The 114,067-nt window shown below is 70.2% G+C and carries 100 protein-coding genes, 3 rRNA genes and 2 pseudogenes (2 of these 105 only partly in view); 39 read left to right on the top strand and 66 right to left on the bottom strand.

What is annotated here, in order from left to right:
- The 4 genes in view from OIU81_RS20200 to OIU81_RS20185 are tightly spaced (at most 9 nt apart) and all read right to left on the bottom strand, a layout consistent with a single transcriptional unit that may run on beyond the window.
- Nucleotides 1-209, bottom strand: partial view of an NADH-quinone oxidoreductase subunit D gene (locus OIU81_RS20200; protein ID WP_329149858.1) — the 5' portion only. 1,168 nt of this gene lie to the left of the window's left edge; 209 of the gene's 1,377 nt are visible here — the first part of the coding sequence; its start codon is at nt 207-209; the stop codon falls past the left edge of the window.
- Nucleotides 209-1,012 carry an NADH-quinone oxidoreductase subunit C gene (locus OIU81_RS20195; protein ID WP_443074018.1) on the bottom strand — a complete coding sequence of 268 codons (804 nt, stop codon included), beginning with the start codon at nt 1,010-1,012 and terminating at the stop codon, nt 209-211. Before OIU81_RS20195 ends, OIU81_RS20200 begins: the two co-directional genes overlap by 1 nt.
- Nucleotides 1,009-1,563, bottom strand: a complete 555-nt coding sequence (locus OIU81_RS20190) for a NuoB/complex I 20 kDa subunit family protein (RefSeq protein ID WP_189102374.1) — start codon at nt 1,561-1,563, stop codon at nt 1,009-1,011. The genes OIU81_RS20195 and OIU81_RS20190 overlap by 4 nt, the downstream gene beginning before the upstream one ends.
- Nucleotides 1,564-1,572: 9 nt before the next feature.
- Nucleotides 1,573-1,932 carry an NADH-quinone oxidoreductase subunit A gene (locus OIU81_RS20185; protein WP_018538824.1) on the bottom strand — a complete coding sequence of 120 codons (360 nt, stop codon included), beginning with the start codon at nt 1,930-1,932 and terminating at the stop codon, nt 1,573-1,575.
- A 724-nt stretch (nt 1,933-2,656) separates the two neighbouring features.
- Between OIU81_RS20185 and OIU81_RS20180 the strand changes: the two genes are divergently transcribed.
- Entirely contained in the window at nt 2,657-3,451 is a 795-nt protein-coding gene (locus tag OIU81_RS20180) for a C40 family peptidase (protein WP_329149852.1), read from the top strand.
- Nucleotides 3,452-3,754: 303 nt separating this feature from the next.
- Entirely contained in the window at nt 3,755-4,612 is an 858-nt protein-coding gene (locus OIU81_RS20175; protein ID WP_329149850.1) for an ATP nucleotide 3'-pyrophosphokinase, read from the top strand.
- 110 nt (nt 4,613-4,722) lie between these two features.
- Here the strand turns inward: OIU81_RS20175 and OIU81_RS20170 are convergent, their stop codons facing one another.
- The 7 genes from OIU81_RS20170 to OIU81_RS20140 all read right to left on the bottom strand — a co-directional run bounded on the left by OIU81_RS20170 (nt 4,723) and on the right by OIU81_RS20140 (nt 12,503).
- Complete coding sequence (locus OIU81_RS20170; RefSeq protein ID WP_329149848.1) at nt 4,723-5,178, bottom strand: carboxymuconolactone decarboxylase family protein; 456 nt, start codon at nt 5,176-5,178, stop codon at nt 4,723-4,725.
- 162 nt (nt 5,179-5,340) lie between these two features.
- Nucleotides 5,341-6,705: a geranylgeranyl reductase family protein gene (locus tag OIU81_RS20165; protein ID WP_329149847.1), complete on the bottom strand. Its 1,365-nt coding sequence runs from the start codon at nt 6,703-6,705 to the stop codon at nt 5,341-5,343.
- Between the two features lie 161 nt (nt 6,706-6,866).
- Nucleotides 6,867-7,568: a demethylmenaquinone methyltransferase gene (locus OIU81_RS20160; RefSeq protein ID WP_329149845.1), complete on the bottom strand. Its 702-nt coding sequence runs from the start codon at nt 7,566-7,568 to the stop codon at nt 6,867-6,869.
- 112 nt (nt 7,569-7,680) lie between these two features.
- Nucleotides 7,681-8,232, bottom strand: coding sequence for an imidazolonepropionase-like domain-containing protein (locus OIU81_RS20155; RefSeq protein ID WP_329149844.1), 552 nt, complete (start codon nt 8,230-8,232; stop codon nt 7,681-7,683).
- Between the two features lie 7 nt (nt 8,233-8,239).
- Nucleotides 8,240-9,439 (bottom strand): cyclic dehypoxanthinyl futalosine synthase, encoded by a 1,200-nt coding sequence (gene mqnC / locus OIU81_RS20150; RefSeq protein WP_329149842.1) that lies wholly within the window; start codon nt 9,437-9,439, stop codon nt 8,240-8,242.
- A gap of 147 nt (nt 9,440-9,586) precedes the next feature.
- On the bottom strand, nt 9,587-11,419 hold the full coding sequence (locus OIU81_RS20145; RefSeq protein WP_329149840.1) for a serine/threonine-protein kinase: 1,833 nt from the start codon (nt 11,417-11,419) through the stop codon (nt 9,587-9,589).
- A 184-nt stretch (nt 11,420-11,603) separates the two neighbouring features.
- The gene (locus OIU81_RS20140; RefSeq protein ID WP_329149839.1) at nt 11,604-12,503 is read right to left on the bottom strand and encodes a menaquinone biosynthetic enzyme MqnA/MqnD family protein; all 900 of its coding nucleotides are present in this window, start codon (nt 12,501-12,503) and stop codon (nt 11,604-11,606) included.
- 249 nt (nt 12,504-12,752) lie between these two features.
- Here OIU81_RS20140 and OIU81_RS20135 point away from each other — a divergent pair, with 249 nt between their 5' ends.
- The 3 genes from OIU81_RS20135 to OIU81_RS20125 all read left to right on the top strand — a co-directional run bounded on the left by OIU81_RS20135 (nt 12,753) and on the right by OIU81_RS20125 (nt 14,645).
- On the top strand, nt 12,753-12,956 hold the full coding sequence (locus tag OIU81_RS20135; RefSeq protein WP_003984261.1) for a cold-shock protein: 204 nt from the start codon (nt 12,753-12,755) through the stop codon (nt 12,954-12,956).
- 1,223 nt (nt 12,957-14,179) lie between these two features.
- On the top strand, nt 14,180-14,317 hold the full coding sequence (locus OIU81_RS20130; protein WP_189102357.1) for a hypothetical protein: 138 nt from the start codon (nt 14,180-14,182) through the stop codon (nt 14,315-14,317).
- Nucleotides 14,318-14,333: 16 nt separating this feature from the next.
- Nucleotides 14,334-14,645 (top strand): hypothetical protein, encoded by a 312-nt coding sequence (locus tag OIU81_RS20125; protein WP_329149834.1) that lies wholly within the window; start codon nt 14,334-14,336, stop codon nt 14,643-14,645.
- Nucleotides 14,646-14,773: 128 nt separating this feature from the next.
- Here OIU81_RS20125 and OIU81_RS20120 read toward each other — a convergent pair whose 3' ends face one another.
- Both OIU81_RS20120 and OIU81_RS20115 read right to left on the bottom strand, forming a co-directional pair.
- Nucleotides 14,774-16,723 carry an AMP-dependent synthetase/ligase gene (locus OIU81_RS20120; RefSeq protein ID WP_443074017.1) on the bottom strand — a complete coding sequence of 650 codons (1,950 nt, stop codon included), beginning with the start codon at nt 16,721-16,723 and terminating at the stop codon, nt 14,774-14,776.
- A gap of 553 nt (nt 16,724-17,276) precedes the next feature.
- On the bottom strand, nt 17,277-17,981 hold the full coding sequence (locus tag OIU81_RS20115) for a TetR/AcrR family transcriptional regulator (RefSeq protein ID WP_329149832.1): 705 nt from the start codon (nt 17,979-17,981) through the stop codon (nt 17,277-17,279).
- Nucleotides 17,982-18,133: 152 nt separating this feature from the next.
- Here OIU81_RS20115 and OIU81_RS20110 point away from each other — a divergent pair.
- Nucleotides 18,134-19,012 (top strand): annotated as a pseudogene (locus OIU81_RS20110) (alpha/beta fold hydrolase).
- Between the two features lie 135 nt (nt 19,013-19,147).
- Here the strand turns inward: OIU81_RS20110 and OIU81_RS20105 are convergent.
- From OIU81_RS20105 to OIU81_RS20085, 5 genes are all read right to left on the bottom strand, one after another.
- Nucleotides 19,148-20,512 carry a dicarboxylate/amino acid:cation symporter gene (locus OIU81_RS20105; RefSeq protein ID WP_329149830.1) on the bottom strand — a complete coding sequence of 455 codons (1,365 nt, stop codon included), beginning with the start codon at nt 20,510-20,512 and terminating at the stop codon, nt 19,148-19,150.
- A 435-nt stretch (nt 20,513-20,947) separates the two neighbouring features.
- Nucleotides 20,948-21,238, bottom strand: coding sequence for a DUF4229 domain-containing protein (locus tag OIU81_RS20100; RefSeq protein ID WP_329149828.1), 291 nt, complete (start codon nt 21,236-21,238; stop codon nt 20,948-20,950).
- A 114-nt stretch (nt 21,239-21,352) separates the two neighbouring features.
- Nucleotides 21,353-21,877, bottom strand: coding sequence for a GNAT family N-acetyltransferase (locus OIU81_RS20095; protein ID WP_329149826.1), 525 nt, complete (start codon nt 21,875-21,877; stop codon nt 21,353-21,355).
- Nucleotides 21,878-21,921: 44 nt separating this feature from the next.
- Nucleotides 21,922-23,085, bottom strand: coding sequence for an aminofutalosine synthase MqnE (gene mqnE / locus OIU81_RS20090; protein WP_329155241.1), 1,164 nt, complete (start codon nt 23,083-23,085; stop codon nt 21,922-21,924).
- Between the two features lie 156 nt (nt 23,086-23,241).
- Nucleotides 23,242-23,700 (bottom strand): Lrp/AsnC family transcriptional regulator, encoded by a 459-nt coding sequence (locus OIU81_RS20085; protein WP_329149824.1) that lies wholly within the window; start codon nt 23,698-23,700, stop codon nt 23,242-23,244.
- 117 nt (nt 23,701-23,817) lie between these two features.
- Here OIU81_RS20085 and OIU81_RS20080 point away from each other — a divergent pair, with 117 nt between their 5' ends.
- Nucleotides 23,818-23,952, top strand: a complete 135-nt coding sequence (locus OIU81_RS20080; protein ID WP_329149822.1) for a hypothetical protein — start codon at nt 23,818-23,820, stop codon at nt 23,950-23,952.
- On the opposite strand, the gene OIU81_RS20075 is transcribed toward OIU81_RS20080, so the two are convergent.
- Complete coding sequence (locus tag OIU81_RS20075; protein WP_329149820.1) at nt 23,949-24,674, bottom strand: UbiX family flavin prenyltransferase; 726 nt, start codon at nt 24,672-24,674, stop codon at nt 23,949-23,951. The genes OIU81_RS20080 and OIU81_RS20075 overlap by 4 nt on opposite strands.
- A 117-nt stretch (nt 24,675-24,791) precedes the next feature.
- Here OIU81_RS20075 and OIU81_RS20070 point away from each other — a divergent pair, with 117 nt between their 5' ends.
- A complete protein-coding gene (locus tag OIU81_RS20070) occupies nt 24,792-25,385 on the top strand; it encodes a rhomboid family intramembrane serine protease (RefSeq protein ID WP_329149818.1) in 594 nt (197 codons plus the stop codon).
- Between the two features lie 91 nt (nt 25,386-25,476).
- Nucleotides 25,477-26,067 carry a DUF4870 domain-containing protein gene (locus OIU81_RS20065; RefSeq protein WP_329149816.1) on the top strand — a complete coding sequence of 197 codons (591 nt, stop codon included), beginning with the start codon at nt 25,477-25,479 and terminating at the stop codon, nt 26,065-26,067.
- A gap of 138 nt (nt 26,068-26,205) precedes the next feature.
- Here OIU81_RS20065 and mqnP read toward each other — a convergent pair whose 3' ends face one another.
- Together mqnP and OIU81_RS20055 are read right to left on the bottom strand one after the other, a co-directional pair.
- Nucleotides 26,206-27,108, bottom strand: a complete 903-nt coding sequence (mqnP, locus tag OIU81_RS20060) for a menaquinone biosynthesis prenyltransferase MqnP (RefSeq protein WP_329149814.1) — start codon at nt 27,106-27,108, stop codon at nt 26,206-26,208.
- Nucleotides 27,105-28,565, bottom strand: a complete 1,461-nt coding sequence (locus OIU81_RS20055) for a menaquinone biosynthesis decarboxylase (protein ID WP_329149812.1) — start codon at nt 28,563-28,565, stop codon at nt 27,105-27,107. Before OIU81_RS20055 ends, mqnP begins: the two co-directional genes overlap by 4 nt.
- Before the next feature lie 89 nt (nt 28,566-28,654).
- On the opposite strand from OIU81_RS20055, the gene OIU81_RS20050 reads away from it, so the two are divergent.
- Together OIU81_RS20050 and OIU81_RS20045 are read left to right on the top strand one after the other, a co-directional pair.
- On the top strand, nt 28,655-29,077 hold the full coding sequence (locus OIU81_RS20050) for a PLD nuclease N-terminal domain-containing protein (RefSeq protein WP_329149810.1): 423 nt from the start codon (nt 28,655-28,657) through the stop codon (nt 29,075-29,077).
- Between the two features lie 115 nt (nt 29,078-29,192).
- On the top strand, nt 29,193-29,621 hold the full coding sequence (locus tag OIU81_RS20045) for a nucleoside deaminase (protein WP_329155239.1): 429 nt from the start codon (nt 29,193-29,195) through the stop codon (nt 29,619-29,621).
- A gap of 409 nt (nt 29,622-30,030) precedes the next feature.
- Here OIU81_RS20045 and OIU81_RS20040 read toward each other — a convergent pair whose 3' ends face one another.
- On the bottom strand, nt 30,031-30,444 hold the full coding sequence (locus OIU81_RS20040) for a hypothetical protein (protein WP_329149808.1): 414 nt from the start codon (nt 30,442-30,444) through the stop codon (nt 30,031-30,033).
- Between the two features lie 541 nt (nt 30,445-30,985).
- On the opposite strand from OIU81_RS20040, the gene OIU81_RS20035 reads away from it, so the two are divergent.
- A complete protein-coding gene (locus OIU81_RS20035) occupies nt 30,986-32,413 on the top strand; it encodes an alkaline phosphatase family protein (protein WP_329149806.1) in 1,428 nt (475 codons plus the stop codon).
- Between the two features lie 122 nt (nt 32,414-32,535).
- Here the strand turns inward: OIU81_RS20035 and ccsB are convergent, their stop codons facing one another.
- The 7 genes from ccsB to hemL form a co-directional block, all read right to left on the bottom strand.
- Complete coding sequence (gene ccsB, locus OIU81_RS20030) at nt 32,536-33,624, bottom strand: c-type cytochrome biogenesis protein CcsB (protein WP_329149803.1); 1,089 nt, start codon at nt 33,622-33,624, stop codon at nt 32,536-32,538.
- Nucleotides 33,621-35,399: a cytochrome c biogenesis protein ResB gene (gene resB / locus OIU81_RS20025; RefSeq protein WP_329149801.1), complete on the bottom strand. Its 1,779-nt coding sequence runs from the start codon at nt 35,397-35,399 to the stop codon at nt 33,621-33,623. Before resB ends, ccsB begins: the two co-directional genes overlap by 4 nt.
- Nucleotides 35,400-35,402: 3 nt before the next feature.
- Nucleotides 35,403-36,164 carry a cytochrome c biogenesis CcdA family protein gene (locus OIU81_RS20020; RefSeq protein WP_329149799.1) on the bottom strand — a complete coding sequence of 254 codons (762 nt, stop codon included), beginning with the start codon at nt 36,162-36,164 and terminating at the stop codon, nt 35,403-35,405.
- A gap of 4 nt (nt 36,165-36,168) precedes the next feature.
- Nucleotides 36,169-36,783 carry a TlpA family protein disulfide reductase gene (locus tag OIU81_RS20015; protein ID WP_329149797.1) on the bottom strand — a complete coding sequence of 205 codons (615 nt, stop codon included), beginning with the start codon at nt 36,781-36,783 and terminating at the stop codon, nt 36,169-36,171.
- Nucleotides 36,784-36,860: 77 nt separating this feature from the next.
- On the bottom strand, nt 36,861-38,090 hold the full coding sequence (locus OIU81_RS20010; RefSeq protein ID WP_329149795.1) for a hypothetical protein: 1,230 nt from the start codon (nt 38,088-38,090) through the stop codon (nt 36,861-36,863).
- A gap of 144 nt (nt 38,091-38,234) precedes the next feature.
- Nucleotides 38,235-38,915 (bottom strand): histidine phosphatase family protein, encoded by a 681-nt coding sequence (locus OIU81_RS20005; RefSeq protein ID WP_329149793.1) that lies wholly within the window; start codon nt 38,913-38,915, stop codon nt 38,235-38,237.
- Between the two features lie 46 nt (nt 38,916-38,961).
- The gene (gene hemL, locus OIU81_RS20000; protein ID WP_329149791.1) at nt 38,962-40,269 is read right to left on the bottom strand and encodes a glutamate-1-semialdehyde 2,1-aminomutase; all 1,308 of its coding nucleotides are present in this window, start codon (nt 40,267-40,269) and stop codon (nt 38,962-38,964) included.
- Nucleotides 40,270-40,592: 323 nt separating this feature from the next.
- On the opposite strand from hemL, the gene OIU81_RS19995 reads away from it, so the two are divergent.
- Nucleotides 40,593-41,144 carry a hypothetical protein gene (locus OIU81_RS19995; RefSeq protein ID WP_129249696.1) on the top strand — a complete coding sequence of 184 codons (552 nt, stop codon included), beginning with the start codon at nt 40,593-40,595 and terminating at the stop codon, nt 41,142-41,144.
- 119 nt (nt 41,145-41,263) lie between these two features.
- Here OIU81_RS19995 and OIU81_RS19990 read toward each other — a convergent pair whose 3' ends face one another.
- Nucleotides 41,264-42,088 carry an SDR family NAD(P)-dependent oxidoreductase gene (locus tag OIU81_RS19990; RefSeq protein WP_329149790.1) on the bottom strand — a complete coding sequence of 275 codons (825 nt, stop codon included), beginning with the start codon at nt 42,086-42,088 and terminating at the stop codon, nt 41,264-41,266.
- Complete coding sequence (locus OIU81_RS19985; protein ID WP_329149788.1) at nt 42,085-42,597, bottom strand: cupin domain-containing protein; 513 nt, start codon at nt 42,595-42,597, stop codon at nt 42,085-42,087. Before OIU81_RS19985 ends, OIU81_RS19990 begins: the two co-directional genes overlap by 4 nt.
- 89 nt (nt 42,598-42,686) lie before the next feature.
- On the opposite strand from OIU81_RS19985, the gene OIU81_RS19980 reads away from it, so the two are divergent.
- Nucleotides 42,687-43,106, top strand: a complete 420-nt coding sequence (locus OIU81_RS19980) for a MazG-like family protein (protein WP_329149786.1) — start codon at nt 42,687-42,689, stop codon at nt 43,104-43,106.
- A gap of 5 nt (nt 43,107-43,111) precedes the next feature.
- On the opposite strand, the gene OIU81_RS19975 is transcribed toward OIU81_RS19980, so the two are convergent.
- Nucleotides 43,112-43,792, bottom strand: coding sequence for a TIGR03086 family metal-binding protein (locus tag OIU81_RS19975; protein ID WP_329149783.1), 681 nt, complete (start codon nt 43,790-43,792; stop codon nt 43,112-43,114).
- A 119-nt stretch (nt 43,793-43,911) separates the two neighbouring features.
- Here OIU81_RS19975 and OIU81_RS19970 point away from each other — a divergent pair, with 119 nt between their 5' ends.
- The gene (locus tag OIU81_RS19970) at nt 43,912-44,727 is read left to right on the top strand and encodes a helix-turn-helix domain-containing protein (protein ID WP_329149781.1); all 816 of its coding nucleotides are present in this window, start codon (nt 43,912-43,914) and stop codon (nt 44,725-44,727) included.
- A gap of 16 nt (nt 44,728-44,743) precedes the next feature.
- Here the strand turns inward: OIU81_RS19970 and OIU81_RS19965 are convergent, their stop codons facing one another.
- Complete coding sequence (locus OIU81_RS19965) at nt 44,744-45,481, bottom strand: TetR/AcrR family transcriptional regulator (protein WP_443074016.1); 738 nt, start codon at nt 45,479-45,481, stop codon at nt 44,744-44,746.
- 155 nt (nt 45,482-45,636) lie between these two features.
- Here OIU81_RS19965 and OIU81_RS19960 point away from each other — a divergent pair, with 155 nt between their 5' ends.
- On the top strand, nt 45,637-47,286 hold the full coding sequence (locus OIU81_RS19960) for an FAD-dependent monooxygenase (protein WP_329155234.1): 1,650 nt from the start codon (nt 45,637-45,639) through the stop codon (nt 47,284-47,286).
- Here OIU81_RS19960 and OIU81_RS19955 read toward each other — a convergent pair.
- Nucleotides 47,243-47,984: pseudogene (locus tag OIU81_RS19955) on the bottom strand (AAA family ATPase). The gene OIU81_RS19960 and the pseudogene OIU81_RS19955 sit on opposite strands and share 44 nt — an antisense overlap.
- 72 nt (nt 47,985-48,056) lie before the next feature.
- Here OIU81_RS19955 and OIU81_RS19950 point away from each other — a divergent pair.
- Both OIU81_RS19950 and OIU81_RS19945 read left to right on the top strand, forming a co-directional pair.
- Nucleotides 48,057-48,392, top strand: a complete 336-nt coding sequence (locus OIU81_RS19950) for a YnfA family protein (RefSeq protein WP_329149779.1) — start codon at nt 48,057-48,059, stop codon at nt 48,390-48,392.
- Between the two features lie 79 nt (nt 48,393-48,471).
- The gene (locus OIU81_RS19945; RefSeq protein WP_329149777.1) at nt 48,472-49,230 is read left to right on the top strand and encodes an SDR family oxidoreductase; all 759 of its coding nucleotides are present in this window, start codon (nt 48,472-48,474) and stop codon (nt 49,228-49,230) included.
- Nucleotides 49,231-49,406: 176 nt separating this feature from the next.
- Here OIU81_RS19945 and OIU81_RS19940 read toward each other — a convergent pair whose 3' ends face one another.
- Complete coding sequence (locus OIU81_RS19940) at nt 49,407-50,600, bottom strand: RtcB family protein (protein ID WP_329149775.1); 1,194 nt, start codon at nt 50,598-50,600, stop codon at nt 49,407-49,409.
- A 161-nt stretch (nt 50,601-50,761) separates the two neighbouring features.
- Between OIU81_RS19940 and OIU81_RS19935 the strand changes: the two genes are divergently transcribed.
- The 3 genes from OIU81_RS19935 to OIU81_RS19925 all read left to right on the top strand — a co-directional run bounded on the left by OIU81_RS19935 (nt 50,762) and on the right by OIU81_RS19925 (nt 53,991).
- Nucleotides 50,762-51,622 carry a hypothetical protein gene (locus OIU81_RS19935; RefSeq protein ID WP_329149773.1) on the top strand — a complete coding sequence of 287 codons (861 nt, stop codon included), beginning with the start codon at nt 50,762-50,764 and terminating at the stop codon, nt 51,620-51,622.
- Nucleotides 51,623-51,815: 193 nt separating this feature from the next.
- Nucleotides 51,816-52,526, top strand: a complete 711-nt coding sequence (locus OIU81_RS19930) for a DUF3558 family protein (RefSeq protein ID WP_329149771.1) — start codon at nt 51,816-51,818, stop codon at nt 52,524-52,526.
- Nucleotides 52,527-52,704: 178 nt separating this feature from the next.
- On the top strand, nt 52,705-53,991 hold the full coding sequence (locus OIU81_RS19925; protein WP_329149770.1) for a DUF2637 domain-containing protein: 1,287 nt from the start codon (nt 52,705-52,707) through the stop codon (nt 53,989-53,991).
- 149 nt (nt 53,992-54,140) lie between these two features.
- Here the strand turns inward: OIU81_RS19925 and lysS are convergent, their stop codons facing one another.
- Nucleotides 54,141-55,922, bottom strand: a complete 1,782-nt coding sequence (lysS, locus tag OIU81_RS19920) for a lysine--tRNA ligase (RefSeq protein ID WP_443074015.1) — start codon at nt 55,920-55,922, stop codon at nt 54,141-54,143.
- Between the two features lie 143 nt (nt 55,923-56,065).
- On the opposite strand from lysS, the gene argS reads away from it, so the two are divergent.
- Both argS and bla read left to right on the top strand, forming a co-directional pair.
- Nucleotides 56,066-57,829: an arginine--tRNA ligase gene (gene argS, locus OIU81_RS19915; protein WP_329149766.1), complete on the top strand. Its 1,764-nt coding sequence runs from the start codon at nt 56,066-56,068 to the stop codon at nt 57,827-57,829.
- Nucleotides 57,830-57,926: 97 nt separating this feature from the next.
- Nucleotides 57,927-58,877 (top strand): class A beta-lactamase, encoded by a 951-nt coding sequence (gene bla / locus OIU81_RS19910; RefSeq protein WP_329149763.1) that lies wholly within the window; start codon nt 57,927-57,929, stop codon nt 58,875-58,877.
- 43 nt (nt 58,878-58,920) lie between these two features.
- Here bla and OIU81_RS19905 read toward each other — a convergent pair whose 3' ends face one another.
- From OIU81_RS19905 to OIU81_RS19890, 4 genes are all read right to left on the bottom strand, one after another.
- Nucleotides 58,921-59,103 (bottom strand): CsbD family protein, encoded by a 183-nt coding sequence (locus OIU81_RS19905; RefSeq protein WP_329149761.1) that lies wholly within the window; start codon nt 59,101-59,103, stop codon nt 58,921-58,923.
- A gap of 143 nt (nt 59,104-59,246) precedes the next feature.
- Nucleotides 59,247-60,236, bottom strand: coding sequence for a porphobilinogen synthase (gene hemB, locus OIU81_RS19900; protein WP_329149759.1), 990 nt, complete (start codon nt 60,234-60,236; stop codon nt 59,247-59,249).
- Nucleotides 60,237-60,314: 78 nt separating this feature from the next.
- Nucleotides 60,315-61,157: a helix-turn-helix domain-containing protein gene (locus tag OIU81_RS19895; protein WP_329149757.1), complete on the bottom strand. Its 843-nt coding sequence runs from the start codon at nt 61,155-61,157 to the stop codon at nt 60,315-60,317.
- A gap of 336 nt (nt 61,158-61,493) precedes the next feature.
- A complete protein-coding gene (locus OIU81_RS19890) occupies nt 61,494-61,961 on the bottom strand; it encodes an ATP-binding protein (RefSeq protein ID WP_443074014.1) in 468 nt (155 codons plus the stop codon).
- 183 nt (nt 61,962-62,144) lie between these two features.
- On the opposite strand from OIU81_RS19890, the gene OIU81_RS19885 reads away from it, so the two are divergent.
- Both OIU81_RS19885 and OIU81_RS19880 read left to right on the top strand, forming a co-directional pair.
- On the top strand, nt 62,145-62,957 hold the full coding sequence (locus OIU81_RS19885) for a helix-turn-helix domain-containing protein (RefSeq protein WP_329149754.1): 813 nt from the start codon (nt 62,145-62,147) through the stop codon (nt 62,955-62,957).
- Entirely contained in the window at nt 62,954-63,160 is a 207-nt protein-coding gene (locus OIU81_RS19880) for a DUF397 domain-containing protein (RefSeq protein WP_329149752.1), read from the top strand. Before OIU81_RS19885 ends, OIU81_RS19880 begins: the two co-directional genes overlap by 4 nt.
- Before the next feature lie 70 nt (nt 63,161-63,230).
- Here the strand turns inward: OIU81_RS19880 and OIU81_RS19875 are convergent, their stop codons facing one another.
- The 4 genes from OIU81_RS19875 to OIU81_RS19860 are packed head-to-tail and all read right to left on the bottom strand — an operon-like array spanning nt 63,231 to nt 68,015.
- A complete protein-coding gene (locus tag OIU81_RS19875) occupies nt 63,231-64,880 on the bottom strand; it encodes a bifunctional uroporphyrinogen-III C-methyltransferase/uroporphyrinogen-III synthase (RefSeq protein ID WP_329149750.1) in 1,650 nt (549 codons plus the stop codon).
- Nucleotides 64,877-65,893: a hydroxymethylbilane synthase gene (hemC, locus tag OIU81_RS19870; RefSeq protein WP_329149748.1), complete on the bottom strand. Its 1,017-nt coding sequence runs from the start codon at nt 65,891-65,893 to the stop codon at nt 64,877-64,879. The genes OIU81_RS19875 and hemC overlap by 4 nt, the downstream gene beginning before the upstream one ends.
- The gene (locus OIU81_RS19865; protein WP_329149746.1) at nt 65,890-67,245 is read right to left on the bottom strand and encodes a glutamyl-tRNA reductase; all 1,356 of its coding nucleotides are present in this window, start codon (nt 67,243-67,245) and stop codon (nt 65,890-65,892) included. Before OIU81_RS19865 ends, hemC begins: the two co-directional genes overlap by 4 nt.
- On the bottom strand, nt 67,242-68,015 hold the full coding sequence (locus OIU81_RS19860) for a redox-sensing transcriptional repressor Rex (RefSeq protein ID WP_329149743.1): 774 nt from the start codon (nt 68,013-68,015) through the stop codon (nt 67,242-67,244). The genes OIU81_RS19865 and OIU81_RS19860 overlap by 4 nt, the downstream gene beginning before the upstream one ends.
- A gap of 363 nt (nt 68,016-68,378) precedes the next feature.
- On the opposite strand from OIU81_RS19860, the gene OIU81_RS19855 reads away from it, so the two are divergent.
- The 4 genes from OIU81_RS19855 (at nt 68,379) to OIU81_RS19840 (ending at nt 72,453) form a co-directional block, all read left to right on the top strand.
- The gene (locus tag OIU81_RS19855) at nt 68,379-68,666 is read left to right on the top strand and encodes a glutaredoxin family protein (protein WP_329149741.1); all 288 of its coding nucleotides are present in this window, start codon (nt 68,379-68,381) and stop codon (nt 68,664-68,666) included.
- A 262-nt stretch (nt 68,667-68,928) separates the two neighbouring features.
- Nucleotides 68,929-69,855: an HAD family hydrolase gene (locus OIU81_RS19850; protein WP_329155232.1), complete on the top strand. Its 927-nt coding sequence runs from the start codon at nt 68,929-68,931 to the stop codon at nt 69,853-69,855.
- Nucleotides 69,856-70,185: 330 nt separating this feature from the next.
- Nucleotides 70,186-70,971, top strand: coding sequence for an ECF subfamily RNA polymerase sigma factor, BldN family (locus OIU81_RS19845; RefSeq protein WP_189104316.1), 786 nt, complete (start codon nt 70,186-70,188; stop codon nt 70,969-70,971).
- Nucleotides 70,972-71,247: 276 nt separating this feature from the next.
- Nucleotides 71,248-72,453, top strand: coding sequence for a DUF5667 domain-containing protein (locus OIU81_RS19840; protein WP_329149738.1), 1,206 nt, complete (start codon nt 71,248-71,250; stop codon nt 72,451-72,453).
- Between the two features lie 43 nt (nt 72,454-72,496).
- Here OIU81_RS19840 and OIU81_RS19835 read toward each other — a convergent pair whose 3' ends face one another.
- The 12 genes from OIU81_RS19835 to OIU81_RS19780 all read right to left on the bottom strand — a co-directional run bounded on the left by OIU81_RS19835 (nt 72,497) and on the right by OIU81_RS19780 (nt 86,021).
- Nucleotides 72,497-73,489, bottom strand: coding sequence for a lysophospholipid acyltransferase family protein (locus OIU81_RS19835; protein WP_329149735.1), 993 nt, complete (start codon nt 73,487-73,489; stop codon nt 72,497-72,499).
- Between the two features lie 14 nt (nt 73,490-73,503).
- Entirely contained in the window at nt 73,504-74,553 is a 1,050-nt protein-coding gene (locus tag OIU81_RS19830; RefSeq protein ID WP_329149733.1) for an NAD-dependent epimerase/dehydratase family protein, read from the bottom strand.
- A gap of 200 nt (nt 74,554-74,753) precedes the next feature.
- The gene (locus tag OIU81_RS19825) at nt 74,754-74,852 is read right to left on the bottom strand and encodes a 30S ribosomal protein bS22 (protein ID WP_003948845.1); all 99 of its coding nucleotides are present in this window, start codon (nt 74,850-74,852) and stop codon (nt 74,754-74,756) included.
- Nucleotides 74,853-74,971: 119 nt separating this feature from the next.
- Complete coding sequence (locus tag OIU81_RS19820) at nt 74,972-75,181, bottom strand: helix-turn-helix domain-containing protein (protein ID WP_154073984.1); 210 nt, start codon at nt 75,179-75,181, stop codon at nt 74,972-74,974.
- 129 nt (nt 75,182-75,310) lie between these two features.
- Nucleotides 75,311-76,126: a phosphatase gene (locus OIU81_RS19815; protein ID WP_329149728.1), complete on the bottom strand. Its 816-nt coding sequence runs from the start codon at nt 76,124-76,126 to the stop codon at nt 75,311-75,313.
- 223 nt (nt 76,127-76,349) lie between these two features.
- Nucleotides 76,350-77,525 (bottom strand): acetoin utilization protein AcuC, encoded by a 1,176-nt coding sequence (locus OIU81_RS19810; protein ID WP_329149726.1) that lies wholly within the window; start codon nt 77,523-77,525, stop codon nt 76,350-76,352.
- Nucleotides 77,494-78,732, bottom strand: a complete 1,239-nt coding sequence (locus OIU81_RS19805) for an MFS transporter (protein ID WP_329149724.1) — start codon at nt 78,730-78,732, stop codon at nt 77,494-77,496. The genes OIU81_RS19810 and OIU81_RS19805 overlap by 32 nt, the downstream gene beginning before the upstream one ends.
- A gap of 94 nt (nt 78,733-78,826) precedes the next feature.
- Nucleotides 78,827-79,477 (bottom strand): HAD family hydrolase, encoded by a 651-nt coding sequence (locus OIU81_RS19800; protein WP_329149723.1) that lies wholly within the window; start codon nt 79,475-79,477, stop codon nt 78,827-78,829.
- A 111-nt stretch (nt 79,478-79,588) separates the two neighbouring features.
- Nucleotides 79,589-79,705, bottom strand: a 5S ribosomal RNA gene (gene rrf, locus OIU81_RS19795).
- A gap of 74 nt (nt 79,706-79,779) precedes the next feature.
- A 23S ribosomal RNA gene (locus tag OIU81_RS19790) occupies nt 79,780-82,898 on the bottom strand.
- A gap of 304 nt (nt 82,899-83,202) precedes the next feature.
- Nucleotides 83,203-84,731 (bottom strand): 16S ribosomal RNA (locus tag OIU81_RS19785).
- Together the 16S, 23S and 5S rRNA genes form the textbook arrangement of a ribosomal RNA operon.
- Nucleotides 84,732-85,460: 729 nt before the next feature.
- Nucleotides 85,461-86,021 (bottom strand): MarR family winged helix-turn-helix transcriptional regulator, encoded by a 561-nt coding sequence (locus OIU81_RS19780; protein ID WP_329149721.1) that lies wholly within the window; start codon nt 86,019-86,021, stop codon nt 85,461-85,463.
- Between the two features lie 191 nt (nt 86,022-86,212).
- Between OIU81_RS19780 and OIU81_RS19775 the strand changes: the two genes are divergently transcribed.
- Nucleotides 86,213-87,526 (top strand): MFS transporter, encoded by a 1,314-nt coding sequence (locus OIU81_RS19775; protein ID WP_329155231.1) that lies wholly within the window; start codon nt 86,213-86,215, stop codon nt 87,524-87,526.
- Nucleotides 87,527-87,614: 88 nt separating this feature from the next.
- On the opposite strand, the gene OIU81_RS19770 is transcribed toward OIU81_RS19775, so the two are convergent.
- Together OIU81_RS19770 and OIU81_RS19765 are read right to left on the bottom strand one after the other, a co-directional pair.
- On the bottom strand, nt 87,615-89,474 hold the full coding sequence (locus tag OIU81_RS19770; protein WP_329149718.1) for an ATP-binding SpoIIE family protein phosphatase: 1,860 nt from the start codon (nt 89,472-89,474) through the stop codon (nt 87,615-87,617).
- A 311-nt stretch (nt 89,475-89,785) separates the two neighbouring features.
- Nucleotides 89,786-91,147 (bottom strand): NAD(P)/FAD-dependent oxidoreductase, encoded by a 1,362-nt coding sequence (locus OIU81_RS19765; protein WP_329149716.1) that lies wholly within the window; start codon nt 91,145-91,147, stop codon nt 89,786-89,788.
- Between the two features lie 509 nt (nt 91,148-91,656).
- Here OIU81_RS19765 and OIU81_RS19760 point away from each other — a divergent pair.
- Nucleotides 91,657-92,502 carry a TetR/AcrR family transcriptional regulator gene (locus tag OIU81_RS19760; protein WP_329149714.1) on the top strand — a complete coding sequence of 282 codons (846 nt, stop codon included), beginning with the start codon at nt 91,657-91,659 and terminating at the stop codon, nt 92,500-92,502.
- A 331-nt stretch (nt 92,503-92,833) separates the two neighbouring features.
- Complete coding sequence (locus OIU81_RS19755) at nt 92,834-94,834, top strand: sigma-70 family RNA polymerase sigma factor (RefSeq protein ID WP_329149712.1); 2,001 nt, start codon at nt 92,834-92,836, stop codon at nt 94,832-94,834.
- 99 nt (nt 94,835-94,933) lie between these two features.
- Here OIU81_RS19755 and OIU81_RS19750 read toward each other — a convergent pair whose 3' ends face one another.
- A complete protein-coding gene (locus OIU81_RS19750; RefSeq protein ID WP_329149711.1) occupies nt 94,934-97,033 on the bottom strand; it encodes an asparagine synthase-related protein in 2,100 nt (699 codons plus the stop codon).
- Nucleotides 97,034-97,882: 849 nt separating this feature from the next.
- Between OIU81_RS19750 and OIU81_RS19745 the strand changes: the two genes are divergently transcribed.
- The 6 genes from OIU81_RS19745 to OIU81_RS19720 all read left to right on the top strand — a co-directional run bounded on the left by OIU81_RS19745 (nt 97,883) and on the right by OIU81_RS19720 (nt 104,906).
- A complete protein-coding gene (locus OIU81_RS19745) occupies nt 97,883-99,331 on the top strand; it encodes a hypothetical protein (protein WP_018092687.1) in 1,449 nt (482 codons plus the stop codon).
- A 146-nt stretch (nt 99,332-99,477) separates the two neighbouring features.
- The gene (gene lhgO, locus OIU81_RS19740) at nt 99,478-100,689 is read left to right on the top strand and encodes an L-2-hydroxyglutarate oxidase (RefSeq protein ID WP_329149705.1); all 1,212 of its coding nucleotides are present in this window, start codon (nt 99,478-99,480) and stop codon (nt 100,687-100,689) included.
- A gap of 123 nt (nt 100,690-100,812) precedes the next feature.
- On the top strand, nt 100,813-101,676 hold the full coding sequence (gene trmB / locus OIU81_RS19735) for a tRNA (guanosine(46)-N7)-methyltransferase TrmB (RefSeq protein WP_329149700.1): 864 nt from the start codon (nt 100,813-100,815) through the stop codon (nt 101,674-101,676).
- Between the two features lie 28 nt (nt 101,677-101,704).
- Complete coding sequence (locus tag OIU81_RS19730) at nt 101,705-103,015, top strand: PrsW family intramembrane metalloprotease (protein WP_329149699.1); 1,311 nt, start codon at nt 101,705-101,707, stop codon at nt 103,013-103,015.
- A 70-nt stretch (nt 103,016-103,085) separates the two neighbouring features.
- A complete protein-coding gene (locus OIU81_RS19725) occupies nt 103,086-103,472 on the top strand; it encodes a very short patch repair endonuclease (protein ID WP_329149697.1) in 387 nt (128 codons plus the stop codon).
- Nucleotides 103,473-103,583: 111 nt separating this feature from the next.
- A complete protein-coding gene (locus OIU81_RS19720) occupies nt 103,584-104,906 on the top strand; it encodes a DNA cytosine methyltransferase (protein WP_329149695.1) in 1,323 nt (440 codons plus the stop codon).
- 17 nt (nt 104,907-104,923) lie between these two features.
- Here the strand turns inward: OIU81_RS19720 and OIU81_RS19715 are convergent, their stop codons facing one another.
- From OIU81_RS19715 to OIU81_RS19695, 5 genes are read right to left on the bottom strand one after another with little or no spacing between them, the layout of a single operon-like run.
- Nucleotides 104,924-105,733, bottom strand: coding sequence for a DUF6339 family protein (locus OIU81_RS19715; RefSeq protein WP_329149694.1), 810 nt, complete (start codon nt 105,731-105,733; stop codon nt 104,924-104,926).
- The gene (locus OIU81_RS19710) at nt 105,733-106,566 is read right to left on the bottom strand and encodes a hypothetical protein (protein ID WP_329149692.1); all 834 of its coding nucleotides are present in this window, start codon (nt 106,564-106,566) and stop codon (nt 105,733-105,735) included. The genes OIU81_RS19715 and OIU81_RS19710 overlap by 1 nt, the downstream gene beginning before the upstream one ends.
- Nucleotides 106,567-106,625: 59 nt before the next feature.
- The gene (locus tag OIU81_RS19705; RefSeq protein WP_329149690.1) at nt 106,626-108,566 is read right to left on the bottom strand and encodes a hypothetical protein; all 1,941 of its coding nucleotides are present in this window, start codon (nt 108,564-108,566) and stop codon (nt 106,626-106,628) included.
- A complete protein-coding gene (locus OIU81_RS19700; RefSeq protein WP_329149687.1) occupies nt 108,563-109,579 on the bottom strand; it encodes a PD-(D/E)XK motif protein in 1,017 nt (338 codons plus the stop codon). The genes OIU81_RS19705 and OIU81_RS19700 overlap by 4 nt, the downstream gene beginning before the upstream one ends.
- Nucleotides 109,576-112,155, bottom strand: coding sequence for a Z1 domain-containing protein (locus OIU81_RS19695; protein WP_329149684.1), 2,580 nt, complete (start codon nt 112,153-112,155; stop codon nt 109,576-109,578). Before OIU81_RS19695 ends, OIU81_RS19700 begins: the two co-directional genes overlap by 4 nt.
- A gap of 342 nt (nt 112,156-112,497) precedes the next feature.
- Between OIU81_RS19695 and OIU81_RS19690 the strand changes: the two genes are divergently transcribed.
- Nucleotides 112,498-112,803, top strand: coding sequence for a hypothetical protein (locus tag OIU81_RS19690; protein ID WP_329149682.1), 306 nt, complete (start codon nt 112,498-112,500; stop codon nt 112,801-112,803).
- 67 nt (nt 112,804-112,870) lie between these two features.
- Here the strand turns inward: OIU81_RS19690 and OIU81_RS19685 are convergent, their stop codons facing one another.
- On the bottom strand, nt 112,871-113,827 hold the full coding sequence (locus tag OIU81_RS19685) for an aldo/keto reductase (protein WP_329149680.1): 957 nt from the start codon (nt 113,825-113,827) through the stop codon (nt 112,871-112,873).
- A 100-nt stretch (nt 113,828-113,927) separates the two neighbouring features.
- Nucleotides 113,928-114,067, bottom strand: the 3' end of a protein-coding gene (locus OIU81_RS19680; protein ID WP_329149679.1) for a M23 family metallopeptidase. 976 nt of this gene lie beyond the right edge of the window; 140 of the gene's 1,116 nt are visible here — the last part of the coding sequence; its start codon lies beyond the right edge, outside the window — the gene reads right to left on this strand; its stop codon occupies nt 113,928-113,930.

Below are 114,067 nucleotides of genomic sequence, written 5' to 3'. Positions count from 1 at the left end.
CCGTGGGTGGAGGGGTGCTGCGGCCCCATGTTGACGATGATCCGCTCGTCGTCGGACTTCACGGCGGCAGCCGCGATCTCGTCCCAGTCCCCACCGGAGACGTTGTAGACGGTCCCCTCGGTGGTCTCCCGGGCGAGCGACGGCTCGGTGTCGAAGTCGCTCGCCGTGCGGTGGCTGCCGGAGGAGTGCGAGTGCGGTGCAGTAGTCATCAGCTGTACGACCTCCGCTGGTCGGGAGCCGGGATCTGGGCGCCCTTGTACTCGACGGGAATGCCGCCGAGCGGGTAGTCCTTGCGCTGCGGGAAGCCCTGCCAGTCGTCCGGCATCATGATCCGGGTCAGCGCCGGGTGGCCGTCGAAGACGATGCCGAAGAAGTCGTAGGTCTCGCGCTCGTGCCAGTCGTTGGTCGGATAGACGTCCACGAGCGAGGGCACGTGCGGGTCGGCGTCCGGCACCCCGACCTCCAGCCGGATCAGCCGGTTGTGGGTGATCGAGCGCAGGTGGTAGACGGCGTGCAGCTCGCGGCCCTTGTCGCCGGGGAAGTGCACCCCGCTCACGCCCGTGCACAGCTCGAAGCGCAGCGCCGGGTCGTCGCGCAGGATCCGGGCGACCGCCGGCAGCGCGCCGCGCTCGATGTGGAAGGTCAGCTCCGCGCGGTCGACGACGGTCTTCTCGATGACGTTCCCGGGGACCAGGCCCTGTTCGTCGAGGGCGCCCTCCAGTTCGTCGGCGATCTCGTCGAACTCTCCGTAGCCTCCCCCACCCTCGGAGGTGCCCCCCTGCCCGCCCGGTCCGCCGTACGGCCGGCTGCTCTCGCCGGGCAGCCGGACGGTCCGTACGAGGCCGCCGTACCCGGAGGTGTCGCCGCCGTTGTCGGCGCCGAACATCCCGCGGCGGGTGCCGATCACCTCGCCGGTGTCCTCGCGCTGCGCGGGCACGGCTTCCTCCTGGCCGTCCTGGCCGTTCTCGCCGTCCGGCCCGCCGGAACCCTCGGGGTTCTTCTGCTCACTCACCGCAGCAGCCCCTTCATCTCGATCAGCGGGAGCGCCTTGAGCGCCGCTTCCTCCGCCTCACGGGCGGCCTGCTCCTGATTGACCCCGAGCTTGGTGTTCTGGATCTTCTGGTGCAGCTTGAGAATGGCGTCCATCAGCATCTCGGGACGCGGCGGGCAGCCCGGCAGATAGATGTCGACGGGCACGATGTGGTCGACGCCCTGCACGATCGCGTAGTTGTTGAACATGCCGCCCGACGAGGCGCAAACCCCCATGGAGATCACCCACTTCGGGTCCGGCATCTGGTCGTAGACCTGCCGCAGCACCGGCGCCATCTTCTGGCTCACCCGGCCGGCCACGATCATCAGATCCGCCTGTCGCGGTGAGCCGCGGAAGACCTCCATGCCGAAGCGGGCCAGGTCATAACGCCCGGCGCCGGTCGTCATCATCTCGATGGCGCAGCAGGCCAGCCCGAAGGTCGCGGGGAAGACCGAGGATTTGCGCACCCAGCCCGCGGCCTGTTCGACAGTGGTCAGCAAAAAGCCGCTGGGCAGCTTCTCTTCCAGTCCCATGTGTGCCCCCTAGTCCCATTCCAGGCCGCCACGACGCCAGACGTAGGCGTAGGCGACGAAGACGGTGAGCGCGAAGAGGAGCATCTCGACGAGCCCGAAAAGCCCCAGGGCGTCGAAGCTGACGGCCCAGGGGTAGAGGAAGACGATCTCGATGTCGAAGACGATGAAGAGCATCGCCGTCAGGTAGTACTTGATCGGGAAGCGGCCACCACCGGACGGATGTGGCGTCGGCTCGATTCCGCATTCGTACGCCTCGAGCTTGGCCCGGTTGTAACGCCTGGGCCCGACGAGGGTGGCCATCACGACGGAGAAGATCGCAAAGCCTGCCCCGAGGGCTCCCAGTACGAGGATGGGCGCGTAAGCGTTCACCGTCCTCGCTCCCTTCAGTCGACGATGACTGGATGGCGGTCCGCTCGGGCCCTTGATCGCCCCGTGGAGATCGTGCACATGTGAGGCAGTTCACAAGCCCGAGCCGCCTGCATCTTATGCCCGTCGGTCTGTGATCTGCGACACGGGGATGACCAACGCCTTTGTGATCTCCACCACCCGGCGAAGGATCATGAAGTCGGATGAGCGGTGATCTTCATACGTGAAGCACGCGAGTGATCACGAGAGGTGACATTCACCTGGGTTACCGCTGGTCAGTGCGGGGTTGCCAATATCAAGTGAGGCGCGCTAAGAGCAAATTGGCGCCGGACGCGGCCAACTGCTAGTGGACTCCGGCCCGTAGACGTGACCCGCTCGTGACCCGGCCGTGATCGTCTCTACGTGCTTCCGTTCACGAGCGACGGCCGGCGGCAGATCACGGGAACATAACGGACACTCAAGAGTGACCTATCCCACGCTATTTCACGCACTAAGTCCTTGACGCCCGGGAAGCCTTGGCGTGGCGGATGGGGAACTGGTAGGCGGCCGCCGAACCCGCATCGAGCAGCAAATGCCATGCGTAGGAACATGATCGCGAAATTCGGACATCCCGCCGGGGGCTCCGCGGGCAAGCAAAAAGTCCCCTTTGTTCGCCGTGTACACGACAAGTGTGGCGCACTGCACCTTTGTTGGCAGCAACCTGCGGCTCCTGATACCCGTTATTGCCATGTCCCCGAACGCACTCATACCCAGCCACCGGAAGCCCCGTCGCCCTTCCGCGTCCTCGCGGGCGCTGCGTGCCGGAGTGACCGGTGGCTTCCTCACCCTCGCGGTCACCGGCGCCACCGTGCCGGCCAACGCCGCGGAGAAGCCCGTCTCCGAAACCCAGGAGATGCCGACGATCACGACGGCGCTGGCCACCAGCGCCGCGAAGAGCGCCGACACCGCTGAACAGGTCGCGTTCAACTACGAGCGTCAGGCACTCCAGGACAACGCCTTCTCCAAGGCCGCCAAGTCCGCGGAGAAGGCCAAGGCCGAGGCCGTGAAGAAGGCCAAGGCCGCGGCCAAGAAGAAGGCCGAGGAGGCCCGCAAGGCCAAGGAGGCCACGCAGGCCCGTGCGTCGCGCTCCTCGGAGCGGACCACCCTGTCCGCCCCGTCCACCGCCACCGGCTCCTCCGCGACCCTTGTCGCCTTCCTCAAGGCGCAGCTCGGCAAGGCGTACGTGCTGGGTTCCAGCGGCCCGTCCTCGTACGACTGCTCCGGCCTGACCCAGGCCGCGTTCAACCAGATCGGCGTCGACCTGCCGCGGGTCTCGCAGGACCAGTCCACCGCCGGCACCCAGGTCGGCCTGGACAACCTCCAGGTCGGCGACATCCTGTACTGGGGCAGCGCGGGCAGCGCCTACCACGTCGGTGTCTACGTCGGTGGCGGCAATTTCATCGGCGCCCAGAACCCGAGCACCGGCATCGTCGAGCGCCCGCTCAACTACGACATGCCGACCGGCGCGGTGCGCGTCCTGTAGGACCGCCGCGCCCTGATGCCGCACAAGGGCCGCCCCTCTCGCCGCTCGGGAGGGACGGCCCTTCGGCATGCCCTCCGCCGGCCCTGGCGGCGGTCTGCGGGCCCTCGGCGTCCGCCGTGTCCTCACTGCCGTCCGACGGAGGATTCGCGCCGCACAGCGCCACGAACAAGCCAGGTACCCCCCAACGGCCGTGCGAAGAGCGACCGATGAACGGTGCGAAACGTTGCACCTCTCGCCATATGCCGCAGATGTCCCCCTGGGGACGTCGTGCGGGATCCCCAGCGAGAGGACACGCGCGCTCCGATGAACATCACCCGCACCGCCCGCCGGACCGTCTCCCGGGCCACGATGGCGGCCGCAGTGGCCACCGCGCTCGGCCTGGGCGCCGTCCCCGCCGCGACCGCGGCCGCCCCGGCCACCGCCCCGCACGCCGTACGGACCCCGGACACCGGCCCGCACGGCGGCTGGCACCAGGACGGACTGCGGCTGAAGGCCGCCGACAACCGGAAGGTGGACGCCTTCGTGGCCCGCGCCCGGCGGGCCGAGCGCTCCATCAGCCCCCAGGTCCGCGCCGTCGCCCGGATCAGCCATGCCGAACTCATCGGCTTCGACCAGCGGCTGAAGTCGCCGGACTCGCTCAAGCGCAAGGTCGCCACCTGGATGCACGAGTCGCCGGGGCAGTCGGTGGACACCTCGCTCGGCCTGATCAACGACGCGGTCCGCTACACCCTCCAGTGGCCGGCCGGCAGGTACAGCCAGGGCGTGAACACCGCGGCCGCCCTGCTGTCCGCCTGGGGCAACGACTCCACGCGCTGGGCCAACACCTGGCACCGGACCGCCGGCTACAAGGCGATCAACTCCGCCTGGCGCGCGCCCCGCTCCGGCCAGCTCTTCGAGGTCCAGTTCCACACGCCCCAGAGCAAGGCGGCGCAGCTGCAGACGCACAAGCTGTACGAGGAGGAGCGGCTGCCGGGCACCCCGTCCGCGCGGGTGCGTGAGCTCCAGGAACAGCAGAACGCGATCTTCGCGGCGGTGCCGGTGCCGGCGGGCGCCGAGCGGCTGACCGCCCCGGCCCACCGGGTGGCCGACCCGTCCCGCCACCGGCCGGCCCCGGACCCGGCACGCCGTCTCCCGGCTCCGGCCCACGTCCCCGTCAGCTGACCGGACCGGTCCGCCCCGGCGTCACGGTGTCCGCCCTCGGTGCCGCCGGGGCCCAGCCGGTGACGCCGGGGCCGGCCGGGGCATGCAGGCGCCGCGGCCGGCCGGCGGGGTCACCAGCCCGCGCCCGCCGGCTGCCTGATGGTCGCGTTGAGGCGGTTGAAGAGGTTGGTGACCCCGATCGTCAGGATGATCGCCGCCAGCTGCCGCTCGTCGAAGTGGTCGGCGGCGGCGTCCCATACGGTGTCCGGCACCGGGTCGGCACTGTCGGCGAGCCGGGTGGCCGCCTCGGTGAGCGCCAGGGCGGCGCGCTCGGCGTCCGAGAAGTACGGCGCCTCCCGCCAGGCCGCCACCGCGAACAGCCGCTCGTCACTCACCCCGTTCTTCCGGGCGCTCTTGACGCCTCCGTCGACGCAGAAGCTGCAGCCGTTGATCTGGCTGGCGCGCAGATGCACCAGCTCCAGCGTCGCCTCCGGCACCCCGCCCTGACGCGTCGCCTTGAACACGTCGAGCAGGGGCTGCATGGCTTCGGGGAGGACCGTTGCGGGGTTCTTCATCCGTGCGTTCATCACTGCTCTCCTTCAGAGATTCCGTCGTTACCGCACTGACGGATCCCGGCCGGAGAATGTGACGGCGGCGGCCCGGAAGAGTGTTCCGGAACCGCCGCCGCCTGGTCAGCGGGCCGCCACCGGGTCTCCCCCCGTGCCGGCCCGTGCGTCATGCCGTCGGCGTCATGCCTTCGGTGCGACCTTGCTCAGACCGTTGATGATGCGGTCCATCGCGTCACCGCCCGTGGGGTCGGTGAGGTTGGCGAGCATCTTGAGGGTGAAGCGCATCAGCAGCGGGTGGGTCAGACCGCGCTGGGTGGCGATCTTCATGACCTTGGGGTTGCCGATGAGCTTCACGAAGGCGCGGCCGAGGGAGTAGTAACCGCCGTAGGTGTCCTTGAGGATCTTCGGGTAGCGCTGCAGGGCCAGCTCGCGCTGCGCGTAGGTGGCGCGGGCGTGCGCCTGCACGATCACCTCGGCGGCGATCGCGCCGGACTCCATGGCGTAGGCGATGCCCTCGCCGTTGAACGGGTTGACCAGCCCGCCCGCGTCGCCGACCAGCAGCAGGCCCTTGGTGTAGTGCGGCTGGCGGTTGAAGGCCATCGGGAGCGCGGCGCCGCGGATCGGGCCGGTCATGTTCTCCGGCGTGTAGCCCCAGTCGGCGGGCATCGAGGCGCACCACGCCTTGAGGATCTCGCGCCAGTCCAGCTCCTTGAAGGCGGAGCTGGAGTTGAGGATGCCGAGGCCGACGTTGCTGGTCCCGTCGCCCATGCCGAAGATCCAGCCGTAGCCGGGCAGCAGCCGGTCCTGGGCGCCGCGGCGGTCCCACAGCTCCAGCCAGGACTCCAGGTAGTCGTCGTCGTGCCGGGGCGAGGTGAAGTACGTCCGCACGGCCACGCCCATGGGGCGGTCCTCGCGCCGGTGCAGCCCCATGGCCAGCGAGAGCCGGGTGGAGTTGCCGTCGGCGGCGACGACCAGCGGGGCGTGGAAGGTGACCGGGGTCTTCTCCTCGCCGAGCTTGGCGTGCACGCCGGTGATGTGGCCGGTCAGCTCGTGGACGATCGGCGCGCCCACGTTGCAGCGCTCGTACAGCCGCGCGCCGGCCTTCTGCGCCTGCCGGGCCAGCTGCTCGTCGAAGTCGTCGCGCTTGCGGACCAGTCCGTAGTCCGGGTACGAGGCCAGTTCCGGCCAGTCGAGCTGGAGGCGGGAGCCGCCGCCGATGATCCGCAGGCCCTTGTTGCGCAGCCAGCCCGCTTCCTCGGAGATGTCGATACCCATCGCGACCAGCTGCTTGGTGGCGCGCGGCGTCAGCCCGTCACCGCAGACCTTCTCGCGCGGGAACGCGGTCTTCTCCAGCAGGAGCACATCCAGACCGGACTTGGCGAGGTGATAGGCGGTGGCCGAGCCGGCGGGCCCGGCACCGACGACGATCACGTCCGCGCTGTGCTCCGAGCGGGCCTGGGTCACGGAATCGGTCACGGACGCGGACTCGGTCACGGTGCTGTCTCCCGGAAGTCGATATCTGGATTTCTGGGTGCCGCCCGGCACCGGCAGGTGCAGTCTATGGGGGCCCCGGTAAGCGAAACCTGAAGGGTTGTGCCGCGGCCGCCGGGCACGCTGCGCCCGCGAACCGCCGGGATCCCGGCCGCAGCGGGCGCAGCGGAGCAAGGGCCGTCGGCGGGGGCGGCGGCCCCGCCGTTCACCCGCCGTCAGCTCCCGGCGGGTTTGGTCCCCCGGTGCAGTGCCACGACGCCGCCGGTCAGGTTGCGCCAGGCCACCCCGGTCCAGCCCACGCCCTGGAGCCGGGCGGCGAGTTCGGGCTGGTTCGGCCAGGTACGGATGGACTCGGCGAGATAGACGTAGGCGTCCGGGTTGCTGCTGACCGCGCGGGCGACCGGCGGCAGCGCGCGCATCAGGTACTCGGTGTAGACGGTCCGGAACGGCGCCCACGTCGGCTCGCTGAACTCGCAGATCACCAGGCGTCCGCCGGGCTTGGTGACCCGGTACAGCTCCGCCAGCGCGGCGTCGGTGTCCTGGATGTTGCGCAGCCCGAAGGAGATGGTGACGGCGTCGAACACCCCGTCCGCGAACGGCAGCCGGGTGCCGTCGCCGGCCGTGAACGGCAGCCACGGGTGGCGTTTCTTGCCCTCGCCCAGCATGCCGACGGAGAAGTCGCAGGGCACGACGTACGCACCGGCCCCGGCGAACGGCAGCGAGGAGGTGCCGGTGCCGGCCGCGAGGTCGAGCACCCGCTCGGCGGGGCGTGCGGCCACCGCGCGCTCCACCTCCTTGCGCCACAGCCGCGCCTGCCCCAGGGAGAGGACATCGTTGGTGAGGTCGTACCGTGCCGCCACGTCGTCGAACATCGCGGCGACTTCGTGCGGCTGCTTGTCCAGGGATGCTCGGGTCACCCGGCCATTGTCCACCGTGCCCGGCCCCGGGCCCGCACCGGGCACGCCCGGGCGCCGCGACGGGGCCGGGGAGCGGCGCGACGGGGCCGGGGAGCGGCGCGGGGCGCCCGCTTCAGCGGCGGCGGTGGACGAGACGGCCGGCCAGCACCGTGGCCAGACAGCTGCCGTCCCCGGCGAAGACGGCGAAATCGGCCGCTCCGCCGACGGTCAGCGTCCGCGCCCGGCCGGCGGGCAGCTCCGCGAGTCCGGACCGCTGGACGGCCGTACGGACCGCGGGCCGGGTGAACGGCCCGGTCAGCGCCGTCGTGCCGAGGGCCAGCAGCCGCTGGAGGCCGCGGCGGGCGCCGGCGCCCCAGCGTGCCTCGGTCATGTCGAGCGCGGCGAGCGCCTCGCCGCCGACCGGCTCACTCCCGAGCTCGCCGGCCTCGCGGGGGTCGGGGTGGTAGACGGTCTCCAGCAGCGCCGCGGCGTCCGGTTCGGTACGGCCGGGGGTCAGCACGCCATCCCACTCCCGCACCCGCGCCTGGTCACCGTGGGCCGCCAGCAGCTCCTCGTACGGCCCGATGGCGGCGATCCGGCCGCCGTCGACGAGGACCGCGTGACCGGCGGCCGGCGCCCCGTCGGGGACGAGCCGGACGCCGCGCACGCGGTGAAGTGTCAGCATCGCGGGCTCAGTTGGCCTCGACGAACTTCAGCTCCGGATGGGCCGTGCCGCCCTCGAGCGCCGTCGAGGACAGATGCGAGACGACCTTGTCGTCGACCGGGTCGTTGGCCGGGTCGTCGTGCACGACCAGGTGCTCGTAGGTCGTGGCGCGCTGTGCCGGGACCCGGCCCGCCTTGCGGATCAGGTCGATGATCTCCATGCGGTTGGAGCGGTGCTTGGCACCGGCCGAGGAGACCACGTTCTCCTCCAGCATGATCGAGCCGAGGTCGTCCGCGCCGTAGTGCAGCGAGAGCTGGCCGGCTTCCTTGCCGGTGGTCAGCCACGAGCCCTGGATGTGCGCGACGTTGTCGAGGAAGAGCCGGGCGATGGCGATCATGCGCAGGTACTCGAAGAGGGTGGCCTGCGTCTGACCCTTGAGGCGGTTGTTCTCGGGCTGGTAGGTGTACGGGATGAAGGCGCGGAAGCCGCCCGTACGGTCCTGGACGTCGCGGATCATGCGGAGGTGCTCGATGCGCTCGGCGTTGGTCTCGCCGGTGCCCATCAGCATCGTGGACGTCGACTCCACACCCAGGTGGTGGGCCGCCTCCATGATCTCCAGCCAGCGCTCGCCGGACTCCTTCAGCGGGGCGATGGCCTTGCGCGGACGGGCCGGCAGCAGCTCGGCGCCGGCGCCCGCGAAGGAGTCGAGCCCGGCGGCGTGAATCCGCCGGATCGCCTCCTCGACGGACACCTTGGAGATCCGGGCCATGTGCTCGACCTCGGAAGCGCCGAGGGAGTGGATGACCAGCTGCGGGAAGGCCTTCTTGATCGCCGAGAAGTGTTCCTCGTAGTACTCGACGCCGTAGTCCGGGTGGTGGCCACCCTGGAACATGATCTGCGTGCCGCCGAGTTCGACGGTCTCCGCGCAGCGGCGCAGGATGTCGTCGAGATCGCGGGTCCAGCCCTTGGCGGTGTCCTTCGGCGCGGCGTAGAACGCGCAGAACTTGCACGCCGTCACACACACGTTGGTGTAGTTGATGTTGCGTTCGATGATGTAGGTGGCGATGTGCTCGGTGCCCGCGTAGCGACGGCGGCGGGCGGCGTCGGCGGCCTTGCCCAGTGCGTGCAGCGGGGCGGAGCGGTACAGGTCGAGCGCTTCCTGCGGCGTGATCCGGCCGCCCTGCGCGGCGCGGTCGAGCACGGACTGGAGGTCGGCGTTCTCGGTCACCGGGGCGTCCCTTTCACAGGCGGGCATCACGAACTGAACCAGCGTACGTCAGGGGTCCGACACCCTCACCGCCGGTCAGCCCCCGCCCGGCACCCGTGCCTGGTCAGCGCCGCGGCAGCCCGGTACCGGCCCTGTTCCGGCCCCGTGTCAGCGCCTGGTCAGCGTCGCCCGCGGCGTGCCGCCCGCGTCGTCGTCCGAGGCGAAGGCGAGCCTGCCGCCCGGGCCCAGCGTGTACGTCACCCGCGACTGGTTGCCCGTGCAGCCGGGCCCCTGCTTTCCGTCCGGACGCTCCATGAGCACCAGCCGCTTCCCGGTGGCCGACTCCAGCCGCGCCTTGGCCCGGCACTTCACCAGCACCGCGTCATAGGTGGTGTGGATGACGTACGCGCCCGTGCCGCCCTTCTTGATGACGCTGGTGATCGTGCCGTTCGGGATGCCGTGCGAGGTCGTGACGCTGCCCGTCCAGGTGCCGAGGAACGGCGCGGCAACGGCGCCCGCGCCGGCACCCGGACTGCTGGGCCGGGGCGTCGGCCTGCCGCCGGCCGGCGGCCTGGCGCCGGGCTGCGCTCCGCCGTCCGCCCCGCCGCCCGCTCCGGGCAGCAGATGGAAGACGAACCCGGCCGTCGTCGCGGCGGCGAGCGCCCCGGCCACCGACAACACCAGCGTGCAGCTCAGCCGCCGCGGCCGGTCCCGGCCGCCGCCGAGCGCACCGGACAGCGCGATCCGCCGCTCCTCGGGGGCGGCCGGCGCCGCCCCGGTCGGCAGGTCGGCGAGGCCGGCGGCGGGCGGACGGTCCGGGCCGGTGGCCGCCGCGCGCTGCCCGCCCGTCGCCGAAGGGCCCGTTCCTGCCGGGGACGGCACCCCGCCGGCCGCCGGCCACGGCGCCACCGGCACGGGCGGACCGGGCGGCTGCGCGCGAACCCCGGAGGTCCGCGTCGCCGGCGCCCCGGCCTGGGCCGGACTGTCGAAGGGCACCAGCCCGGACACCGCCCCGTACGAGGGATCCGGAGGCCCGAACGCACCACCGGGCACCGCACCCGCCGCACCGTGTCCCGCCCGCGCCGGCTCCTCCCCCGCCTCGAGGTTCAGCAGCTCCACCGCCTGCCGGCTGACCTGCTCGACCAGCGGGCCGGGCAGCCACCCCGCACGCACCAGGCCCGCCGCGCCGCCGCTCCCCTCCCCCGCGAGCCGCGCCGCCAGCGCCTCGGGGGCGGGCCGGTCCGCGGGGTTCTTGGCCAGACAGGCGACCACCGACTCCCGTAGCGCGCCGTCGAGTTGCGGCCCCAGTACGGGTTCCTCGTGCACGACCTTGTAGAGCAGCGCGGCGGACGAGTCCCCCGGGAAGGGGCTGAGGCCGGTCGCCGCGAAGGCCAGCACCGCGCCGAGCGAGAACACATCGGCGGCACCCGCGGCCCCGTTGCCCAGGATCTGTTCGGGCGCCATGTAGCCGGGCGACCCCACCGAGACCCCCGTGGAGGTCAGCGAGGCGGTGCCCTCCGTGGCCCGGGCGATCCCGAAGTCGATCAGCAGCGGCCCGTCGAGCGTCAGCAGCACGTTCGACGGCTTGACGTCCCGGTGCACCAGCCCGAGCGCGTGCACCGCGGCCAGCGCCTCGGCCAGCCCGGCGCCCAGCGCCCGTACGGTGTGCCCGGCCAGCGGCCCGGTCCCGGCGACGGCCTGGGCGAGCGAGGGGCCGGCGGCATAGCCGGTGGCGATCCAGGGGACGGCCGCGTCGGGGTCGGCGTCCAGTACCGGTGCCGTCCAGTCGCCGCCCACCCGCCGCGCCGACTCGATCTCGCGCCGGAACCGCGCCCGGAACTGGTCGTCCGCGGCGAAGTGCGCATGGACGGCCTTCACGGCGACGGTACGGCCGCCGGCGCTGCGCCCGAGATAGACCCGGCCCATCCCGCCCGCGCCGAGCCTGCCCAGCAGCCGGTATCCGCCCAGGGCCCGTGGGTCGTCCGGTGACAGCGGCTCCATGGCGCCTCCCCCTAGATGAGCGCACCCAGCCTAGGGCCCAGGGGAGTCCGCGCCCCCTGGAATCCCGTTACCCCGGGGGACGCCACCGGACCGGGGCCGCCGTGCCCCCGCCCGGTACCACCGGACCGCCCGGCGTCGATGCCCGCGGGCCACCGGCTCGGCCCGCCCGTCCGCCACCGGCCGGCTACCCGGCCGACGACGACAGCAGGTCCACCTTCACATCGGCCGGGAACCCGGTCGTCGGCCCGACGCGCCGGGCGAATTCCGTGACCCCCCGCAGCTGCTCGGGTCCGAAGCGGAAGTCGAGCGTGGTGAAGTAGCGCTCCAGGACGGGCTCGTCGAAGCTCTCCCACCGGGCCGCCTGCTCGGCGACCTTGCCGACCTCCTCCAGCGACACATCGCGCGAGGCCAGAAACGCCTCGTGCACCTTCTGCACCACCTCCGGCTCGCGCGCCAGGTACTCACGCCGGGTCGCCCAGACGGCGAAGACGAACGGCAGCCCCGTCCAGTCCTTCCACATCTGGCCCAGGTCGTGGACCTCCAGGCCCAGCCGCGGCCCGTCGTGCAGATTGGCGCGCAGCGCGGCGTCACCGATCAGCACCGCCGCGTCCGCCTCCTGCATCATCACGCCGAGGTCGGGCGGGCAGGTGTAGTAGTCGGGCCGCACCCCGATCTTCTCGGCCAGCAGCAGCTGGGCCAGCCGTACGGACGTCCGCGAGGTCGAGCCGAGGGCGACCCGGGCGCCGTCCAGCTGCTCCAGCGGCTTCTGCGAAACGATCACGCAGGACATCACCGGGCCGTCGCAGCCGACAGCGAGGTCGGGGAAGGCCACGAGGTCGTCGGCGGCCCGCAGGTACTCCACGAGGGTGATCGGGGCGATGTCGAGGTCTCCGCGGACCAGCTGCTCGCTGAGCTTCTCCGGCGTGTCCTTGGTGAGGTCCAGATCGAGCAGGGTGCCCGTACGGGCGAGGCCCCAGTAAAGGGGCAGGCAGTTGAGGAACTGGATGTGGCCCACTCGCGGCCGGCTGCGACGGCGGCCGGCGTCGGCTCCCGCGGGTGCGTCTCCGAAGGTTGAATTGTCCACATGCGGAGGCTAGACCTGTGCCGCTCGGGGCAGCGCGGCGGGTCGGCATATGGACGTTAGTGCGGTCGGTTAAACGTGATCTTTGGCTCTTCCGCCTCGCGAGCGCACCATGCTAAGCTCAGCGCAAGTTGCAGTTTGGTTTCCCTTGCAGTACAGAGCCTGCGGAGCATGTGACCCCGCAGGCTCTTGTAGTTTCAGACTTCTTTGCAGGTTCTGGAGCAGGGCAACCCTTTGGCCCAAGGAGGGCTTATGGCTACCGGAACCGTCAAGTGGTTCAACGCTGAAAAGGGCTTCGGCTTCATCGCCCAGGACGGCGGCGGCCCGGATGTCTTCGTCCACTACTCGGCGATCAACGCCTCTGGCTTCCGCTCCCTGGAGGAGAACCAGCAGGTGAACTTCGACGTCACGCAGGGCCCGAAGGGTCCGCAGGCGGAGAACGTCACGCCGGTCTAAGTTGCCCGGCCCGGAATTTTTCCAGGTCGTTTCCAGCAGTACCCAAGGAGCCCCGCTCCGCCATTTCGGTGGCGAGTGGGGCTCCTGCCTTTTGCCTGCCGGCGCGACATGAATGGCCATTGCATGAATTCTTCTCGTCCGGCACATGACACACCCGTCCGCACGGGGCATTGCGGAATTCCACCGGCAATGCGCGCCGCGTCGGACGCCCGCCGCCCGACGGCACGGGAGCCCGCGGAGTTCCGGCCGCTACCTCACTGCGCAGGCATGCCCCGCATGCGACGCCCGGCCGCACCCGGCCCGCGGCCGTGAAGTTCCCGCCGTTCGAGAAGAACCGTTCAGGCCATCACCCTCCAGCTCTCACCCTCCAGCTCTCGCCCTCCGGCCGGCGCTTTCGTTTGGTCACAAAGAAACCGGATCGCGCCGGACACCGGTGAAGCGCGCACAAACACCCGCGCCCCGGCACTCACGCAGCGGAAAGCCGCGAGAAAGTACCGCGAGCAACAACCGTGAGCGACAACCGTGAGCGACAAGGGATCCGCCGAGGTGGCGAGCGCGGTGGCGGCGACGGCCGGAACGATGCGCGACCGGGCGCGCATTCCAGGGGGAACGTGTCGCTATCGCGCCAGTTGTCGGGCCGGCTGCCCGGCTCGCGGGAATCCGCGGCCATCGCCGTGAATCCGTAGAGGCGCGTATCCGCAGCGGAGGGAAGCAGAGGAAAGGGCGGGAATGCCGTCGTATTCGGCACTCCTGCGGTGGCCGTAAGGCTGCCGCACCCGCGGACTTCCGGCGTGAGTCCGGGCCCGATGGACCGCGGCGGGCGCGCAGTGGTGCGAGCGATGGCGGGGTAAGTCAATGCTTCCCGGGCAAGGCGCGCCCTCTCGGCTCCGCACTCGGCGGAATTCGGTCACCTAACTCACCCCGCGCGACGGCCGGAATTCTTCGCGGCGCCGCGCCGGGCACCGCACCAATGGCGGCACGGAACGCACCGGCCCACCCACGCGGGGAAGCAAGTCACCCGTGCCCGCGCGGAGCAGCCGGCACAGCCCTTTACGGCCGGCCGGCGAGCCGTGCTCTCGGCCCCCCTGCGCGCCTGCCGAGCGGGCGCGCCGGCCGGCACATTTCGGCGTAAGTCCGCACCGGCACAAAGAAGTTGCTGCCGATGACGAAGTGATCACGGAAAGTGGTCACATCGGAACATGGCGCGGCATACCGTGGGCAGAATGAGCGAGCAGTTGCCCCCACAGAAGACCTGTCCCGACTGTGGCGGCAGAGGCACCGTGGACTGGGAGACGCCTGCCGGCGACCAGGTCACGACGCAGTGCTCCGGTTGCGGCGGCACCGGCACCGTCCTGGCCTAGGGGAGGCGGAGGCGACATGACGACCTTGGGAAGGAACGGCAAGCCGGTCGGCCTGGACGCGCAGTACGTCGGCCGGCTGCCGTGCTCGACCTGCGGGATACGTTCGATGAAGCTGCCCGGCCAGCAGGGCGGACTGTGCATTCCGTGCTACGCCGAGGAGTGCGCCGCGGCGGGGCGCCGGGCGGCGACGGCCGGGGCCTGGGTGACGGCGAGCTTCGTCGGCGACCCGTGCCTGGCCTGCGGCTCGCGGTCCGTCGACGCCAACGGCTGGGCGTTCTGGTGCAATTCCTGCGACATGCAGACGGCGGTCGCGCTGCCGCCCCGGTGAGCGGGGCCGCCGCGGGCGCGACCCGCCGAGAGCGGCGATACCGCACGTCAGACCCCGTGCCACCTCCCCCACAGAGGTGACACGGGGTTCCAGTTTGACGCGTCGCGAGCGAGGGCTCCAGAGCGGGGTCACCCGCTTTCGTAAAGGCTGGCTATGTCTTTGGCGAAATCACGGGAGACGGCGCCACGGCGGAGCTTCAGGGACGGGGTGAGATGCCCGCCTTCCGGGGTGAAATCCACCGGGAGGACGGCGAAGCGGCGGATGGATTCGGCGCGGGAGACCAGTTCGTTGGCATCGTCCACCGCGCGCTGGAGATCGTCGAGCAGGTGCGCGTCACGGAGCAGTTGCTCATACGGCACGCTCTGCTTCTTGTGCATCTGGCACCAGTGGGCGAGGCCGTCCGGATCCAGGGTGAGCAGGGCGGTGATGTAGGGGCGGTGGTCGCCGACGACCATGCACTGGCCGACGAGCGGATGGGAGCGGAGGCGGTCCTCCAGCGGCGCGGGGGCGACGTTCTTGCCGCCCGTGGTCACGATGATCTCCTTCTTGCGGCCGGTGATGGTGAGGTAGCCGTCCGCGTCGAGGGACCCGAGGTCACCGGTGGCGAACCAGCCGCGGTCGGTGACGGGACGGGCCGCGCCGAGGGCGGCATCCCAGTAGCCGGAGAAGACGTGTCCGCCGTGGATCAGGATCTCGCCGTCGTCGGCGATGCGCACCGCACTGCCGGGGAGCGGCCAGCCGACCGTGCCGATGCGGGGGCGGAGCGGGGGCGTGAGCGTGGTGGCGGCCGTGGTCTCCGTCAGGCCGTAGCCCTCGAAGATCTCGATGCCGGCACCGGTGTAGAAGGCGGCGAGGCGGTGGCCGAGGGGGGAACCGCCGCAGAGGACGTGGCGGACCTTGCCGCCGAGGGCGGCGCGGATGCGGCGGTAGACGAGCGGGTCGTAGAGCTTGCGGGCGGCTTTGAGGGCGGCGCCGGGGCCGGGGCCCGTCCCGTGTTCCCTGGCCTCGACCGCCTCGCCGTAGGAGCGGGCGACGCGGGCCGCGCGGTCGAAGGAGGCGGCCTTGCCCCTCTTCTCCGCGGCGGCCCGGCCGGTGTTGAAGACCTTCTCCAGGACGTACGGGATGGCCAGCAGGAACGTCGGCCGGAAGCCGGCCAGGTCGGCGAGCAGCTCGTCGGTCTGGATGCTGGGGGCGTGGCCGAGGCGGACGCGGGCGCGCAGACAGCCGACGGCGACCATGCGCCCGAAGACATGGGAGAGCGGGAGGAAGAGGAGGGTGGCGGCGGGCTCCTCGCTGACCGAGGTGAAGACCGGGTGCAGCAGCTCGACGGCGTTGTCGACCTCGGCGAAGAAGTTGGCGTGGGTGAGGGCGCAGCCCTTGGGCTGTCCGGTGGTGCCGGAGGTGTAGATGAGGGTGGCGAGGGCGTACGGGCCGGTGGCGGCACGGCATTGGTCGACCGCCTCGTCCGGCAGGTCACGGCCGGCGGCGACGAGCTGGGAGACGGCGCCGGTGTTGAACTGCCAGAGGTGGTCCAGAGCGGGCAGTTCGCCGCGCAGACCGCTGATCAGGCGGGCCTCTTCGACGTTCTCCACGACGCAGGCCCGGGCGCCGGAGTCGTGCAGGATCCACTGCGCCTGGTGGGCGGAGGAGGTGGGGTAGAGCGGGACGGTGACCAGACCGGCCGCCCAGGCGGCGAAGTCGACGAGGGTCCACTCATAGGTCGTACGCGCCATGATCGCGAGCCGGTCGCCGGGGCGCAGACCGTGCGCAAGCAGGCCCTTGGCGACGGCGCGGACCTCGACGGCGAACTCCGCTGCGGTGATGTCACGCCAGCTGCCGCTGGGTTGTTTGCGGGCCAGCACGACCTCGGCGGGGGCCTCGGCGGCATTGGTGAAGGGGAGGTCCCCGAGCGAGCCACTGCGGACGGGCGGGACCAGCGGGGGGACGTAGACCTCCCGGACCGCGCCGTTGACCAGGGTTTTCTGCGGCTCTGTCACGGTGCGGGCGGGGGCGTCGGCCGGGTCGGCGGGGGTTCCTTCGGCGGGTGACCCGGTGGCTGCACTGTCCTGGTGGAACACGAGCGGCTCCTCGTTTCGCCTGTGGAGTGCGGGGAGGGTGGGGCGCGGCAATGCCGTGGTGAGTGCCGCGTGGGGGCCGCGCGCCCCTGGGGGCGGGGCCGGTGTACCTGAGCGCGGCGCAGCACGAGGCCGGCGGCGACGCCCGGTAACCCTCGACGGGCAGCAGCCGTAGCCGCGGCCGCAGCAACGGCAGCCAACCCCCGGGGCCCGCCCGTCCTCAGCATCGAACTACCCGACGCCATCGGGCCGTCGGCCTCCGACAGCCCGAACTCCACACCGGACCAGGGGAGTTGTGATCGCAGGGCGACGGCGGGAAGAGCCGCCGGCGGACGGCTCGCTCCCGGCGAGGGCACCCGTGGCACTCATCTGCGACCCAGCTCCTGACCCGACGGTAACCTTACGTAGAGGTCAACTTATGTGAGGAGCGGGAGCCGGCCAATGGCCGTGCGACACCTTCACCAATTCACCCCACGGGCCACGGGTCCAGGTCACGAGCGGCGCACCCCTCCCCCCGGTGCGCGGCGTACCACCGGCCGCCGCGCACCGCGCCACGTCACCCCCCGACGCCGGACCTGCTCCCCTGGCCCGCGAGTTCGCCCGGCGCCCACCGCTCGCCGCCCATCATCCGGCCGAGGCCCGCCCAGACGACGTTCATCATCGTGGCCGCGCTGTCCTTCGCCGACGGATGCGCCCGCTCCCCCGAAATACCGTCGTCCGGACGGCAGTTGGCCCACTCGGCAAGCGACTCGGCCGCGCCGACCAGGGCATGGGCGAGCCCGGCCACCTCCCGTTCGGCCAGCTCGCCGACGCAGCCCGCCTCCTTTGCGGCTGCACCCAGCAACTCCGTGACGAATGCGACGATCTCCCCCCGCACGACGGCGACTTCGCGGGCGAACGGCTCGCCGTGCGTGCGAGCCTGCTGATGAAGTACGGCCCAGCCGTCCGGATGCTCGGCGGTGTACGCGAAGAATCCCCGCAGGCCGTTCCACAGCTTCCGGTCGGCGCTCTCCCCCGGCTCGACGGCCGCCCGCACCGCCGCCACCAGCGACTCCGACTCACGCCGGATCACCGTGCTGAACAGGTCGTCCTTCGAATTCAGGTACAGATAGACCAGCGGCTTGGACACCCCGGCCAGCTCGGCGATCTCATCCATCGAGGCCGCCCGATATCCACGCCGTGCGAACGTCAGCACCGCGGCGTCCAGCATCTGCTGCTCCCGGACCGCGCGCGGCACCCTCTTGCTCTTCACAGCTTCCACCCTGAATGTCCCTCCATCCCCGCCCCTTTACTGCAAAGTAACTTTACGATCTCCACTTCCCACCCTCCGCACATTTGACGCGTTCCTGCCCATCACGAGGCGATACGTCTCGCTGCGCCCTCGTCGGCATCAACCGTCCGGAGGAGAGTCCCGTGCCGCAGTGCATCGGTGCCGCCCCCGGCATCCGCCGGCGGACCGAGCAGCGCGGGCCCGCCGGGGCGCCCCCGCCGCTGCTGGTCAAGGGCGCCCGGGCGACAGGCGTCGGCCGGCCGGAACCACTGGTAAGCGCTCGCCGTGGACCACCGGGTCATCCGCTACGACCACCGCGACACCGGCCGCGCCACGTGGCCCTTCGAGGAACGGCCCTACCGCATCGCCGATCCGGCCACGGATGTGCTCGCGGTCCTGGACGGGCTAGGCATCGGCCGGGCGCATCTCGTCGGCATGTCATTGGGCGGCATGCTGGCCCAGATGGTGCCGGCGGACCACCCCGACCGATGCCTCAGCGCCACCCTCATCGGCACCAGCGCCCCCAGCACCACCCCCTACACCTGCCCGGACGGCAACACGGTCCCGGCCGGGGAGCTGCCGGTCATCGCGCCCGAGGTCCTGGAGCTGTGATCCCGCGCCCGTCGAGGATCACGGGGCGGCGGCCGAGGCGGCCCGCCGGATCACACACTGGCGGGTACTCGCCGGTGACCAACTCCCCTTCGGCGGGGACTGGTTCCTCGCCTTCGAGCGGCGCGTCATCGCCCACACGGGGACACCACCGCACGAGCACCGCACACGCCCGCGCCGCGGTGGACGGCATGCTCCGCACGGACCGTCTCGCCGCGAACGCGGTACCGACGCTGGTGATCTGCGCCCCCGCCGAGCCGATCTTCCCGCCGCCGCACCCCCAGCACCTCGCCCAGTGCGTCCGCGGCGCACGGCTCGTCGAAATCCCGGGAAGGGGACACGCCCTGCCGCCCGCCGTACACCGCCCACTGGCCGCGGCGATCCTGGCCCGTACGGGAGCGGCGGCGGACTGAGGAGCGCGGCGTGCACCGGCCGACCACGACGGTGCCCCGGCCGCCAAGGCCGGGGCACCGCGCTCTCTCCTCGGGCCGGCCGCCGAAAGCGGCGCCGGCCAACGGCCCGCGGGCCGCGCGTCGTGACCCGTGGCGCTATGCGGCGGCCACCGGGTCCGCGACCGGCGCCGTCTGTTCCGTGCGCACGGCGTCGGCCGCCGGCGGCGTGATGCTCGTGGCGCCCCGGTACGCGTCGCGGTCCAGGATCTTCTCCCTGGCGGAGACCAGGATCGGGATGACCGACTGACCGGCCACGTTGGTGGCCGTACGCATCATGTCCAGGATCGGGTCGATGGCCATCAGCAGACCGACGCCCTCCAGGGGCAGGCCCAGCGTGGAGAGGGTCAGCGTCAGCATGACCGTCGCGCCGGTCAGTCCGGCGGTGGCGGCGGAGCCGATGACGGAGACGAAGACGATCAGGAGGTAGTCGCCGATGCCCAGGTGGACGTCGAAGATCTGGGCGATGAAGATCGCGGCGATCGCCGGGTAGATCGAGGCGCAGCCGTCCATCTTGGTCGTCGAGCCGAACGGCACCGCGAAGGAGGCGTACTCGCGCGGCACCCCGAGGCGCTCGGTGACCTGCTGGGTGACCGGCATGGTGCCGACCGACGAGCGGGAGACGAAGGCCAGCTGGATGGCCGGCCAGGCGCCGCGGAAGAACTGCAGCGGGTTGACCTTGGCGACGGTCGACAGCAGCAGCGGGTAGACGCCGAAGAGCACGAGCGCGCAGCCGACGTAGATGTCGACGGTGAAGGTCGCGTACTTGCCGATCAGGTTCCAGCCGTAGGTCGCGATGGCGTTGCCGATGAGGCCGACGGTGCCGAGCGGGGCGAGGCGGATGACCCACCACAGGGCCTTCTGCAGCAGTTCGAGGACCGAGCGGCTGATCGTGAGGACCGGCTCGGCCTTCTCGCCGAGCTGGAGGGCCGCGATCCCGGCGACGGCCGCCATGAAGACGATCTGCAGGACGTTCAGCTCGGTGAACGGCGTGATGATGTCGGTGGGGACGATGCCGGTCAGGAAGTCGATCCAGGAGCCCGCGTGATCGGGGAGCTTGCCGTCCTTGGGGGTCAGGCCGGTGCCCGCGCCGGGGTGGGTGAGCAGGCCGATCGCCAGGCCGATCGCGACCGCGATCAGCGAGGTGACCATGAACCACAGCAGGGTGCGGGTGGCGAGCCGGGCGGCGTTGTTGACCTGGCGCAGATTGGTGATCGACACCAGGATCGCGAAGAAGACCAGCGGCGCCACGGCCAGCTTCAGCAGCTGGACGAAGAGGTCGCCGAGGTGCTGCAGCGTGGCGGTGAGCCAGCCGAGGTCACCGTTCTTGGCGATCCCGCCGAGCACGACGCCCAGGACGAGACCGGCCAGGATCTGGGCCCAGAACGGGACCTTGGGTATGCGGGAGGACTTGGGGGGCTGGGGCGCCGGTGAGGACTCGGCGGTCTCGGCAGACGTGGACAACGGACACACTCCGGGGACAGATCAGGCGTGGGAAGGCGGCGCGGGGCGCCAGGGGGTCGAGCGGCCGCGGAGCGGTTCGAGAAAGCTCGAAGCAGGGGGCCTCCCGCCCGGAGGGCGAGGGGGATCTCCGGCCGCCGGAGGAAACAGTCAGCGGCGGCAACAGGCCGCGGACAGACAGCGGCAGAGATCGACATGCAGGCGCGCCACGAGCGGAATGCTCCTGGGGGACGGGGGCGCGGCTGCGGTCTTCATGGCACGTACATTAACACTTGAACTTTGAGGAACTCAAAGAAAATCTTTTACTTCTCGTGGGGCCGGCGCTCCGGACGACCCGTCAGAAACGCGACAGGCGCCCGGCCATGGAGCAAAGCCCATGGCGGCGGGCGCCTGTCGTGGTGGTGCGGCTGTGAGGCGTCTTACATAAGGTCCAGGCCTTTACAGCGACCCGTCCTCCTGGCCGGCGTGGGCCGCGAGCCGCTCGCGCTGGCGGTCGACCTTGGCGACGATCTGCTCGGACATCGCGTCGCGCTGCTTGCGCAGCAGCACGAAGCTGAGCGGCGCGGAGATCACGATGGAGAGCAGCAGCAGCCAGACGGTGTTGGACGCGCCGACGGCCAGCGGAATGATGTGGACGTAGGCCAGCCCCCACACCACGGCGAACGAGACGACGAAGAGGCCGATGCGAAGAGCGGTGTAGCGGAGCGTGGCGAAGTGGTGGCTACTCACGGATGGGACCTTCTCCTCAACGGCAACCTAAAGGGTCTGCATCCAGTCAAGCACAGCGCTTCGGGCGATCTTCGCGCCCCCCGCCGGACCCGTGGCTCACGCCGGCTCCTAGGCTCAGGCCAGCTCCTGCCACATGGTGATGTCGTCCCGGAAGTCCCCGTCGGCGACCTTGATCGCGCCGGGGACCCGGCCGACCTCCTTGTAACCGCAGGACGCGTAGAAGCGGCTGAGGCCGGTGCCGCCGCGGCAGGTGAGACGGATGCCGGTGATGCCGTCGAGCGAGCGGGCGGCGTCGGCGATCGCGCCCATCAGCTCCCGGCCGACCCCGCGGCCCTGGACGGACGGGTGGACCATGACGGTGTAGACCCACAGCCAGTGGCTCGTCAGCCGGCGGCCGTTGAGCGTGAGGAACGCCGCGGCCAGGACCCGACCGTCCGGCTCCCGGCCGACCAGCAGCCGCGTGCGCCCCTCGGCCATCGACGCCAGATGCCTCAGCAGCTCGGGGCGGACGTCGTCCGGGGTCACCGGCGGGACGAAGCCGACCGCGCCGTCGGCGTTGGAGACATCGGTCCACAGCGCGCAGATCCCGTCGCGGAGGGCGGGGGTGACGGAAGGGTCCAGGTCGAAGCGGACGTTCATGCCCCGGACCCTAACTCCCGCCACTGACAGCGGCCACTGCCCGCTCAGAGGCGCATCGGCTGGGGCGACTCACGCCGCTCGGGGTCCGGGCCGGGGTACTCGCGGATGGCCTCGTAGCGGGTGTTGCGCTCGATGGGGCGGAAGCCGGCGTCCCGAATCAGCTCCAGCAGGTCCTCGCGGGTCAGCTTGTTGGGCGTGCCGTAGTTGTCCGCGTCGTGCGTGATCTTGTATTCGACGACCGAGCCGTCCATGTCGTCGGCGCCGTGCTGCAGGGCGAGCTGGGTGGTCTGCAGGCCGTGCATGACCCAGAAGCACTTGATGTGCGGGACGTTGTCGAACAGCAGGCGGGAGACCGCGAAGGTCTTCAGGGCCTCGGCGCCGGTCGCCATCGTCGTGCGGGCCTGGAGCTTGTTGCGGACCTTGCCGTCCTGCATGTCGACGAAGTCGTGCTGGTAGCGCAGCGGGATGAAGACCTGGAAACCGCCGGTCTCGTCCTGGAGCTCACGCAGCCGCAGCACGTGGTCGACGCGGTGACGGGGCTCCTCGATGTGCCCGTAGAGCATCGTCGAGGGGGTCTTGAGGCCCTTCTCGTGGGCGAGGCGGTGGATGCGCGACCAGTCTTCCCAGTGGGTGCGGTGGTCGACGATGTGCTGGCGGACCTCCCAGTCGAAGATCTCGGCGCCGCCGCCGGTCAGCGACTCCAGACCGGCGTCGATCAGCTCGTCGAGGATCTCGGAGGCACTCAGCCCGGAGATGGTCTCGAAGTGGTGGATCTCGGTGGCGGTGAACGCCTTGAGGGAGACCTCCGGGAGGGCTTCCTTGAGGGCCTTGAGGGAGCGCGGGTAGTAGCGCCACGGCAGGGTCGGGTGCAGACCGTTGACGATGTGCAGCTCGGTGAGATTGTCGTTCTCCATCGCCTTGGCGAGGCGGACGGCCTCCTCGATCCGCATCGTGTACGCGTCCTTCTCCCCCGGCTTGCGCTGGAAGGAGCAGTAGGCGCACGAGGCGGTGCACACATTCGTCATGTTGAGGTGACGGTTGACGTTGAAGTGGACGACGTCGCCGTTCTTGCGCGTGCGCACCTCGTGGGCGAGGCCGCCCAGCCATGCCAGGTCGTCGGACTCGTAGAGGGCGATGCCATCCTCGCGGGTCAGCCGCTCCCCGGCGTGGACCTTCGCCTCCAGCTCACGCTTGAGGCCCACATCCATCGACGCCGCCATCCGGTCGCCTCCAGTCTCTGCCGTATCGGTGCCGTTTCGGTGCCGGAAACGGGCTTCGTCGAGCGTACTCCCCCGTAACAGAGGCGGACGGGGCCCCCTTGGTGCGCCCGTCCGCTCCCGGTGTGCCGTCCGGCGGCCGGTCGCCTATTCGGCCTCTTCGGGCAGTTCGCCGACACGGTTCTCCCACTTGGTGGAGAGCACGATCGTGGTGCGGGTACGGGAGACGCCCTTGGTGCCGGACAGCCGCCGGATGGTGCGCTCCAGACCGTCCACATCGCCCACCCGCACCTTGAGCATGTACGAGTCGTCGCCGGCGATGAACCAGCAGTCCTCGATCTCGGCGAGGTCGCGCAGCCGGTGCGCGACGTCCTCGTGGTCGGTCGCGTCCGACAGCGAGATGCCCACGAGTGCGGTGACGCCGAGGCCGAGCGAGGCGGCGTCGACCGTCGCGCGGTAGCCGGTGATCACACCGGCCGCTTCGAGGCGGTTGATCCGGTCCGTGACGCTGGGCCCGGAGAGGCCGACGAGCCGGCCGAGCTCCGCGTACGAGGCCCGGCCGTTCTCGCGAAGTGCCTGGATGAGCTGCCTGTCCACCGCGTCCATGCCCTCAAGCCTTCCAATCTTTACGCATTTTCGGGTTCTACATGTAGAATCTAAGGCATACAGGGTCTACACCCTGCGAATCTTTCACGAACTCAGACATTCTCAGGAGTTGTCACCGTGTACTCGATCGAGATGGCCTACGCCCGCATGCGCGAGCTGCAGGACCAGGCCAATCGTTCACGTGCCCACCGGTCCGCGGCACCGCGGGCCCGGCGCCGCTTCGGCCGCGCCGCCGCAGCCAAGCAGCGCTAGGGAGCGTCCGGGGCCTCCTCTTCCGCGGAGCCACCCCGCAGCTCCCCCTCCCATCGCCGGTACAGCCCGTGCGGCACCTCAGCCGCGTCGAGCACCCGGCCCGCGACGAAGTCCACCAGATCCTGGATGTGCGTCGCTCCCGCATAGAACGCCGGTGAGGCGGGCAGCACCACGGCGCCCGCCTCGTCCAGCGTCACCAGATGCTTCAGCGTCGGACCGTTCAGCGGCGTCTCGCGCACCGCGACCACCAGCCGCCGCCGCTCCTTGAGCGTCACGCTCGCCACCCGCTGGAGCAGGTCCTTCGACAGCCCGAGCGCGACCCCGGCCACACAGGCGGTGCTCGCCGGGACGATCAGCATCCCCTTGACCGGATACGACCCCGACGAGGGGCCGGCGGCCAGATCCCCGGCCGGCCAGTACCGCACCTGCGCCAGGTCCGCCTCCGTCACCGGAAACGTCGACGGCTTGCCGTCCGCCCCGCGCGCCAGCCATTCCCGCAGGTCGGCGCGCCAGTGGGCGTCCCGGAAGGCGATGCCGGTCTCGTCCAGCAGGGTCAGCCGCGACGCCCGGCTGACGATCAGATCCACCGCCTCCCCGGCGGCGAGCAGCCCGCGCAGAACGGACGCCGCATACGGGGTCCCGGACGCGCCGGAGATCCCCACGACCCACGGGCGGCGTCGGCCGGGGTCCTGCTTGCTGGTGTCGTTGTGCGGCGGCTCCACGGCATCGAGCCTATCCGGCGGAACCGTGGACCCCGTCACGGCCGTTCTTACCTGTGCGCCCCTCGCGGAGCCCCGCCGAGGGCCGCCCCACCGGGGGACGAGAAGGGACGGCCAAAGATGAGATCACGCGCGAAGCCCGCGCTCTGCCTGATGCTGGGCTGGGTCGCACTGCTGTGGGTGCTGGAAGGGGTCGATACCGTCAGCGGGGGCGCCCTGGACTCCTTCGGGATCCAGCCGCGCGAGCCCGCCGAGCTGGTCGATGTGGTGCCCGCCGCCTTTGTGCACTTCGGCTTCGCCCATCTCGTGGCGAACACCGTGCCGTTGCTGCTGCTCGGCTTCGTCGCCGCGCTGCGCAGCGGGGTGCGGCGCTTCCTCGCCGTCGTCCTGCTCATCGCCCTCACCAGCGGGCTGGGCGTCTGGTTCACGGCCGCGCCGGGCAGCAACACCGCGGGCGTCTCCGGCGTCATCTTCGGCCTCTTCGGCTATCTCCTGGTGCGCGGCTTCATCGAGCGCTCCCTCCTGGACATCGGCATCGGCCTGGTCATCGGCGCGCTGTACGGCTCGATCCTGTGGGGCGCGCTGCCGACGGACAGCCAGATCAGCTGGCAGGGGCATCTGTTCGGGCTGATCGGCGGAGTGCTGGCGGCCTTCGTCTTCCGCGAGCGTGCCCGCGCCGGTGCTGCCGGGGCCGCTGTCAGACCCGTCACGTAGCCTCGGAATCGAACGGGAGCCGCGGGCGGGCACGACGGCCGCCTCGTGCGGACTCCACACGCAGCAGGCAGTGCATACGGGGGAGCAGACCATGTCCGACTACCAGCAGCCGGGGTACGGACCGTACGGCGGCGGACCACAGCAGCCGTACGGCGCGCCGCAGCAGGGCTGGCCCGGCGGGGCGCCCGGCGGCTACGGCTACCCCGGCCCGCAGCAGCCCGGCTACGGCACCCAGCCGCCGCCGGCCTCGACGAACTCCGCGATGTGGGCCCATCTCGGCACCCTGCTGGTCGTCGCCGGCGGCTCGGTGATGTGCTGCGGTCTGGGCGCGTTCCTCGGCTGGATCTTCCCGCTGTCCGTCCGCAACAACGTCCGCCACAAACAGGACCCGTACGTCCGCCACCACGCCACCCAGGCGCTGAACTTCGGCATCACCCAGGCCGTCATGGCGGCCATCGGCGTGGTGCTGTACTTCGGCAGCGCCCTCATCTTCGCCGCGGTCGCCACGGAAACCCAGCGCCAGAGCTCCGGGCTGGCCGTCCCGCTGCTGACCGTGGTCGCCATCATGGGCACGTACGGCATAGCCGGTCTGGTCTGCGCGATCATGGGCACGGTCAAGGCGACCCGCGGCGAACTGTGGACCTACCCGCGGCTGATCGCCTGGCCGCTCAGCAAGGGCTGAGCGGCGGGGCCGGCCGGAGGGCACTCGGGGCCGTCGGGCCGGGCAGCCGGGCAGCCGGGCCGAAGGATGTGGGTCGAACCGTCCTCCGTGCTCGAACCGTCCTCCGTCGTGCTCGAACCGTCCTCCGTGCTCAGACCGTCAGGCGGACAGCCCTCGGACCAGCAGATCCAGCAGCGCACAGACGAAGAGCGCAATCCCGATGAACCCGTTGACCTGGAAGAACGCCCGGTTCAGCCGGCTGAGGTCATGCGGCTTCACGAGCGTGTGCTCGTAGAGGAAGGCCGCCGCCACGATCACCAGTCCCAGCCAGAAGAACACGCCGGCGCCGGTCGCCAGCCCGTACCAGACGAACAGCCCCGTCGTGACGAGGTGGCAGCCGCGCGCCCCCCGGATCGCGGCCGGGATGCCGAAGCGGGCCGGGACCGACAGCACCCCGACCTCACGGTCCGTCTCCACGTCCTGGCAGGCGTAGATCAGATCGAAGCCGCCGATCCAGATGCCGACCGCGAGGCCGAGGATCGCCGCGTCCCAGGACCAGGTCCCGGTGATCGCCAGCCAGGCGCCGATCGGCCCCATCGCCTGGGCGAGGCCCAGGATCGCCTGCGGGAAGTTCGTGAACCGCTTGCCGTACGGATAGACCACCATCGGCACCACCGCGAGCGGCGCGAGCACCAGGCACAGGGTGTTGAGCAGTGCCGCCGCGCCCAGGAAGACGGCGAGTGCGATCAGCGCACCCGTCCATGCCGACTTCACCGACACCGCGCCGGTGACCATCTCCCGGTGCGCGGTGCGCGGATTGCGGGCATCGATCTCGCGGTCGATGATCCGGTTCGCGGCCATCGCGAACGTCCGCAGACCGACCATGGCGACGGTGACGAGCAGCAGCCGGCCCCACTGGATGTGCCGGTCCGCCTCGTACATCGCGGTCAGCGAGGCGATATAGGCGAAGGGCAGCGCGAAGACCGAGTGCTCGATCATCACCAGGCGCAGAAACGCCTTGGTCCGGCCCGGCTGCGGGACCGCCGCGGATGCGCTGCTCACGAGAGTCCGTACTCCTTCCAGCGGCGGTCGACCAGCGCCGCCGTGCGTGGGTCGGACTCGACCATCTCCGGCCAGCCCCCATCGCGCGTGTAGCCCTCCTCGGGCCACTTCCGCGTCGCGTCAATGCCCGCCTTGCCACCCCAGAACTGCTGGTAGGAGGCGTGGTCGAGATGGTCGACGGGACCTTCGACGACGGTGAGGTCCCGGGCGTAGTCGGTGTTGCCCAGCGCCCGCCAGGACACCTCGTGGAGGTTGTGCACATCGCAGTCCGCGTCCACGACCACGATCAGCTTGGTCAGCGACATCATGTGCGCGCCCCAGATGGCGTGCATCACCTTCTGTGCGTGCTTGGGGTACTTCTTGTCGATCGAGACGATCGCGCAGTTGTGGAAACCGCCGGACTCCGGCAGGTGGTAGTCCACGATGTCCGGCACGATGATCTTGAGGAGCGGCAGGAAGAACCGCTCCGTCGCCCGCCCCAGCGGCCCGTCCTCCGTCGGCGGACGCCCCACCACGATCGACTGGAGCAGCGGCCGCTGCCGCATCGTCACACAGTCGATGGTCAGCGCCGGGAAGGGCTCCTGCGGGGTGTAGAAGCCGGTGTGGTCGCCGAACGGGCCCTCGGGCAGCATCTCGCCGGGCTCCAGCCAGCCCTCGATGACGACCTCGGCGTGCGCCGGCACCTGCAGCGGCACGGTCTTGCAGTCGACCATCTCGATCCGCTTGCCCTGGAGGAAGCCGGCGAAGAGGTACTCGTCGATGTCCCCGGGCAGCGGCGCGGTCGAGGCGTACGTCACGGCCGGCGGGCAGCCGAAGGCGATGGCGACCGGCAGCTTCTCCCCGCGCTTGGCGGCGACCTGGTAGTGGTTGCGGCTGTCCTTGTGGATCTGCCAGTGCATCCCGATGGTGCGCTTGTCGTGGCGCTGGAGACGGTAGAGACCGAGGTTGCGCACCCCGCTCTCCGGGTGCTTGGTGTGCGTCAGCCCCAGGTTGAAGAAGGAGCCGCCGTCCTCGGGCCAGGTGAACAGCGCCGGCAGCCGGTCCAGATCGACCTCGTCGCCCTGGAGCACGACCTCCTGGACGGGCGCGCTCTCGCCCTTCACCTTCTTCGGCGGCACATGCGTCATGCCGGCGAGCTTGCCGAACGCCTCGCGCACCCCGACGAAGCCCTGCGGCAGCTCGGGCTTGAGCAGCCCGCCGATCTTGCCGCTGATGTCCTCGTACGCCTTCAGGCCGAGCGCCTTCAGCAGCCGGCGGTCGGTGCCGTAGACGTTCATGGCGAGCGGCATCGCCGAGCCCTTGACGTTCTCGAAGAGCAGCGCCGGGCCACCGGACTTCTGCACCCGGTCCACGATCTCGCCGACTTCCAGATACGGATCGACCTCGGCCTTGATGCGCTTGAGGTCGCCCTCCCGCTCCAGTGCACGCAGGAACGAGCGAAGATCGTCGTAAGCCATGCCGTCCAGTATCGGGTACGCACTACCCTGGGCGGGTCACCGGGCCCCGCCGAGGGCCTGCCGTCACACGCAGGGGGCGTGGTTCCGCAATGCTCAGGTATCTGCCGTTCCTCCTGGTGCTGGCACTGTGGATCTACGCGTTCATCGACTGCCTGAACACCCCCGAATCCCAGGTGCGCGGCCTGCCCAAGGTCGTGTGGGTGCTGATCATCCTGCTCTTCGGCGAGGTGCTGGTCGGCCCGGTCGCCTGGCTGGTGGCGGGCAAGCAGCGCCGACCGGTCCCGGCCGACGGTGCCACGCCCTCGGCCTGGCACCGCGACCGCGGCACCAGGTGGGTCGCCCCGGACGACAACCCCGAGTTCCTCCGCTCCCTCAAGGACGACAACAAGCAGGACGAGGACAGCCAGGACGAGACCCGGCTCAAGGACTGGGAGGCCGACCTGCGCCGCCGCGAGGAGGACCTCCGCCGCAAGAACCGCGATACGGCGGACGGCCCCGAAGAAACCCCCTGAGCCCGCCGCCCCAGCGTACGGTGACGCCATGGACCGTACGCAGGACTGGGGCCGGGACCGCGACGCACTCCGGCCGCACGGCCACCCCGCTCCTCCCTCCGCACAGGCCCGCGCCATGCTGGCAACGGCGCTCGCCGAGGCCCGCGCCGGACTCGCCGAGGGCGGCATCCCGATCGGCGCGGCACTCTACGGCCCGGACGGCACCCTCCTCGGCCGCGGCCACAACCGCCGCGTCCAGGACAACGACCCCTCCCTGCACGCCGAAACCGCCGCCTTCCGGGCCGCCGGCCGCCAACCCGGCTACCGCGGCACCACGATGGTCACCACCCTCTCCCCCTGCTGGTACTGCAGCGGCCTGATCCGCCAGTTCAACATCCCCCGCGTGGTGATCGGCGAGGCCCGCACCTTCCACGGCGGCCACGACTGGCTCGCCCAAAACGGCGTCCAGATCCTCCTCCTCGACGACCCCGCATGCACGGAGCTGATGCGGGAGTTCATCGAGAAGCGGCCGGAGTTGTGGCGGGAGGATATTGGGGGTGGGTGAGGTCGGCCCCGCAGTAAGGAAGTGCGGAGGGTCAGGCCGCCGTCCAGGCCGATCAGCAGAAACTCGCTGACCCCAAAGACATGTGGGAGAGCCGGGATCGCGCTTCCCAGCTCCGCCGCGGGCGCCGCTCCTGCCTCCGGCGGGGGCGCTCAGGCTCCGAGTTGGACGGGGCGCCGTTCGCGAGTGCCGGCCGCGTAAGGGCGTGCACGGGGCGCGCCCATCCCGCCTGCCGTCGACCCAGGCAGCGCCGAGCAGACGCGGCCCCTGGCACTCAGGTCGTTCGTACAGTGGTGGGTCGAGGTAGTCGAGGTATATGTGTGGCCCGAGTCGCTCCCGAGACCTATCCACAGGTGGTGACACCACCGCGCGCAGCCCGGTGCACCACGCGTACCGGCCACTCGGCGCAACGTCAGGAGGTTCTGCGGCGCAGGCTCCGCACGAAGAGCGGCACCGACAGCAGGAGCAGGGCTCCTTCGACAGCCAGGCTGACCAGCCCGAGCGGTTCCGTCCAATTGCCGACATCGTCGCTGAAGTAGGGCAGCCCCGGACCCCTGGAGAGGATGTAGCCCAGCAAGGGGCCGACGGCGACCAGGGCCGCAAGCAACCATCCCGGTCGGACGAGGCCGATGAGGAGCAGCACGGCGGCGACCACGGCCGCGATCTCCAGGACGTGGTAGGCGACGCCGATGTAGTGGGGATCCCTCGTTGCCGTGATGCCGCCTTGGTCCACGACGTGGATGGCGGCCACCGCGAGGCACAGCAGAGCCCCCGCCCACCTGGCCCACCAGGTGGCCCCCGGCACCGTCGCAGCATGGTGTGGCATGCGGAGGTACCTTCGCCTTTCTTCAGCAGCGTGTGCCTGCCGCGCCGCGATCCCATCTGCTCGGTTGGCTCCTGAACGGGCAGCGCACCGGCCTCTGTCAGGTCCCAGCCTCAGCGGACAGCCGCTCGCCGTCGCCCCCGACGGTGCAGACGGGTGACACGGCCACCGGAGCGGCGAACGCACGAAGATCAGGGACGTCACGCCGCCGGCCCAAGAAATCCGCTCCCGGCTCCGCTCCGGCGACATCCCGGCCGCCCCCGCGCTGCTGCCCGAGGAGCGTCCCTACCCGGCACCCGGGGGAACTCCGGGGCTTCGCCGCGTGTCCTGGCGCGGCTTTTCAAACACGTAGAGCGGGGCACGCGGGGTCCGTTGTGCGCTGCTTCGTGTGGCGTACGGGACGTAGTGGGGTCCGGCCAACTGACAACCGTTCACGGCCAATTGCTGCATCGTTCAGCAACCTCCCCCTGCCCGGGAAACTCAGCCACCGCCACAGTCAAGTCGGCCCACTGAGGGCTCACGCGACTCAGGGAGAGTGGCACATATGCCCGACATGACCCGACGCAGACTCCTCGGCTCCGCGGCCGGCGCGGTCGGCGGCGCCGCCGCGCTGTCGCTGCTTCCGCCCAGCGTTCAGAAGGCCGTCGCCGCCGGACCCGCGCGTCACGGCTCACTGCACGACATCGAGCACGTCGTCATGCTCATGCAGGAGAACCGCTCGTTCGACCACTACTTCGGCACCCTGCGCGGGGTGCGCGGCTTCGCCGACCCGGACGCGCTGACGCTGCCCGACGGCCGGTCCGTCTTCCACCAGCCGGACGCGGTGAACCCGGACGGCTATCTGCTGCCGTTCCGCCTCAACACGCACACCTCCAGCGCCCAGGCCATCCCCTCCACCAGCCACGCCTGGTCCGTGCAGCACGAGGCGTGGAACGGCGGCAAGATGGACCGCTGGCTGCCCGCGCACCGCAAGGCCGACGGGGTCAACGGTCCGTATGTGATGGGCTATCACACCCGCGAGGACATCCCCTTCCAGTTCGCCCTCGCCGAGGCGTTCACCCTCTGCGACAACTACTTCTGCTCGGTCTTCGGCCCGACCTGGCCCAACCGGCTCTACTGGATGACGGGCACCCTCGACCCGGGCGGCACCCGCGGCGGCCCGGTGCTCAACAACACCGCGCCCAAGGCGTACCGCTGGACGACCTACGCCGAGCGGCTCGAGGCGGCCGGCATCAGCTGGAAGGTCTACCAGGAGGAGGACGACTACGGCTGCAACCTCCTGGAGCAGTTCCAGACGTTCCGGGACTCCCAGCCGGGCCAGCCGCTCTACGAGCGCGGGATGCGGCCGCAGCCGGCCGGCACCTTCGAGGACGACGCCCGGGCCGACCGGCTCCCCGCCGTCTCCTGGCTGATCCCCACCAGCCACCAGTCCGAGCACCCGGACTATCTGCCGGCCGCCGGCGCCGACTACGTCGCGCAGAAGATCGAGGCGATCGCGTCCAACCCGAAGGTGTGGGCCAAGACCGTCTTCATCCTCAATTACGACGAGAACGACGGGCTCTTCGACCACGTGCCGCCGCCGGTGCCGCCCGCGGGGACGAAGGACGAGTTCGTCCAGGGCCTGCCGATCGGCGGGGGCTTCCGGGTGCCGTGTCTGATCATCTCGCCGTGGACGGTGGGCGGCTGGGCGGCCGGCGAGGCCTTCGACCACACCTCGGTGCTGCAGTTCCTGGAGCGCTGGACGGGGGTGGCCGAGCCCAACATCAGCAACTGGCGGCGGTCCGCATTCGGCGATCTGACCTCGGCGTTCGGCTTCCGCCACGCGGCCCACCGGCCGCCGCGGCTGCCGGACGACACCGCCGAGCAGCTGGCCGAGGCGCAGTGGGACGTGGCGCATCTGCCGAAGCCGACGCTGCCGGGCGCCGGGCAGCGGCCGCCGCGCCAGGAACGGGGCCGGCGCAGGCGCCGCTAGGCCGTGTCCGCCGGGTCCCGCACGGCCCGTGAAACGGCGGTGCCGTACGGAGCGGGGGCTCGTCATGAGCCCCGCCTCCGTACGGCACGGGGGGGGGTGCGGGCGGGCCGGAGCCCCGCGGATCAGACGCCGGCGTACGAGTGCAGACCCGTCACGAAGATGTTCACGCCGTAGTAGTTGAACAGGTAGCAGGCGAACGCGATCAGGCCCACCCAGGCGGCCTTGCGGCCCTTCCAGCCGGCCGTGGAGCGGGCGTGCAGATAGCAGGCGTAGCCGACCCAGGTGATGAAGGCCCAGACCTCCTTGGGGTCCCAGCCCCAGTAGCGGCCCCAGGCGGCCTCGGCCCAGATGGCGCCCGCGATGATGGTGAACGTCCACAGCGGGAAGACCGTGGCGTTGACGCGGTAGGCGAACTTGTCGAGCGAGGCGGCCGAGGGCAGCCGCTCCAGCACCGAGGTGGCGAAGGCGCCGGGCCGCTTGCCCGCCGGGTCGGCGAGCTTGGCCTCGTAGCGGTCGCGGAAGAGGAACAGCAGCGTGGCCACGGCGCCGAGGTAGAGCACCGCGCCGGAGAGGATCGCGCAGCTGACGTGGATCCACAGCCAGTACGAGTGCAGCGCGGGCACCAGCTGGTCACTGGCGGTGTAGAGCACCGAGACCGCCAGCCCGAGGTCGAGCAGGACGGTGGTGACCAGCGGCAGCCCGATCCAGCGGACGTTCTTCCGGAGGGCGAGCAGCAGCAGGTAGATGCCCACCGCGACCGCGGCGAAGGTGGTGGAGAACTCGTACATGTTGCCCCAGGGGGCACGCTGTACGGACAGGGCGCGGGTGACGACGCCGCACACGTGCAGGCCCCAGGCCAGCACGGTCAGCGAGACGGCGATCCGCCCGTAGAGGTCGCCCTTCTCCGTGCCGCCCGCGGCGCCCGGGCCGTCGGGGACGTCGCGGCTGCCGACGGCGGACTTGGTGATGACCTTGGGACGCTCCAGCACGGCGGTGCCGCCGCCCTGCTGTGCGACCTTGGCGGAGACCGCCGCGGGCGCCCGGTCCCGGGGGGTCAGCGCGGCGGCGGTGCGGGCGACCTTGCTGCGGCTGCCGAACACCCACTCGCTCAGGTGGGCGATGAAGGCGAGCGTATAGACCGCCATTGCCGAATAGACCAGCAGGTTGCTGTTGTGCGCCAGCGTCTCGTTGGCGGCGGCAGCGATGTTCACGCGCGCGCTCCTTCGGAGGGTTCAGCAGGACCGTCAGAGTCGGTGGGCTCCGCGGGGTCTTCGGAGCCGGCGTCGGGGGCCGGCTCGGGCTGCGGATCGGATTCCGGGCCGACCGCGGCGTCCGGAACGAGCGGGGCGTCGGGCTCCAGCGCCCCCGCGAGATCGCCGAGTTCCTCCGGCAGCCGCGGGGACTCGCTGCGGCCGAGGCCGGCCATCTCGACGACTGTCACCCCGTCCGCACCCTGTTCGGCCCGGATCCACACCCGGCGCCGCTGGATGAACAGCGAGCCGGCCAGGCCCAGCAGGGCGGCGACCGCGCCGGTCAGCGCGAGGCCGTTGCCGGGCTGGTGGGTGATCTTGAAGCTGGCCCAGTTCTTGATGCCGGTGAACTGGATGCTGCCGTCGCCGTTCGGCAGCTTCATGGTCTCCCCGGGCAGCATCATCTTGGCGAGCGGGGCGCCCTTGACCTTGTACTGCTTCAGATATTTCTTCTGCAGCTGGTAGACGTTCTGCGGCAGCCCCGAATCGACGCCCAGATCACCGTGGTAGGCGGTCAGCGTCAGCACCGGGTAGTCCAGCGCGGGGAACTGGGAGAACATCGACCCGGAGCCCTTGCCGCCGAACGTCGGCACGAAGAAGCCCTGGAAGCCCAGCTGATTGCGCTTGCCGTCCTTGGTCTGCGCGCCCGGCACCTTCACCACACCGGTCGAGGTGAGGTTCTTGGGGTCCTGCGGGAGGAAGGGGACCGCGCCCTTGTAGACGACCTTGCCGCGGCCGTCCTTGACGGTCACCTCCGGCGCGTAGCCGTGCGAGAGCAGGAAGACCTTCGAACCCGCGATCTCGAGCGGCGTGTTCACCTCGACCGCGGTGCGGTGCTCCTTGCCGTCCGCGCCGGTGTAGTACGTCACATGGGCGCGGAAGGTGCGCGGGGTGCCCTTCTGGGGGCCGCTGCGCTCGTAGGTCGCCTCGAACTTGTTCAGCGTGAAGCCGAAGGGCTCCATGGTGTCGGTGTCGAAGAAGGCACCGGACTTGAAATCGTCGAACTGGGTGAGGCTGTTGGCGAAGCCGTCGCCCTCGGTGACCAGCTTGCCGCCCTCGGACTTCCACAGGCTGCCGACGGCGAACGCCACCAGCATCACGATCAGCGCGACGTGGAAGACGAGGTTGCCGGCCTCGCGCAGATAGCCCTTCTCGGCGGCGACGGCGGTGCCGGTCCGGTGGGCGCGGAACCGCCGCTTCTTCATCAGCCGCTGTGCCGCGCCGAGGACCTCCTCGGGCGCCGCGTCGGTGCGCCAGGTGGTGTACGCGGGCAGCCGGGTCAGCCGGCGCGGTGCGGCCGGCGGGCGGCTGCGGAGCTGGCCGACGAACTGCCAGCTGCGCGGCACGATGCAGCCGATCAGCGAGATGAACAGCAGCAGGTAGATCGCCGAGAACCACACCGAGCTGTAGACGTGGAACATCCCGAGCTTGTCGTAGATGCCGCCGAGCGTGGCGTGGTCGGCCTTGAACTGGTCGACCTTGACCGGGTCGATGCTGGTCTGCGGGATCAGCGAACCGGGGATCGCGCCGATCGACAGCAGGAAGAGCAGCAGCAGCGCCACCCGCATCGAGGTCAGCTGCCGCCAGAACCAGCGCGCCCAGCCGATCGGGCCGAGCGAGGGGAAGGTGACGTCCTCCTGGGGCGCGGTGGAGAGCTGGGATCCGGCGGTGCCGAGATCGTTGCCCGCTCCGGCCCCGGAGTCCGGCTCGCGGGGGGTGTCGGTCTTGGTGGACATCAATCAGATCCCAACGGTGGAGCTTTGTGCCCAGCTCTGCAGGTCGGACATCAGGCTGTCCCAGATGCCGGTGACGAGGAGGATGCCGAGCGCGATCATCATGCCGCCGCCGATCCGCATCACCCACTGGTAGTGCCGCTTGACCCAGCCGAACGCCCCGAGCACCCGGCGGAAGGCCAGCGCGACGGCGATGAACGGCAGGCCCAGGCCCAGGCAGTACGCCACGGTGAGCAGGGCACCGCGCACGGCGCTGGCATCGTAGAACGTCAGGGTGCTGACGGCGGCGAAGGTCGGTCCCAGGCAGGGCGTCCAGCCGACGCCGAAGAGCACCCCGAGCACCGGCGCGCCGGCCAGCCCCATGGCGGGCTTCATGTGGAAGCGCAGCTCGCGCTGTCCGAAACGCTGCAGCACGCCGGCGAACGCCAGCCCGAGCAGGATCATCAGCACGCCCAGGACGCGCGAGATGATGTCCCGGTACTCCAGCAGGCTCTTGCCGACGAAGCCGAAGAGCGCGCCGCCGGAGACGAAGACGGCGGTGAAGCCGAGCACGAAGAGCGCGGCGCCGGCCAGCATCCGGCCGCGCCGGGCCTCGCCGAGGTCGGTGCCGGTGACGCCGGTCACATACGACATGTAGCCCGGCACCAGCGGCAGGACGCAGGGTGAGAAGAACGAGACGAGCCCGGCGAGGAGCGCGATGGGGACGGCGGCGAGGAGCGTGCCGTTGAGGACGGTCTGGTTTTCCGCGGCGGCGGCGAGCGCGATCACGTGATCACTTCTCAGCGACCAGCGGGGCGATCATCTTCCGCAGCTCGTCCTCGGCGAGCGGGCCGATCGACCGGGCGGCGATCCTGCCCTGCCGGTCGATGGCGATCGTGGAGGGGATCGACTGCGGGTTGAGGCTGCCCTTGGGGAAGCGCAGCATCAGCCGGCCGGTCGGGTCGAACAGGCTCGGGTAGGGCACCTTGTGCTCTTCCTCGAAGCTGGTGGCCTGCGACTTCTCGGAGTCGCGGGTGTTGATCCCGATGAACTGGACGCCCTTGCCCTTGGTCTCGTTCGCGACCTTGGCGAAGTTCGGCGCCTCGGCGATACAGGGGCCGCACCATGATCCCCAGACGTTGAGGATGACGACCTTGCCCTTGTAGGCGGCGACGTCCAGCTTCTTGCCGGTGGTGGTCTCACCGGAGAGGTCGGGCGCCGCCTGCCGCTCGTCCTTCTTGACGGTGTCGATGCCGTTCTTGCCCTGGACGAAGCGGGTCTGCGCCGAGCCGCCGGAGGCGCCGTCCCCGCAGGCGCTCAGCGTGAGCGAGGCGGCCGCGGCCCCTGCGGCGAGCAGGGTCAGACGGCGTCGGCTCGTGAGGCGGCGTGGGACGCGACAGGCACTCATGTGAAAAGTTTCGCATGGGCCAATTCCGGATCTTCCACGCCCCCCTCCGACGGCCGGTCGCGACCCGGCGGGGTATGTCAGGCGGCTGACAAATACGACTTCCAGCCGCCGTTCGGCCGCTGGCCGACGGGGAGCTGCTGGAGCTTGCGCAGCACCTCGGGATCCTGGGCGTCGATCCAGTCGGTGAACTGCCGGAACGACACCAGACGGACGTCTTTGTTCTGCTCATTGGCAATCTGCTTGAGCGCTTCCTCGACGGCATCCATATAGATGCCGCCATTCCACTGCTCGAAGTGGTTGCCGATGAAGAACGGCGCGCGATTGGTCTCGTAGGCCCGGCGGAAGCCGGAAATGTATGCGTCCGTGGCCTGCTGCCGCCAGCCCGGGTAGTTCGCCGGCGGAGCCTTCGTAGAGTTCTTCGACTGATTGAAGAGGATGTTGTAGTCCATCGAGAGCACCTCGAAAGAGTGCCCGGGGAAGGGAATCTGCTGGAGCGGGAAGTCCCAGATGCCCATCTTCTTCTTCGGCCACATCTGGAGACCGCCGGGCGAGCTGGCGTCATAACGCCAGCCGAGCTTCTTGGCGGTGGGCAGCAGATTCTCCTGGCCCAGCAGACAGGGGGTGCGGCTGCCGACCAATTCCTTGCGGTAGTCGAACGGCAGCGCTTCGACGTCGGTGAAGCCGGTGTTCGTGCGCCACTTCGTGACGAAGTCCATCGCCTGGTCGATCTCGGACTGCCACTGCTGGGGCGTCCAGTGCTTGACCGAGGTCGAGGTTTCGCCGCAGAAGTGCCCGTTGAAGTGGGTGCCGACCTCGTGGCCGTCCAGCCAGGCCTCCCGCACGTACTTCAGCGTCTCCTTGATGTGGTCGTCGCTGAGGTAGCCGATGGCGGAGGCGCCCCGCCTGTTGTTCGGCGGGTCGTAGAGGTGCTTCTTGGATTCGGGCAGGAGATAGAGTCCGGAGAGGAAGAACGTCATCGCCGCGCCGTGGTCCTTGGCGAGCTTGAGGAATCGGGGGAAGAGGCCATTGCCGACCTCTCCGGCCCCGTCCCAGGAAAAGATCACGAACTGCGGCGGGGTCTGACCGGGCGCCAGCCGTTCGGGGGCCTTGGGCTGATGGGGCTGCGCGCCGGAATTCGCGGTCGAACCGTCACCGATGGGCTTCGACCGGGCCTGGACCGAGTTCTTGACCCGCTGCTTGTCCGCCCCCGCGTTATCCGAGCCCGACGTCGAGCAGCCGGCGACGCCCAGCGCCGCGGCCGCTCCCACTCCCATCCCCAACAGGTTTCGCCGACTGATCGCGCGCATACCCTCGACCCCATCCGTGCTCGCCGAACTCGATATCCATATAAACGGACAACCGAGAAGAGGGCATGTTGAGCGTTGGGGTTCCGGCTAATCGCTCAGATTTTCACTTTGCCTGGCTTTGACGTTCCGCCAGATGATGCACCGTCAGGCCCCGAAAGCCTTGGCCTTTCCCTTGACGGGTTTGGCGCCCGCCAGAAGGTGGGACGGAACCAGGTCGCGCGCCGGCTCGCTGTACCCCACCGAGATGATCTTGTCGCCGTGGAACGTGAACGACGTCAGCGAGGCCAGCGTGCACTGCCGCTTCCGCGGGTCGTGCCACAGCCGGCGCCGCTCGGCGAAGCTGCGCACGATCCAGATCGGCAGCTGATGGCTGACCGCCACCGCCTCGTGCCCGCGCGCCGCGTCCCGCGCCGCACCCAGCGCCGCCATCATCCGCACGACCTGCTCGATGTACGGCTCGCCCCAGGACGGGCGGAACGGATTCGTCAGGTACTTCCAGTTCCCCGGCTTCTTCAGCGCGCCGTCGCCGACCCCGAAGGTCTTCCCCTCGAAGACGTTGCCGGCCTCGATGAGCCGCTCGTCGGTGGCCAGATCCAGACCGTGCGCACCGGCGATCGGCTCCGCGGTCTCCTGCGCGCGCTCCAGCGGCGAGGCGACGACATGTGTGATGTCGCGCCCCGCGAGATGCTCGGCGACCCGGTCGGCCATCTTCCGCCCCAGGTCGGAGAGGTGGTAGCCGGGCCGGCGCCCGTAGAGGACGCCGTCGGGGTTGTGCACCTCGCCGTGCCGCATCAGATGCACGACGGTGATGTCTTCGCTGCTCATGTCACCCATTCATTCAGTCGTCGGCCGGCGGCGCCGGAACCGTGCCTCAGGCGGTCGCTTGGGCCGCGGCCCGCGCGGCGGCCGGGAGGGCGGCGGCGATCCGCTCGACGGCCGCCGCATCGTGCGCGGTCGAGACGAACCACGACTCGAAGGCGGACGGCGGGAGGTAGACGCCCTGCGCCAGCATCGAGTGGAAGAAGGCGGTGAAGCGGAACGCGTCCTGCGCCTTGGCCGCGTCGTAGTCGGTGACCTCGGCGTCCGTGAAGAAGACCGAGAACATGTTGCCCGCGACCTGCAGCCGGTGCGCCACACCCTCCTTCGCCAGCGCCGCGGTGACCAGAGCGCGCAGCTCCGCCGAGACCGCGTCGACCTTCGCGTACGCGGCGTCGTCCAGCAGCCGCAGCTGCGCGACACCCGCGGCGGTGGCGATCGGATTCCCGGACAGGGTGCCCGCCTGGTAGACGGGGCCGGCCGGGGCGAGGTGCGCCATGACGTCGGCGCGGCCGCCGAAGGCCGCGGCCGGGAAGCCGCCACCCATGACCTTGCCGAAGGTCATCAGATCCGGACGTACCCCATCAATTCCGTACCAACCGGCCTTGCTGACGCGGAAGCCGGTCATCACCTCGTCGGAGATGTACAGCGCGCCGTCACCGGCGCACAGGTCCTTCAGGCCCTGGTTGAAGCCGGGCAGCGGCGGCACCACGCCCATGTTGCCCGGCGACGCCTCCGTGATCACACAGGCGACCTCGCCCGGGTGCGCGGCGAACGCGGCCCGCACCGCGTCCAGGTCGTTGTACGGCAGCACGATCGTGTCGCCGGCCTGGGCGCCCGTCACGCCCGGCGTGTCGGGCAGACCGAAGGTCGCCACGCCCGAACCCGCGGCGGCCAGCAGCGCGTCGACATGCCCGTGGTAGCAGCCCGCGAACTTGATCACCTTCGGCCGGCCGGTGAAGCCGCGCGCCAGCCGGATCGCCGACATCGTCGCCTCGGTGCCGCTGGAGACCAGCCGCACCTGCTCGACCGGCTCGACCCGGGCCACGATCTCCTCCGCCAGCTCGACCTCGCCGGCGCCGGGCGTACCGAAGGACGTCCCGCGGGCGACCGCGTCCTGGACCGCGGCGATCACCTCGGGGCGCGAGTGCCCGAGGATCATCGGCCCCCACGAGCACACGAGGTCGACGTATTCACGGCCATCGGCATCGGTGAGGTACGGACCGCTACCGGACACCATGAACCGGGGCGTTCCCCCCACGGCGCGGAACGCGCGGACCGGAGAATTGACGCCGCCCGGCGTCACGGCGGACGCCCGGTCGAACAGCGACTGCGAAACAGGGGCTTCATACGGAAAAGACACGGTGATCCTGACCTGCATAAACGGGGGGAGGGCGGCGCGCGGACGCGGCCCGGCTGGCATCGGTACGGGATTCCCCGCGCGGTACGTGTGCACGAGCCGCTCGGTTCAGTCCCGGTCCTTTTTTGATTCCTCTCGCTTTCGACCGGGCGTCAGCCCCCACTCGTCTGCGAAACTGGGGCCGACGTACGAGTAAGTCACGCAAGCAATGGTCTCAGAGGCGCACGGGGGCGTGCGGCCGGGCGTTTCACGCGCCGGTGACGGGGGAGGTCTCTGAGACGATGATCGGGTTGCGCGGCTGGGGCTGCGAGTGGTCGGGTGGAGATATGCATCGCGGTGGCGAACTGGGCGAGGGAACCAATGACCGGGGTCCCGAGCGCGCCCAGCGCGGCCGTCACCGGCGCGAGGAAACCACGGGCGGGGACATCAGGGGCGGCCGCATGGGGGTGACGTACAAGTACTTCGGCGCGCCCAACGGCGCGACCGCGGCCCGCGTCCCGATCTCCATGCGCCCCGAGGAGCTCGGCGGTGACGAACTCGGCATGGGCGGCATGTTCTCCAAGATCAAGCCGGAGACCATGGCCGCCATGGTCCTCACAGGTATAGAGGGCATACCGCTCCATAAGGTTCCGCCGCTGGAGCTTGTCGTCCTGCACCCCGACTACGCCGTGGTCAAGCTCCCCATGACCGTGGTCGACCCGCTGCGCGGGGTGGGCGAGGAGTCGGTCGGCGCGGCCGCCTTCATCTGGTCCACCGTCCCCGACCGCGGGGGCCCGCGCGACGCCTTCGCCGTCTACCAGCTCCTGCACGAGTGGCAGGACTTCAGCCACCGGCTGCACGAGGCGGGGCATCAGGCGTACTGCCTGGTGTGGCCGTAACGGTTCAGCGCGGACGCGGCGGCCCGTGCACGGCGGTGCCGGGCCGTCCGCCGGGCGGGGCCACCCAGGCCGTTCACGCGGCCCGGCCCTGCCCTGCCCGGCCCGCCCCGGCCCGCCCGTCACCACGTGGGACGGGCCGAGACACCCCCGTCGACGACCAGATCGTGTCCGGTGATCCAGGACGCCATCGGTGAGGCCAGGAAGACACAGGCGTCGCCCACGTCCTGGGGCCGCCCCAACCGCCCGGCGGGCGCCGCCTCTTGCCAGCGGCGCACCCCCTCGGGCCAGTCCTCCGCCAGCCCGGGGCGGGCGATCAGGCCGGGCGAGACGCTGTTGACGCGGATGCCGTAGGGCCCGTATTCCAGCGCGGCCGACCGGGCGTGCATCACCACCGCCGCCTTGGACGCGCAGTAGTGGGCGTGCCGCGGCGCCGGACGGTCCGCCTCGATCGAGGCGATATGGGTGACCGAGCCCCCCGCCGGCCCGGCCGTCCCCCCGCCGGCCCGCATCACGGCCACCGCGGCCTGGGTGCAGGCGAAGACGCTGTGCACCGTGGGATCCGCCACCGCCCGCCAGTCGGCGAGCGACATCGCCGCCAGCTCCTGCGTCGGCTGCACCCCCGCGTTGTTCACCAGCGCGGTGAGCCGCCCGCGCCAGCCGGCCGCCTCGGTCACCAGGCGGTGGCACTCCTCCTCGACGGCCAGATCGGCGCGCAGCGCCAGCGCACTCCCGCCGTCCGACTCGATCCGCTCGACCAGCGCCCGCGCCGCCTCGGCGCCCGTGCGGTAATGCACCACGACGGCGGCGCCCGCGGCGGCGAACCGCAGCGCGATCCCGCGGCCCAGGCCCCCGGAGGCGCCGGTGACCAGGGCGACCTGACCACGCAGATCGGGCAGCCCGGGGTCGCGGGCGGCGTCGTCCCGCTGCGGGGCTTCCCGGGTCATGGCCGGCTCAGCGCGGTGATCCGCGCCGCCTCCCGGGGGAAGCGCGCGGCCAGTGCGGCGGCGTCCCCGTGTTCGTAGTCCGCGAAGGTGAAGCCGGGTGCCATCGTGCAGCCGAAGAGCGTCCAGGCACCGCCGCCGGCGACCTCGGCGGCCATCCACGTACCGGCCGGCACCGTGAACTGGACGTGCTGCCCGCCCAGGACGTCCGGCCCGAGCACGACCGTACGGGCACCGCCGCCGCTGCCTTCCGCCAGCAGGAACAGGGTGAGCGGATCGCCCCGGTAGAAGTGCCAGATCTCGTCGGCGGGCAGGCGGTGCAGCGCGGAGAAGTCGTCCGGCTCGGCGGTCAGCAGCATCACGATGGCCGAGCCCTCGGGCCGCCCGTCGGGGCGCTCGGGCCCCGCCCAGGTACACCGGAAGCGCCCGCCCTCGCGGGGCAGCGGCGCCAGCCCGTAGAACTCGATCAGCGCTTCGGGCAGCGGGTCACGGGGCGTGTGCCGGTCGTCCATCTACGGGGCCGCCTCCCACTCATCACCGCCTACGGGCTGATCCTCCACCCTAGGCACGACGACGGCCCGCCACGGGGCACAATCGGGCCATGTCCGCCACCTCGCCCGACAGCCCGTCAGCAGCCGCCCCCGGCACGGCGTCCGGTGGGACGGCACCCCTGGACACAGCGGCCCTCTGGGAGACGGTCGACGAGATCGTGCACTGGCTCGACCGGGAGAGTGGGCTGCCGCCCGAACAGGAGCGGCTGCTGCGGCTGCTGAAGCTCTCGGAGGAGGCCGGTGAGGTCGCCCAGGCCGTCATCGGGGCCACCGGCCAGAACCCGCGCAAGGGCCACAGCCACACCTGGGACGAGGTGCACGGCGAGCTGTGCGACGTGATCGTCACGGCGATGGTGGCCCTGCGGACCCTGACGCCCGGCGCCCGCGGGGTGTTCGACGGGCATCTGCGGCGGATCGCGGCCCGGGTGCCGTCACCCCCGGACGGGAGCCACGACACACCGGCCCCCTGAGCCCCTCAACCTGCCGTCCACAACGGATCGCGGCCCGTCTCGGCCAGCAGTACCTCGAGGTCACCGGCGCCGGGCGGGACGGGGAGCGGTGCGGCGAAGACGTTCATCGTCCGTGCCGTGGGGCCCATCCGGTCGACCAGGGCGCGCAGTTCGGACACACAGCCGGCGGCCGGGGCGTACAGCTGCCCGGTCGCCCGCGCCACGTCCCAGGCGTGCACCGTCAGGTCCAGCAGCACCATCGCGCCGACGGTGCGCGCCGGCAGGTTCATCGCGCCGGTCAGCCCGTCCTCCGCGCCCGGCGCCGCCCAGGCTTCGACCAGCCGCGCCGTCTCGTCCGCGAACCGGTCGGGCCACCGCGCCCCGTACTCGCCGAGGCGGTCGGGGGTGCTGCCGAAGTCGGCGTCCTTCTTGGCGGCCAGCTCCTGGAAGGCGACGACCACCTGGAAGAGGTGGTTGAGCAGCGCCCGAACGTCGTACTCGGCGCAGGGCGTCGGCCGCCCCAGCTGGTCCTCGCCGACGCCGCGCAGGACGGGGAGCGCCGCCTCGCCCGCCGCGGCGAGCAGCGCGCTGACCGGCGGCGAGGGGCGGGCGGTGGGCGGCGTGCGGGGCGGTTCGACCGGGGTCCGCGCGGAACCCGCCGACTCGGCGCCGGGCGTGTCGCCCGGGAGGTCATTCGCGCTGTTCATACCATTTATGTCATTCATGCCGTTCATGTCGAGGACGCTACGGGCCACGGGGGGCGGTGGCTTGAAAAAACGCGACAGGCCCCCTCGCCCGCGCCGCGGACCGGCCTAGGATCCAGGACATGGCCGCTCCACGGCGCGACACCCGGGGCATCGTCGACGCCTCCGGGCTCTTCACGCGGGTGCAGTTCCGCCGCCGCACCCCCGCCGCGGCGCTGCGCCCCTATGTCGAGCACTACTGGCTGATCGACTGGGACCTGTCCGAGCCGTACGCCACCCATGTCGTTCCGCATCCGTGCGTGAACATCGTCTTCCAGCGGTACGCCGACCGCCCGGGCTTCGGGGAGGTCGCGGGGGCCGGGCGGGCGCTGTTCGCCCAGAAGCTGACGGGGCGCGGGCGGGTGTGCGGGGTGCAGTTCCGGCCCGGCGGGTTCCGGCCGTTCACCCCGGAGCGGCCGGCGACCGACTGGACGGACCGCCGGCTGCCGCTGGCGACCGTCTTCGGGTACACCGACGCCGACGCCCCCGCGGCCGCCGTGCTGGAGCCGGACGACGAGGACGCCCGGGTGGCCGCGCTCGACGCCGTGCTCACCCCGCTGCTGCGGGCCGGGCCGCCGGTCCTCGCCCAGGCCGGGCTCGCCATGCGGCTGGCCGACCGGATCCGTACCGACCGGACGATCCGCCGGGTCGCGGACTTCGCACGCTCCGAGGGCATGTCCCTGCGGGCGCTGCAACGGCTGTTCGCCGGATACGTCGGGGTCAGCCCCAAGTGGGTGGTGCTGCGCTACCGGGTGCACGAGGCGCTGGAGCGCGCCGCGTCCGACGCGGAGGTCGACTGGGCCGCGCTCGCCGCCGAGCTGGGCTACAGCGATCAGGCACATCTGATCCGCGAGGTCACCGCCACCGTCGGGGTCCCGCCGACGGCCTACCCGCGCTGAGCCGCCGGCCGCCCTGTCAGGGGTGTTCGGCGGTCAGATAGCGCTGGATGGTGGGCGCCAGCCAGGCCACGACCTCTTCGTGGCCGAGGTCCACGGCCGGCGGGAGATGCAGGACATAGCGGCACAGCGCCATGCCGAGGATCTGCGAGGCGATCAGCCCGGCGCGGGCCCGCGCCTCCTCGGGGACCGGGCAGACCGCGGCGAGAACCGGATTGATCTGCTCGGCGAACACCTCGCGCATCCGCTCCGCGCCCGCCTCGTTGGTGACGCCGACGCGCATCATCGCCGTCAGCGTCTCGTCGCACTCCCAGCGCTCCAGGAAGTGGCGGACGAGCCGGGTGCCGGCCTCGCCGCGCGGGACATGGGTGAGGTCGGGTGCGTGCACCTCGATGGTGGAGGCGGCGGCGAAGAGGCCCGCCTTGTTGCCGTAGTAGCGCATGACCATCGACGGGTCGATGCCCGCGTCCCCCGCGATGGCGCGGATGGTGGCGCGCTCATAGCCGTCCGCGGCGAAGCGGTCCCGGGCGGCGGCCAGGATCGCGGCCCGGGTGGCGGCGGAGCGGCGGGGGCGGGCGGTCCGCACCGCCGCGCCGGCTGCCGGAGCGGCGGAGTCTCCGGCGTCTCCGGCGTCACCGGTATCGCCGGAGTCGCCGGTATCGCCGGAGTCGCCGGAGTCGCCGGACGTGCCCGGCAGGACGGCTGCCAGCGCGTCTTCGGGCGCGGAGCCGGCGGCGAAGGGAGCATGTTCGGCCATGTCCACAACTGTAGGCCAACGGCTGTTGACATGCCAGACCGAGCCGCCCTACGCTTGCCAACAAGCGTTGACCAACATGCGTTGGCACGGTTGGTCACGGTTGCACGGTTGGCAGAGTTGCCACAGGGCACAGGAGGGCGGAAGCCATGGACGCCATGGATGCCAGGAACCCCGAGACCAGCGACAGCGGCCCCCGGAACGCGCCGGCGGAGGCGGCCCGCGGCACGGCCCGCGACGCGTCCCACGACACGGACGTCATCGTGGTGGGCGCAGGTCCGACCGGACTGCTGCTCGCCGGAGACCTCGCCGAGGCGGGGCTGGACGTCACCCTGCTGGAGCGCCGGCCCGGCAAGATCAGCAACCTCACCCGCGCCTTGGTGGTCCATGCCCGCACCCTGGAGCAGCTGGACGCCCGCGGCCTCGCCGACGAGCTGGTCGCCGGCGGCCATCCGCTCTCCTCGCTCCGCCTCTTCGGCGGCGCCACCGTCGACGCGTCCCTGCTCCGCTCCCGCTTCCCCTTCGTCCTGGTCACCCCGCAGTTCGAGGTCGAGCGGCTGCTGGAGCGGCGGGCCCGCCGGGCCGGTGTGACCTTCCGCCCCGACTCCGAGGTGCTCGGTCTCGACCAGGGCGCCGGGGGCGTGACGGTGCGGTTCCGCACCCCCGAGGGCCTCGGGAGCCTGCGCGCCGCCTACACCGTCGGCACCGACGGCGTCCGCAGCACCATCCGCGAGGCCATCGGCCAGCCCTTCCCCGGAAAGTCCGTGATCCGCTCCCTGCTGCTCGCCGATGTCCGGCTGGCCCGGGAGCCCGAGTCACCCTTCATCGTCAGTGCCGGCGGGGAGGCGTTCGCGCTGATCAGCTCGTTCGGTGACGGCTGGTATCGCGTCATCGGCTGGAGCCCCGACCACCAGGCCGACGACGACGCGCCCGCCGGCCTCGACGAGATCCGCGACATCACCCGGCGCGCCCTGGGCAGCGACTTCGGCATGCTGGAGACCCGCTGGATCTCCCGCTTCCACAGCGACGAACGCCAGGCCCCCGAGTACCGCGTCGGCCGGGTCTTCCTCGCCGGTGACGCCGCCCATGTGCACTCCCCCGCCGGCGGCCAGGGCATGAACACCGGCCTTCAGGACGCCGCCAACCTCAGCTGGAAGCTGGCCGCGGTGCTCCAAGGCCGCGCCCCCGAGAGCCTGCTCGACAGCTATCAGACCGAGCGTCACCCGGTGGGCAAGGCGGTGCTGCGCAGCAGCGGCGCCCTGGTCCGGCTCGCCCTGATGCAGTCCGCCCCCGGCCGCGTCGCCCGCGCCCTCGCCACCCAGCTCCTCCGCCGTCTGCCGCCGCTGGCCGGCCGCGCCATCCTCACCATCTCGGGCCTCGGCATCGCCTACCCCGCCGGGCCCGGCGCCCATCGGCTGGCCGGCCACCGTGCCCCCGATATCCGGCTGGCCGACGGCAGCCGCCTCTATGAGGTCCTCCGCCAGGGCAGGTTCGTCCTGATCACCCCCGCCGACGAGCCCGGCAGCGAACCCGGCAGCGTGCGCCCCGCCCACGAGTCCAGCAGCGCCCACCCCACCGACGACCGCCCCGTGATCGTCCACTGGCGCGGCGCCCGCCGCACGGCCGTCCTGGTGCGTCCCGACGCCTATGTCGCCTGGGCCACCGACGCCACCGCCCCTGCCGAGCGCGCCCACGCGCTCCGTACCGCCCTTCGGCACTGGACCGCTGCCGAGTCCGGGGACGACGGCCCCATAGCCGGCGCCCTCACCCCGTCAGGACATGCCGCAGATATGCCCGCGGGTCGCTGAGATAGCGCCGCCAGTGGTCGACCAGCCCCAGCTCCGACCACTGCACACGCCGCATCCCGTGCTCGCCGACCTCCACGATCTCGGCACCGGGCAGCGCGGTCAGCAGCGGGGAGTGGGTGGCGCAGATGATCTGTGCGCCACCGCTCGCCAACTCGTCCATCAGCCCCACCAGTTCCAGGCAGGAGGAGAAGGACAGGGCCGCCTCCGGCTCGTCCCTCACATACAGGCCGCGCTGCGAGAACCGCTCACGGAAGGCCAGCAGAAAGCCCTCCCCGTGGCTCATCTCGTCCGGCGACCGGGACAGCCGCTTCGACCTCCGCTCGCCGTTCAGCGCTTCCAGCGCCGTCTCGGCCCGCAGAAAGAACCCCCGCCGGCGGGCCCTCGGCCCGCGGATCATCTCGCGCCCCTCCCGCGTCGGGTCGAACCGCATCAGCCCGCCGAGCAGCGACCGCCTCCCGCGAGCCGGCGTACCGGTAGCCGGCCGAGCCGCCGTAGGAATCCAGCCCGAACCCTTCCGCCAGCGCCTCGGCCGGCGTCGGCTTCCCCGAACCGTTCTCCCCGACCAGAAAGGTGACCGGAGCGCGGAAGGTCAGCCCCTCCTCGGCCAGCCGGCGCACGCACGGCACCGTCCAGGGCCAGCCGTCCTCGGCCGCCCCCTAGCCCTCCGGAAGGTTCACGTAAGCCCGCTCGATCAGCATGCCCTCGAAGTTCTCACACCCCACTGACACGGATCCGAGCCTGAGCAGGCGCTTTGTCCGTACGCTTTCCGCATGGTGATCGCCCGTTCCGTCGCCCTCTTCGTCGTCGCCGCCCTCTTCGAGATCGGCGGCGCCTGGCTGGTGTGGCAGGGCGTCCGCGAACACAAGGGCTGGGTCTGGATCGGCGCCGGCGTGCTCGCGCTGGGGCTCTACGGCTTTGTCGCCACCCTCCAGCCGGACGCCAATTTCGGTCGGATTCTCGCCGCGTACGGCGGCATCTTCGTCGCCGGATCGCTGGCCTGGGGCGCGGTCGCCGACGGCTACCGCCCCGACCGCTGGGACATCCTGGGCGCACTGATCTGCCTGGCCGGAATGGCCGTGCTCATGTACGCCCCCCGAGGTCGCTGAACACCCCCACCTATCCTGGCCGGACACCCCGCACCCATGAGGAGCGGGGACCCCACCCCATCGCCCCGAGGAGAGCCGCATGACCGCCGAGGCCCGTACCGCCGTCGTCACCGGAGCGAGCAGCGGCATCGGAGCGGCCACCGCGCGAGCGCTGGCCGCGGCCGGCTATCACGTGGTGCTCACCGCCCGCCGCAAGGAGCGCATCGAGGCGCTCACCGCCGAGTTGCCGCACGCCGAGGCCTACCCGCTCGACGTCACCGACCGCGCCGCCGTCGACGCCTTCGCGGCCACGCTCGACCGCTACCCCTCCCTCGACGTCCTGGTCAACATCGCCGGCGGTGCCTACGGCGCGGAGCCGGTCGCCAGCGGCGACCCCGCCGACTGGCGCGCCATGTACGAGGTCAACGTGCTGGGCGTGCTCCACATGACCCAGGCACTGCTGCCCGCGCTCACCGCCTCCGGCGACGGCACCGTCGTCGTACTGTCCTCCACCGCGGGCCTCGGCACCTACGAGGGCGGCGGCGGTTATGTCGCGGCCAAGCACGGCGCGCACGTCATCGCCGAGACCCTCCGTCTGGAGCTGTGCGGGGAGCCGGTGCGCGTCATCGAGGTCGCCCCGGGCATGGTCAGGACCGACGAGTTCGCCACCACCCGCTTCCGTGGCGACACCGCCAAGGCCGCCAAGGTCTACGAGGGCGTCGACCAGCCGCTCACCGCGGAGGATGTCGCCGACACCGTCGCCTGGGCGATCACCCGCCCCGCCCACGTCAACATCGACCTGCTGGTGGTCCGCCCGCGCGCCCAGGCCTCCAACTCCAAGGTGCACCGCACCACATGAGCCCCGGGGCGGCGGCCCGGCACCACCGGCGGCACCACCGGCGACGCCCCGGCAACGCAAAAACGGCGCGGCGCACCCAGCGCCGCGCCGTCACTCCGTCCCTGGGACCGTCCCTGGGACCGTCCCTCGGACCGCCCCTCTGTTCGTCCGCCGGTCGATCCGTCCGTCGCCCCCGCTCAACCCTTCACACACACCACCTGCTTGAGCTGGGCGACGACCTCCACCAGGTCCCGCTGCTGCTCCATGACCTTCTCGATCGGCTTGTAGGCGCCCGGGATCTCATCGATCACCCCGGAGTCCTTCCGGCACTCCACGCCCCGCGTCTGCTCCATCAGATCCTGCGTGGAGAACCGCTTCTTCGCGGCGTTCCGGCTCATCCTGCGGCCGGCGCCGTGGGAGGCGGACTGGAAGCTCGCGGCGTTCCCCAGCCCCTTGACGATGTACGAGCCGGTGCCCATCGAGCCCGGGATGATGCCGTACTCGCCACTGCCCGCCCGGATCGCGCCCTTACGGGTCACCAGCAGATCCATGCCGTCGTAGCGCTCCTCCGCGACATAGTTGTGGTGGCAGGAGATCACCGGCTCGAAGACCGGCTTGGCCTTCTTGAACTCCTTGCGGACCACGTCCTGGAAGAGCGCCATCATCACGGCCCGGTTGTGCTTGGCGTACTCCTGCGCCCAGAACAGGTCGTTGCGGTACGCCGCCATCTGCGGGGTGTCCGCGATGAAGACGGCGAGATCGCGGTCGACCAGGCCCTGGTTGTGCGGCAGCTTCTGCGCCTGCCCCATGTGGAACTCGGCCAGCTCCTTGCCGATGTTCCGGGAGCCGGAGTGCAGCATCAGCCACACCGCGCCGGCGTCATCGAGGCAGAACTCGATGAAGTGGTTGCCGCTGCCGAGCGACCCCATCTGCTTGGTCGCCCGCTCCTGCCGGAACCTGACCGCCTCGGCCACGCCCCCGAACCGCGCCCAGAAGTCGTCCCACCCCGCGGTCGGGAAGCCGTGCAGCCGCCCGGGGTCGACCGGGTCGCCATGCATCCCCCGGCCCACCGGAATGGCCTGCTCGATCTTCGAGCGGAACCGGGACAGGTCGCCGGGCAGGTCATTGGCGGTGAGCGAGGTCTTGACCGCGCTCATCCCGCAGCCGATGTCGACGCCGACCGCCGCCGGGCAGACCGCGCCGCGCATGGCGATCACCGAACCGACCGTGGCGCCCTTGCCGTAGTGCACGTCCGGCATCACGGCCAGGCCCTTGATCCACGGCAGGGTGGCGACGTTGCGCAGCTGCTGCATGGCTACGTCCTCGACCCCGGCCGGGTCCGTCCACATGCGGATCGGAACCTGGGCACCAGGCACCTCGACGTAGGACATAACTCCCTCATTCCCCCGAATTTATGAAAAACGCAAAAGCCGGACAAGTTATCCGATCTTGGACGGCGGACCGGCGTAGGCGGCAAGACGTGCGATAGACATTGTGTCCATCGGCCGCCGACCGGCGGCAACCAGATTTCCCAGGGAAGGAGCCGCGAGCGATGCCACGCAAGTCGTTCGTACCCGGTGCCGCGCTGGTGGCGGCCGCGGCGCTGACCGTCGGCCTCGCCGGCTGCAGCGGCGGCTCCAGCCCGGACGGCAGCGGCGCCGACGCCAAGGGCGGGAGCGCCGCCAGCTCGAATCCGGCCGCCGAACCGGGCCGCTACCAGACCCTCCCCGAGGCCTGCGGGCTGCCCTCGCACAGCGCCATCCGCGGCATGCTGCCCGGCGACGACACGTCGCTGTCGCACGACGAGGCCGACAAGCTCTACCGCGGCCAGGCCGACATCACCTACGACACCGACCGCCGCGTCGGCTGCCGCTGGACCCGCGAGACCACCGCCGGCACCCGCCACATCGGCCTCGACATCCAGCGCGTGGTGTCGTACGACAACGCCGTCAGCGATGACGACAAGGCGCAGGAGATCTACGACACCAAGGAGCAGGCCGCACAGATACCGTCCGGCGCCGGCTCCCCGTCACCCGCCTCGCCGTCCCCGTCCGCCCCGAAGGGCAAGGACAAGGGCACCGAAGCCGTCACGAACAGCGCCCCGGACACGAAGGGGAAGGACCCGTCCGGCAGCCCCTCGCAGTCCTCCGACCCGAGCGCGGAGCCGAGCGGCTCGACCGCCCCCCGCGTCCTGGACGACCTCGCGGACGACGCCTTCCTCAATGACAAATTGGTCACAGCGGACTCCGGGGTGCACCGGGACGTCACTGTGGTCTTTCGCACGTCGAATGTGATCGTGACGCTCACGTACGACCAGTGGTCGACGGACAAGACGATGTTGCCGGACAGCCAGGAACTGCAGGACAAGGCCCGTTCGCTGGCCGGTGAGCTCTCCGACAGCCTCAGCGAATAGTCCGGATCACGCACCTTGACCGACTCGCCACACAAGGCGAAGAAGCGCCCGTTTTGGGCTGCGTACTCATCGACAGGAATCGGTCACCCACCCCGCCGCGCCGCGTACCGTGCCGTCTAGCCCTGCCCGTAGACGGGACGGGGCGGGCCTCAAGGCCGGCCATGCCGACCCGACGACGAACAGCGAAGGAACCATGCACCGTTCAGCCAAGCGACTCGCCAGCCTTCTCACCTGCGCAGCAGTTCCGGTGCTGCTCGTCGCCGGCTGCTCCGGCTCGAACAGCGACAGCTCCGGTGACGCCTCCGCCTCCGCCCCCTCCAGCAGCGCCAAGTCCTCCGCGCCGACCGTCACGCCCGCGAAGTTCAAGAAGCTGCCGAACCCGTGCCAGGCGTTCTCCAAGGACAACGTCAAGAAGATGCTGCCCAAGGTGAAGGACGCCTCCGGGAACCAGGGCAACTCCTCGGACAACACCGCCCACGGCACCTGCTCGTGGACCAGCTCCGACGAGAACGGTGTCGACGGCACCCAGTTCCGCTGGCTGGACATCGGCTTCCAGCGCTACGACTCCGACACCGGCGTCGGCTCCGGCGAGCAGCGCGCCACGGACTTCTACACCAAGCAGGTCAGCGACGCGAAGGACACCAAGGGCGCCAAGAAGCTGTCGGCCGTCAAGACCTCCGGCACCGGCGACGAGGCGACCGCGATCACCTACGACGTGAAGAAGGAGGGCAATGACTTCAAGAACACCACGGTCATCGCCCGCACCTCCAACATCGTCGTCACGATCAACTACAACGGTGCCGGTCTGGCGGGCGCGGACGCTCCCCAGGGCGCCGATCTGCTCAAGCAGGCCCAGGCCGCCGCCAAGGAAGCCGTCGCCTCCGCCGCCAAGGCCAACGGCTGACCCACCGGAAGGGGCCGCACCGTCCACCGGTGCGGGCCCTCCCGTCCGCCTCCGCGTGAGGGGGCGCCACCACGTGTGAGCACCCCTTTCACAGGGCCCCGCCCCTACCGGCACACGACCCTCCGTACGCATGTGCCAGGCTGTCGCTCGCAACAGACCGACTGGGAGGGGTCCTCGGGTGGCCGCGCCGCTGAAGCTGACACGCACACACCGGATACTCATCGGAGTAGTCATCGCCGGCGCGGTCGTGATCGCCGGCATCGGCTTCGCCGGCTCCTACACGGCCGTGCGGGCACTCGCCCTCAAGAAGGGCTTCGGCACCTTCTCGTACTTCTTCCCGCTCGGCATCGACGCGGGCATCTGTGTCCTGCTCGCCCTGGATCTGCTGCTGACCTGGATCCGCATGCCCTTCCCGCTGCTGCGGCAGGCGGCGTGGCTGCTGACGGTCGCGACGGTGGCCTTCAACGCCGCGGCGGCGTCCGATCCCCTGGGCATGGGCATGCATGCCGTCATCCCCGTGCTGTTCGTCGTCACCGTCGAGGCCGCCCGGCACGCCGTCGGGCGGATCGCCGACATCACCGCGGACAAGCACATGGAGGGGGTGCGCATCACGCGCTGGCTGCTGTCGCCCCTCCCGACCTTCCTGTTGTGGCGGCGGATGAAGCTGTGGGAGCTGCGCTCCTACGACGCGGTGATCAAGCTGGAGCAGGAACGGCTCGTGTACCAGGCACGCCTGCGTTCCCGATTCGGACGGGGCTGGCGCCGCAAGGCTCCCGTGGAGTCCCTGATGCCGCTGCGGCTCGCGCGGTACGGGGTGCCGCTGGCGAAGACCGCTCCCGAGGGGCTTGCCGCGGCGGGCATCGCACCGCAGCTGCTGCCGGCGGCGCCACCGCAGCCCGCGCCGCCCGCGCCGCCCGCTCCGGAGCCGGCGCCCCAGGGGATGCCGGCCCAGGGAATGCCGAGCCAGGGAATGCCGAGCCAGTGGTTCGCGGCGCCGCAGCAGGTGACCTACCAGGGCGACTACGACCCGGCGTTCGTCCCGGAGCAGGAGCATCGGCCCTCCTACGACGAGCACCGGCAGCTGCCGACGCCCGAGCAGGGCCCGCTACCGGCGCCGCGCACGCCGGACCCCGAACCCCCGGTCCCGGTACCGAACGGCGCAGGGGGGACCCGTCCGCTCGGCAAGGGCACTCCGCGGACAAAACCGCAGGCAGCACCGCAGGCAGAACCGCAGACCGACCCGGAGCCTGCTGCCCGGCCACCGGCCGCGACGCCGGGCGACGAGGACCTGTACCAGGTGTACCGGCACTCGATAGAGGGCGAGGGCATGCCGACAGCGGGCGCGTTCGCGGCCAACCTGGAGGCACAGTTCGGGTTCCGTCCGCGGCCGCGCGACCTGAACCGCTACATGGAGCAGTTCAGCGACCGCCTCAACGCGGAGCTGATGGAGGAGCACATCGCGTAACGCACCCGCGCACGGCTCCGGCCTGCGGGAGCCGGCCCCGGGATGCCTTCTCCCCGGGGCCACCCCCTTTTCACCGGTGGGACGCGGCCGCGCCCACGGACCTGCGACGCGGCCTGCGCCTCACCCGCAACAGCCCACCGGCGGACGCCTCATCCTCCGAGCAGCTTGCGCACCCGGTCGGCGCCGACGGCCAGCAGCAGGGTGGGCAGCCGCGGCCCGGTGTCCCGGCCGACCAGGAGGTTGTAGAGGAGGGCGAAGAAGGCGCGCTGGGCGACCTTCAGCTCCGGCGTCGGCTTGGCGTCCGGCTCCAGGCCCGCCTGGACCTTCGGCACGCCGTAGACCAGCGTGGTCAGCCCGTCCAGCGACCAGTGCGTGTCGAGACCGTCCAGCAGCAGCCGCAGCGAGCCGCGGGCCTGCTCGTCGAGGGTGGCCAGCAGCTCCTCGGCGGGCTCGTCGCGGACGATGGTGCGCTGCTCGGCCGGGACCTGGGTGTTGATCCAGTGCTCGGCCTTGTCGAGCCGCGGGCGGGTCTCGTCCAGGGACGTGACGGGGTTGGCCGGGTCCAGCTCACCGAGGATCCGCAGCGTCTGCTCGTCATGGCCCGCGGTGATGTCCGCGACCGAGGCGAGCGTGCGGTACGGCAGCGGGCGCGGGGTGCGCGGCAGCTCACCGGCGGCGGTCCGGGCCGCGCGGGAGTGCGCGGCGGCGTCGGCCGGCAGCGCGGTGCCGTCCACGACCTTGGACTCCAGCTTGTCCCACTCGTCGTAGAGCCGCTGGATCTCCTGGTCGAAGGCGATCTTGAAGGACTGGTTGGGCCGGCGGCGCGCATAGAGCCAGCGCAGCAGCGGCGCCTCCATGATCTTCAGCGCGTCGCCCGGCGTCGGCACCCCGCCGCGCGACGAGGACATCTTGGCCATGCCGCTGATGCCGACGAAGGCGTACATGGGACCGATCGGCTGGTCGCCGCCGAAGATCTCGCGGACGATCTGGCCGCCGACGACGAAGGACGAGCCGGGCGAGGAGTGGTCGACGCCGGACGGCTCGAAGAGCACGCCCTCGAAGGCCCACCGCATCGGCCAGTCGACCTTCCAGACCAGCTTGCCGCGGTCGAACTCGCTGAGCCGGACCGTCTCGCCGAAGCCGCACTCCGTGCAGGTGTAGGCGAGTTCGGTGCTCTCGTCGTCGTACGAGGTGACCGTGGTCAGGTCCTTCTCGCACCGCTCGCAATAGGGCTTGTACGGGAAGTAGCCGGCCGAGCCGCCGCTGCCGTCGTCCTCGCCGGCCGCGCCCGAGCCCTCGGCGGCCTCCAGCTCGGCCTCGTCGACGGGCTTCTGCGACTTCTTGGCCGGGGCCTTCTTCGTGCGGTACTGGCCGAGGATCGCGTCGATGTCCGCGCGGTGCTTCATCGCGTGCAGGATCTGCTCGCGGTAGACACCGGAGGTGTACTGCGCGGTCTGGCTGATGCCGTCGAACTCCACGCCCAGCTCGGCGAGCGCCTCGGCCATGGCGGCCTTGAAGTGCTCCGCCCAGCTCGGGTACGCCGAACCGGCCGGGGCCGGCACCGAGGTCAGCGGCTTGCCGATGTGCTGGGCCCAGGACTCGTCGACGCCCGGGACACCGGCCGGGACCTTGCGGTAGCGGTCGTAGTCGTCCCAGGAGATGAGGTGGCGGACCTCGTACCCGCGGCGGCGGATCTCGTCGGCGACGAAATGCGGGGTCATGACCTCGCGGAGGTTACCGAGGTGGATCGGGCCGGACGGGCTCAGGCCCGAGGCGCAGACGATCACCGGTGCGGAGGACCCGGCTGTCGCTTTGCCCGGGGCGCGGCGCTCCGCCTCGGCAATGACCTCGTCGGCGAACCTGGAGACCCAGTCGGTCTCGGTGCTCTGCTGAGCCACGATCGGCCCTTCCTCTTCCTGGTGAATCCCCATTGCGCCGTCCTGCGCGCGGACGCACAAAAGCCTGACGGTGCCCATTGTCCCAGACGGAAAATCAGTGGTAGTGCCGTGGGATACTCAGGAGCAAACCCCTTCCACCCCAACGACACCTCCCTTCTGGAAGAGAGCACCTCTCCATGGCCTCGGTCACCTCCCTCGCAGCCTCGGTCCATCAGCGCGTCGCGGACGCCCTCTCGGCAGCCCTGCCGGAGGCCGGCGCCGCCGACCCGCTGCTGCGACGAAGCGACCGGGCCGACTTCCAGGCCAACGGCATGCTGGCGCTGGCGAAGAAGCTCAAGGGCAATCCGCGGGAGCTGGCGACCAAGGTCGTCGCGGAGATCGGCGAGAACCCCCTCTTCAAGGAGGTCGAGGTCTCCGGCCCCGGCTTCCTCAACATCACGGTCACCGACCGGGCGATCATCCAGACGCTGGACGCGCGCGCCGCCGACGACCGGCTCGGCGTCCCGTTCAAGGAGCAGCCCGGCGTCACGGTCATCGACTACGCCCAGCCGAACGTCGCCAAGGAGATGCACGTCGGGCACCTGCGCTCAGCGGTCATCGGCGACGCCCTGCGCCACATGCTGGACTTCACCGGTGAGCGGACGATCGGCCGGCACCACATCGGCGACTGGGGCACCCAGTTCGGCATGCTCATCCAGTACCTGATCGAGAACCCCGGCGAGCTGGCCCCGGCGGCCGACGTCGACGGCGAGCAGGCGATGAGCAACCTCAACCGCGTCTACAAGGCCTCGCGCGCCGTCTTCGACTCCGACGAGCAGTTCAAGGAGCGGGCCCGGAAGCGGGTCGTGGCGCTCCAGTCCGGCGACGCGGAGACCCTCGCCCTGTGGCAGCGGTTCGTGGACGAGTCGAAGGTCTACTTCTACTCGGTCTTCGAGAAGCTGGACATGGAGATCCGCGACGACGAGATCGTCGGCGAGTCCGCGTACAACGACATGATGGCCGAGACGGCGCGGCTGCTGGAGGAGTCGGGCGTCGCCGTCCGCTCCGAGGGCGCGCTGGTGGTCTTCTTCGACGAGATCCGCGGCAAGGACGACCAGCCGGTGCCGCTGATCGTGCAGAAGGCGGACGGCGGCTTCGGCTACGCGGCCTCCGATCTCTCCGCGATCCGCAACCGCGTCTTCGACCTGAAGGCGACGACGCTCTTGTACGTCGTCGACGTCCGCCAGTCGCTGCACTTCCGGATGGTCTTCGAGACGGCCCGCCGGGCGGGCTGGCTGACCGACGGCATCACGGCGCACAACATGGGCTACGGCACGGTCCTCGGTGCGGACGGCAAGCCGTTCAAGACCCGTGCGGGCGAGACCGTGCGCCTGGAGGACCTGCTCGACGAGGCGGCCGGGCGGGCGACGACGGTGGTGCGCGAGAAGGGCGCGGCGGTCGGTCTGACCGAGCAGGAGATCATCGAGAACGGCGCGCAGGTCGGCATCGGCGCGGTGAAGTACGCGGACCTGTCGACGTCGGCCAGCCGGGACTACAAGTTCGACCTGGACCAGATGGTGTCGCTCAACGGCGACACGTCGGTGTACCTCCAGTACGCCTACGCCCGTATCCGGTCGATCTTCCGCAAGGCCGGTGACGCGGCCCCCGCGGCACACCCGGAGCTTCCGCTCGCCCCGGCGGAGCGGGCGCTGGGCCTGCACCTCGACCAGTTCGGCGAGGTGCTCGCCGAGGCCGCCGCCTCGTACGAGCCGCACAAGCTCGCCGCGTACCTCTACAGCCTCGCCTCGCTCTTCACGACCTTCTACGACCAGTGCCCGGTCCTGAAGGCGGAGGGCGGGCCGGACCAGGTCGCGGGCCGGCTGTTCCTCTGCGACCTGACCGCCCGCACCCTCCACCAGGGCATGGCTCTGCTCGGAATCCGTACGCCCGAGCGCCTCTGAGCCCGCCGTCGCCTAGGCTCCGGCCCCAACGGCCCCGTACAACGCAGCTGTTGTACGGGGCCGCTCCGTTTTTTCACCATGGAGGGGCAGGACAGCGATGTACGAGAACAGCGGGACCGGCGCCGTGCCGACGCGGCGGGCCTTGCTCGGAACGGGAGCCGGACTGCTGGCGGCCGGTCTGCTGGCGGGTTCGGCCGGGCCCGCCGCCGCACAGGACCGGGCGCCCACCGCCACGAAGGACCCGTCCTCCGCCACCGGTGACGTTCATGCGGCCCTGCGCCGTCTGGAGCGGGCACACCGCGCGCGGGTCGGCGCCTTCGCGCACAACACCGTCACCGGCGCCACGGTCGCCTACCGCGCCGACACCCGCGTCCCCCTCTGCTCGGTCTTCAAGACCCTCGCCGTCGGGGCGGTGCTGCGCGATCTCGACCACCACGGGGAGACGCTCGCCCGCCGCATCCACTACACACGCGCCGACCTCATCGCCAACTCCCCCGTCACCGCCGCCCACCTCGCCACCGGCATGACGGTCGCCGAGCTGTGCGCCGCCGCCGTCCAGCGCAGCGACAACACCGCGGCCAACCTCCTGCTGCGGGAACTCGGCGGCCCCACCGCCGTCACCGACTTCGCCCGCTCCCTCGGCGACCGCGCCACCCGCCTCGACCGCTGGGAGCCGGACCTCAACTCGGCCGAGCCCTGGCGCAGGACGGACACCACCACCCCCGCCGCCATCGGCCGCACCTTCGCCCGGCTGCTGGTGGGCGACGCGCTCACGCCGGCCGACCGGGCCCGGCTGACGGCCTGGATGAAGGCCAACGAAACGAACACGGACCGCTTCCGCGCCGGACTGCCCCGGGACTGGACCATCGCCGACAAGACGGGCACCGGCTCGTACGGCACCGCCAACGACGTGGGCGTGGCCTGGACCCCGGACGGCACCCCGATCGTGCTGGCCGTGCTGACGGGCAGCGCCGAGCAGGCCGCGCCCAGCGACGATCCGCTGGTCGCGGGCGTGACGAGGGTGCTCGCGCGGGCCGTGACGGGCTGAGCCGCGGGGAGGTCCGCCGGAGGCCGGCCCGGCCGGGGAGGGGTCAGGGCATGTGCTTGCGCGCCGCGTCCTTGGTCTTCTCGCTCGCGTCCAGCCCGTGCCCGGCGGACTTCTCGGCCTTGCCCTCGGCCTCGAGCTTGCGGTTGTGCGTGGCCCGGCCGACGACTTCCTTCATGGCGCCGATGGCCTGGGCGCCCTTGGCCTGCATCTTGCGCTTGGCGGTCATGGTTACCCGCTCCTCGGTCGGTCGGGGTCTTCCTTGACAACCGGTGCGTGCCCGGCAGGCGGCGGTCAAAACGTGGTGGCAACGACAAAGCTCCCGCCCCGGAATCCGGGGCGGGAGCAGCGGCGAACGGTGCGCCGGGCGCCTCACAGGCCCTGCGCGACCTCCGTCGCCCAGTACGTCAGGATCATGTCCGCACCGGCCCGCTTGATGCCGGTCAGCGCCTCCAGGATCGCCTTGTCGCGGTCGATCCAGCCCTTCTCGGCGGCCGCCTCGATCATCGCGTACTCACCGGAGATCTGGTACGCGGCGACGGGCACGTCCACCGAGTCCGCGATCTTCGCGAGGACGTCGAGGTACGGCAGCGCCGGCTTGACCATCACCATGTCGGCGCCCTCGTCGAGGTCGAGCGCCAGCTCGCGCAGCGACTCCCGGACGTTCGCCGGGTCCTGCTGGTAGGTCTTCCGGTCGCCCTGGAGCGAGGAGCCGACGGCCTCACGGAAGGGCCCGTAGAACGCGGAGGAGTACTTCACGGTGTAGGCGAGGATCGACACGTCCTCGTGCCCGGTCTGGTCCAGGGCGTCCCTGACCACACCGACCTGGCCGTCCATCATCCCGCTGGGGCCCACGGTGTGAACGCCCGCGTCGGCCTGCACCTGCGCCATCTCGGCGTAGCGCTCCAGCGTCGCGTCGTTGTCGACCCGCCCGTCCGCGTCCAGCACGCCGCAGTGGCCGTGATCGGTGTACTCGTCCAGGCACAGGTCCGACATGATCACGAGATCGTCGCCGACCTCGGCCCGCACGTCCCGGATCGCCAGCTGCAGGATGCCGTCCGGATCCGTGCCCGCCGTGCCGAGGGCGTCCTTCTTCTCGTCCTCGGGCACCCCGAACAGCATGATCCCGGCGACCCCCGCCTCGACCGCCTCCACGGCGGCCTTGCGCAGCGTGTCACGCGTGTGCTGGACGACGCCCGGCATCGCGGAGATCGGCACCGGCGCGCTGATCCCCTCGCGCACGAACGCGGGCAGGATCAGATCGGCCGGGTGCAGCCGGTGCTCCGCGACCATCCGCCGCATGGCGGGGGTGGTCCGCAGGCGCCGCGGCCGCGCCCCTGGGAAGCTTCCGTACTTCGTCATACCGCCCACGCTACGCCCGCCGTACACCTGCCTTTGCCGACGTGTCGTCGGAGCGGACGGGTCCGGAAACCGGCCCGCTCAGGCCGCCACGGCGGGATCGGCGGGCGCCGGCTCACTCCGGCAGTCCCGGCAGCACCCGGGCTCCCGCGCACGGAACGCGCGCTCGCAGCCGTCGCAGGTCTGGAACGGCTCCGGACCGGGTGAGCCACGGTCGTTCGTATCAGGGGCGGCCTCGCGCCCCGGGGGCAGCGGCGGCGGAAGCATCTCCCGGAGGCGGTGCGCGAGCAGCCCCGCCGGGTTCTTCAGCTCGGACGGGAGAGCGGCGGTCAGCGTGCGGTGGACGGCCGCCGCCGTGGCGCCGTTCTCGAACCAGGTGGCCACGGCGGAGGCCAGGCGCCGCACGTCTCGCCCGGAGAGGGTGAGCCGGTCATCGGTCCGGCGCAGCGCCGCGAGGAGGGCGCGGGCCGTGACCTGGTGCGCGTCGGGGGCCGCCTCGGGGACGCTTTCCGGGTCAGGGTCAGGGACGGGCTCCGGGGCGGGTTCAGGGATGGCTTCAGGGGCGTGTTCCGGCACCGGCGGGGCGGACGGCGGCGGCTGTGGCACGCGCGCCGCGCGGGGCTCCTCCGGGACGCCAGGAGCGTGATGGGCGTACGTACGGGTGAGCACGCGGCCGTCGGCGGTCCGCTCCCGCACCCGCTCGACATAGCCGTACGCCTCCAACTCCCGCAGGGCGAAGGCGATCCGGTCCCGCCCCTCGGGGAAACGGGCGGCGAGGCTGCGGATGTCGACGGCGGCGCCCTCGGGCAGCGACAGGATGTGGGTGCCCACCCCGATCGCGGTCAGGGACAGCTCGCGGTGCTGGGCGAGGTGGTTGCCGATGATCGTGTACCGGTCCGGCTGGTACGGCCGGATGTGGGACACCCCGCTGTGGGCGGCACTTCGCCGAACACGGGGATACGGGCGCGCGGCGGCGCTAGGCTTTTGCTCAGCCATCGGGAAGGTCTCGTCTTCCTCTGTGGTCAGGCCCTCGCATTGGGATTGCCGTCCCGGCGGGGGCCGTCGCATGTCTGTGGTTGTCAGGCCCGAGACTGCCCACCCAAGTCGCCCGCGCGCCAGCCGAGTTGAGCTGGTTCACCCCCATGGGTGACGTACGCGGGGTTTGGTGGGTGGGGAAGGTTCTTTCCCGGGGTTCTCTGTCTTTGGCAGCCCGCCGCACCGTCGCCCGGCCCACCGGCTCCCGCGTCTCCGGGCTCCGGTTCAGCCCTCGGCAGCCGGACCGAGAGCCAGCTCCGCCCACACGGTCTTGCACGGCACCGGCCCCTCCTCGACGCCCCACCGGTCCGCCGTCTCCGCGACGAGCAGCAGCCCGTGCCCGGACTCGGCCAGGGCGCCGCGGCCGTCCGACGCACGGACGGGCAGCCGGTCACCGCGGGTGTCGGTCACCTCGATACGGAGCGTAGCGGGCGGGACGACGGCGAGAGTGAGCCGGAAACTCCGCCCGGCGACGCGGCCGTGCTGCACCGCGTTCGCCGCCAGCTCGGCAACAAGCAGCCGGGCCGGGTCGAAGGGCAGCCCCCACGAGGCCAGTTGCTCCACGGCCAGAAGGCGCGCCAGCCGTGCTCCCCGGGGCGTGGCGGAGAGCGGAACGGAGTACCGGAGCGCCTGGGCGGGGTCCGTCGCGAGACCGGTAACGGAACTGCTGATTCGGGTGATTCGCTGATTCACGTCACACAGAGTGGTCGTGCGTATCTAGCCTGAGAAGGGCTGACACCCGTGCTCACGGTGACTGTCCGGCTGTGGTCCGGCTCTGTCCGGGTCGTCCGGGGTGACGGGTCACGGGCGACCGGAGTTGGACGCGTACGGCTCGGCGGAGGGGCGGCGGCAGACGTGGATGACTGGGACACGGGAATGGACGACGACGAGGCCAGTGCGGTCATGAAGGCCGTGGCCCGGCAGGTGAAGCTCTGGCGGGAGGCGGCCGGCCTCACCCAGACGGAATTGGGCGCGGCGATCGGGTACGGGGAGGAGATGGTCTCCTCCGTGGAGCGCGGCCGCCGGATCCCCCGGCCGGAGTTCCTGGACCGCACGGACGAGGTGACGGGCGCGGACGGCAAGGTCGCGGCACTGAAGGCGGACGTGGCCGCGATCCGGTACCCGAAGAAGGTACGGGACTTGAAGAAGCTGGAGGCGGAGTCGGTCGAGCTGTGCGCGTACAACAACTCGGTGATTCATGGGTTGTTGCAGACGGATGAGTACGCACGCGCGGTGATCGGAAACCGGCAGCCGCCCTTCCCGCAGAGCGAGATCGAGCGGCGCGTGGCCGGTCGCATGGACCGCCAGGGGATCATCAGCACCACAACAGGATTGCCGGTGCTCAGCTTCGTCCAGTGCGAGGCGACGTTGCGGCGGTGCACCGGGGGCACAATGGTCCTGCGCAGACAGCTCGAACGGTTGTTGGAGGTCGGGCAGTTGTCGAACGTGTCGATCCAGGTCCTGCCCCTGCGTCGCGAAGAGAACGCGGGGCTTGACGGGCCGTTCCAGCTGCTCAGGCTGAAGGATGGCTCCACCGTCGGGCACAGCGAGAGCCAGCTCGTCAGCCGGGTGATCTCCAATCCCAAAGAGCTCCAGATCCTCGAATTGCGCTATGGCATGATCCGGGCGCAGGCGCTCACCCCACGGGAGTCGCTTGCCTTCATCGAGAAAGTGCGGGGAGAGACATGACACTCAAGCCCTCCGGCGGGAACAGCTCCGCCCTGGCATGGATAAAGAGCAGTTATAGCTCCAGCGACGGGCCCGAATGCGTCGAGGTCGCGACCGCTCCCGGCACCGTCCTCATCCGCGACTCCAAGAACCCCGACGGTCCCCGTCTCGCCTTCGCCCCCACCGCCTGGGCCGACTTCCTGCCGTACGCCTCCAAGCGCTGACGGCACGCACGCAAGCAAAAGGGCGCCCCCGCGAGGAGGCGCCCTTCAAGCCGTTCTACTGCCGGACCGCTCAGCTACGAGCCCGCCGACGCGACCCGGGCCGCCGCTCGCTAGGCCGGGTGACCGGGTCACCGGCCTCCAGCGCGGCATCGCGGCGCGCCGCGCCGAAGTCCGCGAGCGCCTCGGCCAGCTTGTGGACCGACGGCTCGGGCGACATGACGTCCACCCGCAGGCCGTGCTCCTCGGCGGTCTTGGCGGTGGCCGGGCCGATACAGGCGATCACCGTCACGTTGTGCGGCTTGCCCGCGATCCCGACGAGGTTCCGGACCGTCGACGAGGACGTGAAGAGCACCGCGTCGAATCCGCCGCCCTTGATGGCTTCCCGGGTCTCGGCCGGCGGCGGCGAGGCGCGCACCGTCCGGTAGGCGGTGACGTCGTCGACCTCCCAGCCCAGCTCGATCAGGCCCGCGACCAGGGTCTCGGTCGCGATGTCGGCACGCGGCAGGAAGACGCGGTCGATCGGGTCGAAGACCGGGTCGTAGGGCGGCCAGTCCTCCAGCAGCCCGGCGGCGGACTGCTCACCGCTCGGCACCAGATCGGGCTTCACACCGAAGGCGACCAGCGCCTTGGCGGTCTGCTCGCCGACCGCGGCGACCTTGATCCCGGCGAACGCGCGGGCATCCAGGCCGTACTCCTCGAACTTCTCCCGGACGGCCTTGACGGCGTTGACCGAGGTGAAGGCGATCCACTCGTAGCGGCCGGTCACCAGGCCCTTGACCGCGCGTTCCATCTGCTGCGGGGTGCGCGGCGGCTCGACGGCGATGGTGGGGACCTCGTGCGACACCGCGCCGTACGAGACGAGCTGGTCGGAGAGCGAAGCGGCCTGCTCCTTGGTCCGCGGCACGAGCACCCGCCAGCCGAACAGCGGCTTGGACTCGAACCACGACAGCCGGTCGCGCTGGGCCGCGGCACTGCGCTCACCGACCACGGCTATGACCGGCTGGCCGCCGTCCGCCGACGGCAGCACCTTGGCGGCCTTGAGCACCTGCGCGACCGACCCGAGGGTGGCCGTCCAGGTGCGCTGGCGGGTGGTGGTGCCGGCGACCGTGACGGTCAGCGGGGTGTCCGGCTTACGGCCGGCGGACACCAGCTCACCGGCGGCCGCGGCCACCGAGTCGAGGCTGGTGGAGACCACGGCGGTGGCATCGCTGGCCCCGACCTCGGTCCAGCAGCGCTCATCGGCCGTGCGGGCGTCGATGAACCGCACGTCGGTGCCGTGGGCGTCGCGCAGCGGCACCCCGGCGTACGCGGGCACGCCGACGGCCGCGGCGATTCCTGGCACCACCTCGAAGACGATGCCCTCCGCGGCGCAGGCCAGCATCTCCTCGGCGACATAGCCGTCCAAGCCGGGGTCTCCGATGACGGCCCGTACGACCCGCTTGCCCGCACGGGCCGCCGCCATGACAAGATTGGCGGTGTCGCGAAGCGCCGGTACGTCCGCAGGAATTGACGCCTCGTCAGCTGGCGTCTGCAGTGGTGTGTCGACCTGTGCGCGTGCATGCACGCGCACCACGTCCAGCACCTGCGGGTCGGCGATCAGCACGTCCGCGGAGGCCAACGCCTCCACGGCACGCAGTGTCAGCAGGCCCGGGTCTCCCGGCCCGGCACCCAGGAAGGTGACCTGACCGGAGGCGAAGTGGTTTGGGGCGGTGGGGTTCAAAGTGCTCGCTCCCCCATAAGACCGGCCGCACCCTTTGCGAGCATCTCGGCGGCGAGTTCACGGCCCAGCTTCAGCGGGACCGACACGTCGTCGGGAGTGGCAGGTGCGTGCCCGGTGGTGGACAGTTGCACCAGCGTGCTGCCGTCGGTCGTGCCGACGACGCCGCGCAGGTGCAATTCGGTGACAGCCTGCTCGTCAGCCTTGGGGCCTCCCGTGCTCGAACGAAGTCGAGAGCTTGGGGAAAGATCGGCCAGTGCTCCGACGGGTGCGGAACAGCCGGCCTCCAGGGCGGCGAGCAGGGAGCGCTCGGCGGTCACGGCGGCCCGGGTGTCCGGGTCGTCGAGCTCGGCGAGCTGGGCGGCGAGGTCTGCGTTGACCGCAGCACACTCGATCGCCAGTGCCCCCTGGCCGGGGGCGGGCAAAACCACGTCGGGCGACAGCAGCTGCGTCGCCTCGTCGATACGGCCGATGCGGGTGAGTCCGGCGGCGGCGAGTACGACCGCGTCCAGTTCACCCTTCTCGACGAAGCCGATGCGGGTGTCGATGTTCCCCCGTATCGGCACGGCCTCCACGCTCCGGCCCAGCGACCGGGCCCAGGCGTTGAGCTGCGCCATCCTCCTGGGGGAGCCGGTCCCCACGCGGGCACCGTCGGGCAGCTGCTCGAAAGTGAGCCCGTCCCTGGCGATCAGCGCGTCACGGGGGTCCTCCCGGACGGGTATGGCCGCCAGGGTCAGGTCGTCGGGCTGCGTGGTGGGCAGGTCCTTGAGGGAATGCACGGCGAAGTCGATCTCCCCGGCGAGCAGCGCGTCGCGCAGCGCGGAGACGAACACGCCGGTGCCGCCGATCTGCGCGAGGTGCTCACGGGAGGTGTCGCCGTACGTGGTGATCTCCACCAGCTCGACCGGCCGGCCGGTCACCCGGCGGACCGCCTCGGCCACCTGCCCGGACTGGGCCATGGCGAGCTTGCTGCGCCGGGTGCCCAGCCTCAGCGCTCGTGTGGTGCTGTCGTTCATGCCCGCTCCCGTGCATCGCGCGTATCGGCCCGGCTGACGGCGGCGACCGTCTCGGGGTCGAGGTCGAACAGTTCCCGCAGTGCGTCCGCGTACCCGGCGCCGCCGGGCTCGCTGGCGAGCTGCTTGACCCGCACGGTGGGGGCGTGCAGCAGCTTGTCGACGACCCGGCGCACGGTCTGGGTGATCTCGGCGCGCTGTTTGTCGTCCAGGTCGGGAAGGCGGCCGTCGAGCCGGGCGATCTCGCCACTGACGACATCCGCCGCCATGGTGCGCAGGGCGACCACGGTGGGGGTGATGTGCGCGGCCCGCTGGGCCGCGCCGAACGCGGCGACCTCGTCGGAGACGATGCCGCGCACCTTGTCCACGTCGGCCGCCATCGGCGCGTCCGCGGACGCGTCGGCCAGCGATTCGATGTCGACGAGGTGCGCGCCCTCGATCCGGTGCGCCGCGGCATCTATGTCCCGCGGCATCGCGAGGTCGAGCAGCGCCAGCGGCGCCGGGTTCCCCTGGCGCGCGGCCGCGACCATCTCACCGGCCAGGACCAGACCGGTCGCGCCGGTACAGGACACCACGATGTCGGCGGACGCCAGCTCCTGCGGGACCGAGGTCATGGCCACCGCGCGGGCGCCGAGCCCGCTCGCGGCACCGGGGCCGCCGGGCTCGGTGAGGATGCGGACGAGCCGCTCGGCCCGCTCGACGGTGCGGTTGGCGACCACCAGCTCGCCGACACCGGCCCGTACGAGGGTGGTGGCGGCCAGCGACGACATCGAGCCGGCGCCGATGACCAGCGCCCGCTTGCCCCGCGCCCAGCTCTCGACGTCCGAGCCGGCCGCGAGCTGCTCCAGCCCGAAGGTGACCAGCGACTGGCCGGCCTTGTCGATGCCGGTCTCGCTGTGCGCGCGCTTGCCGACCCGCAGGGCCTGCTGGAACAGATCGTTCAGCAGCCGGCCCGCGGTGTGCAGCTCCTGCGCGACGGCCAGCGCGTCCTTGATCTGCCCGAGGATCTGCCCCTCGCCGACGACCATCGAGTCCAGGCCGCAGGCCACCGAGAAGAGGTGGTGGACGGCACGGTCCTCGTAGTGGACGTACAGATAAGGGGTCAGCTCCTCCAGCCCGGCGGCGCCGTGCCGGGCCAGGAGGGTGGACAGCTCGGCGACACCGGCGTGGAACTTGTCCACGTCGGCGTACAGCTCGATGCGGTTGCAGGTGGACAGCACCGCGGCCTCGGTGACCGGCTCGGCCGACACCGCGTCCTGCAGCAGCTTGCCGCGCGCCTCCGGGGCAAGGGCGGCCCGCTCCAGCACGCTCACCGGCGCGCTGCGATGGCTCAGCCCGACGACCAGCAGACTCATGCCGGCATCACGGCGGGTACATCCCCGTCAGGTCCCTTGCGATCGCCTGTGACGGCAGCGGCGGCACGGGCGGCCGGGGCCGGGGCGCCACCGTCGGGCCCAGCCTCCTCACCCGCCTTGCGCTGCTCGTGGAAGGCGAGAATCTGCAGCTCTATCGACAGGTCGACCTTGCGGACGTCCACCCCGTCGGGGACGGTCAGCACGGTCGGCGCAAAGTTGAGGATCGAGGTGACACCGGCGGCGACCAGGCGGTCACAGACCTGCTGGGCGGCCCCGGCCGGCGTGGCGATGACGCCGATCGAGACGCCGTCGCTCTCGATGATGTGCTCCAGCTCGTCCGTGTGCTGGACCCCGATGCCCGCGACGGGCTTACCGGCCATGGCCGGATCGGCGTCGATCAGCGCGGCGACCCGGAACCCGCGCGAGGCGAAGCCCCCGTAGTTGGCGAGCGCGGCGCCGAGGTTACCGATACCGACGATCACAACCGGCCAGTCCTGGGTCAGCCCCAGCTCACGCGAGATCTGGTAGACGAGGTACTCGACGTCGTAGCCGACGCCGCGGGTCCCGTACGAGCCGAGGTAGGAGAAGTCCTTGCGCAGCTTGGCGGAATTGACTCCCGCCGCGGCCGCGAGCTCCTCGGAGGAGACCGTGGGTACCGAGCGCTCGGAGAGCGCGGTCAGGGCACGCAGATACAGCGGGAGACGGGCGACGGTGGCCTCGGGAATGCCTCGGCTTCGGGTCGCCGGTCGGTGAGTTCGGCCAGTTGCCACGGTGCTCCTGCGGGTAGAGCGGGGCTGCGGGCGACCGTCTGGAACCCGACCGCCCTGTCTTCTGCAGGCTATGTCTTTGTGAACGCGTGCACAAAGATGGTGTCCGGTTTGTCCGGCCAAAGTGATGGGGGTCACGCGGCTTTTACGGGCCTTCGCGGAACCAACTCCCACGTCATGCCGTTCGCTCGCGCCACCCGTCTGACCAGGCAGCACCGACGGGAGCACGCGCCCTCACTCCTTATTGCCATACCCCCGGAAACCTACAAATCGCCCATCGATGGTAAGCGCCCCAGACCGGCCCGGTCCGGCCCGGAGCACGCCACGGACCGGCGGGCCCGGGGCCGCGCCGGGCACAATGGCGCCATGGCCCCCTCGTTCAACGTGTTCAGCCGCAGCTCCCGCAAGAACCCCGCCGACCGGATGGTCACCCTCGTCGGCAAACCGGGCTGCCACCTCTGCGACGACGCCCAGGCCGTGATCGAGAGAGTCTGCGCCGAGACGGGCGCGTCCTGGGAGCGGAAGGACATCACCGAGGACCCCGAGCTGCACCGCAAGTACTGGGAGCAGATTCCGGTCGTCCTCGTCGACGGCGCTCAGCACGACTTCTGGCGGGTCGACCCCAAGCGCCTGCGCACGGCACTGGGCGCCTGAGGCCCGCCCGCCCCGCACGGCCGCCGAGGCCCCGCCGCGGACCGCCCGGGACCCCCGCCACGGCCCGCCGCGGGATGGCCTTAACGCACCCGTCCGCCGCCGCCGGCCTTCCGGACACGCGCCCGTAACCGGCTGCACCGAACAAACTGGCTACGCTGTCGCCATGGCTCTCCCGTCTCCCGACCACCGCCCCGGCAGGAGTCCCCACGGGACGCCCCTCGTCCCGTCCGCGCGCCGCCCCCGGTGGACGCCCTCCGGGACGCTGCCGTCCCTGGGGTGGTTCACCCGCCGCCGGCGCCCCGCCACGGCGCGCAGCGTGCTGGCCGGCGAGGCCGCGGCCGAGGCCGCCCGCAAGACCACCCAGGACGCGCCGCCCGTCGAGGAAACCCCGGCGGAGCCCGAGTTCCCGGTCGTCGGGGACACGGCCGCCGCCGCCTTCTTCGACCTCGACAACACCGTCATGCAGGGCGCCGCGCTCTTCCACTTCGGCCGCGGCCTCTACAAGCGGCACTTCTTCCACAAGCGCGACCTGGCCCGCTTCGCCTGGCAGCAGATCTACTTCCGCCTGGCCGGCTCGGAGAACCCCGAGCACATGGCCGACGTCCGCAACAGCGCCCTGTCCATCGTCCAGGGCCATCGCGTCGCCGAATTGATGTCGATCGGCGAGGAGATCTACGACGAGTACATGGCCGAGCGGGTCTGGCCGGGCACCCGCGCCCTGGCCCAGGCCCACCTCGACGCGGGCCAGAAGGTCTGGCTGGTGACCGCGGCCCCCGTGGAGACCGCGACGATCATCGCCCGCCGCCTCGGCCTGACCGGCGCGCTGGGCACCGTCGCCGAGTCCGTCGGCGGCGTCTACACGGGCAAGCTGGTCGGCGAGCCGCTGCACGGCCCCGCCAAGGCCGAGGCGGTCCGCGCGCTGGCCGCGGCCGAGGGTCTGGACCTCTCGCACTGCGCCGCCTACAGCGACTCCGCCAACGACATCCCGATGCTGTCGCTGGTGGGACACCCCTACGCGATCAACCCCGACAGCCGGCTGCGCAAGCACGCCCGTGAGCAGGGCTGGCGGCTGCGCGACTACCGGACGGGCCGGAAAGCCGCCAAGATCGGCATTCCGGCGGCGGCCGGCGTGGGCGCCCTCGCGGGCGGCGCCGCGGCCGCCGTCGCGCTCCAGCGACGACGCCGCTGACCAGGGATGATCACCGAGCGACACGGCGAGCCATCCCCTGTCTCTACCCCCGCCGCCGTCCGCTCAGTCACATTGCTGCCGGTTAGCCACAACACGCCCTCCAACCAGGCAGATTGCGTTCCCTTCCGATCAATAGTTGCTCAGTAATCGATACTTGATCTGCCACCAACCCGGCACGGACCGTAAGTAATCGATGATTTGAGCAACTGGGTGTAGCGCTGCCTGTACGAAGCGTTATTCTCCTCAGACGCAATCCGGAACCCACACGTCCCTACGACGAGTGAACGGTCCCGCACTGCACGTGATGGAAGCTCTGCCTCTGGGAGTCCCGTGTACCCACACGTCGGGGTTGACGCCTCGGGCCTGGCTACGCTGCGCACGACACTCGTCGACCACCTGCGCAGTTTCGTCCCCACCGCGTACGCCGTCCCCGCATTCGCCTCAGCCGTCCCCGCCGCCGGCCCCTGCTACGCCCTGGCCGACGGGAGTGCTGCGGTCGGCAAGGCCGCCGGCAGATCCCGCCGCGCCGGCACCGGCACGACCACCGCCCGCCGCCCCGCCGACAGCGACAGCCGTCGCATGATGGACCTCGTCGAGCGGGCCCAGGCCGGCGAGGCCGAAGCCTTCGGCCGCCTCTACGACCAGTACGCCGACACGGTCTATCGCTACATCTACTACCGCGTGGGAGGCCGTGCCACGGCCGAGGACCTCACGAGCGAGACCTTTCTGCGCGCCCTGCGCCGCATCGGCACGTTCACCTGGCAGGGCCGCGATTTCGGCGCCTGGCTGGTGACCATCGCCCGCAACCTGGTCGCCGACCACTTCAAGTCCTCCCGCTTCCGCCTGGAAGTCACCACCGGAGAGATGCTCGACGCCAACGAGGTCGAGCGCAGCCCCGAGGACTCCGTCCTCGAATCCCTCTCCAACGCCGCCCTGTTGGAGGCGGTACGCAAGCTCAACCCCCAGCAGCAGGAGTGCGTCACGCTGCGCTTTCTGCAGGGCCTCTCGGTCGCCGAGACCGCCCGTGTCATGGGCAAGAACGAGGGCGCGATCAAGACCCTCCAGTACCGCGCCGTCCGCACCCTGGCGCGGCTGCTCCCCGAAGACGCCCGCTGACCGACCCCTATCCGCAGAAATCGACACCCCGTCCCACGCCGTGTTCCGCCTACGCTTGGTGATCTTTCATAACCGGTCGGTCAGATCATCGTGAGTGCGTAACCCGAGTGCCGCGCCGCTCGTTGTGCGGAATGCAGGCTCCATGCGGTCACGCCATGCCCGCTGCCTCTCACTCGATCGAGTGGCCGCGGACAGCTGCGTGCAACCGTCCGGTCCGTCTGGACAGTCAAAGCCAGTCCGGGGAGTCGAGCGGGATGACGAGAGGAGGTGCCGCCCGTGATCGCGAATGTCTCGGTGCACCGGCGGGCCAACGCCTTCGCCCAGACCCTGGAGGAGCAGGTCCTCGAGGGCACGGCGGCCGAGGACCAGGTCGACAATCCGGCGCAAGCGCCGGGCGAAGCACGGCTGTTGGCGGTCGCCGACGGCCTCGGGAGACTCCCGAGGCCGGAGATGGCTGCCGAGGTCAAGACTGTCCAGCGCGCCCAGCTCATCGCCGCGATGGAGGCCGCCTTCGCCGAAGGCGCTCCGTCCGACGGTGCCAGGGTGCCCGAGCAGCGCGAACACAAGGGCGCGCACCGCGCCACGAAATCGGTCGGCCGGCTGCGCCCGCGCTCCCGCCTCTCCAAGGGGCTGGCAGCGGGCGGACTGACGGTCGGCGTCGCCGCAGGGGCCTTCACCGGCGTCGCCGCGGCCAGCTCCGACGCCCTCCCCGGCGACTCCCTCTACGGCCTCAAGCGCGGCATGGAGGATCTCAAGCTCGGCATGGCCGACGACGACTCCGACCGCGGCCGGCTCTATCTCGACCAGGCCTCCACCCGCATCATGGAGGTCCGCCGCCTGATGGAGCGCGCCCGGCTCGCCGACCTCGACCACGAGTCGCTCGGCGAGATCCGCAAGGCGCTCGCCGGCATCACCCATGACGCGGGCGAGGGCCACCGACTGCTGCACCAGGCGTACGAACGTGACGGCTCGCTCGGCCCCATCCAGGCGCTGAACTCCTTCACCACGTCGCACCGCGGCACCTGGTCACAGCTGCGCGACAAGCTCCCCGTGCAGCTGATGGACGTCCGCGACAAGGTCAGCTCGGTCTTCGACGCCATAGACCAAGAGGTCGGTCCGCTGCGCTCGCTGCTGCCGCCCACCCCGGCCGGCAAGCACCACCACCGCAACACGCCCGGCTCCGCGGGCACCGGTTCCGGCTCCGCCGGCCACCCGGCGCCCTCCGGCAGTAAATCCGCCTCCGGCCGGCACTCCGGTGGCGCGCACGCCCCCCGCCCGTCGGCCACCCCGTCCCAGGACGACGGTCTGCTCGGCGGCAATACGGGCGGACTGCTCGACCCGCCGTCCAAGAGCGGCAGCCCGTCCCCGCACCGTGGCCACCACGGCAAGGAGACCGGCGGTCAGCCCGACGTCACCCTCCCGCCGCTGATCCCGGGATTGCTTCCCGGTCTGGGCATCGACGGCGAGGATCTCCCGAAGTAGCGCACGCTCCGTGCCGCGCGCTCGGTGTTCTTCTGGTCCTTCCTCAGAAGAACACCGAGCGTCGCTGCACCAGCAGCTTGTAGAGGGTGTGCTGAATCGTTTCGCGCACCTGATCGGTGAGGTTGAACATCAGCATCGGATCGTCCGCCGCTTCCTGCGGATAGCCGGCCGTCGGGATCGGCTCGCCGAACTGGATCGTCCACTTCGTCGGCAGCGGCACCGCCCCCAGCGGCCCCAGCCAGGGGAACGTCGGCGTGACGGGGAAATACGGCAGCCCGAAGACCCGCGCCAGCGTCTTGGCGTTCCCGATCATCGGGTAGATCTCCTCCGCGCCCACGATCGAGCACGGCACGATCGGCACACCGGCCTTCAGCGCCGTCGAGACGAACCCGCCCCGCCCGAAGCGCTGGAGCTTGTAGCGGTCCGAGAAGGGCTTGCCGATGCCCTTGAAGCCCTCCGGCATCACCCCGACGATCTCGCCGCGCTCCAGCAGCCGCTGGGCGTCCTCCGCACAGGCCAGGGTGTGCCCGGCCTTGCGCGCCAGCTCGTTTATCACCGGCAGGACGAACACCAAATCGGCCGCCAGCAGCCGCAGATGACGCTGTGCCGGGTGGTTGTCGTGCACCCCGACCTGGAGCATCAGACCGTCGAGCGGCAGCGTCCCGGAGTGGTTGGAGACGATCAGCGCCCCGCCCTCGGACGGGATGTTCTCCACGCCCTTCACCTCGACCCGGAAGTACTTCTCGTACACGGGCCGCAGCAGCGACATCAGGACCTGGTCGGTCAGCTCCTCGTCGTACCCGAAGTCATCGACCTCGTAGTCGCCGGTGATCCGCCGGCGCAGAAAGGCCAGCCCGCCCGCGATCCGTTCGTCCAGGGACCGCGGTCGCGACGGCGGGGCTGCCGCCGGCGGGTGCTCGGCCCGCGCCTCCGGTACGGGCGCCAGCGCCGCACCGCGTCCCGCGCGCCCGGCCCGCCTGGCCTTCCTGCGCGCTCGGGGCTCCTCGCCGAAGGGAATGACCTTGGCGTCCGCCATCGTGGGTGAACTCCTCACTGGCTCAGGCCGCCGCGTGCGGTGAGCACGCCGGCGAGCCGGTCGACGGTGCGGGCGAGGGACGCGGGCGGCAGCAGCCCGGGTCCGCGACCGCGGGCGAATTCCGCGAAGGTCTCCGCCGTCGTGTACTTCGGACGGAATCCCAGTGTCTCGCGCATCTGCGTCGTCTCGACGACCCTGCCGTGCGTGAGCAGCCGGATCTGCTCCGGCGAGAAGTCCGTGATGCCGATGGACCGCAGCGCCGTACCGGCCCAGGTCACCGTCGGCAGGAGCAGCGGGACGGTGGGCCGCCCCAGCCGCCGGGAGGTCTGCGACAGCAGCAGCACACCGTCCCCGGCGATGTTGAACGTGCCGCTGTTGAGCGTGCCGCGGCGCGGCACGGCGGCGGCGATCCGCAGGACCGCGATGGCGTCGTCCTCATGGACGAACTGCAGCCGCGGGTCGTAGCCGAGGACGGTGGGCCACACGGGCAGCGAGAAGTACTCGGCGAGCGGGGAATCCGCGCTCGGCCCGAGGATATTGGCGAAGCGCAGCACACACACCGCCACGTCGGGCCGGCGCCGGGCGAAGCCGCGGACATATCCCTCGACCTCGACGATGTCCTTGGCGAAGCCCCCACTGGGCAGCGACTTCGGCGTGGTGGTCTCGGTGAAGACGGCGGGGTCCCGGGGCGCGGAGCCGTAGACGCTGGTGCTGGACTTGATGACCAGCCGCTGCACCTTCGGGGCCTTCTGGCAGGCGCCGAGGAGCTGCATCGTCCCGATGACGTTGGTTTCCTTCACCGAGGCGCGGCCGCCGCGCTTGCCCAACGGAGTGCCGTTGATGTCCATATGGATGACGGTGTCGACGCCCGTTTCGGCCAGCACCCGGGCAATGGCCGGATGCCGGATATCGGCCTTGAGGAATTCCGCGCCGCCCAGATGGTGTTCCGGTGCCACGGCGTCGACCCCGATCACCCGGTCGACATCCGGATCGCGCTGGATACGGCGTACGAACCGCCCGCCCAGCTGCCGTGCGACTCCGGTGACGAGCACGACCCTGCCCAAGATCAGGCCTTCCTTCCCACCGCGACTTCCGCCTAGCCGAGCTGTGCCGACCACGCTATCGGGTCGGTGTTGCGCGGTGATGACCACAGGATGCCCGCGGCCACATTTCCGTCCGACCACCGTCCATACGGCCCACAACGCGCCGCAGCCCCCCATCGCACCAAGGCGATGGGGGGCTGCGAATTCGCGATCAGCGTCGCTTACTTCTTGTTACGACGCTGAACACGGGTGCGCTTGAGCAGCTTGCGGTGCTTCTTCTTCGCCATCCGCTTGCGCCGCTTCTTGATAACAGAGCCCACGACTACCCTCGCTCACTTCGATTACTCGGTGCGGGGCGTCCGAGCCCACACTACCTACATCGCGCCAGCCTACCCGGCGCCGGGCGAACGGCGTAATCCGAGGGTCGGCAAAGGTCCCGTCAGGCTGATTCCACCCCCACAAAGGACTCCCGGAGGTAGTCGTGCACCGCCTGCTCCGGAACCCGGAAAGACCTCCCCACGCGAATCGCGGGCAGATGACCGCTGTGCACCAAGCGGTACACGGTCATCTTGGACACCCGCATCACCGTGGCGACCTCCGCCACGGTCAGGAACACAACCTCGTTCAGAGGCCTCTGCTCTGCAGCCATGCCACACCTGCACCTTCCGCATAAGACGGGACACCGGCTTCCCCTCCGGTGACTCTTCGTCGCCATGCGCTCACTCCCCAGATTAGGGGCGGGTGATGCGAGTGGGGAAGAGGAGCAGCGAACAGCCGCCTATCGGGACAGACTCGCCCGATTAAGGACATAGCGCGCCAGCGGTCGATAGGACGCCGCGCACACCGCGTCGTCGAGCGGCACCACCTCGGACACCCGTCCCTCGGCCTCCCCGACGAACAGCGCCGGGTCGTCCGTATCGGCCAGCCCGATCGCCTCGATACCCAGCTGACCTGCCCCGCAGACCCAGCCGTGGTCCCCGATCACCAACGCCGGCAGCGGCCCGGAAGCGTCCGCCGCGGCCGCGAGGACGGTCCGCACCGGCAGCGGCGAATGGGTGTGCACGCCCCCCACCGCGGGCGCGCCCCGCACGCCTGCTTCTCGCATCAGCGCGACTCCCCGTACGTAGTCGAGTGTGCAGGTACGTACGCCGAACCGGGTCGCTATGTCGACACGGACGCCATACGCCGAGGTGAGAACGGGGCAGCCCGCCGACGAGAGAGCGTCTGCGAGGGCGGCGTAGAACCCCAGCAGCCGGTCCGGATGGCCGGTGCCGAGCAGCACCGGGACCCGCCGGCGCGCCGCCTCCGCCACCCGGTCGGCGAACCGGTCCAGCGCCGCGATCGTCCGGTCGGGATCGACCACATCCGGGCCGGAAGTATGCGCGGGATCGACCGAAACCCCGCACTTCTGCCCCATCAGTCGCAGAACTTCACCCAGCGGCCACTCCCGTACGGGGTCCAGCCCCAGCAGCACCCGGGGATCGCGTGCCGCGAAGAGCCGGTAGCGCGCCAGACTCTTCTCCCGCAGGGTCGCGATCGTCCCCGCGAGCCGCGCCTCGATCAGGTGCGCCCGCAGCGCACCGGTAGCCAACACACGACCCATACTGTCCGGTTGGTCGGCATACGCGTGCCCCGACCGACGGGTAGTCACACATCCGTGGGGCCCCGCACCGGGTACCGCCCCCCGGGAGCGGGCCACCGGCCCCGGAGCAGACGGCCCGCGCACCTCGGGGGCACGGGCGTGACGGCACGTCAGGGGCGTGGTCCGGCCCCGGCTACAGCTACAGCTACAGCTACAGCTACAGCTACAGCTACAGCTACGGCAGCAGCCCGTGCGACGGGAACACCGCACGGCGGGTGGCGAGCACCGCCTGGTCCAGCCGGTCGGCCGGGTCGTAGCCGTCGTCGACGAAGTCCCGCCACCGCGGCGTACGCCCGTCCGTCATCCGGTGCGGAGCCAACTGCCGCGTCCTGCGGAACACTTCGTGCCGCCAGGACTCCGGCACCCTCGTGGCCGGGTCGATCGGCCGGCCCGCCGCGATCGCCGTCAGATGCGTCCAGCTGCGCGGCACCACGTCCACCACCGCATAGCCGCCCCCGCCGAGCGCGACCCACCGGCCGTCCGCGTGCTGGTGCGCCAGGTCGTGACAGGCCTCGGCCACCGCACGCTGGGCGTCCAGGCTCACCGCGAGATGCGCCAGCGGGTCCTCGAAGTGGGTGTCCGCGCCGTGCTGGGTCACGATCACCTGCGGCCGGAAGGCCCCCAGCAGCTCCGGCACCACCGCGTGGAAGGCCCGCAGCCAGCCCTCGTCGCCGGTGCCGGCCGGCAGCGCCACATTCACCGCGGTGCCCTCCGCGCCCTCCCCGCCGGTCTCCTCGGGCCAGCCGGTCTGCGGGAAGAGCGTCCGCGGATGCTCGTGCAGCGAGATCGTCAGGACCCGCGGGTCCTCCCAGAACGTCGCCTGCACCCCGTCGCCGTGGTGGACATCCACATCGACGTACGCGACCCGTTCGGCGCCCAGCTCCAGCAGCCGGGCGACCGCCAGCGACGCGTCGTTGTAGATGCAGAACCCGGCCGCCCCGCCCGGCATCCCGTGGTGCAGCCCGCCGGCGAAGTTCACCGCGTGCGCCACGTCGCCGCGCCAGACGGCCTCCGCCGCGCCCACCGACTGCCCGGCGATCAGCGCGGACGCCTCGTGCATCCCCTTGAAGGCCGGATCGTCGGCCGTCCCGAGCCCGTAGGAGAGATCCGCGGCGGCCGGGTCCGCCGAGGCTCTGCGCACCGCGCCGATGTAGTCCTCACGATGCACCAGCCGCAGGGTGGAGTCCCCCGCCGGCTTGGCCGCGACCACCTCCAGCGGCCCGCGGTCGAGCTCGAACGCCTCCACCAAACGCATGGTCAGCGCGAGCCGGACCGGGTCCATCGGATGCCCGGACCCGAAGTCGTAGCCCGTTACTGCCTCATCCCACATCAGCTGTGCGCGGCCGCTCATGTCCGTCACCGTATCGGGCCTCCGGCGCCCCGAACGAACGGGCATACACCAACGTCACCAGCACCAGGGCCATCGGTACGAGCATCGCCCCCCGATAGCTCCAGGCATCGCCGAGCGCCCCCACCAGCGGAGAGCCGATCAAAAAGCCCACATAGTTGAAAATGTTCAGCCGTGCGATGGCCGCGTCCGAAGCCCCCGGACCATGCTTCTCGAAGGCGAACCGCCCGGCCGCGGCGAACGTCTGCGGCACGATCACACACAGCCCCAGCCCCAGCAGGGTGAAGCCCGCCATCCCGGCCCACGGCTCGGGCGCCGCGGCCACCACCGCGAAACCGCCCGCCGCGACCACCGTCCCGCACCGCACCACCGCGACCGCACCGAAGCGCCGCACCCCCAGGTCCCCCACCACCCGCCCGAGCAGCGTGGTGACCATATAGACGTTGTACGGGACGGTGGCCAGCTGCTCCGAGCTCCCCAGGACGTCCTGCAGATACTTGGCACTCCAGTTGGAGACGGTCGAGTCACCGATATACGCAAAGGCCATCACCAGACACAGCGGCAACAGCAGCCGCATCGCCAGCGGCACGGCAGCCGCCCCGGCCCCCACGGCCCCCACGGCCGACACCGCCCGCTCCCGGTCCACGAACCACCGGCCCACGACCAGGGCCAGCGGCAACAGCACCGCCACCACCGGCCCGTACAACAGCGCCAGCGACAGCTTCCAGTGCGCCCCGGCCCAGGCCAGCGAGGCCCCCACGATGCCGCCCAGGCTGAACGCCGCGTGGAACCCGAGCATGATGCTGCGCCCGTACGCCCGCTGCAGACTCACCCCGAGCATGTTCATCGAGGCGTCCAGGGCCCCCACCGACAGCCCGAACACCGCCAGCGCCATGGCCACCTGAGCCGTCGTGCCGACCGACCCGACACCCACCAGCGCCAGACACACCACGGGCTGCGCACACCGCAGCACCCGGCCGGCCGGCACCCGCTTCACCAGCTGTTCCGTGACGACGCTGCCCACGCCCGCCAGCACGGGCACCGCCGCCAGGAACGCCGGCAGCAGTGCGTCCGATATTCGATACCGGTCCTGGATCGCGGGTATCCGGGTCACGAGGAGGGCGAAGACCGCGCCCTGGATGAAGAAGCTGAGGGCGAGCGAGATCCGACCGTGCCGCAGCTGCGCTTCTGGTACCCGAGGGGCCGTCATGGCGGCTCAGCCTAGAACTCCCCCCTACCACTGGGTAGATGGATCACCACACCAATTCGGCGGGCGACTGCCGGGCAGCTGCCGGCCGGTGTGCCTACCGCAACAGCTCCGGCAGCTCCGCCATACGGCCGAACAGCACGGTGCCGCCGGCCTCCGTCAGCTGCTCCGCCGACGTCATCGCGGTGAACCCGTAGACGTCCATCCCCGCCGCGACCGCGGCCCGCACCCCCAGCGGGCTGTCCTCGATGACCGCACACCGCTCCGGCGCCACGCCCATCTCCCGTGCCGCATGCACAAAGAGGTCCGGCGCCGGCTTCCCCCGCCCCACGTCCTGTGCGCTGAAGACCCGCCCCGCCGGAAACCACCGGTCCAGGCCCGTCGTCCGGTGCCCCACACGGATCCGCTCATGGCTGCCGGAGGACCCGACACAATACGGAACGCCGTCCGCGTCCAGCTTCTCCAGCACCTCGGTCACCCCGGTCACCGGCCGCAGCTCCCGCTCGAACGCCTCGAAGACCCGGGCGTGGAAGACCTCGTCGAAGTCCTCGGGCAGACGGCGGCCCGTGCGCTCCAGGACGAGCTCATGGATGCGGTGCATCGCCGACCCCATGAAGTCACGTATCGAGTCCTCGTACGACGTGGGATGCCCGAGCTCGGTCAGATAGCCGGCCAGGATGGTGTTCGAGAGGGGCTCACTGTCGACGAGCACACCGTCGTTGTCGAAGATGACCAGGTCGTATCGCATGCCCCGAGCTTAGGCACACCCCCCGCACCCGAATTCCGGCCGCCAAAGAGGGGTGTCCCGGAACGCAGAAAAGCCCCGCACCATAAGGTGCGGGGCTTTCCCACAATGATTGTTCGGCGGCGTCCTACTCTCCCACAGGGTCCCCCCTGCAGTACCATCGGCGCTGAAAGGCTTAGCTTCCGGGTTCGAAATGTAACCGGGCGTTTCCCTAACGCTATGACCACCGAAACACTATGAAGTTAACCAACCCGGCATGGACACAGGTCATTACTTCAGAACCTACACAGTGGACGCGAGCAACTGAGGACAAGCCCTCGGCCTATTAGTACCAGTCAACTCCACACCTTACGGTGCTTCCATATCTGGCCTATCAACCCAGTCGTCTACTGGGAGCCTTAACCCCTCAAGGGGGTGGGAGCCCTCATCTCGAAGCAGGCTTCCCGCTTAGATGCTTTCAGCGGTTATCCTTTCCGAACGTAGCCAACCAGCCATGCCCTTGGCAGGACAACTGGCACACCAGAGGTTCGTCCGTCCCGGTCCTCTCGTACTAGGGACAGCCCTTCTCAAGACTCCTACGCGCACAGCGGATAGGGACCGAACTGTCTCACGACGTTCTAAACCCAGCTCGCGTACCGCTTTAATGGGCGAACAGCCCAACCCTTGGGACCGACTCCAGCCCCAGGATGCGACGAGCCGACATCGAGGTGCCAAACCATCCCGTCGATATGGACTCTTGGGGAAGATCAGCCTGTTATCCCCGGGGTACCTTTTATCCGTTGAGCGACGGCGCTTCCACAAGCCACCGCCGGATCACTAGTCCCTACTTTCGTACCTGCTCGACCCGTCAGTCTCACAGTCAAGCTCCCTTGTGCACTTACACTCAACACCTGATTACCAACCAGGCTGAGGGAACCTTTGGGCGCCTCCGTTACTCTTTAGGAGGCAACCGCCCCAGTTAAACTACCCACCAGACACTGTCCCTGATCCGGATCACGGACCCAGGTTAGACATCCAGCACGACCAGAGTGGTATTTCAACAATGACTCCACAACCACTGGCGTGGCCGCTTCAAAGTCTCCCACCTATCCTACACAAGCCGAACCGAACACCAATATCAAGCTATAGTAAAGGTCCCGGGGTCTTTCCGTCCTGCTGCGCGAAACGAGCATCTTTACTCGTAATGCAATTTCACCGGGCCTATGGTTGAGACAGTCGAGAAGTCGTTACGCCATTCGTGCAGGTCGGAACTTACCCGACAAGGAATTTCGCTACCTTAGGATGGTTATAGTTACCACCGCCGTTTACTGGCGCTTAAGTTCTCAGCTTCGCCATGACGAATCATGACTAACCGGTCCCCTTAACGTTCCAGCACCGGGCAGGCGTCAGTCCGTATACATCGCCTTACGGCTTCGCACGGACCTGTGTTTTTAGTAAACAGTCGCTTCTCGCTGGTCTCTGCGGCCACCACCAGCTCACACTGCAAAAGTGATCACCAGCAATGGCCCCCCTTCTCCCGAAGTTACGGGGGCATTTTGCCGAGTTCCTTAACCATAGTTCACCCGAACGCCTCGGTATTCTCTACCTGACCACCTGAGTCGGTTTAGGGTACGGGCCGCCATGAAACTCGCTAGAGGCTTTTCTCGACAGCATAGGATCATCCACTTCACCACAATCGGCTCGGCATCAGGTCTCAGGCACATGCTGTCCGGATTTGCCTAGACAGCGCCCTACACCCTTACCCCGGGACAACCACCGCCCGGGCTGGACTACCTTCCTGCGTCACCCCATCGCTTACCTACTACCACCTTGGATCGGCGGCTCCACCACGTCCCTTTGTCCGAAGACTCCAGGCCGGCTTCACGGCCTTAGCATTAATGGATTCGATACTGGGCGTTTCAAAGCGGGTACCGGAATATCAACCGGTTGTCCATCGACTACGCCTGTCGGCCTCGCCTTAGGTCCCGACTTACCCTGGGCAGATCAGCTTGACCCAGGAACCCTTAGTCAATCGGCGCACACGTTTCCCACGTGTGTATCGCTACTCATGCCTGCATTCTCACTCGTGAACCGTCCACAACTCGTTTCCACGGCTGCTTCACCCGGCACACGACGCTCCCCTACCCATCACAACGGACGTTGGTCCACATGTTGCAATGACACGACTTCGGCGGTGTGCTTGAGCCCCGCTACATTGTCGGCGCGGAATCACTTGACCAGTGAGCTATTACGCACTCTTTCAAGGGTGGCTGCTTCTAAGCCAACCTCCTGGTTGTCTCTGCGACTCCACATCCTTTCCCACTTAGCACACGCTTAGGGGCCTTAGTCGATGCTCTGGGCTGTTTCCCTCTCGACCATGGAGCTTATCCCCCACAGTCTCACTGCCGCGCTCTCACTTACCGGCATTCGGAGTTTGGCTAAGGTCAGTAACCCGGTAGGGCCCATCGCCTATCCAGTGCTCTACCTCCGGCAAGAAACACACGACGCTGCACCTAAATGCATTTCGGGGAGAACCAGCTATCACGGAGTTTGATTGGCCTTTCACCCCTAACCACAGGTCATCCCCCAGGTTTTCAACCCTGGTGGGTTCGGTCCTCCACGAAGTCTTACCTCCGCTTCAACCTGCCCATGGCTAGATCACTCCGCTTCGGGTCTTGGGCACGCTACTCAACGCCCTATTCGGACTCGCTTTCGCTACGGCTTCCCCACACGGGTTAACCTCGCAACATACCGCAAACTCGCAGGCTCATTCTTCAAAAGGCACGCAGTCACGACACAGAGACAAGTCTCTGTGCGACGCTCCCACGGCTTGTAGGCACACGGTTTCAGGTACTATTTCACTCCGCTCCCGCGGTACTTTTCACCATTCCCTCACGGTACTATCCGCTATCGGTCACCAGGGAATATTTAGGCTTAACGGGTGGTCCCGCCAGATTCACACGGGATTTCTCGGGCCCCGTGCTACTTGGGTGGTTCTCAAACGAGCCGTTAATGTTTCAGCTACGGGGGTCTTACCCTCTACGCCGGACCTTTCGCATGTCCTTCGCCTACATCAACGGTTTCTGACTCGTCTCACAGCCGGCAGACTGCAAAAGAGAACTCCCACAACCCCAACCACGCAACCCCTGCCGGGTATCACACGTGACTGGTTTGGCCTCATCCGGTTTCGCTCGCCACTACTCCCGGAATCACGGTTGTTTTCTCTTCCTGCGGGTACTGAGATGTTTCACTTCCCCGCGTTCCCTCCACACTGCCTATGTGTTCAGCAGCGGGTGACAGCCCATGACGACTGCCGGGTTTCCCCATTCGGACACCCCCGGATCAAAGCTTGGTTGACAGCTCCCCGGGGCCTATCGTGGCCTCCCACGTCCTTCATCGGTTCCTGGTGCCAAGGCATCCACCGTGCGCCCTTAAAAACTTGGCCACAGATGCTCGCGTCCACTGTGCAGTTCTCAAGCAACGACCAGCCACCCGTCACACACCCTTACCAGGATGCTTCACCGGGGCCGGCATCGCGAAGGTCCAGACAACAGTCCGTACCCTCAGATACCCAACAGCGCGCCCGGCCCACTCAACCCTCAGATGCTTTCCACGCCGAAGCAGTACTAACTTCCAGAGAATCAAGTGTGCCGAATAGTCAACGTTCCACCCATGAGCAACCAGCATCAGACATTCGCTGATGTACTGGCCTCTGACCCGGACAAGTCCGAGTAAGAAGTGCTCCTTAGAAAGGAGGTGATCCAGCCGCACCTTCCGGTACGGCTACCTTGTTACGACTTCGTCCCAATCGCCAGTCCCACCTTCGACGATTCCCTCCCACAAGGGGTTGGGCCACCGGCTTCGGGTGTTACCGACTTTCGTGACGTGACGGGCGGTGTGTACAAGGCCCGGGAACGTATTCACCGCAGCAATGCTGATCTGCGATTACTAGCAACTCCGACTTCATGGGGTCGAGTTGCAGACCCCAATCCGAACTGAGACCGGCTTTTTGAGATTCGCTCCACCTCGCGGTATCGCAGCTCATTGTACCGGCCATTGTAGCACGTGTGCAGCCCAAGACATAAGGGGCATGATGACTTGACGTCGTCCCCACCTTCCTCCGAGTTGACCCCGGCAGTCTCCTGTGAGTCCCCATCACCCCGAAGGGCATGCTGGCAACACAGAACAAGGGTTGCGCTCGTTGCGGGACTTAACCCAACATCTCACGACACGAGCTGACGACAGCCATGCACCACCTGTACACCGACCACAAGGGGGCGCCTGTCTCCAGACGTTTCCGGTGTATGTCAAGCCTTGGTAAGGTTCTTCGCGTTGCGTCGAATTAAGCCACATGCTCCGCTGCTTGTGCGGGCCCCCGTCAATTCCTTTGAGTTTTAGCCTTGCGGCCGTACTCCCCAGGCGGGGAACTTAATGCGTTAGCTGCGGCACGGACGACGTGGAATGTCGCCCACACCTAGTTCCCAACGTTTACGGCGTGGACTACCAGGGTATCTAATCCTGTTCGCTCCCCACGCTTTCGCTCCTCAGCGTCAGTATCGGCCCAGAGATCCGCCTTCGCCACCGGTGTTCCTCCTGATATCTGCGCATTTCACCGCTACACCAGGAATTCCGATCTCCCCTACCGAACTCTAGCCTGCCCGTATCGAATGCAGACCCGGGGTTAAGCCCCGGGCTTTCACATCCGACGTGACAAGCCGCCTACGAGCTCTTTACGCCCAATAATTCCGGACAACGCTTGCGCCCTACGTATTACCGCGGCTGCTGGCACGTAGTTAGCCGGCGCTTCTTCTGCAGGTACCGTCACTCTCGCTTCTTCCCTGCTGAAAGAGGTTTACAACCCGAAGGCCGTCATCCCTCACGCGGCGTCGCTGCATCAGGCTTTCGCCCATTGTGCAATATTCCCCACTGCTGCCTCCCGTAGGAGTCTGGGCCGTGTCTCAGTCCCAGTGTGGCCGGTCGCCCTCTCAGGCCGGCTACCCGTCGTCGCCTTGGTAGGCCATCACCCCACCAACAAGCTGATAGGCCGCGGGCTCATCCTTCACCGCCGGAGCTTTCCACACACAGACCATGCGGTCGTGTGTCATATCCGGTATTAGACCCCGTTTCCAGGGCTTGTCCCAGAGTGAAGGGCAGATTGCCCACGTGTTACTCACCCGTTCGCCACTAATCCCCTCCCGAAGGAGGTTCATCGTTCGACTTGCATGTGTTAAGCACGCCGCCAGCGTTCGTCCTGAGCCAGGATCAAACTCTCCGTGAATGTTTACCCGTAATCGGGTGAAACACAACACGAGAGCGGAACGACCAGACGGAATAGGTCCGGTCGTTCACAGCGTCCTCGCTGTGTGTGCCATCCGCACCACATGGGCGCCGATGGACTTTCAAAGGAACCTCATCCACCGAGGTGGACGGGGTATCAACATATCTGGCGTTGACTTTTGGCACGCTGTTGAGTTCTCAAGGAACGGACGCTTCCTTTGTGCCTGTTTCAGCAGGCTCTCCGGGCGCTTCCCTTCGGTCTTGCGTTTCCGACTCTATCAGATCCTTGCGGGCCCGATTTTCGCCGGTGCGTTTCTGCCTTTCGGCTTCTTCGCGTTTCCAACCTTACCAGATCCGTTTCCGTGTCCGGCGCCCTGTTGGAGCGGGCTCGGCCGTTTGGCTTTCGCTTTTCGACCTTTCCGACTCTATCAGATCCGTTTTCGTTCCGTTGCCGGTCCGAATTCGTTTCCGATTCCCCGTCGGAGGGGGGTTGCCGTGGAGCGGCTATTTGAGCTGCCGCGCCTTTCGGCGTGTTCACTACTTTAGCGGAATTCCTCGCTGACGCATAATCACGTCACGGTTCGAATTTCGGCATGCCGAAATAGGTCCCGTTGAGGGGCCGTGCAGTAGTGGTGTGCCGCGAAGCGGCGGGATGGCTGTCCCAGAACCGTTCCGGCTCTGTGGCAACTCGGAGAACACTACGGATGGGGCAGGACCGTGTCAACTCGCGTCAGTCAAGGTCACTCAGACGCCCGTCGGCGTCCGGTTGGGCGTCCTCGACGCGGCGCAGCAGGCGGGTCAGCACCTGGCCGAGGAGCTGACGCTCACCGCCGTTGAGGTCCTGGAGGAGGTCCTCCTCGAAGACCGATGCCAGGCGCATCGCCTCGAGCCACTTCTCGCGGCCTTCGTCGGTCAGCTCGACGATGACGCGGACGCGGTTGGCCTCGTCGCGCTCCCGGGTGACCAGACCCTCGTTCGCCATGCGGTCGATGCGGTGGGTCATGGCGGCCGGCGTGAGGCCGAGGCGCTTGGCGAGCTCGCCGGGGCCCAGTTGATAGGGGGCTCCGGAGACGACGAGGGCCTTGAGGACCTCCCACTCGGCGTTGCTCAGGCCCAGGGTGGCGGTCTGCCGTCCATAGGCGACGTTCATCCGCCGGTTGAGGCGCTGAAGTGCGGAGACGACCTGCTCCACCTGGGGGTCGAGGTCCTGGAACTCGCGCTGGTAGGCCGCGATCTGTTCCTCGAGGCTCGGCTCGGCAGCGTCGGCGGCCGCATCGGAGGGCTCAGACATGCGGCGCAGTATGACATGGAAGTCATTGGCGTTGAAGTTCTTCGAGGTGTACTCTTTAGCTTCGAACTTTAGAGTTGAAGTCTTCAGGGTGAGACTGTCCGGTCCTGCTGTCCGGTCTTGCCCTGTCGCCTGTCACAGCTCGCCGGTTCGTCCTTCATATCCGTCTGATGACCTGACCTAGGTAGGTGAGTGTGACCACCGCGATGGGCGCCGCGTTGCGCCGGATCCAGCTCGGGAACGCGCTGAGCGCGTTCGGCAACGGCTTCACCGTTCCGTATCTGTACGTCTATGTGGCGAAGGTGCGGGATCTCGGCGCGAGTACGGCCGGGGTGGTGCTGGCGATGCTGGCGGTGGCCGCACTCGTCGTCCTGCCGCTGACCGGCCGGGCCATCGACCGGCGCGGACCGCTGCCGGTGGCCGTCGTCGGGACGGTCTCGGCCGCCGTCGGTGCCCTGGGGCTGGGGCTGTCCGCCACCGAGCCGCTGGTCGTCGCGTCGGCCATCGCGCTCGGTGCCGGGATCGCGGTCATCCAGCCAGCGCTCGCGACGATGATCGTGTGGTGCTCGACGACGCTGACCCGGTCACGGGCGTTCGCCACCCAGTTCTTTCTGAACAACCTGGGCCTGGGCGTCGGCGGACTGGTCGGCGGGCTGCTGGTCGACGAGACGCACCCCGAGAGCTTTGTGCGGCTGTTCGCGATAGAGGCCGTGATGTTCCTGGTGCTCGGCGCGGCGGTGGCGAGCGTGCGGCTGCCGCGGACGCCGAAGGTGGAGGACGCCGTCCCCACCGAGGAACGGGCCAAGGGTGCCTGGCGGGCGATGTTCGCCGACCGGCGGATGGTGTGGCTGTGCGTGCTCGGCTTCGTGCTGTTCTTCGCCTGCTACGGGCAGTTCGAGTCGGGGCTGGCGGCGTATGCGACCGAGGTCACCCGGATCGCGCCGGCGAGCCTGGGTATCGCGCTGGCGGCCAATACGGCGGCGATCGTGGCGGCGCAGTTCGTGGTGCTCAAGCTGGTCGAGCGGCGGCGGCGCAGCCGGGTCATGGCGCTGGTCGGGATGGTCTGGACGGTGGCGTGGATAGCCGCCGGTCTGTCCGGGCTGGTGCACGGCTCGCAGGTGGTGGCCACCGCGCTGCTGATCTCGACCTATGCGTTGTTCGGTATCGGTGAGTCGATGCTGTCGCCGACGGTGGCCCCGCTGGTCGCCGATCTGGCGCCGGCCTCCCTGATCGGCCAGTACAACTCGGCGTTTGCCCTGGTCAAGCAACTGGCGCTGGCGCTCGGGCCGGCGGTGGGTGCCTTGATGGTGGGACACGGAATGTATGTGTCGTACATCGTGATGCTGGTGGTGTGTGCGCTGGGGATCAGCGCGCTGTCGCTGTGGCTGGGCCGGATGCTGCGGCCGGGGCAGGACAATCCGCACCGTGCGGTGGCGGCGGTGCCGGCACCTCGTGCGGAGGTGCCGGAGTCGGTGGAAACCACCGGATCGGTGCCCGCGGCCGTATGAGGCCGGAGTGAGGCGGGGCGGGGCACCGAGGTGCTCCGCCCCGCCTTTCGCGTATCCGGCGTGGTGATCCGTCCCGGTCCGGGGCGGATCAGCCGGCCGCCGGGTTCTGCGGCTGGCCGTGCGCCTGGCCGTGCGACTGGCCGTGCGGCAGGGCGAATTCGCACCAAACGGCCTTGCCGCCGCCCGGGGTGCGGCGGGAGCCCCAGGACGAGGCGATGGTCGCGACGATGGAGATGCCCCGGCCGGCCTCGTCGGCCGGCTCGGCGCGGCGGCGGCGCGGCAGATGGTCGTCCCCGTCGGTGACCTCGACGATCAGCCGGCGGTCCGTACGCCGCAGACGGAGCCGCATGGGCGGGGTGCCGTGCTGGAGGGAGTTGGCGACGAGTTCGCTGGCTGCCAGTACGCCGAGGTCGTGCAGCTCGGGGGAGAAACGCCAGGAGGCGAGGACGCCGGAGGCGAAGGCGCGGGCGCGCGGGGCCGCTTCGATGCCGCCGTGGAGTTCGAGGGCGGCGTTGTGGAACAGCTCGGCGTCGTGGCCGGTCCGCTCCGGGTGCTGGAGGACGAGGATGGCGACGTCGTCGTCGTGCGCGGCCGTGATGCCCAGGGAGCGCAGCAGGCGGTCGCAGACGATGTCGGGGGCGCCGGCAGCGCCGGCGAAGGCGCGCTCCAGGGCCTCGACCCCGTCGTCGATGTCCTTGTCGCGGCGCTCGACCAGGCCATCGGTGTAGAGGACGGCGCTGCCACCGGGGCCGAGGGGGACGGAGCCCGAGGTGTGCAGCCAGCCGCCGGTGCCCAGCGGCGGGCCGGTGGGCTCGCCGGCACGGCGGACCGTGCCGTCCGCGTCGCGGACGAGGATGGGCAGATGGCCGGCCGAGGAGTAGACCAGCCGGCCCTCATTCGGGTCGTGGACGGCGTAGACGCAGGTGGCGATCTGGCTGGCGTCGATCTCGGCGGCCAGGCCGTCGAGCAGCTGGATGATCTCGTGGGGCGGGAGGTCGAGGCGGGCGTAGGCGCGGACCGCGGTGCGCAGCTGGCCCATGACGGCCGCGGCGCGTACCCCGCGGCCCATGACGTCGCCGATGACCAGGGCGGTGCGGCCGGCGCCGAGGGTGATGACGTCGTACCAGTCGCCGCCGACCGCGGCCTCCGTGCCGCCGGGCTGGTAGGTGGCGGCCACCCGCAGATCGTCGGGCTGCTCCAGCTCTTGGGGCAGGAGGGAGCGCTGGAGGGTGACCGCGGCCTCGCGCTGGCGGGCCTCGCTGGCGCGCAGCCGCTCGGCGGACTCGATCTGGTCGGTGACCTCGGCGCCGAAGACCAGGACGCCCTTGCGCGGCGCGACGCAGGCGACCTCGGGGTCGGGCGCCGGGCCGCTCGCCGCGACCTCGACCGGGGTGCAGGTGAAGGTGTAGTAGGCGTCGCGGGAGCGGTCGCCGCCCGTGCCGGCGGGGACCTTGCGGGATTTGACCGTCCGCGGCCTGCCGCTGCGCAGGACCTGGTCCATCAACGGCAGCAGACCCAGTTCATCGAGCTCGGGGAGGGCCTCGCGGGCGGTGTGGCCGGCCGGGCGGGCGCCGAAGACGTGGGCGTAGGCGCCGTTGACGTAGGCGAGGCGGTGCTCGGGGCCGTAGAGGACGGCGACGAGCGCGGGGATGGTGCCGAGGATGTCGTGGACGGACAGGGCGTCGACGGTGGGCGGCAGGGCCTCGGGGGTGAGTTCCCGGGAGGGCGCCGGATCGGCGGGCTCGGCGCGGGCGGCGGGGACCGAGCCGGTGGTGGCGCCCGTGGGCGGGGCCGGCGTGTCGTCCGCACCCACGGGCACCGCGGACGGTGCCGGGGCGGGCGGGGCGGCCGCCAGACCGGAGGCGGGGCGGGGTGCGGCGCGGTCGGACCGCGCGGCGGCGCGCCGCTGTGTGCCGGGGAGTCTGGCGCTCCAGCGCGTGAAGATCACGGAGGGGTACCTCTTACTTCGCGTCGTCGCGCGGGATCGGGCCGTCGGCAGGGCGGAGCCTCCCGGCCGGGGGCCGGGGGAGGGTCGGCTGGGGGCACTCTCGGCGCCCTTTTGCGGAATGCAGCAAACGTCCTGAATCCTCGTGATTGTCACTCTTTGCAGATACGAGCCCACCCATGGTCACACGTCCAGTGTGGCCGACCGGACGGACATCCGTCAGGCGCCCGGCTGCCCCTGTGGAGTTCCGTACTCCGCCGCAACCGGTCATTCCAGGGATGACGGCAGATCAACTCGTGTGGGCGTACGGCGCGTCAACTGGCCTCGTTGTGCCGACCCGTGCCGGCGGCGAGTTCGAATTCGGCGCGCGGGTTCTCCAGCGAGCCGAGCGAGACGATCTCGCGTTTGAACAGGCCCGCGAGGGTCCATTCGGCGAGCACCCTGGCCTTGCGGTTGAAGGTCGGCACCCGGCTGAGGTGGTACGCACGGTGCATGAACCACGCCGGGTAACCCTTCAGCTTGCGCCCGTAGACATGCGCGACGCCCTTGTGCAAGCCGAGGGAGGCCACCGAACCGACGTATTTGTGCCGGTAGTCCACGATCGGCCCGCCGCGCACCGCCGAGGCGATGTTCTCGGCGAGCACCTTGGCCTGACGCAGGGCGTGCTGGGCGTTGGGCGCGCACACCGGACGGGGCCCGCCGGGCTCGGCCGGCTCGGCGGTCAGATCCGGGACGGCGGCCGCGTCCCCGGCGGACCAGGCGTGCTCGACGCCGTCCACCTGGAGCGCGGGGGTGCACTGGAGACGGCCGTGGGCGGCCAGCGGCAGTTTGGTCGCGGCCAGGATGGGGTGCGGTTTGACGCCCGCGGTCCACACCAGGGTCCGGGTCGGGAAGCGCGAGCCGTCGCTGAGGACGGCGACCCGCTTCTCGCAGGACTCCAGCCGGGTCTCCATCCGGACGTCGATGTTGCGGGCGCGCAGCTCACGCACGGCGTAACGGCCCATGTCCGGTCCCACCTCGGGCAGGATGCGGTCGGTGGCCTCGACCAGGATCCACTTCATGTCCTCGGGCTTGATGTTGTGGTAGTAGCGGACGGCATAGCGGGCCATGTCCTCCAGTTCGGCCAGCGCCTCCACCCCCGCGTAGCCCCCGCCGACGAAGACGAAGGTCAGCGCGGCGTCGCGGATCGCGGGGTCGCGGGTGGAGGAGGCGATGTCGAGCTGCCCGAGGACGTGGTTGCGCAGTCCGATGGCCTCTTCGACGGTCTTGAAGCCGATGCCGACCTCGGCCAGGCCCGGGACGGGCAGAGTGCGCGCGATCGAGCCGGGCGCGAGGACCAGCTCGTCGTAGGCGACCTCGATGGCGCCGCCGCCGGTCTCCTCCGCGGCCAGGGTGGTGACGGTGGCCCGGCGGTCGCTGTGGTCGATGGCGGTGACCTCGCCGATGACGACCTTGCACTGGGGCAGCACCCGGCGCAGCGGGACGACGACATGGCGCGGGGAGATCGAGCCGGCGGCGGCCTCGGGCAGGAATGGCTGATAAGTCATGTAGGGATCCGGGTCGACCACGATGACCTCGACGGTGCCCCGCTGCAGCTCCGGCTTCAGCTTCCGCTGCAGCCGCAGGGCGGTGTACATCCCCACATAGCCACCGCCGACAACGAGAATGCGCGTCACGTTGTTCGAAGACTTCGAAGACACAGCCTTCACAGGGGTTCTCCTCGCGGTGTCGAACAGGCCCGGGACGGCACCGACCGCGGAGGCCGGCCGGCGGCGCTCCGCCTCGGGAGCTGCGCCCCCGGAAAGGCACAGCACTGTTCCATGACGCACCGCCGGAGCGCCTTTGTCCACAGGCCCGTCGAAATGTGTGACCGGGCGCGGTCCTGGGGACGGAACGGCTCATTCCGCACGGGTGTGGCGAGGTGCGCTGGTCAGAGGGTGGGAGACGGAGGAGAGGCAGGGGTGAAATCCGGGCGGATCACGCCCCTTGGGCCGATCGGGGGTGCATTGTGCGGAACTCCCCCTTCATTCTTGACCCCAGCTCAACTATGTTCGTATCTCGTTGGGGTGCACCCTGTTTCGTCGGTACGCCCTGACTGTCAGGGCGGGGAGTCTCCGGGGGGAGACGTCATTACCGGGGGATATCTATGCACACTCAGGGCTCTCAATGGCCGACCACCGTCGCGATGGCAGCTGCCTCGGACGGCGCCGGGAGCGGTGGCGCACACAGCAGAACCAACGAGAACGGCAACAGCAACGGCAACGGCACCGGCGTGACCCACCGGGCCGCTGCGGGGACGGGCGGCCGGAGCACGCCGCTGCGGGTGGACGCACAGCGCAATCTGGAACATGTGCTGCGCGCCGCGCGTGAGGTGTTCGGCGAGCTGGGATACGGCGCGCCCATGGAGGACGTGGCCCGGCGGGCCCGCGTGGGAGTCGGCACGGTCTACCGCCGCTTCCCCAGCAAGGACGTCCTCGTCCGCCGGATAGCGGAGGAGGAGACCGCACGGCTGACGGACCAGGCGCGTACGGCGCTGGGCCAGGAGGACGATCCGTGGGCGGCGCTCTCGCGCTTTCTGCGGACCTCGGTGGCCTCGGGGGCCGGGCGGCTGCTGCCACCGGGCATCCTGCGGGCGGACGCCGACACCGGCCGGTCCGCACTGCCGTCGGTGTCCGGGGCGAACGAGCCGCGGCTGCCGGACGGCCTGAGCGAGGCGCGGGTGCCGCAGCAGCGGGTGGCGCCCGGCAGTGACGGGACGCCCGTCGCTCTCCGGCCTGCCGGAGAGCGCGAGGTCCCGGAGGACGAGCCGCTTCCGGTGGCGGAGACGACGGGCGCCGATGCGCTGCTGGAGGTCGTCGGACGGCTGGTCGAGCGCGCCAAGGCGGCCGGGGAGCTGCGCACCGATGTGACGGTCTCCGACGTCCTCTTAGTCATCGCCACGGGTGCACCGGCGCTGCCCGACCCCAGCCATCAGCAGGCCGCCTCCGCGCGGCTGCTGGAAATCCTGCTGGAGGGGCTGCGCTCGCGGTAACAGCGGTGAGTTCGGGCGGCCGGGGCCGTCCGGTGGGGCCCGTTCACGGGGCCTCTCGGGCGGGCCCGGCCGCGGAACGGCACAGGGGGCCACGTCCCGTCTCCGCGTCCTCCGGGGCGTCGCGGGGCGCGCGCGGGATCGTCCGTACGGGATCCGCGCGCGGTGTGGTCCGTCTGGGCACGGTGGCCCGTACGGGTGAACGCCCGTGCGGTCGTCCGCCCTTGCTCCCCGGAGGAGTGGCGGGCAGCCGGAGCCCCCGGGGCACGGTGTGGCACGGTGTGGCACGGTGTGGCGGTATTCGGGTGGGACGGCGGCTTCGGGAGCCTCGGCAATGAGTGTTGACGGGCAGGACGAGCGGCGCGACGGTGGGTCCGGGGCGGGCGCCCACCACGAGGCGCCGTCCGGGCAAGTCCCCGGTCCGAGCGGGCCGTTGGACGCGGCCACCCCTGCCGGGGAGCCGGCCGGACGAGCCCCGCGCGCCGTCGATCCCACGGGCGCGGCACGCCTCGTGCCGCGGCAACGGGGCCGCGACGGCCGGACGGGCCCGGAAGACGGCCCCGGGGACGGCGAACTCCCGGCCTCCGACGCCCAGTTGCTCGCCGACCTGCGGGCCGGCGACGACGGCGCGTACGAGGAGATCTACCGCAGGCACGCCCCCGCGGTCCGCGGCTACGCCCGCGGCTGCTGCCGGGACGCGGACACCGCCGAGGATCTGACCGGCGAGGTCTTCGCCCGCACCCTGCAGGCGGTGCGCGGCGGCGCGGGCCCGGAGTCCGCGGTCCGGGCCTATCTGCTGACGACCCTGCGCCGGGTCGCGGCGTCCTGGGCGAAGACCGCCCGCCGGGAGCAGCTGGTCGAGGACTTCGCGGTGTTCGCCGTGTCCGCGGCCGGCCCGCCGGGGGACGCGAAGGTCCTGGACCCGGGCGCGGAGGTGCGCGCCATGCAGGAGGCCGAGCGGTCGCTGGCCGTGCGGGCCTTCCGCAGCCTCCCGGAGCGCTATCAGACGGTGCTGTGGCACACCGCCGTCGAGGACGAGTCGCCGAGCGAGGTCGCCCCGCTGCTCGGGCTGACCGCGAACGCCACCGCCGTATTGGCGCACCGCGCCCGGGAGGGCCTCAAACAGGCCTATCTGCAGGCGCACGTCAGCCGGTCGCTGACCGACGGCGGCGACTGCGCCCGGTACGCCGACCGGCTCGGCGCCTACGCCCGCGGCGGGCTGCGGATGCGGGCCGAGCGGGGGCTGCGCAGACATCTGGAGGACTGCGCCCGGTGCCGGCTGGCCGCGCTGGAGGTCGAGGACGTCAATCAGCGGATCGGTGCGCTGCTGCCGGTCGCGGTCATCGGCTGGCTGGCCGCCGGGTACGCCGTCAAGGCGGCGGCGGGTGCCGCGGCGGGAGCGGCGGCCGGGGCCGGCGCGGCCGGACTCGCCGGGGGTGGCGGGTCGGCTGCGTCGGGAGGCGCCGGCGCCTCCGGTGGCGCCGCCGCGGGCAAGGGGCTGAGCACCTCGCTGACGGTCGGTCTCGGGGTCGGGGCGGCGGCGGTGGCCGGCACGGTGCTTGCGCTGTCGCTGACCGGTCTCCCGCACCGGGCGCCCGAACCGCAGGCCCGCTCCGCCCGGCCGGCCCCGGCCGCGCCGCAGAAGCCGGCACCCGTGCCGTCACAGCCGGGGCTGCCGCCGGCGGCCGGGGCCGCTCCCGCCCCGAAGCCGCCCTCGAAGCCGGCTGCCCCGCACACCCGGGCGCCGGCCCACCGGCAGAAGCCGGCGCCGCCCGCGGCCCCGTCCCCGCAGAAGCCGCCGCCCACCCCGGCCCGGCCCCCGTCCCCGGCGGACCCCGCTCCGACGCGGCCGGCCCCCGGCGCCACCCCGCCGAAGCCGGCCCCGAAACCGCCGCTCCCGTCCCTGACGACCTATCAACTCAACACACTGAACCGCGACTTCATGGGGGACGGCAGCAAGCCTGAGGTGCGCTCCCTCGGCAGCGGCTGGCTGTGGGCGCGGCGGGCGCCGGCGATCGGCGGCACGCGGTATCCGCACGGGGTGAGCGTGCCCGCGCTGTCCTCGGTGACCATCGACCTCAACCGCCCGTGCACCGCCTATGACGCCGTCGTGGGCGTCGACGATCTGAGCGTGGGGCCGGGGGCGCTGCGCTTCTCCGTCTACGCGGACGGGGTGCGGCTGTGGCGGTCGCCGGCGGTGCGCGGCGGGGAGGCCGGGATTCCGGTGCACCTCCCGCTGGCGGGCCACCGGACGCTGCGGCTGGTGACCGAACCGGCGGCCCACGGTGCGGCGGCGCTCGGGGACTGGGCGCGGTCGACCCTCAGCTGTCGTTGAGGGGCCAGGGCGGCTCGTGACCACCGGGAGGCCGTTGCCCACAACGGCCGCTGCGCCGGGAGCACCCGACAACGGGCCCGCCCGGCCCCGGATGCCGCCCTAGGTCAGCCGCGCGCGGGGAACGACTCCGCCCGCGACCGCCTTCTGGCGCGGCGCCCCCGCCCCCGTCCAGCACGAGCCCCGCCGGGCCACCAGCCGCCGCAGCCACAGCTCCGTGGAGACCAGTTCTGCCAGCCCGTCCATGGGCAGCGCAGCCCCCTCCGCCGCGTCCCGCAGCGCCTTGCGGATCACCCGCGCCTCCACCAGCCCCGCATCGGCCAACAGCGGCGCGTCGAAGAGCCGTTCCAGCTCGCCTATGGCGCCGCGCAGCCCGGCGCGTACCTCTGCCGCATGGGTGACCTGCGAGGCGGCGCCCCAGCCGGTCGGCAGATCCCGTACGCCGGCCCCGGCCAATACGGAGCGCAGCACGGTGGCCCGCGCCCCCGGCTGCACCCGCAGGGTGTCCGGCAGGGCGCGGCAGGCGAGCACCACCTGGTTGTCGAGGAAGGGGGCGTGCAGCCGCTGGCTGCGGACCTCGGCGGCCTGCTCGAAGACGCGGTGGTCGGCGGCCTGGCGGGCCAGCGCGGCACGGGCCCGGCGCTCCCCGGGGCGGCTCACGGCGGGCACCCGGTGCACCGCCTCGCTCAGCCGAACCGATACTTCTGCCAGCGCCTCCCCCGTGAGCCAGCGCGCCGCGGGCCCCGGACGGCACCAGGCGAGCGCGGCCAGCGAGGCGTCCACGGCACCGGCGGCCACCGGCTCGTCGGCGAACTGCCGCTCCAGGAGGCGGCGCGCGGTGTCGGCGATCCCGGAGGCGTAGGGGGTACGGGCGAGCCTGCGGGCGGCGCGGTAGACGGTGAACGGGACGAGGACGGACTGCGCGGTGGAGCCGTCGGCCTTGGCCAGCGCCGTGACCGGACGCAGCAGATGGCGCCGGCGGCGGTCCAGGAGGAGGTCGGCGAGCCGGGCCGGGTGGGCGTCGAGGACCTGGCGGGCGCCGTGCCCGACGAAGTGGTCCGCGCTGCCGGCCAGCAGCCGTCGGCGGTGGCGGCTCGCGGTGATGAGGGAGGGGCCCGGCTCGTCCGTGAGCGGGCCGCTTTCGAGGTCCGCATACGGGAGGGCCTCTTCACCGGCCGCGACGACGACATGGTGCAGCCGCGGGTTGTCCGCGAGGCTGCGGGCGCGCTCCAATTCGGCTTCGCGGGAGGCCGCTCCGCCGTTGGTGGCACGGTCGTTGAAGGTGACGGCGAGGAGGCGTTCGCCATGGCCGCCCAGCCGTCCGGGCCGGCCGGGGAGGCCGGCGGCCAGCAGGGCGAGGGTCCCCGACGCGCTGCCTCCGGAGAGGTCGGCGCCGATGCCGGGGGCCGGCGCGCCCCGTGCCGCGCGCCGCGCCGCGGGCCCCATCCCGGGCACCGGCCCGGGGTCGAGACCGTCGGGACCGTCCGGGTCGGGGACGTGCCGGGGCCCGGCCAGCCGCGCGCGGACGGCCTCGACCAGGGCGTCGCGAACGCCGTCCACGGCCTGTTCCGGGGCGAGCGGGGGCGCCGCCACGGCGAGCGAGGCGGTCGGCTCGAAGGAGGTGATGTCGCCGGCGCCGCCGCGCAGCACCAGGGCGTGGCCGGGCGGGATCCGGCGGACCCCTTCGTACGGCGTGCCGTCGCCGAGCGCCTCGGGTACGTCCGGGCAGGCCAGCAGCGCGGCCAGATGGCCGATGTCGAGAGTGGCCTCGACGAGGTCGGCGAGCGGCAGGGCGGCGGTGGCGTAGGCGGTGCCGCCGGCCCAGCGGGTGTGGAAGACGGGGCGGGCGCCCGCCAGGTCACCGGTGACGGTGAGCCGCCGCCCCGTCCGGACGACGGCGGTGTAGCTGCCCGGCCAGGCGGTGAGGTGGCGCAGCGCGCCCCCGCGCGCCGCGAACAGGCCCACCCGCAGCTGGTCGTCGGTGGCCCCGCAGGCGCCGAAGACCGCGAGCCGGGTCTCGGGGTCGGCCTGGACGACCCGGACCTCGTCCGGCCGCCAGTCGCCGACCGCCCAGAGGGGATCGGGGTCGCCCCACACGAGCTGGGCGCCCACGGGCAGGACCGCACGGCCCTCCTCACCGGGGGCCGGGCCCGAGGCCGCCGGCCCCGTGGTGGCACTGCTCCACCCCACCAACCAGCGCATCGCCGCCTCCACCCGATTCCCCGCCCGCCGGGGCCAACGGCCACCCCGTACAGCGGATTGCCCGGCCGCCGCCGGGCTGTTGTCGCGACCATGCTGCCATGACAGCGGCGCGGAGGAGGTGTTGAGGCGGTCCTGTATACGGGCGGTTCCCCTCGCACGGCCCCGGGAGGGCCGCCGGCGGGACCGCGGTGACGGCACCGGCCCGCCGCGGGCGAGCGGCGAACGGCGGAGCGGCCGGGGCCGACGGCGTCGACGGACGGCGTCGGCGGGAGGCGTCAGCGGGAGGCGTCAGCGGGAAGCCGGGCCGGCCGGCCGCGGACGCCCTCCCACCGGGGGTGGGGCGCGGCGCCGCCCCGGCCCCGGGAGGCCCCCCGTGTGGCCCCCGGGGCGACCCCCGAATGTGCGGCGGCGCGAAATCACCACCCGTAGACTTTCGGCCAAAGTCCTTTCCGTACAGCACAGTTGACACTCTCGGGCAGGGTGTCAACCGGTACCCCGGCAGGCCGGCGAGCGGCCTGTGCGACGGTCCGGGAGGCGGGCTGCGCCCCCCGGACCGGACCGTCACCCGCGGGGAATGAGGTGACGGTATCCCCCAGCCCACTGGATCCAGTGCAGCGGGCCGACCCACGCAGAAGCCATGGAAGCGCTCCCCGCGAGGCCCGGCCAGCGCGCACGGACGGGCGCACGGGCACACGTACCCGGAGCACATGCCAATTCCCGCACCCCTGTTTGAACACGAATCTCGCCATCCGGCACACCGGCCCTTAACGGTCAGGATCCGGCGAACTACTCTGGGTGGACGCATGCCCCGGGGTACCGGGGCGGCCGTCGCTGTGTCGAGGGGTGCGCATGTCCAGGGATATACGCGGGCCGAACGAAAAGCTCGGCACCGTTCTCGCCCTCGCGGGGATCAGCAATGCCGGACTGGCGCGCCGGGTCAACGACCTCGGTGCGCAGCGCGGACTGACGCTTCGTTATGACAAGACGTCGGTGGCGCGGTGGGTCTCCAAGGGCATGGTGCCGCAGGGCGCCGCGCCCCATCTCATCGCGTCCGCGATCGGCAGCAAACTCGGCCGGCCCGTCCCGCTGCACGAGATCGGGCTGGCCGACGCGGACCCGGCGCCCGAGGTGGGCCTGGCGTTCCCCCGTGACGTGGGCGCCGCGGTGCGCTCCGCGACCGAGTTGTACCGCCTGGATCTGGCCGGACGGCGGGCCGGCGGGGGCGGCATCTGGCAGAGCCTGGCCGGATCCTTCGCCGTCAGCGCGTACGCCACCCCCGCCTCGCGCTGGCTGATATCCCCGGCGGACAGTTCGGTGGCGCGGGAGGCGGCCGAGGCGCGCGACAAGGACGCCGCGGCGGCCGGTGACGCCGGTATCCCGCAGCACGTCGGGCACAGCGACGTCAGCAAGCTGCGGGAGGCCGCCGAGGACGCGCGCCGCTGGGACTCCAAGTACGGCGGCGGGGACTGGCGTTCCTCCATGGTGCCGGAGTGCCTGCGGGTGGACGCGGCCCCGCTGCTCCTCGCCTCGTACAGCGACGAGGTGGGCCGGGCGCTCTTCGGGGCGACCTCCGAACTCACCCGGCTCGCGGGGTGGATGGCCTTCGACACGGGCCAGCAGGAGGCCGCGCAGCGCTACTACATCCAGGCGCTGCGGCTCGCCCGCGCGGCCGCCGATGTCCCCCTGGGCGGCTATGTGCTCGCCTCGATGTCCCTCCAGGCGACCTACCGCGGCTTCGCCGACGAGGGCGTCGACCTCGCCCAGGCCGCCCTGGAACGCAACCGCGGTCTGGCCACGGCCCGCACCATGAGCTTCTTCCGCCTGGTGGAGGCGCGCGCGCAGGCCAAGGCCGGCGAGGCGCGCGCCTGTGAGGTGGCGCTGAAGGCCTCCGAGGGCTGGCTGGAGCGCTCCCGCGGCGGCGACCCCGACCCGTCGTGGCTGGACTTCTACTCGTACGAGCGCTTCGCCGCCGACGCCGCCGAGTGCTACCGCGATCTGCGGCTGCCCCGCCAGGTGCGCCGCTTCACGGAGCAGGCCCTGTCGCGCCCCACCGAGGAATTCGTCCGCTCCCACGGGCTGCGCCTGGTGGTGTCCGCGGTGGCCGAACTGGAGTCCGGCAACCTGGACGCGGCCTGCGCGGCGGGCACCCGCGCGGTCGAGGTGGCGGGCCGCATCTCCTCCGCCCGCACCACCGAGTACGTCCGCGATCTGCTGCACCGCCTGGAGCCGTACGGCGATGAGCCCCGCGTGGTCGAACTGCGCGAACGGGCGAGACCACTGCTGGCGGCGCCGGCTTAGGTCCGGGCGGGGCCGCAGGAAACCGGCCGGGGGGCCGCCGGATCGGCATTGTCAGTGCCGGCCGTCATGATGGGATACGTCGTCGGTGAGGATGCGCGGGTCCGCGGCGACGGACGGGCCTGCGGTCATGCGGTTGGGGAGGTGCAGTGGCGGCGTACGACTGCGATGTGCTGGTGATCGGTGCCGGCATCATCGGGCTCTCTACGGCTTACGCGCTCACGCGTGCCGCCCCCGGCATGCGCGTCGTGGTCCTGGAGAAGGAGTCCGGTCCGGCCCGCCATCAGACCGGGCGCAACAGCGGCGTCATCCACAGCGGCATCTACTATCCGCCCGGCTCGCTCAAGGCCCGCTACGCCCTCCAGGGCTCGGCGGAAATGGTGAAGTTCTGCACCGAGCACGACATTCCGCACGAGGTCACCGGCAAGCTGATCGTCGCCACCGACCGCAGCGAGCTGCCCCGGCTGCACAGCCTGATCCAGCGCGGCCGCGAGCACGGCCTGCCGGTGCGCGAGCTCGGCCCCGCCCAGATAGCCGAGTACGAGCCCGAGGTCCGCGGCCTGGCCGCCATCCATGTCGGCACGACCGGCATCTGCGACTTCGGCGCGGTCGCCCGCCGGTTCGCCCGGCTCGCCGAGGACGCCGGCGCCCGGATCGTCCACGGCACCGAGGTGACGGCCATCGGCCGCCGCCCCGGCCGGGTGGCGGTCCGTACGGCCGACGGCACGGTCCACCGCGCCCGCGCCCTGGTCAACTGCGCCGGTCTGCACTGCGACCGGATCGCCCGGCTGGCCGGCGACGCCCCGGGCATGCGGATCATCCCGTTCCGCGGTGAATACTTCACCCTCGCCCCGGAGCGCGCCACCCTCGTGAAGGGCCTGGTCTACCCGGTCCCCGATCCGGCCTTCCCGTTCCTCGGCGTCCATCTGACCCGCGGCATCGACGGCGCCGTCCACATCGGCCCGAACGCCGTCCCCGCCCTGGCCCGCGAGGGCTACGACTGGCGCACGATCCGCCCTGCCGAGCTGGCCGGCACCCTGGCCTACCCCGGCTCCTGGCGGATAGCCCGCCGCCACTGGCGCTACGGCGCCGGCGAGCTGCACCGCTCCCTGTCCCGGCGCGCCTTCACCGACGCGGTCCGCCGCCTGCTCCCGGCCGCCCGCGAGGAGGATCTGCGCCCGTCCCCGGCCGGCGTCCGCGCCCAGGGCGTCCTCCCCGACGGCACCATGGTCGACGACTTCCTCTTCGCCGAATCGCCCGGCATGATCCACGTCCTCAATGCCCCCTCCCCCGCCGCCACGGCCTCCCTCCCCATCGGCCGTGAGGTGGCCCGCCGGGTCCTGGGAGCGCTACCGACCTGACGCCACGGGCTCGGACCGCCCTCCCGCGGCCGTACGCTCCTCGGCCCCCACGGCCGACCGCTCCCCACCCCACGACCCTCCGCGCCCCCTCCCCACCCCCACCCTCCGTAGAATCACCTCACTGTGTCCGAGAACTCCGCCACCCCCGAGTCCGCCGCCCCCGACGCGCACGCACCGGAGGCAAACGCTCCGGAAGCCGCCGCCGACGAGGCCCGCAGCCTCGGCTCCACCGCCGTCTCCGCCGCCACGCCGCGCCGCGGTGCGCCCATGTTCCCCGACGGGACCGGCCCCGCGGCCGACCCCGCGGGCTCGCACCACGAGCGGCGGATCCGTTCCTTCCAGCCCCGTCGCAGCCGCGTCTCGCCCACCCAGGCCGATGCGCTGCGCCGGCGGTGGCCCACCTGGGGGCTGGACATCGACGGGCTGTCCCGCATCGACCTCGGCGCGTTCTTCGACGGGCTGCCGGTCGTCCTGGAGATCGGCTTCGGCATGGGCGAGGCCACGGCACAGATGGCCGCCGCCGACCCGGGCACCGGCATCCTCGCCTGTGACGTCCACACCCCCGGCCAGGGCAATCTGCTCGCTCTCGCGGAGCGGAACGGCCTGTCCAACATCCGGGTGGCCAACGGCGACGCGATCATCCTGCTGCGCGAGATGCTGGCCCCCGGCTCCCTCGCCGGACTGCGCATCTACTTCCCCGACCCCTGGCCGAAGAAGCGCCACCACAAGCGCCGCCTCATCCAGCCGGAGTTCCTCGCCCTGGCCAGCACCCGGCTCGCGCCCGGTGCCCTCGTCCACTGCGCGACCGACTGGGAGCCGTACGCCGAGCAGATGCTGGAGGTCCTCTCGGCCGAGCCGACGCTGGAGAACCTCCACCCCGGCTATGCGCCGCGGCCGGACTTCCGCCCGCTCACCAAGTTCGAGGGCCAGGGCCTGGACAAGGGGCATGTCGTACATGACCTCCTGTTCCGCCGTCGTGCCGCGTAAGGCGAAGGCCGCTCGTTAGGGTCGATGGGTGTACCCGTCCCAGCCGTCCCCGCGCCGCGCGCCCGCCCCTCCCCCGTACACACCCCCCACCAGCACACCCGGCCCGCACGAGCACGCCGCCGCGCACGCCCGGCGCCGGATCGCCCCCTGGCGCAGCCAGACCCTGCGCGCGATCGCCCTGGTCTCGATGCTCGCGCTCTCCGGCGTGATCATCATCGGCCTGGTGCGCCAGGAGACCGGCACCGAGGGTCTGCTGGTCGGCCTCGGCCTGGCCGTGTTCCCCGTACCGCTGCTGATCACGGCGTTCTGCTGGCTCGACCGCATCGCACCCGAGCCCTGGCGCAACCTCGCGTTCGCCTTCGCCTGGGGTGCCTGCGCCGCCGCCCTGGTCGCGCTCCTCGCCAACGGCTTCGCGACCGACTGGCTGGCCGCCAACATCGCCTCCGCGTCCCCCTCCGAGGCCGAGGCCTGGGGCGCCACGATCATCGCCCCGATCGTCGAGGAGCTGGTCAAGGCCGCCGCCGTGGTGCTCGTCTACCGCTTCCGCCGCCACGACTTCGACGGGATCACGGACGGCATCGTCATCGCCGGCATCACCGCTACCGGCTTCGCCTTCACCGAGAACATCCTCTACCTGGGCAACGCCTTCGGCGAGGACCAGTCCATGGGCCACTCCGGCCTGGACTCCCTCACCGCCGGCACCTTCTTCCTCCGCATCATCATCTCCCCCTTCGCCCACCCCCTCTTCACCATCCTCACCGGCCTCGCGTTCGGCATCGCCGCCACCCGCTACCCCCGCCGCCGCGGTGCCCGCATCGCCCTCGCCCTCCTCGGCCTGTTCACCTCCGTCCTGCTGCACGCCATCTGGAACGGCGCCTCCGCCCTCGGCGAGCCCGGCTTCCTCACCGTCTACGGCCTCTTCATGGTCCCCGTGCTCATCGCCCTCACCTGGCTGGCCGTCTGGGCCCGCAACCAGGAGCTGCTCTCCCTGCGCGGCTACCTCGCCCCGTACGCCACCGCCGGCTGGCTCGACCCCACCGAACCCACCGCCCTCTCCTCCCCCAGAACCCGCGCCCTTGCCCGCACCATGACCCGCCGCACCCACGGCCCCGCCGCCGCCCGCGCCGTCACCGAATACACCACCATCGCCACCACCCTCTCCTTCCACCGCCGCCGCGCCCACCTCCTGGGCCCCACCCCGGACTTCACCCTCCGGGAACAACACCTGCTACAGCATCTGCGGTACTACCAGGGGTGGGGGCGGGCGGCGCTCACCCTCGCGTGGGACGCCGGATACGCGACGCACGACGCACCGCCGTGCCCCGAGGATCGCCCCTGACACCCGTCAGCCCCTCCGTCACAATGGCCATGTGCCCGCCATTCCCTCGTCCCCCGGTGTCTCAGCCCGAATGAGCGTCCAGGCCCGCCGGGACACCGGCCCCGAGATGGCCGTACGGCGCCTCCTGTACGCCTCCGGCCACCGCTACCGACTGCAGCGGCGCGTGCCCGGGTTCCCCCGTCGCACCATCGACATCGCCTTCCCAGGGCCCAAGGTCGCGGTGTTCCTCGATGGCTGCTTCTGGCACGGCTGCCCTGAACACGCCACACGCCCCAAGGCCAATGCCGACTGGTGGCGCAACAAACTCGACGGCAACATCGCCCGCGACCGCGAGACGACGGAACATCTCATGGAGCAGGGCTGGACCGTACTGCGGTTCTGGGAACACGAGGATCCCGCGCTCGTGGCAGAGCGGGTGGCGGCCACGGTCGACACGGCGCCCCGTCGCCGCCGCTGACCGATCTAGTGGGGCGCGCCCGCCGGCCAAGGGTTTGGACACGGCTCGGGACAACGCCGCGCTCGGGCAAGGGCAATGCCCTTGTCCGCGGCGCCGGCTAGACTCGCCGGCATGAGCATGCACGCCCCTGACCGCCCCATCAGAATGATCGACCTCTTTTGCGGGGCGGGCGGGCTGACGCAGGGTTTCCTCCGGATCGCCCTTGACGGGTCGACCATTCGGGAAGGGGATTCGACCACGCCGTCGGCGTTCGCTCCCGTGGCCGCGGTCGAGCTGGACGCCGCAGCAGCCATGACCTATGCAGAAAATTTCGGCGAGTTGTCAGGGGGCACAGACCATGTGTACCTCGGAGACATCACCCGCTGGGCACAGGGGCCCATCCCAAAGGCTGAAGTAATTCTCGGCGGACCGCCATGCCAAGGATTCTCAGGCCTCGGAAAGGAGAACCCGAACGACCCTCGAAATCAACTGTGGCGCCAGTACTTCAAAGTGGTCAAAGAAGCGGAACCGAAGGTTTTCGTCATTGAGAACGTCGACCGTTTCAGCACCTCACAGGAATTCGAGAGCCTCCGGAAGGAGTTCAAGGAGGCCGGTTACGAAATCTGCGAGCAGCTGCTCAATTCTGCAGACTTCGGCGTCGCCCAGGCACGCAAGCGCACGATCATCATCGGCACACAGTCCGATCTGCCGCTGGTGGAGCACCCTCGCCCCACGCACCGGCGTCCCGATCCGCCGCGCGTCCCGGAACCGCGGGCGGGGGAGAACACACAGCTCAGCTTCGCAACTCCGTCGGACTCAGCCGCTGACAAGCTCGACCTCTGGAAGACGCTGGAGGAATGCCTCAGAAACGTCCCGCCGGCTGTGACAAGCACAGACCTTCCTTCCCGGACCGCTCACGGCACTCCGGCCGCAGTACGCATCTCTCGGAAGATCACGGAGACGGGACGACTGGATCAGGATTTCATCGACCGCATCCGCAACAAGATGCCCGGACCTTTCCGGACATCCCAGCTGCACTTCGGCAGGAACCCCACGGCCCTCTCGCTCGCCCGTTACCGAGCAATCCCGGCCGGCGGGAATCGGCACAATCTTGTGGACGCCACAAAGCCCGGCGGAAGGCTGCTCACCACGGAAAGTTGGATAAATCACCAATCAGGCTCCGGCGATGTCATGGGGCGCCTCGTCTGGGATAAACCTTCGGTAACCATCAGAACCGAGTTCTTCAAGCCGGAAAAGGGTCGCTACCTGCACCCGAAGGAGGACCGGCCCATCACTCACCTCGAGGCCGCCCTTATTCAGGGGTTCCCGGAAAATTTCCGCTGGTTCGGCAGCAAGTCGCAGATCGCCCGGCAGATCGGCAATGCGGTCCCGGTAGACCTCGCCACCGCCATCGCCAAGGTCATCCACCATGCTTTGCGCGGGGAGCGGGAGTAGACGGACCGCACCTCCCCTCACCTGCCGAAGGCGACGTCGATCTTGTGACGGATCTCGTGCGATCCGGCCTCCGAGGCCTCCAGGACTGCGGTCATCGTTTCCTTCGCAACCGCGCGGAGTTCGCCATCGAGGGCCGTCGGTGCGAGAGACTCGAACAGAACGAACGGAGCGAGACGCAAGAGTCGTTTGAGGAAATCCTCAAGAGTTTCCCGGTAGGGAAGGCCTTGGAGATCCAGGCTGTCCCACACCTTGAGGATCGCCTTGACCAGATAGGGGCTCCCGCCCAACGCCCGGCGCCTGCTGTAGATGCGGTCGAAGGCATCCTCGCCGAGAATGCTCATTGCGGCATAGGGATCGGGCTCGTCCGGTGAGTGGATCAACTGCGCACGCCACCACATGCGGCCCACGACATGGCGTGTCAGGTCCGTGCCGAGCACACGATCTCCTGGTGGCCTTGGGTAACGCCAGTACGAGACATCCGGCAGCAACACCAAAGCCATGAAGGCCCAGATGTCACCGGAGGCAGCCTCGGCGGGAGCCAGCTCCATCGAAGCATGCACCGCGGTCGCCAGCCGCCGATCGAATAGCGCCCTGCGTTCACGATCGGACTCACCGGGAAAACCTGCCTCTTCGGCAAGCGAGATGACGAGCGCACGCAGTTCTTCGAGCTTCGTTTCCGGTACCCGATCTCCGCCGGTGGCCACGTAGACGGCTGAGACGTGCCCGGTGTCTGCCAGATCGGCCAATTCCGTCACGGTGAGATGCCGATAGCGCTCGTGCAAGGGGGCAGCCTGGCCGGAGAGCAGTCGTGGGTAAAGGAAACTCATCAAACATCCTGGAAGATTTTGACTGCTGCCTGAAGGTCGGATGCGAAAATGCTCGCGGAACGCTCAAACCTGAGCTGTATGTCGTTGATTGTGGCCCCGGGGAACAGCTGTTGGAAGAGCCCCATCAGGGTGTGACCGAGTGTCTCCGGCGGGAACTCCGCGCCGTCAATAAAATCGGAGTGCCGAAGCGCGTGTTCAACCATGACCCTCGCCGCGTCGGCGTAAACAGCAGCCAGTATGGCTCGGTCGACCTGTCGTGGCTTTCCGGCATTGCGGAACGCTGTCGTGGTGGCGCCGTTCGCTTCGTTCACCAGCAAGAGCATCGATCCCATGGTGGCACCGAGGAGATCGTTCTGTATCTGCAGATACCATGCGGCGTCATTCGGGAACGAGGTGTGCGCGAAGTCGATGACGGCCATGGGGAACTGTGGAGCGTCTCCCTGCAGGCGCACGGAGTGACGGTCACTCCACAACACCGACCCGGCCCGTCGTGGGGAGGCCGGCGCGCCTCTGTCCGTGGTTTCCGCAAGCACCAGCGCCGTGTCCACGATCAGGTTGCCGCCCAGATCACTCCCCCGTAGACGAGCGGTCAGTTCGCAATCCCTGACTTCCGTGCCGGCGAGAGAGATGCGGTCTGCAGGAGCACGAAGGTTCGAACCGGTGGCCGTCCACACGACGGTGAGCGCCAACACCGCGTCCGGTGGGAGGCCTGACTCCGCTCGGGCTCGCTGTGGATCGATCCGCATGATACGCCGCAGCGCCAGATCCATCTGGTAGTCCCAGTCGCTGAGCGCGTCGGGAAGGGGGAGTTCCTCGCCATCGACCAGAAGCATCCAGTCGTCTGCCTCGGCAACCTCGCTCGCGGGTCGACGATAGGGGAGTGCACGTCGGCTCAACTGAACTTCACCTCCTCGACCACGATGCCGATTTCCGTCATGGTGTCCGGGGCCGGACGGACGAGCGCTCGCCACAGCGCACCGTCCCCACCCTCGATGACATACGTGGGCGTCGACGAGATCTCCCTGCCGGAGTTCTCCCAACCCACCAGACCGGGCATCTCGGCCCCACGCGGTGGGTCGGTCTCACGATTGCCGGCTCCCATCAGCGCAACATCCAGACGGGCGTGCACCCGCTGCGGGCCGGAGACGGGGAGCCGGAACGGTTGGACCAGGACCGATGCCCCGAGCCGTTCATCCCAGTACGGTTCGCCGACATACTCCACACGGGGGCGGGAAGGTGAGTTGCGCGGACGCGACACCGCCCCTTGCCGAGGGATACTCCCTGCACCTGAGTCGGTGCCGTCGCATCGGTCGGCGTGGCTTCCCTCTGAGCCTGCGGCAGTCACGTCACGCCCGTTCGGCGCCGGCCCCGTAGTGGTCCCACCCGGACGGCTGAAGTCGGTGGCCCCACCGACACCCCAAGCCCCGCCGACCAGCGAGGCGAACTTGCCGCTCGCCGCCCCCAAGGCGATATGTGCGGATCCCTGACGCGCGCTTCCCCCGATGCCCAAGAGCGGTTCCAGCAACTCCTTGATGCGCTGGAAGGTGGAACGCACGAACGTACTGTCCGGTGTATCCAGGGAATGAGGATTCCATGCGTCATGGGTTGGTGGCTCTGCCCTGGCATAGATGTCGTCCATGGCCTTGTCCGCCCGGAATACCCCGGCGTACGAAACATGCTCGGCTGCGGGTTTCGGCCCCGGATGGTAGGTCACGACGAGTTCAGCCGGCCGCATCAGGCACACATGATGAAGCATCCCCTCGATGCCCATCAGCCGGGACGCGCGGGTGGGCTCCGCAGGGACTGCAAAGCGCTTGATCAAGCCGAGACGTCCGAGGTCCCGCTTCGGCTTGAGGCAACGCAGGAGTTTGTGATCGGGGCCGTTCATCGCCTCGAATGCCTCGACGAACAAATTGAGCGGTCGAGTGGTACGAGGGTCGGGCACCGGGTGCTCGATGCCGTTACAGGTCACGGTGAAGCGCATGGCCGGTGAGCCGGATGATGTGCTGAGCATCTTCGGCCACAGGTGCCAGGCGATCGTGTCCGCCAGGTAATCCGCCGCCTCGTCCGAACCCAGGCCGTCGAGCTTCGGCGCGATCACCACGATCGTGGTGCCGGTCTCGTCAGCGCCGAACGGCCTGAGGCCGAGACGGTGTGCAGCACTCTCCGCAGCCTCGCCGACCAACGGCTCGACCACCTCGCCGGAAGTGTCACCCCACCAGTGACGACCGGTGTAACGACGCTCGCCCATCGGATCACGGGCGATGTAGCTCTCCCACAGTGCACAGCCCATCAGGCGGGTTTCGAACCCGTCGGCCGTTTTGCACCGGGTGTGCAGCAGAACGGTTCCGGCCTCGGAGAGCAGGTAGAAGATGCCCTTGCCGAATCCGTAGGTGCCGCCACCGAGTTCGGAGTCACGGGGTTCTCCGATATTGCGGACGAAGGATACGAAGTCGTGGTCCTTCGTCACCACGGTGTCTGCACGCGTCGGGCCGCCGAGGCCCTTCGTGCCCCGATCGGAAATCGCCATGACCTGCAGCGTCGGTCGTTGCAAGCACGTCCGCAACGGCAGGTGTGACGTCAATGGCGCACCTTGCAGCAGCATGTCGCGCCACGACGCGACGTGCGCGGGTCCGACAGCATAGAGATCGAGACGATAGTCGACAGGAAGAGAAGTCCCGGGCACCCGAGCGTCCCAGCTGTTCTGGGCGGACTCCCGGACAAGAATCGTCAGCGCGTCCAGTTCCGGGCGGCCGAGCTGATTCCGGATGCCCTCGGCCGCGCTGGCCCCCTCCGGTGGAAAGGGCTGTGAGTACCACGCCGGGCCGGTCATGCACTCTCCTCGATCAAAGTGCGGAGATGATCGTCGACGCTGCCGACATGAAGCGCGGGGGGCGAATCGGAGGACAGGTCAACGGTGTAGTGCACGTCCTCCACACGAATGGGCACGCCGGCGTCGTGGAGCAACTCACCCGTCAGCTTCGGGAAGGAGGCATCCACGTCATACCAACACTCCTCCTGCACGACGAACCGGACGTCTCGGTAGCGTTCAGCATCGCTCCAGCGGTATCCCTCGGCCGCCAGCAGGGTGAGCAGCGCACTCTCGTCATCGCCGAGCCGCATGACACGGTCGATGAGTTCGACCAAGCCGATACCCGCTCCGGTGGCGCGCTCCAGCCCGAAGCAGGCCAAGTACAGCGTTCCATCTTGCGGCGCCTCCAATTGCCCCAGTCCGTGGATGCGAATCCGCCGCCCCCGCCGACCGGTCAAGGCTTTCACCTCGACGGCACGGACGCCCGCGCCGAAGTCGTGCCGGTGTCCACCCGGACCTCGCCAAAGGCGATGTGCGCTCGGGTCCGCCAGAAGCAGCCTTTCCATGACGAGAAGCTCCCCGAAGAGCCCCGCCATCTGCTCCGGCCCCAGCAACGCACCACCGGTCTGAAAGAGAGCCCTCCAACGGTCGATGACGTGATGGAGCGCTCTGACGGGATTGCTGGGCAGGGCTCCTGCGGCCGCCACAATGTCCGCGCACAGGGATGTGAAGACATCATTCACTTCGCGGCGGAGGCATCCCAGATTCACGTAGTCCTGATAGTCGCCGTTGTCCTCAAGAGGGTGTTTGCGCAGTTCCAGCACAGGCCCGTTGAAGCCACCCCGAATCTTCTGATGAGCACGCACGGGCACCAGGAGATGGCGGTGACCATGATGATCAACAGCTACCGCCAAGGCCCCTTCATTCGTGTCGACCGCCAGCTCGGCAACCCGCAGAGCCCTCTCGTGCGACGGAACGGATGCCTCCAATGCGGTCCAATGGCGATCGAGGCGATTTCTCCACTCGCTGTTCACCCTGCGGCCTCGCCCTCCACGAGGCTGAAGTCCTCCACCTCGAGGTTCACACCGGACAGATCGGCAGAGATGTAGTTCCATTCGACGGTGCTGTCGTCGCCCGACGGTCGAGGGAAGACGAGGCCGACGCCGATGACGTGCTCCTCGGCGTTCAGGGCGCGACGCGTCGCCTTCGCCGGCACCGGCTCGGAGACCTTGTCGATCGGGTAGAGCACAACGAGTCCGGTGTCCGGCAGTTGGCGCCTGCGCTCCGCCTTGATCTCCTCCTCGCTCAGCTTCGTCGTGTCGCCCTGGAGATCGAGAGCGGCATCCTTACGGCTCATCAGCGTCTTGATATCGGCGAACCCGGCGGGAGAGTCCGTGGTGTCGATCTTCGCGCGCGTGATGCGACGCACGGCCATACCCGGCGCGAACTCGAAGTTCTCCTCCGTGCTTCCGACGGGGTTGCCGACGATGGCGAGATTCCACGTACGCAGGGAGCCGACAGCGGTTCGCTTTTGGATGTAACCGCTCAGCAACTCCGCATCGCACTCTTGCGACTTCTCATGGAACCGGTAGTCGGCAAGGAAGTCGAGTACGTGATCGTGCGGCACGTCACGCAACAGGAAGCGGCCGTCCTCGGGCCGGCGTTCCTGCTGTGCCGCTGCGCGCAAGGCCTTGGCGACCAAGTTCCTGGCTGCGGATTGGTTCCGCTTCAGCCACTCGGCATCGGTGTGGAAGTAGCGTGTCTGAACACGTTGGCCGCCGAACGCCGACGCGGCGTACACCGCACTCTTCATCTTTGCGGCCGCCGTGACCCGCAGCGCAGGATGGGTACGCAGCCTGACGGCAAACGTCAGCGGGGTCTTGTCCTCGGTCATGTAGACGTCGATGTCACGACGCATCTCGGCCTCGACAGTGGCCAGATGGCGGAACCACCCCTGCAGCTCCCCTGTCATCCAGATGCGAGGAAGGTCGGCGTATCCCGTCCGGAAGCCGAACCAGCGTCCCATCTGCAGCAGCGTGTCGTAAGCGGAGACCGCACGTACGAAATAGCTGACTGTCAAGCCTTCCAGTGTCAGGCCACGGGAGAGAGTGTTACCGCCTACGGCGATCGCCACGACCGGACCGTTCTCGTAGTCCAGCCGGTCCTCACTGCTGGAGTTGTCCATGATGATTCGACAATCGTCGAGCACATCCGGCAGGACGGCAAGTACGTCACTGAAGCTCACGGGGGATTCGGCAAACGCACCGGCGGGCACCCTCTCCGTCTCCGCAACCCAGAGCCGGCGCAGTTCTTCGATGACACTCGCCTCGCCCAGCTGTCCCGCGAGACTTTTCCTCTCGAAGTCCAGCGGAGCATGAAAGCTGTTGTGAACCGTGGTGTTCACGCTCGTGTGGATGAGCATCGTGTTGTGCGGATTTCCCGTTCCTCGGACGCGCCGTGCAGCTGCACAAAGCCAGAAATAGCGGAGCGCGTCCCGCAGCGTTTCCGTGATCTCGGGAGCGAAGCCTTCGACATCGGCACGTTTCAACGGTCGGACGCGCGCGACATCCTCATCAGGCACCTGACGGATCATGTCGTATCCGTCATCGACCTCGGCCGGGTCCTCCCCGTCGAGAGCGTACCGACCGAAGAGCACCTCGGTCCCGAAGTACCCGTGCCCCTCGGGACTCGGCAGATTGACGATGAAGTGCTCAGGGTAGAGATCGTTCTCCGCGGACGGGTCGATGAGAAGGTTGGCGAAAGGGGAAGCGGTGTAGCCGACGTACGCCGACTTGGGCAGCCGGTCCAAGATTTCTCGGATGAGCGGGTTGATCGACTTCGTGGCGACGGTTGCTTGATCCGCCTCGTCGTCGATCACCAGCGCCGGGCAGTCCTGGAGGTATTCGGAGGCGGAGCCCAGCCACTCGGAAAGCTTTCGAAGCACGGTGGCATTCTTTTTGACCACACACAGCACATGGGTGCGGTTACTTCTTCCGAAGTATGAGGCGGCATTGTCACCTGGCGTGAAGTCCTTGTCGAGACCGGTGAGCTGCGACCACCTGGTGGGGTTTGCCTGGACCAGTTGCTTGACGAGCCTGGCTTGCGTCTGGCGCCGCAAACCGTTATGGATGCCCGACAGGACAATGAACAACTTGTATCCGCGGTCTGCAGCCTTGGACATGACGGCGGTGAAATTCGTGGTTTTCCCGGACTGCACATAACCGACCACGAGCCCGCGAGTGGAGAACTTCTTCTCACGCGGATGGCTGAGGAGCGACACGATGCGTGTCGACGAAGAATCCAGACTCGCGAGCGAAGGAGAATCAAGCGACCACCCGCTGTCCTGGCACAACTGATCCACCATCGCCGGCCAGCACTTGTCCCGCGGACGAGGGCCCGTGTACCAGGTGTCACGGTTGTCCAGAACCACGGAGCGCGGCTCTTCCATTTCCCTTATCCGGATGGTCCGCTGCTCGTGCATCTCGATGATCTTTTGAATGGCGTCCTGACCGATCTGCAGGACTTCCAGTTTCTTTACGGATTCCTCAGGCGTGCCGGTGTCGAGCAGATCCCTGAAAACTTCGTACATGCGCTCGATTTCATCACTCACGAGATCTTCCACCGTCTTCGCCTCACCCTGGACCGGACCCGTCGCGGGCCGGGATGCCGGTGTTCCGAGCGCACGCGTCACACAAGTGACGCTCGAGCCGAACAAGGGGTGCCCCCGCCCACGCCACGATTCTCGGCCACTGGGCGGAGGCATTGCCACCGGTCGCGAAACAGTGGGTGCCCCATCTCGGAATTTCGGCTGAAGCACATGGGTATTCACGGGAAATCATGGCGATTTCGCCATAGTTGGCCGGCTTGAAATCGCCCCTGCGGGTGCTCCGGTCGGTGTGCGGCTCCCCGACGTAGGCTCTACGACGGCTTGTCCCTGATGTGGAGGTTCCCCATGACCCGCGTACCGACAGGCGTGATCGCCGCAACCGGCCTGCTCGGCGGCTACGCCGTGGCCCGCTGGACCAAGAAGCGGCCCCTTGGGGGAGTGGCGTTGTTGGCGGCCGGGGCCGTGGCGGCCAAGGGGTGGCAGCAGAAGGCCGGGAATGCGACGGCGGTGGCGTTGGGCGGGGCCTATGTGGCGGCGTTTGCCGGGTCGCATCCGCTGGCGAAGAAGATCGGGGCGTGGCCTTCGGTGTGCGCGGTGGCGGGTGGGATGGCCGCCGCGTCGTGGGCAGTGGTGGACCGCCGGCAGGGGTGAGGGCCGGGGTCGGCGGAACACGGGGCCGGCCCCGTGTTCCGGCCCCGCCCGTGGTTGTTCCCCTGGCTCAGGCCGAAGCCTCGTTCAGCAAGGTGAGTTCGGCGTCGCTGAGCGTCAGATCTGCCACCGCCAGCAACGCCGGCAGCTGATCCACCGTGCGGGCGCTGGCGATCGGGGCCGCGACGGTGGGCCGGGCGGCGAGCCAGGCCAGGGCGACGGTGGCGACTTCGGCCTCGTGGGCGGTGGCGACGGTGTCGAGGGCCTGCAGGACGCGGAGGCCGCGGTCGGTGGTCAGATGCTTGGCGGCGGCACCGGAGCGAGCGCTGTCGGTCGTGGTGCCCGGGCGGTACTTGCCGGTCAGGAAGCCGGAGGCGAGGGCGTAGTACGGCACCGCCGCCACGTTGTTGCGGGCGGCCACGTCGGCGAGGTCGCCCTCGTAGGTGTCGCGGGAGACCAGGTTGTAGTGCGGCTGGAGGGCGACGTAGCGGGCCAGGCCCTCGCGGGCGGAGAAGGCCAGGGACTCCGCCAGGCGCGGCGCCGAGATGTTGGAGGCGGCGATCTCACGGACCTTGCCGGCCCGGACGAGGTCGTCGAGGGCCGTGAGGAACTCCCCGACCTCGACCGATTCGTCGTCGTAGTGGGTGTAGTAGAGGTCGATGTAGTCCGTGCGCAGGCGGGTCAGGGAGTCGTCGACCGCGGACTTGATCGTCGCGGCGGACAGACCCTTGAGGTCCGGGTGGGCGCCGACCTTGGTGGCGATGACGACGTCGGCGCGGTTGCCGCGCGAGGCCAGCCAGTTGCCGATGACGGTCTCGGACTCGCCGCCCTTGTTGCCCGGGACCCACGCCGAGTAGACGTCGGCGGTGTCGATGAAGTTGCCGCCGCCGGCCACATACGCGTCGAGCACGGCGAAGGACTCGGCTTCGTCGGCCGTCCAGCCGAAGACATTGCCGCCCAGGGAGAGCGGGGAGACGGAGAGCGAGCCGAGGGACTTGGGGGTGCGGGGGCCTTGAGTCGTGGTCATGCGAAGGTGCAGCGTCGGCGGGACGGAAGTTATTCCTGGGTCCGGCCGCCCACGCCGCATCTCGCGGCTCCGCGCCCAACAGCGGTTTCCCGCAGGGGCGTTACACCTTGATTCCGTGGTCCCGCAGCCACGGCATCGGGTCGATCGGGTCGCCGCCGCCGGGGCGCACCTCCAGGTGGAGATGGGGGCCGGTGACATTGCCGGTGGCGCCGACGCGGGCGATGACCTCGCCGGTGCCGA

Origin of the sequence: Streptomyces sp. NBC_01454 (assembly GCF_036227565.1) — a bacterium.
In the GTDB taxonomy this organism is placed as follows: domain Bacteria; phylum Actinomycetota; class Actinomycetes; order Streptomycetales; family Streptomycetaceae; genus Streptomyces.
Note: the sequence above shows the minus strand (reverse complement) of the source record. Positions and strands in the feature narration are given on the sequence as shown.

What these genes read in the sequence shown, in the direction of transcription:
- OIU81_RS20085 (WP_329149824.1), bottom strand. Translation starts at nt 23,700, where the DNA reads ATGGACGCGGTGGACAGGCAGCTCATCCAGGCACTTCGCGAGAACGGC.
- OIU81_RS19930 (WP_329149771.1), top strand. Translation starts at nt 51,816, where the DNA reads ATGCACCGTTCAGCCAAGCGACTCGCCAGCCTTCTCACCTGCGCAGCA.
- OIU81_RS19720 (WP_329149695.1), top strand. Translation starts at nt 103,584, where the DNA reads ATGAGCATGCACGCCCCTGACCGCCCCATCAGAATGATCGACCTCTTT.
- OIU81_RS19865 (WP_329149746.1), bottom strand. Translation starts at nt 67,245, where the DNA reads ATGAGTCTGCTGGTCGTCGGGCTGAGCCATCGCAGCGCGCCGGTGAGC.
- hemC (WP_329149748.1), bottom strand. Translation starts at nt 65,893, where the DNA reads ATGAACGACAGCACCACACGAGCGCTGAGGCTGGGCACCCGGCGCAGC.
- OIU81_RS19805 (WP_329149724.1), bottom strand. Translation starts at nt 78,732, where the DNA reads ATGACGGCCCCTCGGGTACCAGAAGCGCAGCTGCGGCACGGTCGGATC.
- OIU81_RS19905 (WP_329149761.1), bottom strand. Translation starts at nt 59,103, where the DNA reads ATGACCGCCAAGCGCAAGATGCAGGCCAAGGGCGCCCAGGCCATCGGC.
- OIU81_RS19940 (WP_329149775.1), bottom strand. Translation starts at nt 50,600, where the DNA reads ATGTCCTACGTCGAGGTGCCTGGTGCCCAGGTTCCGATCCGCATGTGG.
- OIU81_RS20095 (WP_329149826.1), bottom strand. Translation starts at nt 21,877, where the DNA reads ATGAACGTCCGCTTCGACCTGGACCCTTCCGTCACCCCCGCCCTCCGC.
- OIU81_RS20180 (WP_329149852.1), top strand. Translation starts at nt 2,657, where the DNA reads ATGTCCCCGAACGCACTCATACCCAGCCACCGGAAGCCCCGTCGCCCT.
- OIU81_RS19950 (WP_329149779.1), top strand. Translation starts at nt 48,057, where the DNA reads ATGGTGATCGCCCGTTCCGTCGCCCTCTTCGTCGTCGCCGCCCTCTTC.
- OIU81_RS20035 (WP_329149806.1), top strand. Translation starts at nt 30,986, where the DNA reads ATGCCCGACATGACCCGACGCAGACTCCTCGGCTCCGCGGCCGGCGCG.
- OIU81_RS19975 (WP_329149783.1), bottom strand. Translation starts at nt 43,792, where the DNA reads ATGAACAGCGCGAATGACCTCCCGGGCGACACGCCCGGCGCCGAGTCG.
- OIU81_RS20070 (WP_329149818.1), top strand. Translation starts at nt 24,792, where the DNA reads ATGAGATCACGCGCGAAGCCCGCGCTCTGCCTGATGCTGGGCTGGGTC.
- OIU81_RS19760 (WP_329149714.1), top strand. Translation starts at nt 91,657, where the DNA reads ATGGCAGCTGCCTCGGACGGCGCCGGGAGCGGTGGCGCACACAGCAGA.
- OIU81_RS19715 (WP_329149694.1), bottom strand. Translation starts at nt 105,733, where the DNA reads ATGAGTTTCCTTTACCCACGACTGCTCTCCGGCCAGGCTGCCCCCTTG.
- OIU81_RS19935 (WP_329149773.1), top strand. Translation starts at nt 50,762, where the DNA reads ATGCCACGCAAGTCGTTCGTACCCGGTGCCGCGCTGGTGGCGGCCGCG.
- OIU81_RS19705 (WP_329149690.1), bottom strand. Translation starts at nt 108,566, where the DNA reads ATGACCGGCCCGGCGTGGTACTCACAGCCCTTTCCACCGGAGGGGGCC.
- bla (WP_329149763.1), top strand. Translation starts at nt 57,927, where the DNA reads ATGTACGAGAACAGCGGGACCGGCGCCGTGCCGACGCGGCGGGCCTTG.
- OIU81_RS20005 (WP_329149793.1), bottom strand. Translation starts at nt 38,915, where the DNA reads ATGAGCAGCGAAGACATCACCGTCGTGCATCTGATGCGGCACGGCGAG.
- OIU81_RS19880 (WP_329149752.1), top strand. Translation starts at nt 62,954, where the DNA reads ATGACACTCAAGCCCTCCGGCGGGAACAGCTCCGCCCTGGCATGGATA.
- OIU81_RS20055 (WP_329149812.1), bottom strand. Translation starts at nt 28,565, where the DNA reads ATGGCTTACGACGATCTTCGCTCGTTCCTGCGTGCACTGGAGCGGGAG.
- OIU81_RS20170 (WP_329149848.1), bottom strand. Translation starts at nt 5,178, where the DNA reads ATGAACGCACGGATGAAGAACCCCGCAACGGTCCTCCCCGAAGCCATG.
- OIU81_RS19945 (WP_329149777.1), top strand. Translation starts at nt 48,472, where the DNA reads ATGACCGCCGAGGCCCGTACCGCCGTCGTCACCGGAGCGAGCAGCGGC.
- OIU81_RS20125 (WP_329149834.1), top strand. Translation starts at nt 14,334, where the DNA reads ATGACGACCTTGGGAAGGAACGGCAAGCCGGTCGGCCTGGACGCGCAG.
- OIU81_RS19750 (WP_329149711.1), bottom strand. Translation starts at nt 97,033, where the DNA reads ATGCGCTGGTTGGTGGGGTGGAGCAGTGCCACCACGGGGCCGGCGGCC.
- hemB (WP_329149759.1), bottom strand. Translation starts at nt 60,236, where the DNA reads ATGACGAAGTACGGAAGCTTCCCAGGGGCGCGGCCGCGGCGCCTGCGG.
- mqnE (WP_329155241.1), bottom strand. Translation starts at nt 23,085, where the DNA reads ATGGATGTGGGCCTCAAGCGTGAGCTGGAGGCGAAGGTCCACGCCGGG.
- OIU81_RS20130 (WP_189102357.1), top strand. Translation starts at nt 14,180, where the DNA reads ATGAGCGAGCAGTTGCCCCCACAGAAGACCTGTCCCGACTGTGGCGGC.
- OIU81_RS19725 (WP_329149697.1), top strand. Translation starts at nt 103,086, where the DNA reads ATGAGCGTCCAGGCCCGCCGGGACACCGGCCCCGAGATGGCCGTACGG.
- OIU81_RS19970 (WP_329149781.1), top strand. Translation starts at nt 43,912, where the DNA reads ATGGCCGCTCCACGGCGCGACACCCGGGGCATCGTCGACGCCTCCGGG.
- OIU81_RS20010 (WP_329149795.1), bottom strand. Translation starts at nt 38,090, where the DNA reads ATGCGCGCGATCAGTCGGCGAAACCTGTTGGGGATGGGAGTGGGAGCG.
- OIU81_RS20190 (WP_189102374.1), bottom strand. Translation starts at nt 1,563, where the DNA reads ATGGGACTGGAAGAGAAGCTGCCCAGCGGCTTTTTGCTGACCACTGTC.
- OIU81_RS20175 (WP_329149850.1), top strand. Translation starts at nt 3,755, where the DNA reads ATGAACATCACCCGCACCGCCCGCCGGACCGTCTCCCGGGCCACGATG.
- OIU81_RS19780 (WP_329149721.1), bottom strand. Translation starts at nt 86,021, where the DNA reads ATGTCTGAGCCCTCCGATGCGGCCGCCGACGCTGCCGAGCCGAGCCTC.
- resB (WP_329149801.1), bottom strand. Translation starts at nt 35,399, where the DNA reads ATGTCCACCAAGACCGACACCCCCCGCGAGCCGGACTCCGGGGCCGGA.
- OIU81_RS19960 (WP_329155234.1), top strand. Translation starts at nt 45,637, where the DNA reads ATGGATGCCAGGAACCCCGAGACCAGCGACAGCGGCCCCCGGAACGCG.
- OIU81_RS19755 (WP_329149712.1), top strand. Translation starts at nt 92,834, where the DNA reads ATGAGTGTTGACGGGCAGGACGAGCGGCGCGACGGTGGGTCCGGGGCG.
- OIU81_RS19820 (WP_154073984.1), bottom strand. Translation starts at nt 75,181, where the DNA reads ATGGCTGCAGAGCAGAGGCCTCTGAACGAGGTTGTGTTCCTGACCGTG.
- argS (WP_329149766.1), top strand. Translation starts at nt 56,066, where the DNA reads ATGGCCTCGGTCACCTCCCTCGCAGCCTCGGTCCATCAGCGCGTCGCG.
- lysS (WP_443074015.1), bottom strand. Translation starts at nt 55,922, where the DNA reads ATGGGGATTCACCAGGAAGAGGAAGGGCCGATCGTGGCTCAGCAGAGC.
- OIU81_RS19990 (WP_329149790.1), bottom strand. Translation starts at nt 42,088, where the DNA reads ATGACCCGGGAAGCCCCGCAGCGGGACGACGCCGCCCGCGACCCCGGG.
- OIU81_RS20050 (WP_329149810.1), top strand. Translation starts at nt 28,655, where the DNA reads ATGCTCAGGTATCTGCCGTTCCTCCTGGTGCTGGCACTGTGGATCTAC.
- OIU81_RS20155 (WP_329149844.1), bottom strand. Translation starts at nt 8,232, where the DNA reads ATGCTGACACTTCACCGCGTGCGCGGCGTCCGGCTCGTCCCCGACGGG.
- OIU81_RS20145 (WP_329149840.1), bottom strand. Translation starts at nt 11,419, where the DNA reads ATGGAGCCGCTGTCACCGGACGACCCACGGGCCCTGGGCGGATACCGG.
- OIU81_RS19685 (WP_329149680.1), bottom strand. Translation starts at nt 113,827, where the DNA reads ATGACCACGACTCAAGGCCCCCGCACCCCCAAGTCCCTCGGCTCGCTC.
- OIU81_RS19965 (WP_443074016.1), bottom strand. Translation starts at nt 45,481, where the DNA reads ATGGCCGAACATGCTCCCTTCGCCGCCGGCTCCGCGCCCGAAGACGCG.
- OIU81_RS20015 (WP_329149797.1), bottom strand. Translation starts at nt 36,783, where the DNA reads ATGAGTGCCTGTCGCGTCCCACGCCGCCTCACGAGCCGACGCCGTCTG.
- OIU81_RS19745 (WP_018092687.1), top strand. Translation starts at nt 97,883, where the DNA reads ATGTCCAGGGATATACGCGGGCCGAACGAAAAGCTCGGCACCGTTCTC.
- OIU81_RS19995 (WP_129249696.1), top strand. Translation starts at nt 40,593, where the DNA reads ATGCATCGCGGTGGCGAACTGGGCGAGGGAACCAATGACCGGGGTCCC.
- OIU81_RS20040 (WP_329149808.1), bottom strand. Translation starts at nt 30,444, where the DNA reads ATGCCACACCATGCTGCGACGGTGCCGGGGGCCACCTGGTGGGCCAGG.
- OIU81_RS19980 (WP_329149786.1), top strand. Translation starts at nt 42,687, where the DNA reads ATGTCCGCCACCTCGCCCGACAGCCCGTCAGCAGCCGCCCCCGGCACG.
- OIU81_RS19855 (WP_329149741.1), top strand. Translation starts at nt 68,379, where the DNA reads ATGGCCCCCTCGTTCAACGTGTTCAGCCGCAGCTCCCGCAAGAACCCC.
- OIU81_RS20135 (WP_003984261.1), top strand. Translation starts at nt 12,753, where the DNA reads ATGGCTACCGGAACCGTCAAGTGGTTCAACGCTGAAAAGGGCTTCGGC.
- OIU81_RS19710 (WP_329149692.1), bottom strand. Translation starts at nt 106,566, where the DNA reads ATGCTTCTGGTCGATGGCGAGGAACTCCCCCTTCCCGACGCGCTCAGC.
- OIU81_RS19885 (WP_329149754.1), top strand. Translation starts at nt 62,145, where the DNA reads ATGGACGACGACGAGGCCAGTGCGGTCATGAAGGCCGTGGCCCGGCAG.
- OIU81_RS19810 (WP_329149726.1), bottom strand. Translation starts at nt 77,525, where the DNA reads ATGAGCGGCCGCGCACAGCTGATGTGGGATGAGGCAGTAACGGGCTAC.
- OIU81_RS19690 (WP_329149682.1), top strand. Translation starts at nt 112,498, where the DNA reads ATGACCCGCGTACCGACAGGCGTGATCGCCGCAACCGGCCTGCTCGGC.
- OIU81_RS19985 (WP_329149788.1), bottom strand. Translation starts at nt 42,597, where the DNA reads ATGGACGACCGGCACACGCCCCGTGACCCGCTGCCCGAAGCGCTGATC.
- OIU81_RS19800 (WP_329149723.1), bottom strand. Translation starts at nt 79,477, where the DNA reads ATGCGATACGACCTGGTCATCTTCGACAACGACGGTGTGCTCGTCGAC.
- OIU81_RS19835 (WP_329149735.1), bottom strand. Translation starts at nt 73,489, where the DNA reads ATGGCGGACGCCAAGGTCATTCCCTTCGGCGAGGAGCCCCGAGCGCGC.
- OIU81_RS20045 (WP_329155239.1), top strand. Translation starts at nt 29,193, where the DNA reads ATGCTGGCAACGGCGCTCGCCGAGGCCCGCGCCGGACTCGCCGAGGGC.
- OIU81_RS20065 (WP_329149816.1), top strand. Translation starts at nt 25,477, where the DNA reads ATGTCCGACTACCAGCAGCCGGGGTACGGACCGTACGGCGGCGGACCA.